We start from the raw sequence: 113,817 nt of genomic DNA, 5'->3' as shown, positions 1-113,817 counted from the left end.
GGTCTGTTCGCCCCCTACTGGCGCTCCGACGCCCGCGGTGTGATCGCCGGTCTGACCCGGTACGTCACCAAGGCGCACCTCGCGCGTGCCGTCCTGGAGGCCACCGCCTGGCAGACCCGTGAGATCACCGACGCCATGACCAAGGACTCGGGTGTGGAGCTCGCGGCCCTCAAGGTCGACGGCGGCATGACCTCCAACAACCTGCTGATGCAGACGCTCTCGGACTTCCTGGACGCCCCCGTGGTGCGTCCGATGGTCGCCGAGACGACCTGCCTCGGCGCCGCCTACGCCGCCGGTCTCGCCGTCGGCTTCTGGACCAGCACCGACGACCTGCGCGCCAACTGGCGCCGGGCCGCCGAGTGGACCCCGAACATGGACGCGGAGAAGCGCGACCGTGAGTACAAGAGCTGGCTCAAGGCCGTCGAGCGGTCCATGGGCTGGCTCGAAGACGAGAACTGACGAGAGCTGAGACGAGCCGCAGAAGGCTCCGACACACCCTCCGATGAGGAGTAAGAACCCGACATGACCAGTCAGTCCACCCTGCAAGCCCTGCCTGCCCTGGGGACGCGCCCGGCGTCCGGCTCGAACCCGAGCCGTGCCGAGACCCGGGAGCAACTCTCCAAGGCGTCGTACGACCTTCTCGTGATCGGCGGCGGCATCCTGGGCATCTCCACCGCCTGGCACGCCGCGCAGTCCGGGCTCAGGGTGGCGCTGGTCGACGCCGGCGACTTCGCCGGTGCCACCTCCTCCGCCTCCTCCAAGCTGCTCCACGGCGGTCTGCGTTATCTGCAGACCGGCGCGGTGAAGCTGGTGGCGGAGAATCACTTCGAGCGCCGTGCGGTCTCCCGCCAGGTGGCCCCCCATCTGGCGAACCCGCTCACCTTCTACCTCCCCGTGTACAAGGGCGGGCCGCACGGCGCGGCGAAGCTCGGGGCGGGCGTCTTCGCCTACTCCGCGCTCTCCGCGTTCGGTGACGGTGTGGGCCACCTGCTGTCGCCGTCGAAGGCCGCGCAGGACGTGCCCGAGCTGCGCACCGACAATCTGAAGGCCGTGGCCGTGTACGGCGACGACCAGATGAACGACTCCCGGATGGCGCTGATGACGGTCCGCGCGGCCGTCGAGTCCGGCGCCGTCGTGCTGAACCACGCCGAGGTCACCGGGCTGCGCTTCACCAAGGGCCGGGTGACCGGTGCCGAGTTGCGCGACCGGCTCTCCGGCGACGAGTTCGGGGTCGGCGCCCGGCTGGTGCTGAACGCGACCGGGCCGTGGGTCGACCACCTGCGCCGGATGGAGAACCCGGACGCGGCTCCGTCCATCCGCCTGTCCAAGGGCGCGCACCTCGTGCTGAAGCGGACGTCTCCGTGGAAGGCCGCGCTGGCCACCCCCATCGACAAGTACCGCATCACCTTCGCCCTCCCCTGGGAGGACATGCTGCTCCTCGGTACGACCGACGAGGTCTACGAGGGCGACCCGGCGGACGTCGCGGTCACCGAGAAGGACACGGCCCAGATACTCGACGAGGCCGCGTTCTCGATCCGCGACCAGCAGCTCGACCGTGACCTGATCACGTACTCCTTCGCGGGTCTGCGGGTGCTGCCGGGCGGCCCCGGCGACACCGCCAAGGCCAAGCGCGAGACGGTCGTCACCGAGGGCCGGGGCGGCATGCTGTCCGTCGCGGGCGGCAAGTGGACGACGTTCCGGCACATCGGCCGCACGATCATGAAGAAGCTTGAGGCGCTGCCGGGGCATCCGCTGGGTGAGGACTTCGAGCCGGTCTCCAGGCTGCCGAAGAAGCTGCCGCTGCCGGGGGTCGCCAACCCGCGGGCGGTCGCCCACCGGCTGCTCGTCGACCGGCCGGCGCCTGGTCCCCGTATGGGTGCCGACACCGCGCGGCACCTCGCCACGCACTATGGTTCGCTGGCCTTCGACATCGCCCGCCTGGCCAATGAGAACCCCGAGTTGGGCGAGCGTGTCCACGCCGATGCGCCGGAGATCTGGGCGCAGGTCGTCTATGCCCGTGACACCGAGTGGGCCGAGACGGTCGATGACGTGCTGCGTCGGCGGACGACGCTGACGATACGGGGGCTGGCGACGGACGAGGTCCGGGCGAAGGTGAAGGATCTGCTCGACAAGAAGTGACCGGGTTTCGGGCCGGCCTCTTCCCCTGACCGGGGTCGGCACCGTGCGGTAGGGGCGGCTCCATGGCGATGGAGCCGCCTCTTCCGCGTGAGGGGATCGCTTCCTCACCACCCTCGACGAGGCCGCGGCCTTGGCCGATCTGGAGGCTTTGGCCTGATAGAGCCCCCATAATGGCCTGAGACATCGGATGTCTGAACGACTGGGAGGGGCCCACCATGGCAGTCACCGACGAGGCGATCGAGAAGATCAAAGACATGATCGTCTCCGGCGCGCTGCGGCCTGGCGACCGCCTCCCCAAGGAGAGCGAGCTGGCCGCCGATCTCGGCCTGTCCCGCAACTCCCTGCGCGAGGCGGTGCGCGCCCTGTCGCTGATCCGCATCCTGGACGTACGGCAGGGCGACGGCACGTATGTCACCAGCCTGGACCCCCAACTCCTCCTGGAGGCGATGAGTTTCGTCGTCGACTTCCACCGCGACGACACCGTCCTGGAGTTCCTCGCCGTACGCCGCATACTGGAGCCGGCGGCGACGGCGATGGCCGCCTCGAAGATCAGCGAGCAGCAACTGGACGCTTTGGCCGCCCAGTTGGACAAGCTCGGCACCGAGCCGTCGGTGGAGGAGCTGGTCGCCTGCGACCTGGAGTTCCACCGCGGCATCGTCCAGAGCTCCGGAAACTCCGTCCTCTGCTCCCTCCTTGACGGCCTGTCAGGCCCCACGACCCGCGCTCGCATCTGGCGCGGCCTGACCCAGGAGGACGCCGTCAGCCGCACCCTCCACGAACACCGAGCCATCCTCACCGCCCTCCGCGACCGCGACGCGGACGCCGCACGCTCCTGGGCGACGGTGCACATCGCGAGCGTGGAGCAGTGGCTTCGGTCGTCGCTGTGAGAAGTTGATCACTTGGGGCCTTCATGGCCGACGAGTGTTTCAGTCGTGCGATCGGGGCATTGATCCGTTCACTCCCCCGTGCAAGGGGGCTGCGGAGGCCCCCTGGGCACGCCGTAAGGTTGGGGCGTACGCGAGGGCACGTCGGAAGGAGGCGCTGGGTGATCGAGCTGGAGGGGGTTCCCGAGCTGATCGACCCAGTCATGGTGGCCGCGTTCGAGGGCTGGAACGACGCCGGCGACGCCGCCTCCGCGGCGGTCGCGCACCTGGACAGTGAATGGAAGGGCGAGGTGTTCGCGGCGCTGGACGCCGAGGACTACTACGACTTCCAGGTGAACCGGCCGACGGTGTGGCTGGACGGCGGTGTGCGGAAGGTCACCTGGCCGACGACAAGGTTGTCGGTGGTCAGGGTCGGCGGTGACAAGCCCCGCGATCTCGTACTCGTCCGAGGCATCGAACCGTCGATGCGCTGGCGCTCGTTCTGCAACGAGCTGCTGGGCTTCGCCCATGAGCTGGGCGTGGAGCTGGTGGTGATCCTGGGAGCGCTGCTCGGCGACACCCCGCACACGCGTCCGGTCCCGGTCAGCGGTGTCACGTCCGACCCGGATCTGGCGCAGCGGATGGACCTGGAGGAGACCAAGTACGAGGGCCCCACGGGCATCGTCGGCATCCTCCAGGAGGCGTGCACGCACGCCGGCGTTCCGGCTGTGTCGCTGTGGGCCGCCGTGCCGCACTATGTGTCGCAGCCGCCGAACCCGAAGGCGACGCTGGCCCTCCTCAACCGGCTGGAGGACCTGATCGACGTGCGCATCCCACTGGGCGAGCTGCCCGACGACGCGCGCGCCTGGCAGGTGGGAGTGGACCAGCTGGCCGCCGAGGACAGCGAGGTCGCGGAGTACGTGCAGACGCTGGAGGAGGCCCGGGACACCGCGGAGCTGCCCGAGGCATCGGGAGAGGCGATCGCCCGCGAGTTCGAGCGGTATCTGCGGCGCCGTGACGGTGGCCCCGCGGGCGGCCCCGCCGGTTCACCGGGGGGGCACGCCACGGCTGACGGGGGTGACACGGGATCCGGCGCGTGGAACCCGAAGGACAACCCCGGTGGTCGTACGCGGCCGCCGAAGCCGCCGAAGCCCGAGGCCGGTCCCGAGACCGAGCCTGAGGCCGAGCCTGGGGCCGAGCCTGGGGCCGAGCCTGGGGCCGAGGACGAGGATTCGTCGGACGGCTGAGACCCGGGTCCCGGCGGGAGATGCTGCGCTGCAGCCGCACCCGAGGATCCGTCGTGGCTGATCGCGTGGTTCCCCGCGCCCCTGGAGCAGTACAGGGCGCGGGGGACGGCACAGCGTCTACATGACATGCCTCTTCACTGCCACCACCGCGTAGGTCGTGTCCGGGGTCGGGGTCGTCGTGAAGCGTGCGTTGGGCAGGTAGAGGCGGTTCTTGAAGACGGCGGCCGTCGTCGGTACGTCGAAGTCCGAGTCCGTGAGGCGGCCCTCGAAGATGCCGCTGCGGCCGTCCTCGGCGAGCTTGAACACATCGATCACGTTCTGGCGGTTCTGGACCACGTACAGACGCCGCCCGAGGAGCAGCAGGCCGTCGCCGTTGGTGAGAGGCGCAGCGTCCCCGAGGTCGACGAGTTCCGTGACCCCCGTCCTGGGGTCGACCCGGTGCAGGCCGCCGGCGCCGGACTGTACGACCAGCAGGGCCCTGCCGTCCGGGGTGCCGGTGATGCCGTTGGCGTTGACCACCTCGCCGGGGGTCTGGGCCCAGTCGCCGCTCAGGGTGAGCGTCACGACCTCGTCGGCGTCCGGCAGCCCGCCGTGGCGGCCGAGCGGCAGAGCGTAGAGGGCGGGCTGGAACGAGTCGGTGAACCAGGCGGCGCGCGGGGTGAGGAAGACGTCGTTGGCGAAGGTCGGCGTCTTGGTGGTGAGCACGTACGACGCGATGATCTCGCCGGAGCGCACGTCCACCACCCGGGCGCCCTGACCGCGCCCGGCGACGAACAGCCGCCCCCGGCCGTCGAGTTTGAGCCCGACGGAGGGCGTACCGGGGCCCGCGGAGATGATGCCGCCCGTGCCGGTGCGCAGGTCGGCGCGGTAGATCGAGCCGTCGCCGAGCGAGCCCAGGTAGGCGTACGGGCCGCCGCCGATGGTGATGCCCTCGGGGCGGAAGCCGTTGGGGAGCGGGATGAGGTCCGGCCAGGTGCGCTCGGGCGCCGCCGAAGCGGTCGCGGCCGAGGAACCGACGAGGAGCGCGCCGGCGGTGGCGGCGGATGTCGTGAGCAGTCCGCGCCGACTGATGTGACGAGCGGAGGAGGATTGCGGGGGTGCCACTGTTCGTCCCTTCCACGAAGGGACCGGCAGCTGGCCGGTCCGGCTTTCAACTGACGTCTGTCACACCATCACATGCCGACTGACCTCGCAGCCCTTCGCCATTCGATCGACAGCCCCATGACAGCCCCATGACGATTTCTGGCCGGATGGTGGCGTCATGTCTCTTTCCACCCCGGAGAGGGTTCCGTGTGAGACGAAGGAGCGCTTCCTCCGGGCGGAGGAAGCGCCCCACTGCTCGCATCACATGTGACACGTGTGACGTCTACGACGCCTGTGCAGAGTCGTTACTTCAAAAAACCACGCTTTGAAGGACCACGCTTCACAGGGCCACGCCGAGGAGGGCGTCCACGGCACGCGACACGACGCCGGGCGCACCCTCGTCCGTACCGCCCTGATCCAGCTGGAGCGCGGCCCAGCGGTCGACTGCGGCGAGCGCGGCCGGGGCGTCGAGGTCGTTCACGAGAGCCTCGCGGATCTCCTCGACGAGTGCCTCGGCGGACGGTCCGTCGGGGCGGGAGACGGCGGCGCGCCACCGGCCGAGCCGTGCCACGGCGTCCTGGAGCACCTGGTCGGTCCACTCCCAGTCGGCCCGGTAGTGGTGCGCGAGCAGCGCGAGCCGTATCGCGGCCGGGTCGACCCCGTCGCGGCGCAGCTTGGAGACGAAGACGAGGTTGCCCTTGGACTTCGACATCTTCTCGCCGTGCAGCGCGACCATGCCGGCGTGGACATACGCCTTGGCCATGGGGAACTCGCCGGTCAGCGCCTGCGCGTGCGAGGCGCCCATCTCGTGGTGCGGGAAGGCGAGGTCGGAGCCGCCGCCCTGGATGTCGAAGCCCATGCCGAGATGGTCGAGGGCGATGGCGACACACTCGATGTGCCAGCCGGGGCGACCGCGCCCGAGCGAGCCGCCGTCCCAACTGGGCTCGCCCTCCCGCGCGGCCATCCACAGCATCGGGTCGAGCGGGTTCTTCTTCCCGGACCGGTCGGGGTCGCCGCCGCGCTCGGCGGACAGCAGCCGCATCGCGGCGGCGTCGAGGCCCGAGACCTTGCCGAAGTCGGGGTCGGCCTCGACGGAGAAGTAGATGTCGCCTTCGAGTTCGTACGCGGCGCCGGCGTCGCGGAGCCGCTCGACGAGCGGAACGATGCCCGGGATGGCCTCCACGGCGCCGATGTACTCCCGCGGCGGGAGCATCCGCAGGGCGGTCATGTCCTCACGGAAGAGGGCGGTCTCCTTCTCGGCGAGGGCCACCCAGTCGATGCCGTCGCGCTCGGCCCGCTCAAGGAGCGGGTCGTCGACGTCCGTCACGTTCTGGACGTAGTGAACCTGCCGCTTGGTGTCGAGCCACACGCGCTGTACGAGGTCGAACGCGTTGTAGGTCGCCGCGTGACCGATGTGGGTGGCGTCGTACGGGGTGATACCGCAGACGTAGATACGGGCGACGGGACCGGGGTCGAGGGTGACGAGCCCATCGGTCGCGGTGTCGTGGATCCTCAGGTCGCGGCCCTTGCCAGGCAGGACGGGGACCTCAGAAGCGGGCCAGGCATGCATGTACATGAGCCTAACCCGATCCCTGCGGGGCTAAGCGGGGTGCCCTGTTACTCGGGGGTATGACCGGGGCCGGGGCGCATGTCGCTCACACCGGCGGCCACGGGATCGCCGGCCAGTCGCCGCTCGGCTCCGGGTGCCGGCCGCTCCTGAGCATGGCGGCGACCCGCTCCCTCGTGGCGTCCAGCTCGGTGTCGGTGATCAGGTCGGACAGCTTCGCCGCCAGCGCCCCCTGCGCGCCGAGCGCGTCCCGCAACCGTCCCAGCACCTCGACGGCCTCCTCGGTGAGCGGCTCGCCGGCCCACCCCCACAGCAGGGTCCGCAGCTTGTTCTCGACGTTGAAGCTCACCCCGTGGTCGATGCCGTAGAGCCGTTCCCCGGCGGCCGGCAGCAGATGGCCGCCCTTGCGGTCGGCGTTGTTGATGACGGCGTCGAGCACGGCGAGGCGCCGCAGCCGCCGGTCGTCGGCGTGCACGAGGAGTGCGGTCTTCCCGTCGCCGACCTCGGCGAACCCGACGGCCTTCCAGCCCTCGCCGGCCTCCTCACCGTCCACCAGCGTGAGCAGCTCGGACCCGGGCTCCCCCTCGATCCACAGCTGGCACATGCCCTCGCCGTACGGCCCGTCGCGCAGCACTGTGGGCGGGACGAGCCCCCAGCCGGTCGCCTCGGACACCTCGTACGCGGCGACCTCCCGCTGGGCGAGCGTGCCGTCGGGGAAGTCCCACAGGGGTCTCTCCCCGGCGACGGGTTTGTAGACGCAGGCCGCCTCCCGGCCGTCGTGCGCGACCGAGCAGTACAGCACCGCGTTGGACGCCTCCCGTACGCGCCCGCGCACGGTCAACTCGCCCTCGGCGAGCAGTTCGGCCATGGGCATCGCAGAGGTCACGCCCCGCGGCGGTATCCGTTCTGGCGCGGACATACGTGTCCCTCCGGATCGAGCGGCAGACTGCACAGCGGGCACGGGGGCCGCCCCGCGTTGACGACGTCGAGGGCGCGCTTGGCGAAGGCCCGGGCCTGCGCGCCGGTGAGGCGGACACGGAGCATCGGCGGACCGTTCTCCTCGTCCTGGAGCATCCGCTCCTCCGCCTCGGCCAGATCCTCCTCGGACTCGGCGTCCAGCTCGACCAGGGCCTGGGCCTCGACGATCATGCGCTGCTCGTCGCCGTCCCAGGCCAGCGCCATGGTGCCGACCCGGAACTCCTCCTCGACGGGGGCCTCCAGCGGCGCCGTGTCCGACACCTCGGTGGGCGCTACGGCCGGCACCGGGGCACTGCCGCCGCTGCGCCGTACGACCTCGTCGAGGAGTTCGTCCATGCGCTCGGCGAGAGCGGCGACCTGGGTCTTCTCCAGGGACACGCTGGTGACGCGTTGACCTGAGGCGGCCTGAAGGAAAAAGGTCCGGCGCCCGGGCAGCCCGACCGTACCGGCCACGAAACGGTCCGGGGGGTCGTAGAGGAACACCTGACGGGACACGTCCTGTCTCCATTGGAATCGACGTCGGGGCCGGTCGCTCCGACCGCTGACTGTTCAGCGCCGTCGCGACCGCTTCACCCTACTGCGGTTGACGATCACGGTGCCCCCGCACCGCCCCCGACCGCTGCGTCGTCGCTCGGGGGCTCCTCGCGCGGCGCCAGGGACGCGAAATCCCCGGTGTCGCCGAGGCGGACGAGAAACGGCCTCAGTCGTGTGTAACGGATCGCGGTGATGGAACACGGTTCGACAGAGATCCGCTGGAAGAGGTCCAGATGAAGTCCGAGTGCGTCCGCCACGAGCGACTTGATGATGTCGCCGTGCGAGCACATCAGATACACGGCGTCGGCCCCGTGCTCGCGCTCCACCCGCGCGTTCCACTCCCGTACCGCCTCCGCGGCCCGGTGCTGCATGGCCCGCATCGACTCGCCGCCGGGGAACGCGGCCGCCGTCGGATGCGCCTGTACGACCTGCATCAGCGGCTCGTCCGCCAGCTCGGCGAGCTTGCGGCCGGACCAGTCGCCGTAGTCGCACTCGCCGATGCGGTCGTCGGTGTGCGGGCCGAGTTCGGGCCGGGCGTCGAGGAGGGGGCGAATCGTTTCCTGACAGCGCTGGAGCGGGCTGGTGACGACCTCGGAGATCGGCAGCCCGGCGAGACGGCCGGGCAGTTCCGCGGCCTGCGCCGCGCCTCGCTCGTCGAGCGCGACACCGGGGGTCCACCCGGCGAGCACTCCCTCGGTGTTGGCGGTGGAACGTCCGTGCCGGACAAGGATCAACGTGGGCATGCGGCCCAGCCTAGACGCCCGCCGGACGGCCTCTTCCGGCCCTGTGGACAAGTGCGGCGGAGAGCCGTGGAGACGGATGGGATGCATCCCGCGCCCGGCGGGGAAAGGATGCTCCCGGCGAAAGGAACCCCTTGTGATCGTCGACTGCGCCGTCTACCACGACGGCCACCGCACCGAGGGGCCCGACGACCTCTCCGACGCCCTGGCCGCCGCCCGCGCCTCCGGCGGCTTCGTGTGGATCGGCCTGCACGAGCCGACGGAAAAGGAGTTCGCCCTCGTCACCGAGGAGTTCGCGCTGCATCCGCTGGCCGTCGAGGACGCCCTCAAGGCCCACCAGCGGCCCAAGCTGGAGGTGTACGACGACTCGCTGTTCATGGTCCTCAAGCCGGTCGTGTACGAACCGGCCAGCGACACCGTGACCTCCAGCGAGGTCATGGTCTTCCTCGGCCACGCCTTCGTCGTGACCGTCCGCCACGGCCGGGGCGCACCCCTGAGCGTCGTACGCCGGCGCCTGGAGCAGGAGCCGGAACTCCTCGGCAAGGGGCCCACATCCGTGCTGTACGCGATCACCGACGCCACCGTCGACCACTATCTGGACGTGGCGACCGAACTCCAGACCGACCTGGAGGAACTGGAGGCGGAGGTCTTCTCCCCCGACGTCGGCGGCTCACGGAACACCGCCTCCCGGATCTACACCTTCAAACGCCAGGTCCTCGAGTTCCGCCGGGCCACCGGACCCCTCGCCGCACCGCTCGTCCGGCTCTCGGGCACGGCCGGCCACAACACCGCGGTGCCCTTCGTCGACGAGAAGGCCCAGCCCTTCTTCCGTGACGTCAACGACCACCTCACCCGCGTCAACGAGTCCGTCGAGGGCCTGGACCGGCTGGTCTCCGACATCCTCTCCGCGCACCTGGCGCAGATGAGCGTCCGACAGAACGACGACATGCGGAAGATCTCCGCCTGGGCGGCCATGGCAGCGATCCCCACCATGGCCGCCGGCGTCTACGGCATGAACTTCGAGCACATGCCCGAACTCGACTGGGTGTGGTCGTACCCCGCGCTGATGGCGCTGATGGCCGTGACGGAGATGCTGGTGTACCGGCTCTTCAAGCGCCGGGGCTGGCTGTGACCGGCGTGGCCGTCGGGTGGACCCGTGCCTCAGGCGAACTCGGGTGCCGCCGTCGCCGGTCCGCCCAGCGCGTCACGGCGCTCCGGCATCGTCAGTGAGACCATGCGTCGCCAGCCGAAGGCCCGCTCGTACGCGTACACGGCGCGGATGCCCGCGGCGAGGACCATCGCCCTGGCCTTCGGCCAGCCCAGGATGCGTCCCATGTGGTCCATGACGGCGAGGCTGACATCGCGGTGGACGGCGATCTCCGCGAGGGCGCACTCGCGCAGCGTCCGCTGAATGAGGCGGCCGTGTCCGGCGGCGGCGAAGCGCAGCAGTTCCTCGTGGGTGTAGGCGAGATGGTTGTCCTCGTCGTCGGAGATCATCCGGACGGCCTTGCCCATGTCGGGGTGGCCCTCGAAGTGCTCGCGGAGCATCAGCATCTGGTCGGCGGCCCGCTGTTCGGTGACCCGGCTGTGCGACAGGTACACGATGATGTCCCGCACCGTGAGCGGCTCGTCGGCCTTCAGCTTCTCGTGCGAGAGGCCGATGCCGCCGCGCTCCAGGAGCATGGTGTAGTCGGTCTCGGGCGGGACCTCCACAGGGTCGAGGCCGCGCTTCTTCATGAGGGCGTTGAAGATCCGCCCGTGTTTGTCCTCGTCGGCGCCGTGCCGGGTGATCTTGGGCGCGAGTGCGCGCTCGCTCCGCGGGACGAGCGCGGCGATGCGCGCGTTCTCCCAGCCGCCCTGCGACTCCCCGCCGGCGGCGATGGAGCAGAACAGTCGGAACGACTCGTCGTTGTCGACGATTTCCTGGAACAGACTCTTGGCCGAAAGCATCTGAGGCACCTCTCTGCAGGGTTCCCGCAGAAAACGAGTCAAATGGGGTACCAGGAGCCAGGCAACAGCTGTGTCGGACAAATCCGCCGAACGAAGGACGCCGGGGGCGGCGTGGGCGCGTAACCGAGTGGGCCGTGCCGCGTTGTCCCCCGTGACGGCCGTGGCGGGGAAGACCCCCGAGCCCCCACCACGGCCGTAGTGCTTTGCGGTTCCTTCCGGTTCCTTTCCGGTTCCGCCGTTCGGGTTAGGCGAGCCCCGCCCGCTCCATGACCTCCGAGCCGGCCCGCAGCGAAGCGATCCGCTCGTCCAGCGTGAAGCCCGCCGGGGCGAGGGTGAGCGTGTTGACGCCGGCCTCGGCGTAGGCCTTCATCCGGTCGGCGATACGGTCCACGGAACCGAGCAGCGTCGTCTGGTCGATCAGCTCGTGCGGGATGGCGGCCGCGGCACCGGCCTTGTCGCCGGCCAGGTACTTGTCCTGGATCTCGGCGGCCTCCTTCTCGTAGCCCATGCGCTGGGCGAGCTGGTTGTAGAAGTTCTGCTTGCGGCTGCCCATACCGCCGACGTACAGCGCGGTGTACGGACGGAAGGTGTCGGCGAGCGTCGCCACGTCCTTGTCGTCGCCCAGGGCGATCGGGAGCGTCGGACAGATGTCGAAGCCGTCGAGGGTCTTGCCGGCCTTCTCGCGGCCCGCACGCAGGTGCTTGACGGCCGTGTCCTCCAGATGCGCGGCCGACGGGAAGATCAGAAGCGCGCCGTCGGCGATCTCACCGGTCTGCTCCAGGTTCTTCGGGCCGATCGCGGCGATGTACAGCGGGATGTGCTCGCGGGTCGGGTGCACGGTCAGCTTCAGCGGCTTGCCGGGGCCGCCGGGCAAGGGCAGCGTCCAGTGCTCACCCTCGTGCGACAGCCGCTCCCGGGTCATCGCCTTGCGGACGATCTCGACGTACTCGCGGGTGCGGGCCAGCGGCTTGTCGAACTTGACCCCGTACCAGCCCTCCGAGACCTGCGGTCCGGAGACACCTAGGCCGAGCCGGAAACGCCCGCCGGAGAGCGAGTCGAGCGTCGCGGCGGTCATCGCGGTCATCGCGGGCTGGCGGGCCGGGATCTGGAAGATGGCCGAGCCCACGTCGATGCGCTCGGTCTTGGCCGCGACCCAGGTGAGCACTGTCGCCGCGTCCGAGCCGTAGGCCTCGGCGGCCCAGCACACGGCGTATCCCAGCCGGTCGGCCTCCTGGGCCACGGCCAGGTTGTCCGCGTCCATTCCGGCACCCCAGTAGCCGAGGTTGATCCCGAGCTGCATGGCCTTCCCCTTACCCATCAGTAACGTCGCTTGTGGCGCCGACCCTACCCTTACGCTCCGCTGGGGGAGCGGGAGAGCGGGGGAGGCTGAGGTTGTCGGCCGGGCGCGGGTCGGCCGTGGTTGATCGCGCAGTTCCCACTCAGCCGCGCCCGGCCGACAACCTCAGCCTCCCGAGCTCCCCCGGCGTTGCGAGCGGAGCGCTTCCGTTGTCCACAGGCCACCACGTCGTGAACTCCGGCCAGTAATGTCGGCGTTCATGGAGCAGAGGCATCTCGGCCGTACCGGCCTGCGTGTGTCCCGGATCGGGCTCGGCACCCTGACGTGGGGCCGCGACTCGGACGAGCATGACGCCGCGGACATGTTGAAGGTGTTCTGGGGGGCGGGCGGCACCCTCATCGACACGGCCGACGTGTACGGGGACGGCGAGGCCGAATATCTGCTCGGGCAGCTGATGGACGGGCTCGTGCCCCGCCGTGATCTGGTCATCTCCACGAAGGCCGGCAGCGTCCCGGACCCCGACCGCCGCTTCGACGGCTCCCGTGGCCATCTGCTCAACGCCCTGGACGCCTCCCTCGCCCGCCTCGGCACGGACTACGTCGACCTCTGGCACATCCACGCCTTCGACCCCGAGACCCCGCTCGACGAAACGCTCCAGGCCCTCGACCTGGCCGTCAGCAGCGGCCGCGCCCGGTACGCCGGAGTCTCCAACTTCTGCGGCTGGCAGCTCGCGAAGGCGGCCACCTGGCAGCTCGCGGCCCCCGGAATACGCACCCGGCTGGCCAGTACGCAGATGGAGTACTCCCTGTTGCAACGCGGCGTCGAGCGCGAGGTGCTGCCCGCCGCGCTGGACCTGGGCGTCGGTCTGCTCCCCTCCTCGCCGCTGGGCCGCGGGGTGCTGACCGCCAAGTACCGGCACATCACTCCGCCGGACTCGCGGGGCGGCTCGGAGCACATGGCCCCGTTCGTCGCGCCGTATCTCGACGAGACGGCGTGCGGCATCGTGGACGCGGTACAGACCGCCGCGGACGGCCTCGCCGTGACCCCGCTCCAGGTGGCCCTCGCCTGGGTCCGCGACCGGCCCGGCGTCGCCGCGCCCATCATCGGCGCGCGCAACGCCCTGCAGCTCACGGGCGCATTGTCAGTGGAGAGCCTTAGTCTTCCTGACGAGATCTGCCGGGCCCTCGACGACGTGTCGGCGCCCATACACCGCTATCCCGATCACGACTGGAGCACGCTGTGAGCACGGAGCCCGCGACCACGGAGTCGGACGAGCCGGGGGGACGGGGCGAGGGGGCCCCCACCGACGAGACTGCCAAGGCCGAGGGCACACCCGACGACCGGCCCACGTCCGACGAGGCGAGCACGGCCGACGACGGGGACGCGTCCTCCGAAGCCGACGACACGGAAGTCGGTGCCGGCACCGACGCCACCGAAGCCGCGCCCGAAATCTCCGAGGCTCAGGCCGAGTTGACGGCGCAGCGGTTGGAGCGGGAGCGGATCGAGCAGCGGAAGGCCGAGAAGAAGGGGCCGATCGCGAGCGGGGGCAGGCTCAGCGGGACGGCCGCCGACCTGCTGGCCGCCGTGCGGGCCGTGGAGGGTGGGCAGAAGCCCACGGCGACCGTGTTCGGCGGGCCGGAGCCCGCGCCGCGGCGGGCCGCGCCGGAGCCGGTGCGGCGGCCGCAGCCGGTGGCGCCGGCGGCCGGTGCGGCGGTGCCCTCCGGTGAGACCGTCGAGGCCGTGCGCGCGGTGCTGGCCGAGGGCGGCGCGCCCGAGGCGCTGGTGCCGCAGGTCGCCGAGGCGCTCGGCGACGCCGCGGGCGGTCGGCTGCGTGAGGATCCCTGGCAGTTGCTGCGCGTCCCCGGCGTGCGCCCGGAGCAGGCCGACGGGTTCGCCCGAGCACTGCTCGGCGCCGAGTGCGGCCCGGACGACGAGCGGCGGGGCCGGGCGGTCACCGTATGGCTCCTGGAGCAGGCGGCCGTCGCCGGGCACACGGCGCTGGAGGCCCCGGCCCTGGCCGCCGCGCTCGCCCAACGGTCCGTGCCCGACCCGGACTCGGCCGTCCAGAGCACCGTCGCCGAGGGCGAGGCCCTGGTCTTCCAGGATGCGCTGGACGACGCCCCGCCCGCCGCGGACGCCGAGGACGAGGAAGCGGAAGAGGTACGCCCGGTCCGCGTCCTGATCGGCCTGGAGCGTTACGCCCTGGCCGAGGAGAGCCTCGCGGACGGACTCGCCCGGGTCGTGAACTCGCTGCCCAAGGAGGACCCCACGGGCTGGGTCCCGGCGGTCGCGTCGGCGCCCCGGCCCGCCGCCGAGCTGATCCGCGCCGTCGCCGGACACGGGCTCGTGCTGCACACCGGCGGCGAGGCGGCCCGCGCCGAACCGGCGGCCCTGATCACGGCCGCGCGATCGCTCGGTCTGCGGGCGTACGCGGCGACGCACAGCGCGGACGGCGGGCGGCGGTTCGCCACCCGACTGGCCGGCGTGGAGGGCGGCGACGCCGCCGTGACGACCCTGGCCGGCCTGCTGTCCGGCGCCGAGGGACCCGGCCGGGACGGGGAGGGCGCGCTGGACCTCGACCTCCTCGTGGTCCTGGACGCGCCCCAGCTGGACGTCGAGACCGCCGCCGTGCTCGTGGAGTCGCTGCCCGACGGTGCCCGGCTGGTGCTCAGCGGCGATCCCGGGGTGCTGTGGTCCGCCGGGCCGGGGCGGGTCTTCGCGGATCTCCTCGCCGCCCGCACCTGCCCCCAGGTCGCCTCACGGACACCCGACCCGGGGCCCCTCGGCGAGCTGGTCTCGGGGATCGGGATCGGGGAGCTGAACCAGGTCGACGCGCCCGGCAAGGAGGTCGTCATCGTGCCGGTGCGGGACGCGGGTGAGGCGGTGCACCGGACCGCGCAGCTCGTCGTGGACTCCGTGCCGAGGGCCTTCGGCATCCCCGCCGACCAGGTGCAGGTGATCACCCCCGGCCATGGCGGCGCCGCCGGTACACGTGCGCTCAACATCGCGCTGAAGGAACGGCTGAATCCCGGCCCCGGCCGCTTCGGCGGCTTCGACCCGGGCGACCGTGTCGTCCACTCCCCCGCACCGGGCCGTACGACCCCCGGTCGCGTGGTCAAGGCCGACGCCGAGGGGCTGCACCTGGAGTGCGCGGGCACGGCCGTCGTCGTACCGAAGGAGCGGGTCGAGCAGAGCGTGCGACACGGCTGGGCACTGACCGCGCACCAGGCAGTGGGTCACCGCTGGCCGGCCGCCGTCGTGGTACTGCCGGGTGACGCCGCCCAGTCCCTCACCCGCCCCTGGGTCTACACAGCCTTCGGCCGCGCCGAACAACACCTCTCCGTCGTCCACGGCGTGGACCAGGCCCTCCCCCACGCGGTAGCCGAAACCCCCGCCAAGCCCCGCACCACCCGCCTACCCACCCTCCTGAAGACCCAGGTCCCCACGGAAAGCTGACAGCCGGCCCGCGCGCCCCGAAAGGGGCGCGGGGCTGTGTCAATTTTGCGGCTCCGCCGCGCGGGCGCGAGCAACCACACCCAGCCCGCAGCCGCCGAGCAAACAGACCCACCCGAGCTATCAGGCGCCCCGGTCCGCCCAAGCCCCGCGCTAGCGGTCCGCGTCGAGCGGCTCCAGTTCCTCGTCCTCATCAAGCTCGGGGTCGAGACCGAGGCCGACCTCGTCATCGAGATCGTCGTCATCCGGCTCGTCGTCGAAGACGGCACTGACATCGAACCGACAGACGACCCGCTGCGGATCCACCTGCTCGAAGGGCGCCTCCAGCCACTCCCCCGGCTCCGCCGAATCCTCCGCGGCGGTCACCCAGAGCGTGGAGTCCCCTTCCTCCAACCCGAACTCCTTGTGCCGGGAAGCGATCTCGTCCGCCTCGAACTCCCCGAACAGCACCCCCAACGCCCCATGCACCGTGCCCGCCACCTGCTCCGCCGCCGCAGGCGACTCCGCGGCCTCCACCCGCTGGGCCTGTGCCAGCAGCCGCTGCGGCTCGGCCACCGTGTAGTCCCGGCGGATCAGCACGCTGAGCGCGCTGGGCTCCTCGGGGCCGGTGTACGGCAGCACCTCCTCGGTGCCGGGGATCTCGAAGGGAGTGACCTCGTCGTAGCGGTCGTAGAGCAGTTCGTCGTACTCCTCGGCGGCCGCGGCCAGCTCGTTGAACGCTTCGTAGACGGCCGGGTCGTCCTCCCCCGACCGGCGTTCGACCGCGGCCAGGTGGCGGTCGAGCGCGGTCTTGACCGCCTCGGCGGCGGCGCGTACCTCGGCAGCGGTGGGCTGCGCAGCATCAGACATAGTGCAGACGCTATCCGTACCGGGCCCCAGCCCGCACAATAGATACCGATGCCGGAATACGAATTTGTCGACGTGTACGTACCGCGCGGGGTCTCCCGCAAGGACGCCACACGCCAGCTGACGGACCATGCCGAGTACGGACACTGGGAGTTGGACCGACTGAGCCTGCTGCGCGACGGCAGCCGCAGGGTGCGGTTGCGCCGACGGATCATCCGACAGGTGCGCGCCACGTGGTGAGTGGGCAGAACAAAACGGAGCGGGCCCCGCTGGTGCGGGGCCCGCTCCGTTTCTGTCCGTCCGTTCAGGTCCGCCGGCCCGGTTACAGAGCGGCGGCGCGTGCCTTGCGGTAGATCAGGGCGCCCCCGAGCAGTGCGCCCGCGCCCATCGGAAGGGCGAGCCCCAGCGGCAGGTCGCCGCCGGTGTGGGCGAGCTGTGCGGCGCCGCCGGGCGGGGTGAGGGCCTGCGTCTTCTGGTTGTTGGTGTCACCGCCGGGGACCTCGCCACCGGGGTTGCCCGGTTCACCGGGCTGACCCGGCTTGCCCGGCTGACCCGGCTTGCCCGGCTGACCCGGCTTCCCGGGCTGCTGCGGCGACGTCTCCTCGGAGTCGGCCGGCGGGTTCTGCGGGCCGCCACCCGGGTTCTCGTGCGCCCCTCCGCCGCCCGAGTTCCCGCAGTCGTTGCCCGTGACCCCGTTGCCGAGTCCGACGACGCTGACGCTGTTGCCGCACGCGTTGACCGGCACGTCCACCGGAACCTGCGCGTTGTTCCCGGAGCCCACACCCGGCGAGTCACTCGCGTGACCGTCGGCCTGGGGATCACCGTACGAACCCGAACCGCCGCCGTGGTGGCCGCCGCCTCCGCCGTTGACACACTCGTTGTCCGCGGCCATATTGCCGACGCCGACCACATTGACACTGTTGCCGCACGCGTTGACCGGCACATCCACCGGAACCTGCACATTGTTCCCGGAAGCCACACCCGGCGAGTCACTCGCGTGACCGCCGGCCTGGGGATCACCGTACGAACCCGAACCGCCGCCGTGGTGGCCGCCGCCTCCGCCGTTGACACACTCGTTGTCCGCGGCCATATTGCCGACGCCGACCACATTGACACTGTTGCCGCACGCGTTGACCGGCACATCCACCGGAACCTGCACATTGTTCCCGGAAGCCACACCCGGCGAATCACTCGCGTGACCGCCGGCCTGGGCGCCACCGCCGGACCCCGAACCACCGCGTGCGTGCTTGCCGCCGCCTCCGCCGTTGGCACACTTGTTGCCCGCCGCCGGGTTGAGCAGCCCGACCACGCTCACGGTGTTGCCGCAGACGTTGACCTCGGCCTCCACCGGCGCCTGCACGGTGTTGCCGGAGAGCACGCCGGGCGAATTGGTGGCGGAGCCCTGCGCGCCGGAGTCGGCGTGCGCGTAACCGCCGGCGGCGGCGAACACCCCGGACGCGGCCGCCACCGTCAAGATGCTTTTGCGGGTGACCTGTCGCATTGCTGAATTACCTGCCTTAACCCTATGTTTCTGATCTTTCGAGCCTTGTCGGGAGACCAGTCGGCCCCGGAGTGCATGGCGCGCACTCCGGGGCCGACGGTTATCTCAGACCCTCACCGGGTGAGGCACAACGTCACTTGTTGATGCAGGTGTTGCCGAAGGCGGGGTTCAGCAGCCCGATCACCGAGATCGTGTTGCCGCACACGTTCACGGGGACGTGAACCGGCACCTGGACGACGTTGCCGGACGCGACACCCGGGGAGTGCACGGCGGCACCCTGGGCGCCGGCGTCGGCGACGGCCAGACCCGCACCCGCGAGCACCAGACCACCGGTGGCAGCCGCAGCAGCGACGACCTTCTTGATCATTATTCCTCCTTGTAGGCAAAGTGACCCCAAGTAGCGAGTCACACCACCTGTAACGAGGAGGGAGTAATGAAGCTACGAGCTTATGGTCCGATTCACCCGACCCGGTCGGTCTTCGTACGCGCTCCCGATTACTGGAGTCTCGTTTCAGCACGCATTTCCGGACAGAACAAAGCCGGTTCAGGATCGGTCGAGGCCGGACAGTGACCCGTCGCGCACCGTCAGGACGCGTCGATGAAACGGTCGAGCACGCGCACACCGAACTTCAGGCCATCCACCGGCACCCTTTCGTCGACGCCGTGGAACATGCCCGCGAAGTCCAGCTCCGGCGGCAGCTTGAGCGGCGCGAACCCGAAGCCGCGAATACCGAGGTCGTCGAAGGACTTGGCGTCCGTACCGCCGGAGAGCATGTATGGCACCGCCTTCGCGATCGGGTCCTCGGCGATCAGCGCGGACTGCATGGCGTCCACGAGTGCCCCGTCGAAGGAGGTTTCCAGTGCCTTGTCGGAGTGCACGTCCTCGCGCCGCACCTTCGGACCGAGGATCTTGTCGAGGTCGGCGAGGAACTCCTCCTCGAACCCGGGCAGGAACCGCCCGTCGACGTGCGCGGTGGCCTCGCCGGGGATGACGTTGACCTTGTAGCCCGCGCCGAGCTGGGTGGGGTTGGCGGTGTTGCTGAGGGTCGCGCCGATCAGCTTGGCGATGCCGCCGAGCCTGGCGAGGGTGCCCTCCATGTTCTCCGGGTCCAGATCCGTGCCGAGCGCGTCGCCGAGTTCGTCGAGGAAGGCCCGGGTGGTCTTGGTGACCCGCACCGGGAACTGGTGGCGGCCGAGCCGTGCGACGGCCTCCGACAGTTCGGTGATGGCGTTGTCCCGGTGGATCATCGACCCGTGCCCGGCGGTGCCGGCCACGGTCAGCTTCATCCAGTGCATGCCCTTCTCGGCCGTCTGGATCAGATAGAGCCGCCGCCGCTCGCTCACGGTGAACGAGAACCCGCCGACCTCGCTGATCGCCTCGGTGACGCCCTCGAAGAGACCGGGGTGGTTCTTGACAAGATGCTTCGCGCCGTACGTGCCGCCGGCCTCCTCGTCCGCGAGGAAGGCGAGCACGATGTCGCGCGGGGGCTTGCGGCCGCTGCGCAGCCGGTCGCGCACGACCGCCAGCGTCATCGCGTCCATGTCCTTCATGTCGACCGCGCCCCGGCCCCACACACAGCCGTCCGCGACCTCGCCGGAGAAGGGGTGGTGGGTCCAGTCCGCCGCGTTGGCCGGTACGACGTCGGTGTGGCCGTGGATGAGCAGCGCGGGCCGGGACGGGTCCTCGCCCTCGATCCGGGCCACCGTGGAGGCGCGGCCCGGGTGCGACTCGAAGATCTTCGGTTCGAGACCCACCTCGGCGAGCTTCTCGGCGACGTACTCGGCGGCCTTGCGCTCGCCGGGGCCCGAGTTGTCGCCGAAGTTGCTGGTGTCGATCTGGATCAGCTCGCGGCAGAGGTCGACGACCTCGTCCTCGCCGGTCACGCGCCTGCCCGTGTCCGTCTCGCTCACGCTGCTTCCTCCCGCTGTCGCTGCTGATGGTTCCCCCTCATCCTCCTCCTGCCCCGCCCCCCGCCCCAAGACCGGGACCGGCCCGTCACAAGCCGTTCACGCCCGGCTGCCGAGGGAACGGGGTGTGATCGAGGGCCCCGGAAAGCCTGGTAATGTTTTCTCCGTCGCCGCGAGGGAAACCCCGCACGACAGACACCTTGTCCGGGTGGCGGAATGGCAGACGCGCTAGCTTGAGGTGCTAGTGCCCTTTATCGGGCGTGGGGGTTCAAGTCCCCCCTCGGACACACAGTGGCGAAGGCCGCGACCAACAGGTCGCGGCCTTCGCGCGTTAATGCCGACGAATGTGGGAGACGTCTCTCCGGGCGAGGAAAACCCCAGGTCACGGCGGGCGTCGCCACCCCTGTGGGTCGCCCGGCGGATGCCTCCGCTTGGTCGGCACGACAGGCCGTAGTCACCCGAGCACTAGAGTATTGGGCTTGTTCGGTGCCGATACGGAAATATCCCCAGGCAGACCTGCGGGTCCGTCGGTGCCCCCGGATGGTCCGGGTTCGAGAGGCGAGGATCCGATGGCCGCCGTATACGAAAGTCCTGACCTCGCGCTGCTCGACGGAGAGCTGACGGAGGGACTCGACGGGGCGGCTCGTTTCTCGGCGGGGCCGGCGGCCTCGCCCCGCACACTCGTCGACGTCTTCGAGGCGACCGTACGGTCATGTCCCGACGAGCCCGCGCTGGACGACGGGCACCGCAGGCTCACGTATCGTGCGCTGGCCGTCGAGGTCGAGAACCTGCGGCGGAAGCTGGCCGGGGCGGGGGTCGGGCTCGGCGACCGGGTCGGGGTGCGGGTGCCGTCGGGGACCAATGATCTGTATGTGGCGATCCTCGCGGTGCTGGCCGCCGGGGCCGCCTATGTGCCGGTGGACGCCGAGGACCCCGATGAGCGGGCCGAGCTGGTGTTCGGGGAGGCGGAGGTGCGGGCGGTCGTCGGGGCCGGGCACGGGTTCACCGTCGCCGAGAGGTCCGACTCCCCCGCCGCGCGGCCCGGCATCGAGCACGACGCGTGGATCATCTTCACCTCCGGGTCGACCGGGAAGCCCAAGGGTGTGGCCGTGAGCCACCGCAGCGCCGCCGCGTTCGTGGACGCCGAGGCGGAGCTGTTCCTCACCGAGGAGCCGATCGGGCCCGGGGACCGGGTGATGGCCGGTCTTTCGGTGGCCTTCGACGCCTCCTGCGAGGAGATGTGGCTGGCCTGGCGGTACGGGGCCTGTCTGGTGCCGGTGCCGCGCTCCCAGGTCAGGAGCGGTGCCGACCTCGGGCCCTGGCTGGTCGAGCAGGACATCAGCGTCGTGTCGACCGTGCCGACGCTGGCCGCGCTGTGGGAGCCCGAGACGCTCAACGACGTACGGCTGCTGATCTTCGGTGGTGAGGCCTGCCCGCCGGAGCTGGCGCAGCGGCTGGTGACGGAGGGGCGCGAGGTCTGGAACACGTACGGGCCGACCGAGGCGACTGTGGTCGCCTGTGCCTCGCTCATGTCCGGTGCGGAACCCATTCGGATCGGGCTGCCGCTCGACGGGTGGGAGCTGGCCGTCGTCGACGAGGCCGGGGAGCCGGTGCCGATGGGCGGCAGTGGACAGCTCGTGATCGGCGGGGTCGGGCTCGCGCGCTATCTGGATGCCGAGAAGGACGCGGAGAAGTACGCGCCGCTGGAGTCGCTGGGCTGGGAGCGGGCCTACCGCAGTGGTGACCTGGTGAAGGCCGAGCCCGAGGGGCTGGTCTTCCTCGGGCGGGCCGACGAACAGATCAAGCTCGGTGGGCGGCGGATCGAGCTCGGGGAGGTCGACGCCGCGTTGCAGGCGCTGCCCGGGGTCGCGGGCGCCGCGGCCGCCGTACGCACCGCGCGGAGCGGGAATCAGCTGCTCGTCGGGTATGTGGTCACCCAGGACGGGTGGGACCAGGCGGCGGCCGTCGAGAAGTTGCGGGCCGGGCTGCCGGCTGCGTTGGTGCCGTTGCTGGCGCCGGTGACGGAGCTGCCGACCCGCACGTCGGGGAAGGTCGACCGGGACGCGCTGCCGTGGCCGCTGGCGGAGCTTGAGACGAGCGGGCCCGCCGAGCAGTTGTACGGGACCGAGGCGTGGCTGGCCGAACAGTGGGCCGAGGTGCTGGGCATCCCGGTCGGCGGCGCGGCCGACGACTTCTTCGCGATCGGCGGGGGCAGCCTGGCCGCCGCCCAGCTGACGACGCGGTTGCGCACCCGGTATCCGAGCGTCGCCGTGGTGGACATCTACCAGCGGCCCACCCTGCGGAAGCTGGCCCGGTATCTGGAGGAGTCGGGCGGGGAGGAGGGTCCCCGGCGGACGGTGGCACCCGTGCCGGTGCGCGCGGGGGTCGTCCAGGTGCTGCTCCTCGTCCCGCTGTTCACCCTGCTCGGGCTGCGGTGGATCGTCCCGCTGGCTGCGGTCGGGAATCTGCTCACGCCGTACGCCTGGCTGCCGACCGCGCCCTGGTGGGCCGTCGCGGCCGGGGCGGTGCTGTTCTTCAGCCCGCCGGGGCGGCTCGCGATCGCGGCCGGCGGGGCGCGGCTGCTGCTGCGCGGGGTCGGGCCAGGCCGGTATCCGCGCGGCGGGAGCGTGCATCTGCGGCTGTGGGCGGCCGAGCGGTTGGCCGAGTTCAGCGGGGCGACGTCGCTGACCGGGGCCTGGCTGGAGCGGTACGCGCGGGCGCTGGGCGCCAAGGTCGGGGCCGATGTCGATCTGCACGCGTTGCCGCCGGTGACCGGGATGCTCAAGCTCGGGCGGGGCGCGGCCGTGGAGTCCGAGGTGGACCTGTGCGGGTACTGGCTCGACGGGGACCGGCTGGAGATCGGGCCCGTCAAGGTGGGCGCCGGTGCGGTGGTCGGGACGCGGAGCATGCTGTTGCCGGGGGCCAGGGTCGGCAAGCGTGCCGAGGTGGCGCCGGGGTCGGCGGTCGCCGGGCAGATCCCGACCGGGCAGCGCTGGGCGGGGGCGCCGGCGGTCAAGCTGGGCAAGGCGAAGCGGAACTGGCCCGAGGAGCGGCCGCGGCGGGGCCTGTTGTGGCGGGCGTCGTACGGCGTGAGCGGGGTCGGGCTGACCGCGCTGCCGCTGCTGGCCCTGGTGGCCGCGCTGGCTGTGGTGAGCCTGTTCGTGGACCCGGCTGCCGGGCTCGGTGAGGCGCTGCGGGATGCGGTGCTCGGGCTGGTGCCCGCCACGCTGGCGTTCGGGGCGGTGTACGCGCTGCTGCTGCTCGTCGCCGTACGGCTGCTGAGTCTGCGGCTGCGGGAGGGTGCGCATCCCACGCACAGCCGGGTCGGGTGGCAGGCGTGGACGGTGACGCAGCTGATGGACCGGTCGCGGCAGACGCTGTTCCCGCTGTACGCCGGGCTGGTGACGCCGGTGTGGCTGCGGCTGCTCGGCATGCGGATCGGGCGGGGCGCGGAGGTGTCGACCGTGTTGGCGCTGCCGAGTCTGACGACGGTCGGGGACGGGGCGTTCCTCGCGGACGACACGCTGACCGCGCCGTACGAGCTGGGCGGTGGCTGGCTGCGGATCGGGCGGGCGGAGATCGGGCGGCGGGCGTTCCTCGGGAACTCCGGGATGACCGCGCCGGGGCGTTCCGTGCCGGACGGCGGTCTGGTGGGTGTGCTGTCGGCGACGCCGAAGAAGGCCAAGAAGGGCAGTTCGTATCTGGGGCTGCCGCCGGTGAAACTGCCCCGGTCGGCGGCCGGCGGCGACCAGAGCCTGACGTACGAGCCGTCCGCGGGGCTGCTGTGGGCGCGGGCCCTGGTGGAGCTGTGCCGGATCGTGCCGGTGTTCTGCTCGGCGGGCCTCGCGCTGCTGACCGTGGCGGCGCTGAGCGCGCTGGGCGGCTGGGCCTGGCTGCTCGGCGGGGTCGTGCTGCTGGGTGCGGGGGCGGTCGGAGGTGTGCTGTCGATCGTCGCGAAGTGGCTCCTCGTGGGGCGGCACCGCAGTGGTGAGCATCCGCTGTGGAGCGGTTTCGTGTGGCGCAACGAGCTGGCGGACACCTTCGTGGAGGTGCTGGCCGTGCCGTGGCTGGCCGGGTCGGTGCCCGGTACGCCGGTGCTGAACCTGTGGCTGCGCGGGCTGGGCGCGAGGATCGGCGAGGGGGTGTGGCTGGAGAGCTACTGGCTGCCCGAGACGGATCTCGTCACGCTGGGCGACGGGGCCACGGTGAATCGGGGGTGCGTGCTGCAGACCCACCTCTTCCACGACCGGATCTTGCGGACGGATACTGTTGAACTCCGTGAGGGCGCCACACTGGGCCCGGGCGGAATCGTCCTGCCCGGCAGTGTGGTCGGGGCCCGTACCACCCTGGGTCCGGCGTCGCTGGTCATGGCAGCGGAGTCCGTTCCCGACGACACCCGGTGGCTGGGCAACCCGATCGAAGCATGGCGCCGATAGGCGCTTTCGCCGCTTCGGGGGACGATGGACGTCGTACGAGTGCGGAGCGGGGAGCAGAAGCGGCAGTGGCGGTTCAGCAGACAGTGGGTCCGGACCCGTATTTCCCGGCGAACGGTGATTCCCGTTACCGGGTGCATCGGTACGAGCTGGCTGTGGATTACCGCCCGGGTCCGAACCGGCTGGCCGGCACCGCGCGGCTCAACGCCATAGCGGGCCGGGCCTCGGTCGCCGAGTTCCAGCTGAACCTGGCCGACTTCAAGATCGGCCGGGTCCGGGTGGACGGCCGGGTGCCGCACTACACCCATCGGGGCGGCAGGCTGCGTATCCGCCCCGCCAAGCCGATCCGGGCGGGGGCCGCGTTCACCGTCGAGGTCCACTGGTCGGGCAATCCCAAGCCGGTGAACAGCCCCTGGGGCGGGCTCGGTTGGGAGGAGCTGACCGACGGGGCGCTGGTGGCGAGCCAGCCGGTCGGGGCGCCGTCCTGGTATCCGTGCAACGACCGGCCCGCCGACAAGGCGTCGTACCAGATATCGATCACGACGCCGTCGGCGTACCAGGTGGTGGCGGGCGGGCGGATGCTCACCCGTACGGCGAAGGCGTCCACGACGACCTGGGTGTACGAGCAGGCGGCGCCGACGTCGAGCTATCTGGTCGGGCTGTCGATCGGCAAGTACCAGACGGTGCTGCTGGGCGACCCGCGTCCCGGTGGCGTGCCGCAGCACGGGCACATCCCGGCGCAGCTGCTTGCGGAGTTCTCGCGGGACTTCGCGCGGCAGCCGGCCATGATGGAGCTGTTCGAGGAGCTGTTCGGGCCGTACCCGTTCGGTGAGTACGCGGTGGTGGTGACCGAGGAGGAGCTCGATGTCCCGGTCGAGGCACAGGGGTTGTCGCTGTTCGGCGCCAACCATGTGGACGGGGCACGGGGTTCGGAGCGGCTCGTCGCGCACGAGCTGGCCCACCAGTGGTTCGGCAACAGTGTGTCCATCGCCGACTGGCGGCACATCTGGCTGAACGAGGGGTTCGCCAAGTACTCCGAGTGGCTGTGGTCGGAGCGCTCGGGCGGCCGTACGGCTCAGCAACTGGCCGCCGCCGCGCACCGGAAGCTCTCCGCGCTCCCCCAGGATCTGCGGCTGGCCGATCCCGGCCGCAAACTGATGTTCGATGACCGCCTCTACGAGCGCGGCGGTCTGACCGTGCACGCCGTGCGCTGTGCCCTCGGCGACGACGCCTTCTTCCGTATGCTGCGCGGCTGGGCGACCGTGCACCGTGGTGGCGCCGTCACGACGACGGCGTTCACCGCGCATGCCGGGCGGTTCGCGGACGGTCCGCTGGACGGCCTGTTCCGGGCGTGGCTGCACGAGACCGCGCTGCCGCCGCTGCCGTCCCCCTCGGGCGGCGCCCTCCCGGCACGGCCGCCGTATCCGCCCACGAACGCGGGTTCCGCGTAGCCGCGGAGCCTGGGGCGGGCACAATGGCAGCCATGTCGTCGCGCCGCAGCAGCTCCAGGACCAGGTCGAAGAGCCGTTCGACGAACCCTTCGCCCGCTTCGCAGGCTCCTCGCACCTGCCCCTGCGGGCTGCCCGAGGCGTACGAGGCCTGCTGCGGCCGCTACCTCTCCATCGGCGCCGCCGCCGCGCCGACCGCCGAGGCCCTGATGCGGTCCCGCTACAGCGCCTTCGTGGTCCACGACGAGGCGTACCTCCTGCGCACCTGGCATCCCCGGACACGGCCCGTCGGCGTCGACTTCGACACGACCATGCGCTGGACCGGCCTCGACATCCTCGACACCCACGCCGGCACGCCCTTCCACACCACCGGAACGGTCACCTTCCGCGCCTCCTTCCGGGGCGGCTCGATGCATGAACGGAGCCGGTTCGAGCGGGTGGACGGGGCCTGGGTCTACGTGGACGGGGAGTTCCTGGCTTAGGTCAACCGGAGGCCGTGAAGTGGCCGTTGGGGGCCAGGATGTCCAGTTCCTGGAGGGCGCCCTCGGTGATCTCGCGGGTCAGCTCTTCGGCTCGGGGGGCGTCGTGTTCGCGGATGGCTTCGGCGACCTGGACGTGGAGGGTCACGGCGGCGGGGTCGGGGTCGTCGAACATGACGGCGTGGTGAGTGCGGCCGGCGAGGACTTCTTCGACGACGTCGCCGAGGCGGGCGAACATCTCGTTGCCGGAGGCGTTGAGGATCAGGCGGTGGAAGGCCACGTCGTGGTGGAGGTAGCCCTCCAGCTTGTGGCCGCGTGAGTGGGCGACCATGCCGATCGCGCACTCCGTGATCTCGGCGCACTGCTCGGCCGTGGCGTGGCGCGCGGCGAGGCCCGCGGCGATCGGCTCCACGGCGGAGCGCAGGACGGTCAGTGAGCGGAGCTGGCGGGGGCGGTCGGCGCCGGCCAGCCGCCAGCGGATGACCTGGGGGTCGTAGACGTTCCATTCGGCGGCCGGGCGGACGATCACGCCGACGCGGCGGCGGGACTCGACCAGGTGCATGGACTCCAGCACGCGCACCGCCTCCCGCATCACCGAGCGGGACACCTCGAAGGTCTGGGCGAGTTCGTCCGTGCGCAGCACGCTTCCCGGCGGGTACTCGCCCGCGGTGATCGCCGGTCCGAGGGTCTCCAGTACTCGGCCGTGCAGCCCTCGGCCCGGTGTGCTCATGGGGTCAGGGTACGAGGAGGGGAGCGGGAACAAAAAGTCAGACTTATTTGGGTCAGGGGCTTGAATTAGTCGTATCTAATGGGTTTCAGTGTCGTCGACGTCGGGTGACGTCTCAGATGTCGACGAAGACGGTGAGGTAGCGATGCGTACCCCCCATGTCGTCGTGGTGATGGGCGTGGCAGGCACCGGGAAGACCACCATCGGTCCCCTGCTCGCGGCCCGGCTCGGCGTTCCGTACGCCGAGGGCGACGACTTCCACCCCGAGGCCAACATCGCCAAGATGTCGGCCGGGACTCCGCTGGACGACACGGACCGGTGGCCGTGGCTGGACGCCATCGGCGCGTGGGCCCACGGCCGGGACGGGCTCGGCGGGGTGGTCAGCTGCTCGGCGCTCAAGCGCGCCTACCGGGACCGGCTGCGGGCGGCCGCGCCCGGGATCGTCTTCGTGCACCTCTCCGGCGACCGCACGCTCGTCGAGGACCGGATGTCCCACCGGCAGGGGCACTTCATGCCCACCGCGCTGCTCGACTCACAGTTCGCCACGCTGCAACCGCTGGAGGCGGACGAGGCGGGTGTCTCGGTCGGTGTCTCGGGCGAGCCCACGGAGATCGCCGAGCGGGCGGTCGCCGCGCTGCGAGGCCTCGACCGGGTGTCGTAGGCCTCCTGTCTCTTCCAGCTCCTCCTTCTCACCAACTCCCCCCTTCCACACAAGGATTCATTCACCGTGACCAGACTCAACGTCGAGATGCTGGCAGCGGACCCCGTCGAGCCGATCACCTCGGCGGTCCACGCTCATCTGGGCATCGCCGTCCTGGCGGGCATCGCCGTCATCGTCCTGCTCATCACCAGGTTCAAGGTGCATGCCTTCCTGGCGCTGACCATCGGCTCGCTCGCGCTGGGCGCGTTCGCCGGGGCGCCGCTCGACAAGGCGATCGTCAGCTTCACCACCGGACTCGGGTCGACCGTGGCCGGAGTGGGCGTCCTCATCGCGCTGGGCGCGATCCTCGGCAAGCTGCTGGCGGACTCCGGGGGCGCCGACCAGGTCGTCGACACGATCCTCGCGAGGGCGAGCGGACGGGCGATGCCGTGGGCGATGGTGCTGATCGCCTCCGTGATCGGGCTGCCGCTGTTCTTCGAGGTCGGGATCGTGCTGCTGATCCCGGTGGTGCTGATGGTCGCCAAGCGCGGCAACTACTCGCTGATGCGCATCGGCATCCCGGCCCTCGCCGGTCTGTCCGTCATGCACGGGCTGATCCCGCCGCACCCCGGCCCGCTGGTCGCGATCGACGCGGTGAACGCCAACCTGGGCGTCACGCTGGCGCTCGGCCTGGTCGTCGCGATACCGACCGTGATCATCGCCGGGCCGCTGTTCTCGAAGTACGCGGCCCGCTGGGTGGACGTGCCGGTGCCCGAGCGCATGGTTGCGGTGCGGGCCTCGGAGGAGCTGGAGAAGCGGCCCGGGTTCGGCGCCACCATCGCAACCGTGCTGCTGCCGGTGGTGCTGATGCTGGCCAAGGCGCTGGTCGACATCATCGTGGACGACCCCGAGAACATGGTCCAGCGGGTCTTCGACGTCGCCGGCTCACCGCTGATCGCGCTGCTCGCGGCCGTCATCGTGGGCATGTTCACGCTGGGCCGGGCGGCCGGGTTCAGCAAGGGGCGGCTGTCCTCGACGGTCGAGACCTCCCTCGCGCCGATCGCCGGGATCCTGCTGATCGTCGGTGCCGGTGGCGGGTTCAAGCAGACCCTCATCGACTCCGGTGTCGGACAGATGATCCTGGAGATCTCCGAGGACTGGTCGATCCCCGCACTCGTCCTGGCCTGGCTGATCGCGGTGGCGATCCGGCTCGCGACGGGTTCGGCCACGGTCGCCACGATCTCGGCGGCCGGGCTGGTCGCCCCCCTCGCCGCGGACATGTCGACCACCCACACGGCCCTGCTCGTCCTCGCCATCGGCGCCGGCTCGCTCTTCTTCAGCCATGTCAACGACGCCGGGTTCTGGATGGTCAAGGAGTACTTCGGGATGAGCGTCGGGCAGACCATCAAGACCTGGTCGGTGATGGAGACGATCATCTCCGTGGTGGCGGGGGCGATCGTGCTGCTGCTGTCCTTGATCATTTAGGAGCGGGAGAGGGCGGTGGCGCTACGGACGCCACAGCGGATGCTCCCGGTCCGCCCACTCCCGGCTCACCGAGCCCGTCCGCAGTCCCCGCCTGGCCTCCGGGTCCCCCAGGGCCATCCCGATGTGGCCGGCCAGGACGATGCCGATCGTCAGGGCCAGCCAGTCGTGGACGAAGGTCGCGCTGGTGCGCCACATCAGGGGGGTGAGGTGGGTGAACCACATCATGAGGCCGGTGGCGAGCATGACGAGGGTGGCGCCGGCGATCCAGGAGGCGTAGAGCTTCTGGCCGGCGTTGAACTTGGCGGCTGGGCGCGGACCGGGAGCACGGCGGCGCGCGGCACGGAGCCAGACGCGGTCGTGCGCGCCCCAGCGGTTCAGCCGGCCGACGTCCGCGCGGAAGGCCCGGGAGGCGAGGCCCGCGAGGACCGGGATGGGCAGGAGCAGGCCCGTCCACTTGTGGACCGTCACCAACAGGGCCCGGCGGCCGACCAGTTCGGCGAGCGCGGGGACGTAGAGGCAGGCGGCCGTCGCCACGCAGATGCCCATCAGTACGGCCGTCGTGCGGTGGATCCAGCGTTCGGCGGGGGTGAAGCGCCGGACACGGGCCTCCGCCTGAACGGGTGGCTCCTCAAGTCGTTGGTTCATCGTCCCGCCCGTTCGATCGGCCCACCCACGCGTCGATGTCGTAGCCCCGCTCTTCCCAGTAGCCGGGCTCGACCTTCTCCGTGACCTCGATGCCGGAGAGCCACTTGGCCGACTTGTAGAAGTACATGGGGGCGACATAGAGGCGTACCGGGCCGCCGTGGTTGTGGCTGATGTCCTTGTCCTGCATGCGGAGGGCCACGAGGACGTCCGCGCGGCGGGCCTGCTCCAGCGTGAGGCTCTCGGTGTACGCCCCGTCGAAGCAGGTGAAGCGGACCGCGCCGGCCGAGGAGCGCACCCCGGCCGCGTCCAGCAGCGCGGAGAGCCGTACGCCCTCGAAGGGGGTGTCGGGGACGCGCCAGCCCGTGACGCACTGGACGTCCTCCACCATCCGGGTCTGGGGGAGGGCCCGCAGGTCGGCGAGGGTGTACGAGGCCTGCTTGTCGACCAGGCCGCCGACGGTGAGGCGGTAGTTCTTCGCGTTCTTGCGGGGGACGGACGACGTCACCGAGTAGTAGCGGAAGCCGCCGCCGTTGGGGAGCAGTCCGGTCAGGCCGGTGGGGTCCTTCTGGGCCGCCTCGCCGAGGAACCCCTCCAGACCGCGCTGGAGGACGGGCGCGGAGACCACGCCCAGGGCGCCGAGACCGAGGGTGCCGAGGAGGATCCGGCGGCCGATGGGAGCGCCGCGTTCCGGTTCCCTGTCCTCGGGGTGCTCCGGCGGTGCTTCCCGCGCTTCGGGATGTTCAGGGTTCACCCACTGATTCGAACATCCGCCACCCCGGTCAGGCCAGGGTTGGCGGATGTTCGTCAGGATTCCGTCACTTCTGCGAGGGCCTCAGGCCGTCGCCTTCGCCGCCGCCCGGCCCGCCGTACGGCCGGAGAACAGGCAGCCGCCGAGGAACGTGCCCTCCAGGGAGCGGTAGCCGTGGACGCCGCCGCCGCCGAAGCCGGCGGCCTCGCCCGCCGCGTACACACCGTCCAGCGGGTCGCCGCCCTCGGTCAGCACGCGGGACGACAGGTCGGTCTCCAGGCCGCCGAGGGTCTTGCGGGTGAGGATGTTGAGGCGGACGGCGATGAGGGGGCCGGCCTTGGGGTCGAGGATGCGGTGCGGGGCGGCGGTGCGGATGAGCTTGTCGCCGAGGTAGTTGCGGGCGCCCCGGATCGACATGATCTGGAGGTCCTTGGTGAAGGGGTTGGCGACCTCACGGTCCCGGGAGACGATCTCGCGGCGCAGTTCGGCCTCGTCGATCAGCGGTTCCTTGGTGAGCGCGTTCATGCCGCGGACCAGGGAGCCGAGGTCCTTCTCGACCACGAAGTCGACGCCGTTGTCCATGAAGGCCTTCACCGGGCCGGGCACGTCCGCGCGGGCCCGGATGAAGACGTCCTTGATGGACTTGCCGGTCAGGTCGGGGTTCTGCTCGGAGCCGGAGAGCGCGAACTCCTTGCCGATGATCTTCTGGTCGAGCACGAACCAGGTGTAGTCGTACCCGGTCTTCATGATGTGTTCGAGGGTGCCGAGGGTGTCGAAGCCGGGGAAGAGCGGGACGGGCAGTCGCTTGCCGCGCGCGTCGAGCCAGAGCGAGGACGGGCCGGGCAGGACGCGGATGCCGTGGTTCTCCCAGACGGGGTTCCAGTTCTGGATGCCCTCGGTGTAGTGCCACATGCGGTCGCGGTTGATCAGGCGCGCGCCCGTTTCCTCGGCGATGGCGAGCATCTTGCCGTCGACGTGCGCGGGCACGCCGGAGATCATCTTCTCCGGGGGGCTGCCGAGGCGCTCCGGCCAGTTGGCGCGGACGAGGTCGTGGTTGCCGCCGATGCCGCCGGAGGTGACGATCACGGCCTGGGCCTTCAGTTCGAAGGCGCCGGTGACGTTGCGGCCGCTGGCCTGGCCGCGCTCGATCTTCGAGGGTTCGAGGATCTGGCCGGTGACCGTGTCGACGGCGCCCGAGCCGCGCGAGAGGCCGGTCACGCGGTGCCGGAACTTCAGCTGGACCAGGCCCCGGGCCACGCCTTCCCGTACCCGCCGCTCGAAGGGTGCGACGAGGCCGGGGCCGGTGCCCCAGGTGATGTGGAAGCGCGGGACGGAGTTGCCGTGTCCGTTGGCGTCGTAGCCGCCGCGCTCGGCCCAGCCGACCACCGGGAAGAACCGGACGCCCTGCTGGTGCAGCCAGGACCGCTTCTCGCCGGCCGCGAAGTCGACGTACGCCTCGGCCCACTTGCGCGGCCAGTGGTCCTCCTCGCGGTCGAAGGCGGCCGTGCCCATCCAGTCCTGGAGGGCGAGGGCGTGGCTGTCCTTGATCCGCAGGCGGCGCTGCTCGGGCGAGTCGACGAAGAAGAGTCCGCCGAAGGACCAGTGGGCCTGGCCGCCGATCGACTGCTCCGGTTCCTGGTCGAGGAGGATCACCTTGCGGCCCGCGTCGACGAGCTCCGCGGTCGCCGCGAGCCCCGCGAGGCCCGCCCCGATCACGATCACATCTGCGTCGTACGACATGGAGGACGTCCTCTCGGGAACGAGTCAGGCGAGCGGGGGCGGCGGGCCAGGGCAGGCCGGGCGCCGCCCGGCGCTTTGTTACTGACCGGTCAGCAGCTTTGGCATCAGATCCTTCGGCACGGAAGTGACCTAGTCAACTGCCCGGATGTGTCTCCTCTTACGGACAGCCCACGGCCGGGTGGCTAGAGTCCCGAGGACAGACACCTTGTCCCTTTTGTCCCCTGTCGATCACCCGAGGTACCCCGCGTGTCGGTTCTCGTCCTGATCCTTGCCGTGAGCGCAGCCTGCTGTCTGGGTTTCGGTTTCGTCCTTCAGCAGCAGGCCGCAGCGCACGCCCCGCTGAGCGACTTCCTCTCGCCCCGACTGCTCCTCGACCTGATCCGGGTGCCGCGCTGGCTCGGCGGGATCGGGCTGATGGTGTGCGGCATGGCCCTGGGCGCGGTCGCGCTCAGCCAGGGCGAGGTCACCCTGGTGGAGCCGCTGCTCGCCACCAATCTCCTCTTCGCGCTCGCCCTCTCCCGTAGGCAGACCCGGCAGCCGCTGGGCCGCCAGGGCTGGGCCGGGCTCGTCCTGCTCGCGGGCGGGGTCACCGCGTTCATAGTCGCCGGACAGCCGCGGGGCGGCGCCGCGACCGGCGGGTCCTTCCGGCAGTGGCTGATCATCGGCGTGATGCTGGGGCTGGCGTTCCTGCTCACGGCCTACGCGAAGCGGTCCCGGCTGAGCGCCGCGCCCGTCCTGCTGGCCGTGGCGGCCGGGCTCCTCTACGGCGTCCAGGACGCGCTCACCCGGGTCAGCGGGCAGCTGTTCGCCGGGGGCGGCTGGGGCGGGCTGCTCACCTCGTGGCAGCCGTACGGGGTGGTGCTCATCGGGGTGACCGGGCTGCTGCTCGTACAGAGCGCCTTCGAGGCCGGCCCGCTGCGGATGTCCCTGCCCGCACTCACCGCCGCGCAGCCGCTGGCGGGGATCGCGTGCGGGGTGGGGTTCCTCGGGGACCGGCTGCGCATGGACGCGGGTGCGCTCGCGTGGGAGGCGGCGGGGCTCGTGGGGGTCGTCGTCGGGGTGGTTCTGCTCGGCATGCACCCCGCGATGCCGGGTGGCTCCGCCAGGGTGCGGGCGGTCGAGCTGCAGCGGGGGTGAGGTGTGCGCGCCTGCCCGCGCGCTGCCTCGGCTTCTTCGCCCGATAGCGCGGGGATTCGGGTCGTTCGGCGACTACGGGTCCGGTGGGGGCTTGTCGCGCAGTTCCCCGCACCCCTGAAAAGCAGGAGCCGCGCCCCGTGCGTTTCGCCCTCGGGGGCGCCGGGAGCGCTTGGATGTACGTATGAGCGCCGCCGACGAGATTCTTGACATCGTGGACGAGAACGACCAGGTCATCGGGCAGGCCCCGCGTGGGGAGGTGTACGCGCGGGGGATGCGGCATCGGGCCGTGTTCGTCCTGGCGCGGGACGCCGAGGGGCGGATCTTCGTCCATCGCCGTACGGCCACGAAGCTGATCTTCCCGTCCTTGTACGACATGTTCGTGGGTGGCGTCGTCGGCGCGGGCGAGTCCTACGACGACGCGGCGCTGCGGGAGGCCCAGGAGGAGCTGGGCGTCTCCGGCCTGCCGAGGCCGGCCCCGCTCCTCAAGTTCCTGTACGACGACGGGTCCGGGCGGACGTGGTGGTCGGCCGTGTACGAGGTCCGCTGCGAGCTGCCGGTGGACCCGCAGGCCGAGGAGGTCGCCTGGCACGGGTTCCTGGCGGAGGCCGAGGTCGAGCGGCGGCTGGGCGAGTGGGAGTGGGTGCCGGACGGAGTGGCGGCGTGGGAGCGGTTGCGAGGGGTTCGGGGCGTGCTTCGGGAGGTGGGGTGACGCCGGGGGACCGGGCCCTGAGGCGCGGCCGCGACCGCGCGACGAACCGACCGGTAATGTCCTGTACGTGATCGAATTTATACGGAACGTCCGGCTCTGGTTCATGCCGGAGGAGATCCGGGAGGAAGGCGCGACGCCCGACTACCGGTTCTCGCTGGCGAACGAGCGGACCTTCCTGGCCTGGCTGCGGACCGCGCTCGCGCTGATCGGCGGCGGCTTCGCGGTGGACCAGTTCCTGCCGGATCTGCGCTGGGGCTGGCGCGTAGGGCTGGCTCTCGCACTGCTCGCGGCGGGGGTGCTGTGCGCGTTCCGGGCGGTCAACCACTGGGTGCGGTGCGAGCGGGCGATGCGGCGCGGGGAGGACCTGCCGGTCTCACGCTTCCCGGCGGTGCTGGGCCTGGTGGTGGCCGTCGTCGCGATCGCCATGGTGGTGGTCGTCCTGCTCGGGTGGGAAGGATGACCCCTCGGCCCGACGCCGTCGAGCGGGACCCCGGCCTCCAGCCCGAGCGGACCCGGCTCGCCTGGCGCCGTACGACCCTCACCGGCGCCGCGGTCGCCGTACTCGCCGCGAAGTCCGCGCTGCACGGCGGGCCGTCGGCGGCCGGAGCGGTTGCCGGAGCGCTCTGCGCGGTGCTGTGGCTGGGCTTCCTGGGGCTCGCCCACCGCCGTATCCACGACCTGGTGGCCGCCCGCCCGCTCGTCCTCACACCCCGGATCGCCGCGGCGGCCGTCCTGTGCACGATCGCCCTCGCGGTGTGCGGGGCGGTCCTGGTGCTCTGAGACTCCGGCGGGGAGCCCGAGGGGCGACGGGCAGCGACCGGGCCGACCGAGGCCGGGCAAGCCTTGGGATGTCCTTGGAGTTTCAAAAAGGAATAACCGGGACTTCTATGCCTAGCCTGGACAGGTCACCCCCGCACCACCGAAGGCGAGCACGATGACCACCCTGCACCAGGAACACCCCGTCCACGACCACGCCCACGGTCCCACCTGCGGACACACCGCCGTACGGCACGGCGACCACACCGACTACGCGCACGACGGGCACCTGCACCGCGAGCACTCCGGGCACTGGGACGAGTGCGAGCCCCGCTGGCACACCGCGCACAACGGGCACACCCACGAGCACGGCGACGGCTGCGGGCACGAGACGGTCCCGCACGGGGACCACATGGACTTCGTGCACGACGGTCACCGGCACGCCGCGCACGACGGACACTGGGACGACCACTGACGGCTCCCCGACGGCCGCAGCGCTGACGGCCGGCGGCGGCGCCACCACCCGCGCCGTTTCCGTATACCCCGGTTTCCTGCGGATCGTCGCCGACTGGCAGGCTCTGCACATCAGTTGGCGACGACCCCAGGGAGCCCCCCATGACCGCAGGCGAGCCGTACACGGTGGAGTTGGCCGAGGACGTGTACGCGTATGTGCAACCGGACGGGGGATGGTGTCTGAACAACGCCGGATGGGTGAGTGACGGCGCGAGCACCCTGCTCGTGGACACCGCGGCGACCGAGCGGCGGGCGCGTGCGCTGTCCCGGGCCCTTGAGGACACGGCGGTCCCGGGGCCGGGGCTCCTGGTCAACACCCATCACCACGGGGACCACACGTACGGCAACAAGGAGTTCATGCCGGCCACGATCGTCTCGCACGCGGCCTGCCGTCGCGAGGCGCTGGCCAGCGGACAGCATCTGCACCCGCTCTGGCCGCAGACCGACTTCGGGGACGTTCCCATCATGGGCGCCGACATGACATTCACGGACCGTACGACCCTGCATGTGGGCGACATCGAGGCCGAGGTGATCCACCCGGGCATCTCGCACACCGTGGGCGACTCCTTCGTCTGGCTGCCGCACCGCCGGATCGTGTTCACCGGGGACCTGGTCTTCGAGGGCGGGACGCCGTTCTTCCTGATGGGTTCGCTGAGCGGCTCGCTGCGGGCCCTGGAGATGCTGCGGGAGCTGGGCGCCGAGACCGTCGTACCGGGGCACGGGCCGGTCACCGACCCCGCCGCGTTCGACCGGGCCGAGCGGTACATCCGGTTCGTGGCCGATGTCGCCGAGAAGTCCCACGCGTCCGGGCTCACGCCGCTGGAGGCGGCCCGGCAGACCGACCTCGGGGAGTTCGCCGAACTGCGCGAGAGCGAGCGGCTGGTGGCGAACCTGCGCCGGGCCTACGCCGAGCTGGACGGGGAACCCGAGGGTGAGGGCGTGGACCCGTTCGCCGGCTTCATGGACATGGCGACCATCAACGGCGGAGAGATGATGACCTGCCACGCCTGACACGCGGAGGCACCACCGGCCCCATTGAGGAAAACGCGGAAGACGCGGAAGACGCGGAAGACGCGGAAGACGCGGAAGACGCGGAAGACGCGGAAGACGCGGAAGACGGATCCGGCCGTACGGCCGGATCTCGTCGAGACCCCGGTCACTTTGACCCTGCCCACTGGACGACATACCGACCGGTCGGCATCATGGTCGGGTCCGGCCCGGTCAACCCGCGTGTAGGAGCGAAGATGCACCCAGACCACCCGCCAGGTCTCGACCCCGACCGGCTCCGCGCCCTGCTCGACGCCGAGCGGCCCGGACTCGTGGGCGGTCCGCTCACCGGCCGGCTGATCGAGGGCGGGCGGTCCAACCTGACGTACGAGGTCACGGACGGCGCCGCGAAGTGGGTCGTACGGCGGCCGCCGCTGGGCCATGTGCTGGCGACCGCGCACGACATGAAGCGCGAGCACCGGGTGATCAGCGCCCTGCACCCGACGGTCGTACCGGTGCCGCGTCCGGTGCTGCTCTGCGAGAACCCCGAGAACGGGGCCGTGCTCGGCGCGCCCTTCTACGTCATGGACTTCGTCGAGGGCACCCCCTACCGCACGGCCGAGCAGCTGGCCCCGCTCGGCCCGGAGCGCACCCGGGCCGCCGTGCTGGGCCTGGTCGACACCCTCGTCGAGCTGCACGCGGTGGACCCCGCCGAGGTGGGCCTCGCCGACTTCGGGCGCCCGGAGGGCTTCCTGGACCGGCAACTGCGGCGCTGGGGCAAGCAGTTGGACGCGTCGCGCAACCGCGAGCTGGCCGGCATCGACGAGCTGCACGCGGCCCTCGGCCGCCAGCTGCCCCACTCCCCCGCCCCGACCGTCGTGCACGGCGACTACCGGCTCGACAACGTGCTGCTGGGTGACGACGACCGGATCAGGGCGATCCTCGACTGGGAGATGTCCACGCTCGGTGATCCGCTCACCGACCTGGGCCTGCTGGTGATGTACAGCGTGCCGCTCGAAACGCCCGACTCCCCGGTCTCCACCACCGCGGCGGCCGCCGGGCACCCGGATCCGGCCGAGATCATCGAGCGGTACGCGGCCCGCTCGGGCCGCGATGTGTCCGCCGTGTCCTGGTACACCGCGTTCGCCTGGTTCAAGCTCGCCGTGATCCTGGAGGGCATCCACTACCGGTACACGCTCGGGCAGACGGTCGGCCGCGGCTTCGACCGCATCGGCGACCTGGTCCCCGTCTTCATCGAACACGGCCTGACGACTCTTCGCGCCGGCTCCCAGGAGGGCTGATCCACCATGGATTTCGCATTCGACGCCCGTACGGAGGAGCTGCGCGCCAAGCTCCTCGCCTTCATGGACGAGTACGTCTACCCGGCCGAGGCCGTCGCCGAGGAGCAGCGGGCGGCGCTGGCCTCGCCGTGGGACACGCCGGCCGTGGTGGAGGAGCTGAAGGCCGAGGCCCGCAGGCAGGGGCTGTGGAACCTGTTTCTCCCCGACTCCGAGTACGGGGCCGGGCTCACCAACCTGCAGTACGCGCCGCTCGCCGAGATCACCGGGCGTTCCCCGCATCTGGCGCCCACCGCGCTGAACTGCGCGGCGCCCGACACCGGGAACATGGAGGTGCTGACGCAGTTCGGCGACGCGGCGCAGAAGAAGCAGTGGCTGGAGCCGCTGCTCGCCGGTGAGATCCGGTCAGCCTTCGCGATGACCGAGCCGGAGGTGGCGTCGTCCGACGCCACCAACATCACCACGCTGATCGAGCGGGCCGACGACGGCACGGACGAGTACGTCGTCACCGGACGCAAGTGGTACATCTCCGGGGCCATGAACCCCGACTGCCAGATCTTCATCGTGATGGGCAAGACGGACCCGGACGGCGCCGACATCCGCCGTCAGCAGTCGATGATCCTGGTCCCGCGCGACACGCCCGGGGTCACCGTGAAGCGTGCCATGAAGGTCTTCGGGTACGAGGACCACTACCACGGCGGGCATGCCGAGGTGGTCTTCGACCACGCTCGCGTGCCGGCGTCGAATCTCATCGGCGAGGTGGGGGGTGGCTTCGCCATCGCTCAGGCTCGGCTGGGTCCCGGGCGGATTCATCACTGCATGCGGCTGATCGGTATGGCCGAGCGGGCGATCGAGCTGATGTGCCGGCGGGCGGTGGCGCGGGAGGCCTTCGGCAAGGCGCTGGCCCAGCAGGGGGTTGTGCACAACTGGATCGCCGACGCGCGGGTGGCTGTGGAGCAGCTGCGGCTGTTGGTGCTGAAGACCGCGTGGATGATGGACACGGTGGGTAACCGGGGGGCGCACACCGAGATTCAGGCGATCAAGATCGCTACGCCTCGGGCGGTGGTGGACATCATCGATCGGGCCATTCAGTTGCACGGGGCGGGTGGGGTGAGTCAGGACTATCCGTTGGCGGATCTCTATGCGGGGGCGCGGACGCTGATGATCGCGGACGGGCCGGATGAGGTGCATCAGCGGTCGTTGGCTCGGCGGGAGTTGAAGAAGTACGTGTGACGCGCGGGGCGGGCGGTTGGGGGTTTCGCCCCCGCCGCCCCTGCCCGTCCCTCCCCCATCCAGGGGCGCTGCCCCTTCGACCCCGGATTTCGGCTGCCGGTTCGGTGGGGGCTTGTCGCGCAGTTCCCCGCGCCCCTAAAAACGAAAAGCAGGGGCTGCGCCCCTGCTTTTCGTTTTTAGGGGCGCAGCGCTCGTAGGAGGAGGTCGGCCAGGTGGTCGGCTACCTCTTGGGGGGGCATGGGGCCGTTGGGGCTGTACCAGGTGGAGAGGTGGTGGACTGAGCCGAAGTGGTAGTCGACGACCAGGTCCGCGGGGGTCGCCTTGGAGAAGACGCCGGACTCCTGCCCCTCTTCGATCAGCGCGCGGAAACGCTCGTGGTAGCGGCGGCGCTCCGCGCGGACCTGCTTGTTCTTCTCGGGGCTCAGGTGGTGCATGGAGCGGAAGAAGATCATCGCGTCGTCGAGGTTGTCGATGGTGGTGACGACGACATCGGCGGCGGCACCCCGCAGCCGCTCCTCGATCGGCGCGTCCGCCCCCGCGAAGGCGTCCAGTCTCTCCTGCTGAACGCGCAGTACGCGGGCGTACACCTCGTGCAGCAGGTCGTCCTTCGAGCCGAAGTAGTGGTAGAGCGCGCCCTTGGTGACGCCGGCCGCCTCGACGATCTCCTGCACGGAGGTGCGGTCGTAGCCCCGCTCGGCGAAGAGGCGGGTGGCGGCGGCCAGCAGCCGCTGCGGGACGGGGGTACCGTCCCCGTCCGTGGTCCTGGGCACTGCCGCCACCCGCCTTCCGGGGAGTTCTTGTCACCTACTGGTCGTCCGCCGGAGGATCATCCCACTTCCGGGCCTGCGTGTGCCGAGCAGGGCGGTCAGCCGGTCGTCTCCCACTTCTGCTGGATGTGGTTCATGTTCGTCAGCCAGCGCTCCGGATCGGCGGCCCGCGCCTCGTAGAAACCGGCCACCTCGGGGTGCGGCAGGATCAGGAAGCGGTCCTTGTCGATGCCCTCGAAGAGCGCGTCGGCCACGTCCTCCGGCTCGATGGCGGTGGGGGTCAGCACCAGGTCGCCCGCACTTCCGGCGGCCGTCAGCATGTCGGTGCGCACCCCCTGGGGGCAGATCGCGTGGACCTTGATCCCCCGGTGCCGGTAGGTGAGGGACAGCCATTCGGCGAAGGCGTACGCCCCGTGCTTGGTGACGCTGTACGGCGCCGCGCCGATCATCGTGAGCAGCCCCGCCGCCGAGACCGTGGAGACGAAACGGCCGCTGCCCCGCTCCAGCCACGCCGGCAGCAGCTCGTGGGCCGCCCGGACGTGCGCCATCACGTTCACGTCCCAGGCGAGCGCCCAGACCGTCTCGTCCGCCGCCTCCGTGCCTCCCGAGGCGAGCCCGGCGTTCGCGCAGTACACGTCCACAGTGCCGCCGAGCGCCTCCTGTGCCTCGCCGATGATCGCGGACGCGTCGCCGGGTACCGCGATCCCGCCGATCTCCCCGGCCACGGCCTTCGCCCGGTCGCCGTCCAGGTCGTTCACGACGACCCGGGCCCCCTCGGCGGCGAACCGCCGGGCCAGCGCGGCCCCGATCCCGCCCCCGGCCCCCGTGACCACCACTCCCGCACCCCGCACGACACCCACCACCGGTCTCCTTCGACACGAACGGCCCAATATCCGGCCCCAGACTAACCGGTCGGTATGTCATGGAGAAGGGGGCGCCCACAGCCGCGTCCCCAAGGAGCGCGGGGAACTGCGCGGCCGGGCCACACCCGGCCCGCTGACTACAAACCACACGCGGAAGCACATAGCTTGCATACACACCGTTTCCCGCGACCCGCGCCCCGGAGGTCACCCCCATGCACCTCTCCCGCCGCACGCTCCTCGCCGCCACCACCACCGCCGCCGCCGGCATAAGCGCCCCTCCCCCGGCCCTGGCAGCCCGCCCGGAGCCCCGGACGGGCTTCGAGCAACTGGCCGCCGGCGGCTATCGAACCCTCGCCGGCCAGAAGGTCGGCGTCGTCACCAACCCCACCGGCGTCACCAGGGACGCCCGTCACATCGTCGACGTGATGCACGCCGACGACCGGGTGGACCTCAGGGCCGTCTTCGGGCCCGAGCACGGCTTTCGGGGTACCGCGCAGGCCGGCGGCTCCGAGGGCCGCTACGACGACCCGGCGACGGGACTGCCGGTCCACGACACGTATCTGAAGAGCGGCCGCCCCCTCGCGGACGTCTTCACCGCCTCCGGGGTGGACACGGTCGTCTTCGACATCCAGGACGTGGGCGCCCGCTTCTACACGTACGTCTGGACGCTGTACGACTGCATGGAGGCGGCCCAGCTCGCCGGAAAGAGCTTCGTGGTGCTGGACCGGCCGAACCCGGTGACCGGGCGGAGCGCCCAAGGGCCCGTGCTGCACAAGGAGTTCGCGACGTTCGTCGGGCGGCAGCCGATCTCGCAGGCGCACGGGATGACGGTGGCGGAGCTGGCGCGGCTGTTCAACGGGGAGTTCCTCACCACGCCCGTACCGCTGGAGACGGTTCTGATGTCGGGGTGGAAGCGGTCGCGGTTCTACGACGACGCCGGGCTGCCCTGGGTGCCGCCGAGCCCGAACATGCCGACGCCGGACACGGCGCTCGTGTACTCGGGGACGTGTCTCTTCGAGGGGACGAACCTGTCGGAGGGGCGCGGCACCGCCCGGCCGTTCGAACTGCTCGGCGCGGAGGGCGTCGACCGGCGGTGGGCGGCCGCCGCGAACGGACTCGGCCTGCCCGGCGCGCACTTCAGGGAGGCGTACTTCGCGCCCACGTTCTCCAAGTTCCAGGGGAAGACCGTCGGGGGCGTACAGATCCATGTCCACGACCGGGCCGCGTACGACCCCGTGCGTACCGGGATCGGTCTCCTCGTGACCGCCAAGCGGGTGTGGAGCGGCTTCGCCTGGCGTGCGGACAACTGGATCGACAAGCTGACCGGTTCGGCGCGGGTGCGGACGATGATCGACGCTGGGGCGGACACGGACGAGGTCGTCGCGGGCTGGCAGGACGAGTTGGCGGGCTTCCGCAGGGTGCGTGAGGAGTACCTGCTCTACCGATGACGGGCACAGGCCGTACGTGACGTATGGCCTTCCTACGCCGTTGGCAGGACCATGCGCCTGGGCGCACCACCAACGGGGGCCGAAGGGGGCTCGTCATGGCGGATCCGGAAATGAGCGTGTCTCCCTACTGGGAACTGACCTTCGACGCGGACGGGGACGTGGACGCCGGTCAACGGGACCGGCTGCTCGGCGGGGTCGGCAAGCGCGGGGTCGTGGACCTGGTCGTCTTCGCGCACGGCTGGAACAACGACAAGTCCGGTGCGACCAGGCTCTACAGCCGCTTCTTCGCGCCGTTCCCCGCGCTCGCGCCCGAGGCCCGGCTCGGGTACGTCGGGGTGCTGTGGCCCTCGATGCGGTTCTCGGACGAGCCGATCCCGGACATCAAGCCGGTCCCTGCCGTGGCGCCCAGCCGCCCCGCGCTCGACAAGAACACCCGGCACGCGCTGCTGGAGGTGTTCCCCGGGCGCGCCACGATCGTGGAGCAGCTCGCACGGCTGCTGGACCAACGGCCGGACGAGGGCGCCTCGTTGGACGAGTACGGGCGGCTGGTACGGCTGCTGGTGGAGGTACCGCCGCAGGGACCGCAGGGCGCGTTCACGGCGGACACGATCGCGGAGGGGGTGCCGGAGGGCACGCCCGGGATGCTGTGCGGGGACGCGGGGGCGGTGTGCGCGGACTTCGCTGCGGCGCTGGCGGAGGTCGAGGGGACCGGGGTGATGACCGGGGCCCCCGTCAGTTCGCCCCAGGCCTGGGACGGCGCCCATGAACTCCTGCGCCAGGCCACGTACTTCGCGATGAAGCGCCGGGCGGGGACGGTCGGCGAGCGTGGGCTGGGACGGCTGCTCGGGCAGCTCGCGCGGACCGCGCCGAATGTGCGGGTGCACCTGGTCGGGCACAGCTTCGGCGCGCGTCTGGTGTCGTTCGCGCTGCGCGGGCTGCCTGAAGGAGTGCGCACGGTGAAGTCGGTGACGCTCCTTCAGGCGGCCTTCTCGCACTACGCGTTCGCCGCGCGGTTGCCGCACGATGAGCGGGCCGGGGGTGTGCTGAACGGCCAACAGAAGCGGGTCGACGGCCCGTTGGTGTGCTGTCACTCCCGGCACGACTCGGCCCTCGGCACGATCTATCCGCTCGCCTCCCGGATGGCGGGCGACTCGCGGGCGGTCGTGGGCTTCGGTATCGGCAGTGTCCTGGGCGCCAAGTGGGGCGCGCTCGGCTACGACGGGGTCCAGGCGGTCGAGGGCACCCGCTCGTTCAAGCTCGCCGACGCCCTCAGGGCCCAACTGCCCACGTCCGGCTGTGTGAACATCGACGCGGCGGCGGTGGTGAAGCGCGGCGGCGCACCGTCCGGGGCGCACAGCGACATCTGCCACCGGGAACTGGCACGGGTGGTGCTGGCGGCGGGCCGCGTGAAGTGACGGTGGCCCGAGCGGCGACACGGCCCAGGGGGCCTGTACTCGCCGGGCCCGTCATCGACGTATCCGAGCGGGCCACGACCTGACGGCGTTCGTCTACATTCTTCCGGAGCACCGGAAGGGAGAGGCAGGTTGATTGAGGGCGGCAGCCCCAACATCGTGGGCGGTGACGCGGTGGTCAAAGGACCACTCGTCCAGGCCGGAACGATCAGGGACATCCACTTTCATTCGGCGTGCTGAGCTACTTCATGCTCGCCGACGAGATCCGTGTGACCACGTGCCGGATGGGAGCGGACGGTGTTCCGGGGCCGGTGCTCGAGGTGTCCATCTGCGGGCCGGGGCATCTGTTCAGGATCGTGCGGACCGCGGCGCGTGGCAGCGAGCCGGGGACGCGCGTACGGCTCTATCTGCGGGCCGACGTCGACCCTGGTTCCTGGTCCAACGTCGATGTGCTGGAACGTCTCCTCGCCATCGCCGAATTCCCCACGACCGCCCGGCACGGCGCCGTGGCCAGTGTCTGGGAAGCTGGGCGGCTCAAGACGAGGCAGGACACGAGCCACCGGGAGGGCTTCGAGCTCAACGCGCACGGACACCACGTGTACTGGCCGCCCGACTCCGTTGATCCACAGGTCGTCTGGTGCGAAAAGGGTGGCGCCCTCCTGGTGGACGGCCTGCTCGTGGAGCCGACGGTCCGCAAGGGCGTGCTCTCGTCGAGTGGCTCCGGGCTGACGGGCGCCGTCGTCAATCTCCGCGGCGATTCGTCCCCGGCCCGGCTGTCGGTGGACCGCAGAAACGTCATCGACGACGTGGCCTCGACGGTCTCGGAACTGCTGGAGACGGCCACCTGCGTCCTCACGCGAGGCGATGCGCCGCTGGCGACCTTCGAATGGCTCTCCGCCGTGGCCGACGGCAGTGCGACGCTGGGCGACATCGTCACGTCGACGTTCACCTCGGACGGCAGGGAGATGACATTCCAGGGGATGGTGTTCGGCGACGCACAACACGGGTTCTTCCCGGCCGATCTCTTCCTCGTGCCGAGCAACCGCTATGGCGAGACCCGGGGTTACGCCGGTTCCTGGGACCGTCCGCACGGGTACGCCCCGGACCACATCCATCTCTGGAGAGTTCTCGCCCGTCGCCCGCGCGCGGCCCTGCGGAAGCTGGCCGAACTGTGTCCGGAGATCGAGGACGCCGGGCCCCTGCGCAGGCCGACACCGTCCGACCAGTGGCTCCTCCAGACCTCCGGCGGGGGCCGATCCTGGCGCGAAACCGCGCCGGGTCTGAGGAACATGGCGAGTGCGGCCGACACCTTGCAGTGGACCGGACGCGAGGTGGCCCAGCGGCTGACCGACCTGGGATTCCCCGCCCACGATCCTCGGTACTGGTCGGACGACGCCCAGCTCACCACGGCCGACAGCGCGGCGCTCGACGGAAGACACCCCGCTTCCCTCTCCAGAGCCGAGCCCGTGACGTCCGCCGATCTCATGCTGGCGACCGAGCGCACCAGGAAGGGCGTCACCGCGACAGCCGGGTTCCTCCGGGGCTTCGGGCTCCACGTGGCGGACGACATCGTGGCGATGTGCGAGGCGGCCGAGAAGGACGACCTGCTCTGGCTCAACCCGGAAGACAGATCGGCGGGCTGTCTCGCACCCGATGCCGTGGTCCCCCTCGGACACATCGCGCATGCGAGCGTCAGGCTGGACATCCCCGTGCCCCAGGTGTGTCGCATGCTCGCGGCACACGGTCTGCGGACCGATGCCGGTCGGCTGCCGGAGCGCCCGTCGGAGGAGACCCTTGTCCTGCTGGGCACCGACGGGAAAGGGAGGCGACCCTGGCTGGACGGGACCCAGCCGCCACCGCCGGGTTATGTGCTGGACGTGGCGGAGCGGCTTGAGCTGGAGCCGTCAGAGGTGTTGACGAAATACGACGCCCTCGGATTCGCACGTCCCGAGCCGTTCCCCGCCGATGCCACCCCTGACGACATCTGGCTGCTGTACGACGAGCTCTACGGTGGGTTCCTCACCCGACAGGACCGCTTGACGTACGGCCATGTGTTCAGCCAGGCGGAGGACCTGGAGGAGGTGCGTTACAAGCTCGGCAGGCTGCGCGCCTACGGCTTCGACGTCCCCATGGACGTTCCGCCTCGTCCGACCGGGCTGGACCATGAGATCTTCCACGAGAACGGCCCAGGCAACTGGTGGCTCGTCGATGCGGGAGACGTCGTGCCGCTCAGTTTCGTGCTGCTGGCCGCACATGAAGCAGGGGTCAGTCCGACCTCTGTCGTGAAGCGACTGCACGCCTACCACATCCCCACATCTCACGACGGCCTGCCGAAGGGCCTCTCGTTCAGCGAGGCACTCAGGCTCATGCGCGCGCATGAGTTGGACGAGGGAGACACGCCGGAAGTCCAACAGTTCCCTCTCCAGTACCTGCTCGAGACCGCGCTGCGCAAACGCACCGGCATCGCGAACATCGCCTCACTGCTGCAACAACTCGGCATCCCTGTCCCCGACCCCGCCGAGACGATCAGAACGGCCCTGGCACACGTGCCGCGTCCCGCGCCCCACTAGTCCGGGCGTGGCACACGGAGACCTCCGATGCGGTGAAGGTCCGGACACACCGCATCGGAGGTCAGACGTGAAACGAGTCGGCCCTACCGGTGCGAGGTGAACTCCACGACCTGCTGGTAGGTGGGCCGGTTCTGCCAGCTGATCTGGTTGTGCTTGATGCCTCCCAGGGGCTGCTGGACGATCGAGTCGGCGCACCACTGGTCGCCCGCCGAGCAGTATGCGTCGCCCGGGTAGACCTGGGCGGCGGTCTTGCCGGCCGCCTCCTTGAGGGTGTTGATCAGGAGGGTGCGGCAGGCACTGAGGCTGCCGCCGCCGCAGTACTGGTTCTCCAGCGGGCCCCGCACCGTCTCGCCGAGCACCGAGCGGATGTCCTTGTCGACATAGCTCCACCAGCCGTACTGGAAGGAGCTGCCGGCGTGGGCGCCGGTCGGGCCGTGGGCGGCCGACGGGGACTCGTCGACGGGCAGGTTGGCGGTGATGGCGGTGTACAGGTCGGTGCCGAGGCCGGGTTCGAACTCGGCCTTCACCAGCAGTGGCCACCAGGCGTCCAGGATGCGGATCGCCTCGGCGTTGGCGTAGGTCTTGGAGCCGGCGGAGGTCTCCGTGCGTTTCGAGCCCGCCGTGATCCAGGTCTGGAGCTTGGTGACGGCGGCGGCGGCCGTGGAGTCCGTGACCGTGCTGCTGTTGATGACCTTCAGCAGGTCGGGGACGACGTCCTCGGCCCGCAGGTCGGCCAGGCCCGCCTCGGCCATGGCCTTGGTCAGCGAGGCCCTGGTGACCCCGCCCGCGGCGACCAGCCGCTTCACCCGGTCGTCGAGGAGGTTGCCGCGGTGCACGGAGCCGTTGCCCCAGGGTGCGGTGGTGTAGTCCTTCGCCTGCTTGTTGTTCCAGGAGATGTAGTAGTCCTGGTCGACGGAGTTGGGGTGGGCGGAGGGCGCGGTGTAGTCGGCGGTGTTGGTGGTCGGGTTCCAGCCCCGCCACTCGTAGGCCGCCTGCGCCCAGGCCGGGAACTCGGGGTCGACGCTCGTGGCGCGGACCGGATTGTCGCCGCTGTTGTAGTAGGCGGTGTGACTGGAGTCGGCGTAGAACCAGTTGAAGGTGTAGTTGATGTTCTGGACGGCCTTCTGGAAGGTCTCCGGGCCCTTGACGTAGTCCGGGTCGTTCAGCATCTGGAAGCCGATGATCGACTCGGCCTCGTTCAGGTACGAGGAGCGCAGGGTGGTGTAGGCGACCTTCTTGCCGCCGACCGTGGCGCGGTGCGTGACGGGGCCGTACTTGGTGCGCCAGACCTGCATGCGGTACGAGCCGGCCGGGGTGTCGTCGGCGGTGGTCGGCTTCCAGGCGTTGGTCTGCTCGATCTTCTCCATCGCCGTGCAGGTGCCGTGGTACAGGTAGTGGACGTCGTCCTGGCACAGCTCGACGGCGTACGCGTCGATGATGTCCTGGCCGGAGGTGGTGGCGCTCCAGGCGTAGTCCTGGCCGCGGCCGAGTTCGACGTACATGCTCAGGCCCGCGAAGGAGGCGCCGCGGGCGCTGATGCCCGGGCCCTGGATCTCCTGGAGCATGAGGAGTTGGGGCGCGAAGTAGCCGGTCTGGGGGCCGAACACGGCGACGGGGTGGCCGCTCGCGGTGTGTTCGCCGCTGACGACGAGGGCGTTGGACATGCCGCGCCGGGCGGAGCTGAGGGCGCTCTCGGTGGCCTCGGAGGAGACGCTCGTGGAGGCGGTCGTGGCCGCGCTGCCGGTGCGGTCGTAGACCAGCGGCTCCTCGGTGACCGAGCTGTCGTCGGGCAGGGCAGTGCCCTGCGCGGCGGCGGGCTTGGTGGCGTAGGGGAAGCTGCCGTCGTGGACGGTGAGGGCGGCCTCGGGGTCGTTGCGCTCGCGGAAGGACTCCCAGACCTCGGTGCCCTCGGTGACGCCGTACTGCTCCTGGGCGGCCAGCAGTGAGAGGGCGTTGTTGACCTCGCCGCCGCCCCCGGAGCCGAAGAGGGCGCCGATGACGGAGGCCAGGGCGACCAGGTCGGTGGACTTGAACTTCTCGATGGTGCCGGCGTTGGTGACGGAGTCCTTGTGGCCGGTCAGGACGTACTCGCCGGGGTAGTAGCGGCCGCTGTCGGAGGCGTCGATGTAGGCGTTGATGCCGGCCACGTAGGCGTTGACGTCGGCGAGGGCCAGCTGGCCGCGCTCCCCGTTGGTGGCGACCGCCTTGTCGATCTGGGCCTGCAGGTCGGCCTCGGTGTACGGCGCGTGCCGCCAGAACTCCTGCTCAAGACCCTGGTTGGAGGCGGCGCCGCCCGCGAACGGGGTCAGCTTGCCGCGGCCGACGTGCCGGAAGACGTCCATCAGCCACAGCCGGTCCTGGGCGGCGGCGTAGCCCGCGCCGAACTCGGTGCCGTAGCGGGTGGTGCCCGTGATGTGCGGCACACCGGTCTTCTTGTCGCGGACGATCGTGACGTCGGTGCGGCCCGCCGGACTCAGCGTGGAGGCGACCTGGTCGGCGGCGACACCGAAGGAGGCGTCGTTGAAGAAGGTGTTGATCGTGGCGTTGGTGAGCCCCGAGTAGCCGGTGGCCAGGTTGTTGTAGGGCCCGAGCTGGTTGCTCGCGTTCTCGGGCATCGAGCCGAAGGCCTGGTTGAGGAGGATCTGGGCGAGGGTGGCGTTGCCGTTCTGGCCGGGCGGCAGGATGTCGGAGCACTGTCCGCCGCAGTGGTCGGTGACCGCCGCGGCCTCGACGGCCTGTGTGTCGACGGCCTGTGTGTCGGCGGCCGCCGCCTGGGAAGCCGGGGAAAGAGGCGACAAAAGACCGGCAACGAGTGCGCATATGGAAGCGGCCTTGAGGAACTCCGGGAATCTACGGGGAGTTCTCAGTCTGTCCAGTGTGGTGCGTGGGGTGCGCCAGTGCATGGCAGCTCCTCCCGACGGGGATGGGCCGGATGTTACCGCCGGTATCCCCGGGATTGAAGATGAACATGCGTCACGTTTTCGCGATCACCGTGCCGCCACTCCCCGGGCGGCGCCGGACCGACAGCGGACACCCCAGCCATCGGACAGATGACTGACAGCGTGAACAGGTACTCAGAAGTAGTCGTAAGCAGACAAGAAGAAGGCAGAAGAAGACAGAGACAGCCAGACGTAGACAGGAACGGTCCGTGAACGGCTCAGCAGACGACTTATGGAGGTCATCGGAAATCGGATGGAGCCGAATCGCGTGTCGATACGTCTATTCGGCGACGTCCCCTACGACGACGCCGAAGTGACCGAAGTACAGGTGCAGGTGTGACGGAGGTGCAGGGCGATGGCCGGTTTCCGGAGTCTGGCAAGACAGGTGCGAGATCCCCGGTGCGATCTGGCGCTGCGGCGTTATTCGCTGCGCAAGTGCCTTGAGAGGTTCGCCCCTTATGGACATCGGGCGACCTGGGACCACTTGAGTTCACGGGCCGGGTTCGGCCCCGAGGACCGCAACCCCGATCCAGCGCGGCTCGTGGCCGCACTGGACGAGTTGGAGGAGGCCCGCTCGGTCTGGCTCGACTACGAGGTGCAGTTCGCGCAGCGCCGCAAGAAGGAGAAGCACGACGGGCTGCGCAGGCCGGGCAGTGTCGACGACTGGCACCGGCTGACCTGGGGCGGGTTCGGAGTCGCCTGGTGCGACGACCCGAAGGTCCATCCCCATGAACCACTGGCGGAGGTGCTGCGCCGGCTCATCGCCGCGCTGGAGCGCGAACCGGGCTCGACCTGCCCGGTGTGCGAGGGCGAGCGCCTCGTCTGGCTGTACGACCTGGCCCACGAACCGTCCTCGGGCCCGGTCTGCACGGAGTGCGGAATCGTGGTGCCACGACCGGTCCTCACGCCCGAGGCCCTGGCGGAGTCCAGGCGCGGACGGCTACTGGTGTCGGCGTAGCACGGCGGGGGTGCGCCGGGGATGCCGCACCCCCGTGTAGGAACGGCGCGCAGGCAGAGCGGGACGACCACAGTCCGAGACGATTACGGCTTCTTGACGTCCGTGTGGATGGCGAGCTTGAACTCGGCGAGGATGAGCGCCGTGGCCCGCTTGGTGCCCCCCAGCCCACGCGCGGATATCTTCAGGCCGAGCGGCGTCCCCTTGTGCACGAACATCTGCCACATGTAGGTGCGGTACTGGCCGCCCCGGGTGGCCGCGCTGTCCGTGGTGCCGGTCGAGTCGTACTTCTTCTTCGTCATGTTCAGCGGATCACGCACGAAGCGGGCCCGGTACTCCAGCGTCTTGGGGTCCGCCTCCCAGAAGACCATCGCGGACAGCACGCCCCAGCCGTCGTGGCTGGGCCAGATCAGTCCGGAGCGCGCGTCGGGGAACTTCGACGCGGTCTCGCCGCCGTGCGCCGGATCATGCATCTTCCACGGGTCGTACGACTCCTCCGTCGCGGCGTACGGGAAGCGTACGAGGTGGTAGCCGTCCGAGTCGTAGGTGATCTTCTGCACGCCCGAGTGCGCCTTCTCCCACTTCAGCGAACTGATGATGACGCTCATCGGTGCCCCTTCCCTCGGTGGAGGCCGTGCCGTGGTGCCTCCTCTGTGTTCATGACACACCCTGGGCGAAGGAGGTTCCGCGGAGCGGTCGACTCTCCGTATGCACAGGTTGGTCGAGGGCGGAGCGACCCTAGCAGCGGCAAATCCGATCGCTCCACCCCTTTCCCGTACGGACAGTTGGAGGTGATGGAACAGCCCTGAGAGCGCCCAGGAACCGAGGAGAGCCCGATGTCGACGCTGCGTGTCACCGCCGAAGTGCTGACGATCCACGAACACCCCGACGCCGACGCGCTCGAACTGGCCCAGGTGGGCCTGTACCGGGCCGTCGTGGCCAAGGGTGTGTACCGCACCGGTGATACCGCCGTGTACATCCCGGAGCAGTCCGTGCTCCCGGCCGCGCTGATCGAGGAGCTGGGGCTGACCGGGCGGCTGGCGGGCAGCGGGGCGGACCGGGTGAAGGCGGTACGGCTGCGGGGCGAGCTGTCGCAGGGCATCGTGTGCCGCCCGCGGGCGCTGGCGGAGGAGGACCTGTCGGCCGCCGTCACGGACGGTACGGACTTCGCGGAGCGGCTCGGCATCGTCAAGTGGGTGCCGCCGATCCCCCCGACGATGAGCGGCGAGGTCGAGCCGGCGCCAGATCTGCTGCCGTGGGTCGACATCGAGAACATCCAGCGCTACCCCGACATCTTCACGCCCGGCGAGCCCGTCGTCCTCACCGAGAAGCTGCACGGCACGGCCGGTCTGGTGACGTACTTCGCCGAGGACGGCCGCGTGCAGGTCTCCTCGAAGGGCTTCGGGTCGAAGTCCCTCGCCCTGAAGGAGGATCCGCGCAACCTGTACTGGCGCGCCGTCCACTCCCACGGGGTCGCCGCGACCGCGTCCCGGCTCGCCGAACGCCTCGGGGCACGCCGGATCGGCATCTTCGGCGAGGTCTACGGCGCCGGGGTGCAGGACCTGACGTACGGCGCCGACGGCCGCCGCGACACCCTCGGTTACGCGGTGTTCGACGTCTCCGCGGAGATCGACGGCCACGTCCGCCGACTGGACCCGGCGGAGCTGTCCGAGCTGCTCACCGGGGAACTGCCCCTCGTACCGGTGCTTTACGAGGGCCCCTACGCCGTCGACCGGGTCCTGGGGGTGGCCACCGGCCGGGAGACGGTCTCCGGGCGCGGCCTGCACCTGCGCGAGGGCGTCGTGATCCGGCCGGCCGCCGAGCGGTACAGCCCGGTGACCGGCGGGCGGGCCATCGCGAAGGCGGTCAGCCCGGCGTATCTGACGCGCAAGGGCGGGACCGAGTACGAGTAGGGTCCTCCTGTTCCGGCGCCCGGCCCGGCGGGGTCGACGCCTGCGGACGTGGCTCCTGCCGTGTCCCCTCCCGTGCGGCGGCGGTCCGGCGCTCGACCATGAGGCGGGAGCCGCTGCGCTGTTCGCCGAAGGCGTCGTCGGGGTTGGACAGCACACAGGTGGCGAGGGAGAGACAGCCGCAGCCGATGCAGTCGGTGAGGTGGTCGCGCAGCCGGTTGAGCTGCTTGATCCGTTCGTCCAGCTCGGAGCGCCAGGTCTCGGAGAGATGGGCCCAGTCCTCACGGGTGGGCGTCCGGCCCTCGGGCAGTTCGGCGAGCGCCTCACGGATCGTGGCGAGCGGGATGCCGACGCGCTGCGCGGCCCGTACGAAGGCGACGCGGCGCAGGGCGTCACGGCTGTAGCGACGCTGGTTGCCCGTGGTGCGGCGGCTGCTGATCAGCCCCTTGGACTCGTAGAAGTGCAGGGCGGAGACGGCGGCACCACTACGGGCGGACAGCTGGCCGACGGTCAACTCGTGGATCTTCTCAGGGATCTGGGGCACCCCTCCGAGCCTACCCACACCCGGTGGGTCGCGGTCCGTTGACAGGGGCCGCACATCCGACCATGCTAAGCAGTTGCTTAGACATGTGGGACATCGTTGGCATGGTTGATACGGGTGCGGTGGGCATCCGGGATGCGGGAGGCCGGGACATGGCAGAACCGAGGATCTTCACGTCCGCCGAGGAGCTCAAGGCGGCGGTGGGCGAGCAGCTGGGTCACAGCGACTGGGTGGAGGTCGACCAGAAGCGGATCGATCTGTTCGCGGAGGCGACCGGCGACCACCAGTGGATCCATGTCGACCCGGAGAAGGCCGCGGCCGGCCCGTTCGGCACGACCATCGCGCACGGCTATCTGACGCTGTCCCTGCTACCCCTGCTGGTGCCGCAGATCCTCAAGGTCGACAACGTCAGGATGGGCGTCAACTACGGCACCAACAAGGTCCGCTTCCCGGCCCCGGTGCCGGTGGGTTCCCGGCTCCGCGCCACGGCGACCCTCCAGGACGTCGCCGAGGCGGGCGGCGGCGTGCAGGTCACCGCCGCGGTCGTCGTGGAACGCGAGGGCGGCGACAAGCCGGTGTGTGTGGCGGAGTCGGTGTCCCGGTACTACTTCTGAGCTTCTTCTCGGGGCGAGCGACACGGGTGGCGCGGCGGCCGTGGCCGCCGCGCCACCCGTGCGTGGCTCCGGGATCTCGATGTCCGGTCAGGGGGCGACGGCGCGGCCGGTCTGCGGGGAGATCATCCCGGCACACAGGCCACGGCCCGCCAACCCCTGCGCGATGCGCGGGATCGCCGCGCGTGTGTTCGCGGACCAGTCGTGCATGAGGATGATCTGACCGTTGGTGAGCCGGGCGGCGGCCTGCACGATCGCGTCGGTGCTCGCGTTGTTCCAGTCCTGCGAGTCGACGTCCCAGATGATCTGGGTCAGGCCGTACTTGGCCGCGACCGACTTCACCGTGGCGTTGGTCTCGCCGTACGGCGGCCGGAACAGCTTCGGCGTGCCGCCACCCGCGTTCGCGACGGCCTGCTGGGTCCGGGCGATCTCCGAGTCGATCTGTGCCTGGCCGAGCTGGGTCAGATGCGGGTGGGTGTAGCTGTGGTTGGCCACCCACATGCCGGCGGCGACCTGGGCCCGGACCAGGGCCGGATTGGCGGCGGCGTACTGGCCCTGGTTGAACATCGTGGCCCGCAGCCCGTTCTGCTTCAGCGCGTCGAGCAGGGCCGACGTATTGCCGGACGGGCCGTCGTCGAAGGTGAGCCCGACGTATCCGTTACAGGCGGCGGCCTGTGCCGGGGCGGCGGCGTTGACAGTGAGGGTGCTCGCGGCGGCCGTCGCGACGACGGCCAGCCGTGTGACCAGGGAGCGTGAGGAGAGTCGCGGTCCGGTTCTCATCCGCCCACCGTGATGTTGGAGCTGCCGCTGCTCCGGTAGCCCTCGGTCGCCATGATCATGTAGTAGTTGAAGCTGCCCAGGGGCATTCCGGCGCGGGCCCAGGCGTCGAAGTGGTTGCCGGTGGTGATGGTTCCGCCCGTCCGCTTCGACTGCCGGACACTCCAGTACTGGTCGAAGGTCCTGGTGCCCTCGACGGACGGGGCGTTGTACCGCGTCGTCTTGTAGATGTCGTACGTGCCGCCGTCGCTGGTGACGGTGCCCTTGTACGTTCCGGTGGGCCGGTAGGTGCCCCAGTTGTCGACGATGTAGTACTCGACGAGCGGGTTGGCGGTCCACCCGTAGAGGGTCAGGTAGGCGTTGCCGGACGGGTTGAAGGTGCCCGAGTAGGTCACGCTCCTGCGGCTGCCGTTGCTCCAGCCCTTTCCGGCGACGAAGTTCCCGGTGTTGCTCCAGGAGGTGCGGTAGTTGCCACCGGCGGCGAGGGTGATGGAGACCGTTCCCGGGGCGTCGGTCCAGAACGAGTAGTAGTGGCCGTTGTCGGTGCCGGTCCGGTTGCTGGTGACGACCGTGTCGGCATGGGCGGTGCCGGGCAGGGCCAGCGCGGCCACGGCGGCCAGCACCATGGCGCAGGCACAGCGGAAGAGCAGCCTGAGGCGGTCGAGCGGCCCAGGGCGTGCGGGGGTCACGGGTGCGGGTGCGTCGTTCATGTGGGGGTTTCCTCCTCGTCCTCGTGAGGCCGATGGGGCTCGCTGAGAGCGTTGGCCTGCCCCTGTCAACTGTCAATAGTTTCGGCATCACGACCGAAACATTCGATCAAGCGCGAGGGCGGCCGAGGGGGAACTTGCCTGTTCAGTGGGCGTAATCGCCCGCTCAGGGCGAGCGTGATCGGAAACGGCTCCAGAAGGAGGGAAGAAGCACCTGCCGATTCTTCGAATGTTTCGAATAATCGGCCGATCATGCGATCGCGCAAACAGGCGAGCAAGGCGCAGGGGAGCAGGGGTGCAGTGGAGGTCGGCGCTCCAGGGCTACTTCGCGGCCCCGACCATTCGCAGCACGAGGTCCGCGTACAAGGAGCCGACCTCGTCGGGGGTGCGGGGGCCGTTCACGTTGAACCAGCGGGCGACGTCGATGCAGAGAGACAGGACGGCGATGGTGGTGCCGCGGACGTCGGGGACGTCGAAGTCGCCGGCGGCGACGCCGTCCTCGATGATGCCGCGCACGGCCGCGTCGTTCTCGCGGCGGAGGGTGACGATCTCCGCGCGGGCATCGGGGCCGAGGGCGTCGAGTTCGTACTGGACGACGCGAGCGACGGTGTGCTGGCCCGCGTGCCAGCGGACGAAGGAACGTACGGCCTCGGCGAGACGGTCGGCCGGACCGCCCTCGCCCGCCGCCGCCGTGCGCAGCACGTCGAGGGCCTTCTCGTGACCGATACGGCTGATCCGGTGGAGCAGCTCTTCCTTGGTCTTGTAGTGGATGTAGAGCGCGGCGGGGCTCATGCCGGCGCGGCCCGCGATGTCACGGGTCGTCGTCGCGTGGTAGCCGCGCTCGGCGAAGGCCTCCACGGCGGCCACCAGCAGCCGCCGGGCCGCGTCCGGGGTGACCTCGACCCACGGCTGCGGCTCGTCGCCGACCGTCTCCTGCGCCGTACTCATCGCTCGTCCGCCCCTTCCGATGGCTGGGCACCAGCATACCGCCGAAAGGTGAGCGAGCGCTTAGTCGGCCCGCTCAAGGCCGTACCGTACCGGCCGGGGCAGTTCAGAGCTTCTCGAAGGGGTCGTGTTCCGCGAGCAGTTTCTCCAGTCTGGCCTGGTCGACACGGCTGACGATCTGCCCGGCTTCCTGCCGGTCGCGGATCACCTTGGCCAGGGTGAAGGTCGACGTCACCAGGTACAGGACCGCGACGGCCAGGAAGGAGCGGACCCAGGCGTTGGCGTCCAGGTTGTAGATGCCGATGGTGGTGGCCGCCATGGCGACGGCGAAGGATGCGACGGCCTGTGCGTAGAAGGCCGCCGTGCTCTGCTGCTTGACCGCTGTCTCACTCATGGGGACATGGTTCGACGGATGCGGTCCGGACCACATCCGTCGTCGTACTCAGTCGGCCGCCGCGGGTACTCAGGATCGGAAGGCCGTCACTCCCGTCGCTTCCGTCGATCGCTCTCGTCGCTCTCGTCGCTTCCGTCCATCGCTCCGTCGCTCAGAACGCCGAGACTCCCGTCAACGCCCGCCCGATGAGCAGCTTCTGTATCTGGCTGGTGCCCTCGTAGAGGGTCATCACGCGGGCGTCGCGGAGCAGCTTGCCGACCGGGTACTCGTCGATGTAGCCGTAGCCGCCGAAGACCTGGAGAGCGTTGTTCGCGGCGCGGACGGCGGCCTCGGAGGCGAAGAGTTTGGCCGTGCTGGCCTCGGTGGTGAAGGGCAGGCCCCGGTCGACGAGGTCGGCGACGCGCCAGGTGAGCAGCCGGGCGGCGTCGACGTCCACCGCGATGTCGCTGAGGAGTTCCTGGACGAGCTGGTGGTGGGCGATCGACTTGCCGAACTGGTCGCGCTCGCCGGCGTACCGGACCGCCGCGTCCAGTGCGGCCTGGGCGATGCCGACGCAGCCGGCCGCGACGGACATCCGGCCCTTGGCGAGGCCGGACATGGCGACACTGAAGCCCTTGCCCTCCGGGCCGAGCAGGGCGGAGGAGGGGACGCGGACGCCCTCCAGGACCAGTTCGGCGGTGGCCTGGCCGCGCAGGCCGAGCTTGCCGTGGAGGGGGCGGCGGGTCAGGCCGGGGGCGCTGGTGGGGACGAGGAAGGCGGAGACCCCTTTGTGGCCGGGGGCGTCGGTGGAGCGGGCGAAGAGGAGGACGACATCGGCCCAGGTGCCGTTGGTGATGAACATCTTGGTGCCGTCGATGACGTAGTGGTCGCCGTCGCGGACCGCGCGGGTGGTGAGGTTGCCCGCGTCGGAGCCGGTGCCCGGTTCGGTGAGGCCGAAGCAGCCGAGGTACTCCCCCGCTGTCAGCCCCGGCAGCCAGTGGCGCTTCTGCTCCTCGCTCCCCCAGGCCGCGATCGTCTTCGCGACCAGGCCGAGGGAGACGGAGACGATGCCGCGCACGGAGGAGTCGCCGCGGCCGAGCTCCTCGGTGACCAGGCAGTACGCGAGGTGGTCGCCGCCGGAGCCGCCGTACTCCTCGTCGACGGTGAGCCCGAGGAAGCCGACCTCGCCGAGCTTCTTCACGATGGCCCGGTCTACGTTCTCGGCGCGGTCCCAGGCGATGACGTGCGGGGCGATCTCGCGCTCCACGAAGTCCCGCGCGAGCCGGCGGACGGCGGTCTGCTCCTCGCTGAGCTCCAGGTTCACGTCGGATCACCCATCCCCATCATTCACGCTTAAATTATCACCGCTAGTTTAATTGTGCAGCCTTACTATGTGCGCCATGGCCCGACCGCGCAAGCCCCTGCTGAGCACCGACCGCATCGTGGCGACGGCACGGGCCCTGGTGGACGCGGAGGGGCTGGCGGCGCTCTCCACGCGACGGCTCGCCGCCGAGCTGGGCGTGAGCGGGCCCTCCCTCTACAACCACTTCCGCACCAAAAACCAGATCCTGGAGGCCGTCGCCGACTCGGTGAGCTCGCAGGTCGACCTGTCGATGTTCGAGGACGGGCGGGACTGGCGCACCGCGCTGCACGACTGGGCCGTCTCCTACCGGGCGGCCCTGCGCGACCACCCCAACATCGTCCCGGTCCTCGCCCGCGGGCCCGGCCGCCGGCCCGCGGGGCTGCGGGTCGCCGACGCGGTCTTCGGGGCCATGGTCGACGCGGGGTGGCCCGCGGCCCAGGCCACGTCCATCGGCGCGCTGATGCGGTACTTCATCATGGGGTCAGCCATCGGCTCGTTCGCCGGCGGTTTCGTCGACGACGAGAGCGCGTACGACCCGGCCGACTATCCCCGTCTCGGGCAGGCCCACCTCCTGGCCGAACAGCAGGAGAAGGTGGACGAGCGGGCCTTCGAGACGGGATTGCGCGCCTTGCTGGACGGGCTGGTGGCGCAGTACGAGGAGCTGGCGGGGCCGGGGGCCTAGCGCCCGCGGGGGGGTCCGGGCGCCCGATCGGGGAGTGCCTGCCGTTCGCCGGGCAGTTGGTACGGGAGGCCGCGACCGCGCCGGTCCCGGCCACCCTCGACAGGGTCTGTCCCCGGGCGCGGACGCGGGGGAGCGGCGGTGGCGGGTGCCGCCGAGCTCGCGGTCCCGGAGGTCGTTCCGGGACCGCGAGCCGGGCGGGGCGTGCCGGGCGGGCGCTAGCTCTCCCCTCGTGAACTCGCCCTCCTCGCGAGGATCTTGATCGAGACGAGGGCGATCACCGCGAGGCCGATGATGTACGCGGACACCGCCATGGACGTGCCGGTGGCCTCCAGGAGGAGGACCATCAGGAACGGGGCGAGGCCGCCGCCGAGAACCGCTGCGATCTGGTAGCCGAGGGAGGCGCCCGTGTACCGCATCTCGGGGGTGAACAGCTCGGCGAAGAGGGCGGCTTGGGGGCCGTACATGATGCTGAGGAAGCAGCCGGCCACGAAGGTGCCGACGGCGAGCCACAGCAGGGAGCCGGTGTCGATGAGCAGGAACATGGGGACGGCCCACAGAGCGATGCCGGCCGCGCCGAACGCGTAGATCCGGATGCGGCCGACGCGGTCGGAGAGGGCCGCGGCGGCGGGGATCAGGATGAGCTGGGTGAGGCTGACGCAGAGCGAGACGGTGAGGACCGCACTGCGTTTCATGTCGAGTTCGCGGGTCGTGTAGTCGAGGACGCCGGTGATGAGGATGTAGAAGGTCGCCGTGTTCACGGCGAAGGAGCCGCCGGCGAGGAAGACCGTGCCGAGGTGGTCGCGGAGGACCGTGCGCAGCGGGGAGGCTTTCTCGCCCCGCTCCTTCTCCGCCAACTCCCGTTCCGCCGCCCGGAATTCGGGGGTCTCCTCGACATGGCGGTGGATGTACCAGGCGAGTCCGAGGACGAACAGGCCGATCAGGAACGGCACGCGCCAGCCCCACGCGGCGAACTCGGACTCGCTGGTGACCGCGCCCACGACGAGGAACACCGTGTTGGCACTCACCACGCCGATGGGGACGCCGAGTTGGACGAAGCTGCCGTACACGCCGCGCTTGCCCTCGGGGGCGTACTCGGTGGCCAGCAGCATCGCGCCGCCCCACTGGGCGCCGACGGCGACGCCCTGGACGACACGGAGGAGGACGAGCAGGACCGGAGCGGCGATCCCGATCGTCTCGTACGTGGGGAGCAGGCCGATGCCGGTGGTGGCCAGGCCCATCAGGGTGAGGGCCATGACCAGCATCGGCTTGCGGCCGCGTTTGTCGCCGAGGTGGCCGGCGACGATTCCGCCGACGGGGCGGGCGAGGAAGCCGACGGCGAAGGTGGCGAACGCGGCGAGGACTCCCGCGGAGGAGCTGTTCGCGGGGAAGTAGAGGTCGCCCAGGACCAGGGCCGCGGCTATGCCGAAGACGAAGTAGTCGTACCACTCCACGGCCGAGGCGAGTGCCGCGGCGGTGGCGACCTTGCGGTGGCTCTGGGGGCGGGGGGTGGTGGGGGTCGGGGCGGAGGGCTGGGGATGGGGTGAGGAGGGAGCGGTGTCCATGCTGTGCACACTCCGGTGGGTGCGGGGACGTTCCCGGGAACGTACTGACCGGACGGTATGTTGGTCAACGGTCTGGCACGTTGTTTGTCCGCGGAGGGGTGCGGGCTGGTCGCGTAGTTCCCCGCACCCCTGGAGAGCGGGGGCTGCGCCCTGTGCTCAGAACACCACCAGGGCCCGGCCGCCCTTGCCCGCCAGCATGTTGTCGAAGGCGGTCGGGATGCCGGCCAGGGAGATCCGCTCGGTGACCAGGGTGCTCAGGTCGAGGCGGCCCGCGCGGATGTGGTCGGCGAGGATCGGCAGGTCGCGTGCCGGGTCGGAGTTGCCGTAGACGCAACCCGCGAGGGTGCGGCCCCAGTGGAAGAGTTCCAGCGCATTGAAGGTGACCTGCTGGTCCTTGCCGCCGATGCCGACGACGGTGGTGCGGCCGCCGCGCCGGGTCGACTCCCAGGCCGTCCGGATGGTGACCGCGCGGCCGACGCACTCCACGGCGACGTCCACACCCTGCTTCCCGGTCAGCGCACGGATCTCGCGGGCGGTGTTCTCGGAGGCGACGACATACTCCGTGGCCCCCGCCGAACGGGCCAGCTCCTCCTTCGCCGGAGAGACGTCGACGGCGACGATGCGGGACGCGCCCGCGATCCGCGCCGCCTGCAGCGCGGCCAGGCCGACCCCGCCCGCCCCGAAGACGGCGACCGTCTCGCCCGCCCGGACGCGCGCCGAGTGGTGGACCGCGCCGTAGCCGGTGAGGACGGCGCAGCCGAGCAGGGCCGCGTCGGTGAGCGGGACGCCGTCCGGGGCGGGGAGCACGCAGTTGGCGGCCACGACCGTCTCCTCCGCGAAGGCGGCCACGTTCAGACCGGGGTGGAGGTCCGCGCCGTCAGAGGCGCGCCGGGCGTACACGTTCTGGGCGCCATGCAGCGCGTTCGCGCAAAGCCACACCTCGCCCAGCGAGCAGGCGTGGCAACTCCCGCAGGACGGGGCCCAGTTGAGGACGACACCGTCGCCGGGCGAGACATGGGCGACCCCGTCGCCGACCGCGAGGACCGTGCCCGCGCCCTCATGGCCGAGCACCGCGGGCACCGGCACCCGCATGGTGCCGTCGGACAGCGACAGGTCGGAGTGGCAGACCCCGGCGGCGGCCAGCCGCACCCGGACCTGGCCGGGCCCGGGCTCCGGCAGCTCGATCTCGGTGATCTCCAACGGGGCCCCGACGGCGGGCAGTACGGCGGCTCGAACGGCCATGAGGGTACGACTCTCCTACGACTCGCGGGACATGACTGACTCGGCTCGACCGGCTCAGAACTGGAGGGACTTGGTCTGCAGGTACTCCGTCAGGCCGTGTGCGCCGAGTTCGCGGCCCACGCCCGACTGCTTGTAACCGCCGAAGGGGGCGAGCGGGTTGAAGCGGCCGCCGTTGATGTCGACCTGGCCGGTGTCCATCCGGCGGGCGAAGGCCACGGCCTCGCTCTCGTCGCCGGCCCAGACGGCGCCGGCCAGCCCGTAGACCGTGCCGTTGGCGATGCGCAGGGCGTCCGCCTCGTCCTCGTAGCGGAGGATCGTCAGGACGGGGCCGAAGATCTCCTCCTGGGCGACGGTCATCTCCTCGGTCACGTCGGCGAAGACCGTGGGGCTGACGAAGTAGCCCTGCTCGCGCGGGGATTCGGGGCCACCGGCGATCAGCCGGGCGCCCTCGGCCACGCCCTTCTCGATGTACCCGCGCACCCGCTCCCGCTGCTTGGCGTTCACCAGCGGGCCGATGCGGTCGCCGTACTTCGCGGCGGCGGCCGAGGCCAGCTCGACGGCCTCCTCGTACTGGGAGGTGTGCACCAGCATGCGGGTCCAGGCGCTGCACGTCTGACCGGAGTTGGACATGACGTTGGCGACGCCGACGCCGACCGCCTTGGTCAGGTCGGCGCTCGGGAGGATCACGTTGGCGGACTTGCCGCCGAGTTCCAGGGCGACTCTCTTGATGGCGGCGCCCGCGGTCGCGGCGATGCGCCGGCCGACCGCCGTGGAGCCGGTGAAGGAGACCAGGTCGACGCCGTCGTGCTCGACGAGCGCCTGCCCGGCGACCGTGCCGAGGCCGGTGACCAGGTTGAACACTCCGGCGGGTACGCCCGCCTCGTGCACCGCCTCCGCGAAGAGCTGGGCGACGAGCGGGGTGTCCTCGGCGGGCTTCAGGACCACCGTGCAGCCCGCGGCGAGCGCCGGGGCGACCTTGGCGACGATCTGGTGCAGCGGGTAGTTCCAGGGGGTGATCGCGCCGACGACGCCGATGGGCTCGTGGTGGACGGTCGAGTTGCCGACCTTCTCCTCGAAGGCGTGGGTCGCGGCCAGTTCGGCGTACGAGCCGGCGACCGCGACCGGCAGGTCCGCGTGCACCTTCTGGGAGAACGGCAACGGCGAGCCGAGCTCCGCCGTCACCGTCTCGGCGATCTCCGCACGGCGCGCGGCGAGCGCGTCGCGCAGCGCGCCGATGAGCGCGCCCCGTTCGGCGGGCGGGGTCGCGGCCCAGCCGGGGAGGGCGGCCCGGGCCGCGCGTACGGCGGCGTCGACATCCTCGGCGGTGCCCGCCGGGACCCGGTCGATCACCTGCTCGTCGGCCGGGTTCACGACCTCGATCGTGTCGGTGCCGGCGGCGGGCCGCCAACTGCCGCCGATGTACATGCCGTCGTGTGCCTTCATCGCGCTGCCTCCCGGGCGGGCCGTCTCGTCCGCACCAAAAACTAGCCCTGATAGTTTTCGGGCACCAGAGTGTCGGGGAGTGAGGCAGGACTCGTCACCGACACCGGGCCGGATCGCGGCCTCAGAAGTCGACCCGCGTGGAGTCGTCGACCCGCGCCACCGCCTCCTGCCCGAACTCCTTCCGGTAGTCGCCGCGGATCTCCTCGATCTTCCGGTCGCCCGCGGCGGCCGCCCGCACGGGATACAGCAGGATCAGCTCGTACGACCGCTCCTTCTCGATCGTCCCGCTCGCGTCCCGCCACTGCCCGCGCCCCTCCTGCACGGTCAGCCCGTCCGGGAAACCCGGCGTGACCTCCCGGTCGACGAACTCCGTGAACTGCTCGTCGGTGACCGCCGGCCCACCGTCGGGCCGCTCGGTGCCGAAGAAGAGCCGCGTCTCGATGTACGGGGTCCCGCGCGCCGGGGCGACCACGGAACCGGTGGTGCCGGCGGAACCCGGGGAACCCGCGCTGCCGGTGGAACCGTCCTCGGCGAGTGTGGCGTAGGCGGTCGGGGCGCAGGCGGCGAGCAGACAGACGGCGGCCGCTACGGCGACTCGGGTGCGGGCGCGAGTGGGGGCGGGGGTGGGGGTGCGGGTGGGGGTGCGGGTGGAGGCGGCCGCGGCTTGGCGGTTTCGGATGAAGTGGAAGATCATGCCTCCACCTCTAGCGGGGTGACCGGCTCCGGGCGGGTCGGCCGCGCCGGGGACGGGCCGCGCGTGCGCCCGTACGCCCCCGTCGCTTGCCGAGGCACACGATCCGCGCTCCGCGCGCCGGTTCACGTCGTGCGCGCGGGTCCCCGGGTCGCGGTGAGGTGGGCGAAGACGACGACATTGCTCGCGTACCCCTTCCGCCGGTCGTACGCGCCGCCGCAGGTGATCAGGCGCAGTTCGGGGCGGTCGCGGGGGCCGTACACCACCTTGTCGGGGAAGCGGGCCTTCTCGTACGTCTTCACGGCGTCCACGGTGTAGACGGCGGTGCGGCCGTCGGTGCGCCGGACCTCCACGATGCGGCCGGGCTTGATCATCTCCAGCGCGGCGAAGACGGCGGGGCCCGTCCGGGTGTCCCGGTGCCCGACGACCACCGCGGTGCCGGGCCCGCCGGGTGCGGGGCCCTCCGCGTACCAGCCGACCAGTTTCGGATCGTCGTCCGGAGGCGCGGGCAGCCGCCGTTGGCGGTCGAGGCGGAGCTCCATGACCGGGGCCCTGATGCCGAGGTAGCGGATGTCGAGGGTCTTCGCCGGGGAGGGCGGGAGCGTACGCGGCCCGGCGGGTCGCCGCGGTGCGGGGCGCGGCGGCTCGGCCGGCCTGGTGGGGGTGGGCCGCACGGGCTTGGCGGGCGTCGGCCGCGCCGACTTCGTGGGGGCCGGACTCCCCCGCTCGGGCCGCTCCGCTCGCCCGGTGGGTTTGGTGCTCGGGGACGCGGAGCGTGAGGGCGGATCAGGTGGCGGGGGTGTGAAGTACAGGGGCGCCGGGGCGCGCGGTGCCCCCGCACCACGCGCCTGCGTGCCACGTCCCCCCGTGTCGGCCCCGGTCCGTTCGCCGTTCTGCGCCCAGTGGACGCCGCCCACCACCAGCGCGACGGTCATGACGACCGTCCGCGTCAGGCGGTAGGCGCGCGTCCGGTACCAGGGCCTCGGCCGGCGTCTACGCGGCGCCATCGGCGCGGCGACGGCGCAGCCGCAGGTAGGCCACCGCGCCGACCGCGGCGAGACCGACGGCGGCGGCGCCGGCGACCGGCGAGAAGTCCTGGGTCATGGCGAGACCGCCGCCGCCTGCCGGGGGGCCGCCGTTGGGGCCGGCGGGCGGGCACTCGACCTTGAAGACCTTCTGCTTGCCCGCGCCCCGGTCCGGCACCTGGTCCTGGTTCTCGTCGATCATCCAGGTCAGCCTGTACTGCCCGCTGGGGAGCCGCAGTTGGCCCTGGGGCATCACGGGCGGGGTGTAGCCGGTGCCGCGGGCGAGCGTGATGGAGCCCGCCGCAAGGGCCGGGGCGGCCGGGACAGGGGGCTGGTTGTCGATGCGCCAGCTGATCCTCTGCACCGTGTCGAAGTTGAAGGCGGCGAGGTAGAAGTCGCAGACCTTGGGCTGGTTGCGCTTGTTGTCGTACGGAAAGCCCACTTTGTGGATCTTGACGTCGCCGTTGTCACCCGGCGCGGCGACGGCGGTCGGTGCCATGATCAGGGTGGCTCCCGTGGCGGTGAGTGTCGCGAGGACGGCGGCACTCGCGCGCGCTCCGGCGCGACGGGGGCGGGACGAGGTGGGCATGCGGGACCTCCGAGTCAGGTGATTGTCATACAAATCACGCTTTCACCCGACTCTCTGTCAGATCACCTGGGGCGCGGTGGAAGCCGCGCCTCACGCCCTGTCAGATATCCCTCTTCCGGCCCAAACTCGCCCACGAACGGGAGCCCCCCGCCACCCCCTCCTTCCGGCCCCTCCCCCGTTCCGGCCCGCCCGGCGAACGCAACGCGATCCCCGACGACACGAGCAGCAGCGCCCCCAGCATCACGAACGGCGCCGCCACCCCCGCGACCCCGGCGATGAGCCCCGCGGCGGCCGGCGCCCCGGCCTGCCCGAGCCGGTTCCCCGTCAGCCGCAGCGCGAGGGCGGTGGAGCGGGCGTCGTCCGGCGCGGCCTGCACCACCGTCGTCATGGACAGCGGCTGCCCGACGCCCAGACAGAATCCGAGGGCGGCGAGGATCAGGGCCAGCCCCCACACCGGCACCGGCAGCGGGATCCCGGCGCACAGCACGGCCCCCAGCGCACAGGTGACGGTGAGCAGCGCGGTGCGGCCGAGCAGCCGCAGCATGGGTGTCATCACCAGGCGGCACGCGATGGTGGCCGCCGCGCGCAGACTCAGCAGTACGCCGATCACCGAGGGCGCGATACCCCGGTCCTCGCCGACCACCGGCAGATACGCGGTGAGGATGTCGGTCGCCGACAGCACGGCGAGGCTGATGAAGATGCCTCCCGGGACGCCACGGGCGCGCAGTATGCGGTGCACGGGCACCCGCCCGCCCCGCGCGGTACGGGACCCGGGCTCGACGGGACGCTCTGTCCGCCACAGCGAGGTGACCGCCACCGCCGCCCCCGCACCCGCCACGACCAGCGCCAGGGCGCTCGTACGGGCCATGTCCTCGCCGCCGATCAGGGCGCCCGCGGCGATCGGGCCGACCAGCTGGCCGAGGGAGGCACCGATGGTGAAGTGGCCGAAGTTGCGGTCGTGTTCGTGCGGGGCGGACTGGCGGGCCACCAGCGACTGGGCGCCGATGACGAAGGAGAGATGGCCGAGGCCCATCACGCCGCTCCACGCGGCCATCGCCACCAGGGAGTTGGCCAGGCCGCTCATGACGCAGCCACCGGATATGAGGACCACGCCCACGGGCAGCAGGGGTGCGCACCGGCCCTGGTCGGTCCGGCGGCCGAGCGGTACGGCGGCGAACAGCGGGAGCAGGGCGTAGACCCCCGCGATCACGCCGACCGCCCGCTCGTCGGCGCCCAACGCGAGGGCCCGGTAGGACACGGCGGGCCGGGCCATCGACACCGCCCCCTGCGCGAAGCTGAAGGCGATGACGAGGCGGAGCAGCCAGCCGCGGTTCCTACCGGGCCTCACGATGTGGTCCTCCTGGGCGGAAGTTCACTGCGGTACAGGGGAGTCGGGTTCCACGGTCAGATGATGCCGAACAGGATGCCAGCGCCGAGGATGAGCAGCGAGGTCGCCGCCGCCCACTTCACCACGAACCTCGTGTGGTCGCCGAACTCCACCTTGGCCATACCCACCAGCACGTACACGGCCGGCACCAGCGGGCTGGACATGTGCAGCGGCTGGCCGACGAGCGAGGCGCGGGCGATCTCCAGCGGGGAGACGCCGTGGGCGGCGCCGGCCTCGGCGAGGACCGGCAGGACGCCGAAGTAGAAACCGTCGTTGGACATGAAGTAGGTGAGCGGCAGGCTCAGGAAGCCGGTGACGAGGGCCATGTGCGGGCCCATGCCGGCCGGGATGCCGTCGACGATCCACTTGGCCATGGAGTCGACCATGCCGGTGCCCTGGAGGACGCCGGTGAAGACGGCGGCGGCGAAGACCATGCCGGAGACGTTGAGGACGTTGTCGGCGTGGGCGGCGAGCCGGGCCTTCTGGTCGGGGATGTTGGGGAAGTTGACCGTCAGGGCGAGCGCGGCGCCGAGCAGGAACAGCACCGGGATCGGCAGCACCTCCATGATCATGGAGGTGAGGAGTGTCACCGTGAGCAGGGCGTTGAACCAGTACAGCTTGGGGCGCAGCGTCGGCCGGTTCGGGTCCAGGCCCTGGAGGCGGACGTCGTCCTCTTCCTCGTCGTCGTTCCCTGGGGCGTCGGTGCCGGAGCCCGCGCCGCCGGAGGTCTTGGCGGTACGCGCGGTGCCGTCGCCCGAGCCGCCGGAAGCAGCGGACGCGCCGGCGGCACCGGAGGCGCCGACCAGCACGGTCTCGGTCTCGGTGGCGGTGTCGTCGACGGTCTCGGTGGCGGTCGACTCGGTCTCCTGGCGCTCCTTCTCCAGCACGTCGGCCAGGCTGAGCACGCCGAGGCGCTTGCGCTCGCGGAGGCCGAGGGCGTACGAGAGGACGATCACGCCGGCCAGGCCGACCAGGAGCGCCGGGATCATCGGGACGAAGATGTCGCCCGCGTCGAGCTTGAGCGCGGTGGCGGCGCGGGCGGTCGGGCCGCCCCAGGGCAGCGTGTTCATGACGCCGTTGGCGGTGGCGGCGACACCGGTCATCACGACGAGGCTCATCTTCAGGCGCTTGTACAGCGGGTACATCGCCGAGACCGTGATCATGAAGGTGGTGGAGCCGTCGCCGTCCAGCGAGACGATCGCGGCGAGCAGGGCCGTGCCGACGACGATGCGCAGCGGGTCGGCCTTGCAGAAGCGCAGGATGCCTCGGACGATCGGGTCGAAGAGGCCGACGTCGATCATGACGCCGAAGTAGACGATGGCGAACATCAGCATCGCGGCGGTGGGCGCGAGGGTGCCCACCCCCTCGATGACGTAGTCGCCGAGATGGGCACCCTTTCCGACGAACACGCAGAAAAGTGCCGGGATGAGCACGAGCGCCGCTATCGGCGACATCTTCTTCAGCATGATCAGGACCAGGAAGGTCGCGATCATTCCGAAGCCGAGGATGGTCAACATGTGTGGATACCTAACGTTCGCCCTTGAACTCCCACCAGGGCACCGGCGGTGCGACGACGTTAGGGCGGCTCCACAAGCGTTAACAAGATGTTGACATGCGAGCAATAAGCGCAGAACTCCAGGTCACAGCGTTGCGCCTGCTCGGGCGAGGGTGACGGGGATGCCGTTGAGCACCGCGTTGCCCGACAGCGGGTCGAGCAGCGAGCCGTCGAGGAGCTGGTTGACGTTGACTCCGGGGTCGACCGCGGCGTGGCTCATCCGGGTGCCGGGCCGGTCGTGTCCCCAGCCGTGCGGGAGGCTCACGACGCCCTGCCGGACGACGTCGGTGACCTCGACGGGAGCGGTGACCTCTCCCCCGGCGCCCTTGATCCGTACGGCGTCCCCGTCGGCGAGTCCGAGGCGGCCGGCGTCGTGGGGGTGGATGTGGAGGGTGCAGCGGTTGGTTCCGCCGGTGAGGGCGGGGATGTTGTGCAGCCAGCTGTTGTTGGACCGCAGATGGCGGCGGCCGATGAGGACGAGCCCGGCCGGGCGTTCCCGCAGGGCGGTGCGCAGCCGCGGAAGGTCGCCGACGATCGGCGCGGGCAGCAGTTCGATCTTGCCGCTCGCAGTCTTCAACGGCTGCGGCAGGCGCGGCCGGAGCGGTCCGAGGTCGATGCCGTGCGGGTGGGCGAGCAGTTTCGCCAGGCTCAGCCCGTCCGGCCGGGCGCCGAAGCCGTCGCCGTACGGGCCGAGGCGCAGCATCATGTCGAGTCGGCGCTCGGGGCCGTCCGCACCCGTCAGCCGGTCGGCGAGTTCGCGCGGGTCTCGGCCGTGGACGGGTGAGTGGGGCTCCTTCACGGACTTGCCCAGGGTCTGGTCGATGACCATGGTGTCGACGGCGGCCGGGTCGGCGCCGTGCATGCCGGTGGCGGCGAGGACGAGGCGCGCGAGGATCTCGGTCTCGGGTATGCGCCCGGCTTCCAGGGGCACGGCGGCGCGGTTGTAGCGGACCTGGTTGCGCACGGCCAGGGCGTTGAGCGCGAAGTCGTGGTGCGGGGCCTGGGAGGGCGGGGGCGGCGGCAGGACGACGTCGGCGTGGCGGGCCGTCTCGCCCAGGTACGGGTCGACGCTGACCATGAAGTCCAGGGAGTCGAGGGCCTTGTCGAGGCGGTCGCCGTCGGGTGCGGAGAGCACGGGGTTGGCGGCGACGGTGATGAGGGCGCGGATCGGGCTGCCCTCGGGGGTGGCGGTGTCGATCTCCTCGGCGAGCGCGGCCAGCGGCAGTTCGCCCTTGGCCTCGGGGTGGCCGCTCACCCGGCTGTGCCAGCGGCCGAGGCCGAAGCCGCGGCCGGGTCCGGCGGGCCGGGGTGTCTTGTCGGTCGCGGAGTGCGGGAAGAGGGCGCCGCCGGGCCGGTCGAGGTTGCCGGTGAGGATGTTGAGCACGTCGACCAGCCAGCTGGCGAGGGTGCCGTGCGGGACGGTGCAGCTGCCGATGCGGCCGTAGACGGCGGCGGTCGGCGCGGCGGCCAGTTCCTGGGCGAGCGCGCGGATGGTGGAGGCGTCGACGTCGCAGGCCCCGGCGACCGCCTCGGGGCTGAACTCCCGTACGGCGTCGGCGAGTTCCTCGACGCCAAGGACGTGCGGGGCGAGGTCCCCCAGGTCGACGAGGCCGTCCTCGAAGAGGACGTGCGCCATCGCCGCGAGCAGCAGGGCGTCGGTGCCCGGGCGGATCGCCACGTGCCGGTCGGCGAGCTTGGCTGTGCGGGTCAGGCGCGGGTCGACGACGGTGAGGGTGCCGCCGCGCGCCTTGAGGGCCTTGAGCTTGCCGGGGAAGTCGGGGGCGGTGCACAGACTGCCGTTGGACTCCAGGGGGTTGGCGCCGAGGAGAAGCAGGTGGTCGGTGCGGTCGAGGTCGGGTACGGGGATGGCCTGGGCGTCGCCGTAGAGCAGTCCGCTGGAGACGTGTTTGGGCATCTGGTCGACGGTGGAGGCGGTGAACAGGCTGCGGGTGCCGAGGCCGGCGAGGAGGACGGGCGGGTAGAGGGCGCCGGCCACGGTGTGGACGTTCGGGTTGCCGAGGACGATGCCGACGGCGTTCGGTCCGTGCGCCTCGACGACGGGCCGGAGGCCGGCGGCGACGGCGTCGAAGGCCTCCGCCCAGGTGGCTTCCCGCAGTTCGCCGTCCTTGCGGACCAATGGGGTGCGGAGCCGGTCCGGGTCCCCGTCGGCCGCGCCGAGCGAGGCGCCCTTCGGGCAGATGAACCCCTTGCTGAAGACGTCGTCCCGGTCGCCGCGGGCCTTGGTGATCCGGGTGCCCTCGATGGTGAGGGTGAGCCCGCAGGTCGCCTCGCAGAGCGGGCAGACGCGCAGGGCGGTGCGGGAGTCGGTGGTGGCGGACACGGGTCCTCCCGGAGGACGGCGGCGACGATGACGCTCGGACGGGGGCCGCGCGCGACGGCACGCGGCACCGAGCCGAGCATACCGACCGGTATGCAGGAGCGGGAGGGTCGAGCGGGGTCGGGAAGATGTCGAGCCCGGTCGGGAAAGCGTCGAGCCGGGTCCGGAATGCGTCGAGCGAGGTCGGGAAGTTCAGTCCAGTACGCGCGCCAGATACGCCCGCAGCAGCTCCCGCATCTCCTGGATGATCCGCGCGTCGCCCTCCGGGGAGACCCGGAAGGCCAGGTGGACGAGGGTGTCGGCGGTCTCGACGGCGATGAGGAAGGTGCGGCGGAGGTCCTCGTCGGGGGTGCGGTCGATATACGCGGAGAGCAGTTCGGACAGGCGGTCGGCGACCCGGTGGTTGGGTTCCTGGCGGCGGCCGCCGACCGGGATCTGGTTGCCGAAGTCGATGAGGGCGAAGCCGGGGGCGTTGCGCTTCATGTCGAGGTACTCGTCGAGGACGGCGTCCATGGCGGTGCGCCAGTCCCGGCCGCCCGTCGTCTGGAGACGGCGGGTGACGCGGTCGGTGAAGCGGTCGAGGTTGCGCTCGGCGAGCGCGTCGGCCATCGCGCGCTTGTTGCCGAAGAAGCGGTAGACGGAGCCGATGGGCACGCCCGCGCGCAGCGCGACGGCGCGGGTGCTCAGCGCGTCGTACCCCACCTCGTCGAGGAGGTCGGCGCAGGCGTCGAGGATCCTGGTCAGTCGTTCGGCACTGCGCCGCTGCACGGGTGCGCGGCGCAAGGAGGTCGCCTGGGACACGGGCTTCATGATGCCTTTCCGCCGAGGTCCGATCAGGGGGGCACACCCCCCACCCTTCCGAATATCAGTACGGCCGGTACCGCCGCTCCCGCTCAGCGGTGGAATGTGGCGGACGTTGCACATCCGCACGTCCACGCCCTGCCGGGAGACTAGAGCACCGCACTGACAAGACGGATCCCCTCCAGGTCTGGTTCTCCCCTTCCGGCCGATGCACCCGTTCTGCCGACGCCCTGGAGGCGTCCGGTTGCCGACCCACCCCGCGACGCCGTCCGCCTCGCCGTCCCCTTGCGCCCACCCCACACGAATCCTACGGTGAAGCATAGGAATCAGGAGTGGGAGAGATGCGAGGGAGCGGCATGAGCGGGGACGCGAGGAAGACGGCCGAAGGGCTGGAGTATCTCTCCGGTTTCGGCAACGAACACGCCTCGGAGGCCGTCCCGGGCGCGCTGCCGCACGGCCGCAACTCCCCGCAGCGCGCCCCGCTCGGCCTGTACGCGGAACAGCTCAGCGGCACCGCGTTCACCGAACCGAGGGCCCACAACCGCCGCTCGTGGCTCTACCGCGTCCGCCCGTCGGCCGCCCACCCCGCCTTCACACGCACCGACAACGGCGCCCTGCGCACGGCCCCCTTCACGGAGACGGTCCCCGACCCCAACCGCCTCCGCTGGAACCCGCTCCCGGAGCCCCCGCCGGGCACGGACTTCGTCGGCGGCCTGTGGACCCTGGGCGGCAACGGCGACGCGGCCCGGCGCACCGGCATGGCCGTGCACCTCTATCACGCCGATTCCGCCATGGAGCGGGTCTTCAGCGACGCGGACGGCGAACTGCTGATCGTCCCGGAGCACGGCGCCCTCCTGCTGCGCACGGAGTTCGGCCTGCTCCACGCGGCACCGGGCGAGGTCGCCCTGATCCCCCGCGGCGTCCGCTTCCGCGTCGACCTCCTGGACGGCACCGCCCGCGGCTACGTCTGCGAGAACTACGGCGCCCTCCTCCGCCTCCCCGACCTCGGCCCGATCGGCGCCAACGGCCTGGCGAACGCCCGTGACTTCCGGGCGCCGGTGGCCGCGTACGAGGACGTCGAGGGCCCGGTGGAGGTGGTGAACAAGTTCTGCGGGAACCTCTGGACGGCCACCTACGACCATTCACCGCTCGATGTGGTCGCCTGGCACGGCAACTACCTGCCGTACGTCTACGACCTGCGCCGTTTCAATGTCCTCGGGACCATCTCGTACGACCATCCGGACCCGTCGATCTTCACGGTGCTGACGTCTCCGTCGGACACTCCGGGCCTGGCCGGGGTGGACTTCGTGGTGTTCGCGCCACGCTGGCTGGTGGGTGAGGACACCTTCCGGCCGCCGTACTTCCACCGGAACGTGATGAGCGAGTACATGGGTCTGATCGAGGGCGCGTACGACGCGAAGGCGGAGGGTTTCGTGCCCGGCGGGGGTTCGCTGCACCCGATGATGTCGGCGCACGGCCCCGACCGGGAGACGTTCGACCGGGCGAGCTCGGCGGAGCTGCGGCCCCAGCGGGTCGACGACGGGCTGGCCTTCATGTTCGAGACACGCTGGCCGATCCTCACGACCGCGCAGGCGGCCCGGGCCGAGCATCTGCAACAGGGGTACGACGACGTGTGGTCCGGGCTCCGGCGCCACTTCGGCGCGCCTTGAATGGCGTTCGCCTCCGGGGCGCCCCTACGGCTCACCATTGCGCTGAACGCCCCCGACCGGTACGGATACCGTCGTGACCTCCTTCGCCCCGGACTCGCTCGTCCTGAACCGCAAGCTGCCCCTCTGGTATCAGGTCTCGCAGTCCCTGCGCGCCTCGATACTGGGCCGGTCGCCCCGGGACCCGCTGCGGCTGCCCACCGAGGAGCAGTTGGCCGGGCACTACGGGGTGAGTGTGCTGACCATGCGGCAGGCGCTGAAGGAGCTGGAGGTCGAGGGGCTGATCACCCGGCACCGCCGGCGCGGCACGTTCATCGAGCCGAGCGCGCGGCGGGGCTCGCCGGTGCGGCTGCTCGGCTCGGTGGACGCGATCGTGGCCCAGCAGTCGGGCATGACGACCGAGCTGCTGGAGCAGGGCAGCGCCCCTGCGTCGGGTGAACTCTCGGAGTACTTCCCCGACTTGACGGAGGTGGCCACGTACCACCGGCTGCGCGGCGACGCGAAGACGGGCGAGCCCACCAACCACGCCCGCAACTACGTCCGCCCCGAGCTGGCCGCGCGCATCGACCGTGACGATCTGATCCGCTGGCCGATGACCAAGGTGCTCCGGGACGTCGTGGGCGTGGCCATCAGCCGCATCACCGACACCGTCGAGGCCCGCCTCGCCGACCCGGAGACGGCCCGCCTCCTCCAGGTCCCCCTGCTCAGCCCGATCCTGCACTACACGGGCGTCACCTACGACGAGTCCGGCCGCGTCCTGGACGTGGCCGTCATCCACTACCGGGGCGACCGCTTCTCCTTCACCGTCTCCCTCGACGCCCACTGACGAGGCCGTACGATGCCCAGCGTGACGCACGACGACGCTCCGCCGCTCGCGGACCTCATGCCGTGGTCGGTCGCACCGCCCCGGCTGGGCCGGGGGTGGCCGACGGCTCCCGACGCGGCGTCCCTGAAGGCCCGCTGGGACGCGCTGGTGAAGGCCGAGGGCCCGGACCGCGAGACCCTGTTCGGCCCCTCGCGTTCCCGCACGCTCACCTCGGCGGTGACCCAGTTGCCGGGCCGGTCCGGCGGTACGGGCCGGCTGGCGCGTGAGTCGGGCCCCTGCCCCGAGCCGGTACGGGTCCTGGCCGCCCCCTTCGACGAGCAGTGGCTGATCCCCGACCACCGCCTGATCGACTCCGCCCGCCCCGAACTGTGGCGGGTGGCGGACGAGCGGCAGGTGTTCGTGGTCGAGCAGGCCGCCGCCCCTGAGTCCTCGGGACCGGTACTCCTCGCCTCCCCCGTCCTGCCGCTGACCCCGCCCCATGGCCCACGCTTCGGCAGAGTCCGCCCGCTGTACCGCCGCCCGGGCGGCGTGGAGCCGAATCTGGCGCCGGGGCTGCCCGAGCACATCGGGGAGCGGCTCGGCACCGGCCCCGCCGGTCCTCTCGACGTCCTCGCCTGGGTTCTGGCGGCCGCGCGGCCGGGCCCCCACGGCATCGAAGTACCTCTCACGTCCGACCCGGAGACCTGGGCGCACGGCGTCGAGACCGGCCGCCGCGTCCTCCGGCTCACGCACCGGAACGGGGACCGCCCCAAACTCCCCGGCGGCCGCCGGCCCTACGTCCGCGCCCCGCTCCCGCCCCGCCCCCTCGAACTCCTCTACGACCGCGAGGAGGAGTCCCTCCTCGTCGGCGACGGCCGCGTCTCCCCCGTACCGGCGGACTCCTGGGACTTCCACGTGGGCGGGGTCCGCGTCCTCCAGGAATGGTTCGACCGCCGCACGGAGACCGCCGAGCCGGGCACGCTGGAGGCGGTACGCCCGACGAGCTGGCCGCAGACCTGGACGTCGGAGCTGCTGGAGCTGATCACGGCGCTGGCCCTGCTGGCAGAACTGAGGCCGAGGCAGGCCGAGCTGACCGTACGGGAAGCGATCACGACGGCGGACCTGCGCAAGGCGGGCGTACTCCCCGTCCCGGACGCGGCCCGTAAGCCCGCCACGGTACTGGACCACCACGAGGAGGGCCCGGAAGGCCAGTTCACTCTCCTCTGACTCCTCCGAGAAGGCCGCGCCAAGGGCCGCGGGGAACCGCGCGACAAGCCCCCACCGGACCCGCGGCCGCCCACCACCGCAAGCACCACCCCCTACGGCGCGAAAGAATCCAGCACCCTCCCGAGCATCCACTCGAACACGGCCTCCAGATCGATCGGCCCCGAGTCCTCCGTGAACGCCGCCGCCAGCCTCGGATAGGCCCCGCTCGCGATCTGCCCCCCGAGGTACGCCCCCCGCACCGCGTTCTCCCGCTCCTGCGACCACGGCAGCGACCGCACCCGCTCAGCCGTGGCCAGCTCGTTCGCGACGTACGTCGTCACGCACCCGTTCAGCATCCCGAGGAGCTGCATCTTCGCCCCGTACGGCGCGTCTAGCGGATCCATGCAGGCCAGGCAGTGCTCCAGATACCGCAGCGCGTTGGGGCTGAACCCGTACACCGGTGACATCAGCCTCGGCAGCCACGGGTGGCGGCGCATCAGCTGACGCGTCTGGTGGGCCACCCGCCGCATGTCGGCCCGCCAGTCCCCGCTGGGCTCCCACAGTTCGTGCTCAGCGCCGATCGCGTCGACCATCAGCTCGTACAGGTCTTCCTTGCGCGGCACGTAGTTGTACAGCGACATCGTGCCGCAGCCCAGCTCGGCCGCGACGTGCCGCATCGACACCGCGTCGAGGCCGCCCGCGTCGGCGAGCCGCACGGCCGCCGCCGCGATGTCCGCGCGACTGAACGCGGGCCTGGGGCCTCGGCCGGTGCGCTCGGGGCGCGCCCAGATCACTTCGGGTACGGCCGCTCGGCCAGCCATCGATCATCACCTCGGCCACCATCCTAGTTACGTACACCGTACGTAATGCGCTATGGTCGCACCATGACTACTACGTACGCTGTACTTAGTGAGGGTCTGGAGAAGCGTTTCGGGGACGTCCATGCCGTCCGGGGCCTCGATCTGGCCGTGGCGGAGGGCGCGGTGGTCGGGATGCTCGGCCCGAACGGGGCGGGCAAGACGACGGCCGTACGGCTGCTGGCGACACTGCTGCGGCCGGACGCGGGCTCGGCGCGGATCGCGGGGCACGACCTCGTGCGTGAGCCGGGGGCGGTCCGGCGGTCGATCGGGGTGACCGGGCAGTACGCGTCGGTGGACGGGGACCTCACGGGCCGGCAGAACCTGCGGCTGTTCGCACGGCTGCACCGCGTCCGCGACACGGCGGCCCGCGCGACCGAACTTCTCGACCGGTTCGGCCTGACCGAGGCCGCCGACCGGCCGGCCTCCACCTACTCGGGCGGCATGCGCCGCCGGCTCGACCTGGCGGCGAGCCTGATCCGGCACCCGGCGGTGCTCTTCCTCGACGAGCCCACCACCGGGCTCGACCCGGTCAGCCGGAACCAGATCTGGGACGCCGTGGGCGCCCTGAAGGCGCGGGGCACGACCGTGCTGCTGACCACGCAGTACCTGGAGGAGGCCGACCGGCTCGCCGACCAGATCGTCCTGGTGGACCGGGGCCGGATCGCCCACAGCGGCTCGCCGCCCCAGCTCAAGGCGCTGATCGGCTCGTACGCGGAGGTCGTCGTCACCCACCCGGACGCCATGACGAGGGCGGCCGGCGTCCTGGACCGACTCACCGGCGCGGAACCCTCGTTCGACCACGAGCGGCATGCCGTCGGCGTGGTCAGCGTCGACCCGACGCTGACCCTCCCCCGGCTCGTCCGCGAACTCGACGCGGCGGGCGTGCCGTTGGTCGACGCGAGCCTGCGCCCGCCGACCCTCGACGACGTGTTCCTGCGGCTCACCGAGGGGACGGCGACCGATCTCAGCGACCTCAAGGAGCGTGCGGCATGAGCGCGTTGGCGTACGACGGCACGGCGATGCTCGGCCGCCAGCTGCGGCGGGTCCGGAACAACCCGGGGCTGCTGATCCTCACCCAGACCATGCCGATCTCGATGCTGTTGTTCTTCGGGTACGTGTTCGGCAGCGCCCTCGCGGTGCCCGGCGAGGAGTACCGGCGGTTCCTGGTGCCCGGTCTGCTGGTGGCGACGGCGGCCGGCGGGATCATGACCGGCATGTTCCAGGCCGCGCAGGACACCCACCGGGGCGTGATGGACCGCTTCCGGACGCTGCCGATGAGCAGGGCAGCCGTACCCCTCGGGCAGGCGGCGGCGGACGTGGTCGTCACGGCCGCCGGGACGGTGCCGTTCCTGCTGGTCGGGCTCGCGGTGGGCTGGCGGATCGAGGGGGGCGCGCTCGCGGCGGCCGGCGCGTTCGGGCTGTTGCTGCTGTTCCGGTTCGCGTGCGTGTGGATCGGCGTCTTCCTGGGCCTGCTCACCCGCAACGAGGACGCGGCCGGCCAGCTGGGCGGCGCGACCTTCCTGCTGCCGCTGCTGTCCAACGCGTACATCCCGACCGAGGGGCTGCCGGGCTGGCTGCGCACGGTCGCCGAGTGGAACCCGATCAGCGCGGTCACGACGGCCCTGCGCGACCTGTTCGGCAACGCGCCCGTGCCGGACGGCGCCGCCTGGCCGGTGGCCCACCCGGTCGCCGGATCGCTGGCCTGGTGCGCCGTCCTGCTCCTGGTGTTCGTGCCGCTCGCCGTCCGCACCTACGCCGCCGGGCCCAAGTGACCCCCGGCCCGCCCGGCGGGCGGGCCGGACCCCGGTGAGCCGGGGCGGGACGCCGGGCACGTGACGCTCGGCACGCCCCGGTGACAACGGCGCCCCGCCGGGGACATGATCCACGGCATGCGCTCACTCCCCGACACCGGCGATCCCCTGCCCCTCGACGGCCTCACCGTCGTCGCCGTCGAGCAGGCCGTGGCGGCGCCCTTCGCCACCCGCCAGCTCGCCGACCTCGGCGCCCGGGTCATCAAGGTCGAGCGGGTGGACGGCGGTGACTTCGCCCGCGGCTACGACACGGCCGCGCGGGGCCTGGCCTCGCACTTCGTGTGGTGCAACCGGGGCAAGGAGTCACTGGCGCTGGATCTGAAGGACCCGCGCGGCCTGGCCCTCGTACGGCGGCTGGTGGCGGACGCGGACGTGTTCGTGCAGAACCTCGCGCACGGTGCGGCGGCCCGGCTCGGGCTGGACGCCGCCACGCTGTGCGCCGCGCACCCGCGGCTGATCGCGGTGGACATCTCGGGGTACGGGGCGTCGGGGCCGTACGCGGACAAGCGGGCGTACGACATGCTCGTGCAGTGCGAGGCCGGCCTCGTGTCGGTGACGGGGACCGAGGAGCGGCCGGTGAAGGCGGGCATCCCGGCGGCGGACATCGCCGCCGGGATGTACGCGTTCTCCGGGGTGCTCGCGGCGCTCGTCCGCCGTGGCACGACCGGGCGGGGCGGGCCGGTGGAGGTGTCGATGCTGGAGGCGCTGGCCGAGTGGATGGGGCACCCGCTGCACCACGCGATGCACGGCGGGACGCCCCCGGCACGCACGGGTCTCGCGCACGCGGTGATCGCGCCCTACGACGCCTATCCGACGGCGGACGGCGGACGGGTACTGCTGTCGGTGCAGAACGACCGGGAGTGGCGGCGGCTCGCCGTACAGGTGCTGGGGCGGCCGGAGCTGGCCGACGATCCGGCGTTCGCGACGAATCCGGCACGGGTCGAGCACCGGGCGCGTACGGACGAGCTGGTGGCGAAGGCACTGGGGGCGCTGGACGCCGACGAGGCGGTGGCGCGCCTCGATGCGGCCGGGATCGCCTGTGCGCGGCTCAGGGACGTCACTGAGGTGGCGGCGCATCCGCAGTTGGCGGCCCGCGACCGGTGGCGGGAGGTGGACTCACCGGTGGGGCCGCTCAGAGCGCTGCTGCCCCCCATCACGCTGCCGGGCGGGGACGAGGCGCGGATGGGTGCGGTGCCCGCGCTCGGGGAGCACACCGGGTCGCTGCTGCGTGCCGTGGGGATGACGGACGACGAGATCGCAGCGCTGCGCCGGGACGGCGTGGTCGCCTGAGCGCGGGCCTTCCGCGGGGAAAGCCCTTGGTGCGGTGGTGCTAGCGGCTGCCGAACAGCGTGCGGCGCAGTCGCTTCAGGGGCGCGAACAGCGAGACCCGGCCGAGGCGCGAGTCCTTGCGGCTGCTGCGCTCGTGCGGGGTGCGTGACGTTATCTCGAGCATCAGCGAGGTCGCCTCGGCTGTCTCGCGCTGTGGCACGGCAGGGCCGCTCAGCACCGAGAGATGGCGATCGAGGCGCGAACTGGTCGCGCTGCTCCCGCACGTGATCGCAGGGACTCGCGCCCTGCGCACTGTTATCTGTTCCATGTCACTCCCCACCCGCATGAGTCCACCCGGCCCGGGCAGCGTAACCATATCGCTCCGTTGGAGCACTCGGGAATCACAGTGCCGGTATTCACCTACCCCGTAGGCGTGTTGTTGATTACTCTCCGAATCCAACTGATTCCAGGGCGAGTTGGACAACCGGCTGGCTGGTGGGCTGTGCTGATCCGCCGTCGGGTTCGACGGTCACGGCGAGTGACGTGGCGTCGGTGTTCATGCCACTCGTGACCAAGGGCGTGTCGCCGTCGAAGAGCCCCAGGGAGCGCGGTTGCGCGTTGGGGCGCATGAGCCAGAGCTGATGCACCCGGCCGCCCGGGAGGTTCTCGAATCCACTGAGGCTCACGATCGCGCTCCCCTCCTCGGCGGAAGCGATCACTCCGATTCCATTGCCGCCGGTGTCCCGTTCACTGCTCGCGCGGGCGTCCGGGGCGGCGAGAACGTGGGCGATCTCACGTGTCCGGGCGCGCTCCGCCGCCAGTTGGTCCTCGGTCCGGTTCGCCTGGACGGCGAAGAGCGACGCCACGACGAGCGCGGCGGCGGCCGTGGCGGTGGCCAGCGGCGCGAACAGGGATCGCAGCCGGGGAGCGCGGGCGCGCGACCTCGGCGGCGGCTCGGTGTCCCACACATGCCGCGGCAGATGCTGGGGCCGCGCCTGGGGCGCGCTCCAGGACTGGTTCTCCTGGGGCGTGTTGCGTACGGCGGCGAAGACCCGGTCGCGCAGCGCGGCCGGCGCCTGGGCCGCCGTCGACCAGGCGAGGCGGACCGCGTCCTCGGACAGCGCGCGCACCTCGGCCGGACAGCGGTCGCAGCGCTCCAGATGTTTCTCGAAGCGGCTCCGTTCGTCGGGCTCCAGGGCGTCGAGCGCGTAGGGGGCGGCGAGCGAGTGGAGGTCCTCGCGGCGGAACAGGCTCATGCCGCACCTCCCCCGGGCACACGCGTCCCGCGCGCCGCGAGACCGAACGGGGCCTCACGTTCCACGAGGCCGATCAGGGCGCTCATGCGACTCCTCCCAGGCATTCGCGCAGCCGTGTGAGTCCGTCGCGCATACGGGTCTTGACCGTACCGAGCGGCAGGGAGAGCCGCTCGGCCACTTCTCGGTAGGTGTAGCCGTCGTAGTAGGCGAGGGTGACGGACTCGCGCTGGAGGGTGGTGAGCTTCTCCAGGCAGTGGCGCACCCACTGGCGTTCGAGGCCGGCCTCGACCTCCTCGGCGACCTGGTCGAAGGCGGTGTGGTGGTTGCGCCGCCCCTCGCGCTGCTCGCGCTCGGTGGCCGCGCGGGCGCTGCGCACCCGGTCCACCGCACGCCGGTGGGCGAGGGTGAGGACCCAGGACATCGCGCTGCCGCGGGCGGGGTCGAACCGGCCCGCGGAGCGCCAGAGTTCGAGCAGCACCTCCTGAGCCACCTCCTCCGACTGCGCGGGGTCCCGTACGACGCGGCGCACCAGCCCGAACACCGGGCCGGACACCAGGACGTACAGCTCCTCGAACGCCCGTTGGTCGCCTCCGGCCACCCGGGCCAGAAGCTTGTCCGCCTCCACTCGCTCCCCCTCGCCTCCGGCCGAGCGCGGCCATCCCCGCGCGTAAGGCATTCGCAACCGACCCACCTCCGGATGGGGTTACGGATCAGCCTGCCCAAAACGCGGGTGGTCCGTCGACCGATCCGTCCGGATCGGATCACATCGCATCCGCCCGGATCGGTTCGGATCCGCCCGAACGGGACCGACTCGGATCTCGGTCAAGGAATCCCGCTCACCACTGAAACAACTTTTCAAACGCGCCGTAAGAACGTTTGGGATTCGACCAATCCACCCTGCCGGCCGCTCCGAATGGCGTTCGTCAGGCAAGTTGGCACAGAGGACGGATGGCATGACACCTACTTCCAGGAGCGGTGCGAAGCACAGGAGCATCGCGACCCTCATCTGTGGTTCGCTGGCCGCCGGAGGCCTCGCAGCCGCCGGCGTGACCGCGCTGGAACCGGGGGCAGCCGCCGCCTCCAGCCACCGCGAAGCCCCGCTGATCTCCGGCGAACCGCAGTTCGACAACACGGACGTGTACGCGTTCGTCAGCCCGGACAAGCCGGACACGACGACGGTCATCGCCAACTGGATCCCCTTCGAGGAGCCCGCGGGCGGACCGAACTTCTTCACGTTCTCGGAGGACGCGGAGTACGACATCCGCGTCGACCAGGACGGTGACGCGGAGGAAGACCTCATCTTCCGCTACACGTTCAGGACGAAGACGAAGAACGACAAGTCCTTCCTGTACAACACGGGCGTCGTGGAGAGCCTCGACGACCCCGACCTCAACATCACGCAGACGTACGACATCGAGCTCATCAAGCTGAAGGACCGGCGCGCGGTCTCCAAGACGAAGCTCGCGGACGATGTGTGGGTGGCGCCGTCCAACGTCGGCAAGGCGTCCATGCCGGACTTCAAGAAGCTGCGCGACGAGGCCGTCTACAAGACCGCGAGCGAGGTGACGACGTACGCCGGCCAGGCCGACGACCCGTTCTTCCTGGACCTGCGCGTCTTCGACCTGCTGTACGGCGGTGACCTCTCCGAGGTCGGGCGGGACACGCTCAAGGGCTACAACGTCAACTCCATAGCCCTGCAGGTGCCGACCGACGCGCTCGTCGAGTCGAAGGACCAACCGATCGTCGGACTCTGGTCCACCACCCAGCGCAAGGGCGCCGACGGCCAGTACCACCAGGTCTCGCGCCTGGGCATGCCGCTGGTCAACGAGGTCGTCAACCCCATCGGGGACAAGGACGAGTTCAACGCGTCCTCGCCCGTGGACGACGGCCAGTTCCTGAAGAACGTCACCGAGCCCGAACTGCCCAAGCTCATCGAGGCCATCTACAAGATCCCGGCCCCCGAGGAGCCGCGCAACGACCTCGTCGACGTCTTCCTCAAGGGCGTCGAGGGCCTCAACCAGCCCGAGCACGTCACCCCCTCGGAGATGCTGCGCCTGAACACCTCCATCGAGCCGACCAAGAAGCCGAAGCGGCTCGGTGTGCTCGACGGTGACAACCAGGGCTTCCCGAACGGCCGCCGGCTCACCGACGACGTGATCGACATCGCGCTCCAGGTCGTCGAGGGCGAACTGGTCGGCGCCAAGAACGACCTGGGCGACGCGGTCGACAAGAACGACAAGAAGTTCGGCAAGTCCTTCCCGTACGTGGGTCTGCCGACGGCCGGTTCGCGTGGCAAGACCGTCGAGGGCAACACCACGAACAGCGTGCGCAGCGCGATCGGCACGGGCGTGGAGAGCGGCAGCACCGACGACATGACGCTGATCGCGGCCTCGGCGGGTGCCGGCGCGGCCGGTGTCCTGCTCATCGGCACGGGTCTGCTCTGGTGGCGTCGCCGGAACGACCGCGCGTACTACTAGCCCGACCCGACCGGGCCCCCTCCTGCGGGCCCGGTCCACCGACCGGCGCGGCCCGCTCGTATCCGTCCCCCACGGCGCGGGCCGCGTCTCACGACAGCAACGACCCGGCTCGGCAAGGATGTTGAGGAGAGGGCATGTCCCCGCGTACGAACGAGAGCGCGCCGGAGAACCGGCGTCCGCGTCCCGACGAGGGGGCTCCCGCACCCGACGGGACCGAGATCTCCGAGTCCGGCCCCGAGCCCCTCTCCGAGTCCGGTCCCGAGCCCGTCTCCGAGTCCCCCGGCGCGTCGCGCCCCGAGCGTGTCCCCGAGCCGGCCGTGCGGCGGCTGCTGCGCCTCACCGCGTGCGCGGCCGCGCTGGCTGTCGCGTTCACCGGGTTCGCGGTCGCGCTGGCCGCCCGGGACGACGACCGGACGGTGGCCGCGTCGACCTCGCCCGGCCTCTCGGCGGCCCAGCTCGCCAGTGGTGACCTCGACACGGCGGTCACGGCGCTCCAGGCCCATCTCAAGGAACAGCCGAAGGACTTCGGCTCCTGGTCCACGCTCGGCCTCGCCTACGTCGAGCAGGCCCGCGTCAAGGGCGACCCCTCCCGCTATCCGCAGGCCGAGAAGGCCCTGAAGCGTTCGCTTCGGCTGCGGGAGGACAACGACCCGGCGCTCGCCGGCCTCGCCGCGCTCGCCGCCGCACGGCACGAGTTCGACGACGCGCTGCGCTACGCGGACCGGGCGCTGAAGGAGAACCCGTACAGCGAACGGGCGTTGTGCAGCCGCATCGACGCACTGGTCGAACTCGGCCGCTACGACAAGGCGTTGAAGGCGGCGCGGCTCGCCGACACCCGGCGGCCCGGCATCCCGGTCTTCACCCGGTACGCGTACGTGTACGAGCTGCGCGGCGACGTGAAGACCGCCCGGCGCGTCCTGGAGCAGGCACTGGACTCGGCGACGACCCGGGGCGACATCGCCTACGTGGCCACCCAGCTCGGCCAACTCGCCTGGAAACAGGGCGACTACAAGACTTCGCTCGACCACTACGCGCGCGCCCTGGGCGCCGACGACACCTATCTCCCCGCGCTGGAGGGCCGCGCCCGCGCCCAGGCCGCGAGCGGTGACGGCGCGGCGGCGGTACGGGGCCTGGAGCAGGTCGTGTCCGCCTATCCGCTGCCGGGTCCGCTCGTCGTGCTCGGCGAGCTGTACGAGGCGAAGGGCGACACGGCCGGGGCACGCGAGCAGTACGCGCTGGTGAACGCCTGGACCTCCATCGCCCGCGCCAACGGCGTCAACGCCGACCTCGACACCGCGCTCGCCGCCGCCGACCACGGCGACGAGAAGGCCGCGCTGAAGGCCGCCGAGGCCGAGTGGAAGCGCCGCGAGACGGTCCACACCGCGGACGCCCTCGCCTGGGCGCTGCACGTCAACGGCCGCGACGACGATGCCCTGCCGTACGCCCGCCGCGCCACGGCCACCGGATACAAGGACGCGACGTTCCTGTACCACCGGGGCATGGTCGAGTCCGCGGCCGGCGACACGAAGGAGGCCCGCGCCTCGCTCAAGGCGGCCCTCGACCTCAACGCCGGCTTCTCGCCGCTCGGCGCGGAGCGGGCCCGTAAGACCCTGAAGACTCTGGAGGCCGCCAAGTGACGTCCCCCCGGCGCCTGTTCGCCTCCGGCGCGGCTCTCTTCCTGACCGTCGGCGCGCTCGTCCTCGTCCCCGCCGGGGCCGCGAGCGCCCACCCGCTCGGCAACTTCACCGTCAACCGGTACGACGGCCTCGTCGCCGCCCCCGGCCGGCTGAGGATCCTCCATGTCGAGGACCTCGCGGAGATCCCCGCGACCCAGGCCGGGACGGCCATCGAGCGGCAGGGGATGGACGACTGGGCCCGCGAGCGGTGCGAGACGGCCGCCGCGGACAGCGCGGTCACGGTCGACGGGCGTGCCGTCGAGGTGACGCTCAAGTCCAGCGGTGCCGAGGAGCGGCCGGGCCAGGCGGCCCTCAAGACGCTGCGCGTGGAGTGCCGGCTGACGGCTCCGCTGCCGGACCGGGCCGCCGACGTACGCTTCCACGCCGCCGTCGACTCCGGTCCGGGCTGGCGCGAGGTCACCGCGCGGGGCGACCGGATGACGCTGGCCGGGTCGGACGTGCCCGAGGAGTCGGTGTCCGGGCAACTCACCGACTACCCCGAGGAGTTGCTGCAGTCGCCCAAGGACACGGCGACGGCCTCCCTCCAGGTGCGGCCCGGCGGGCCCGCGCTGGCGGAGGAGCGCGACGCTCCCGGTGCCTCGGTCCTCCCGCGCGGCGCGGACCGCTGGACCCGGGCCCTGGACGACCTGGTCTCCAGTCAGGACCTCACCCTCGGCTTCGGCGCCCTGGCCTTCGGCATCGCCATGTTCCTCGGCGCGATGCACGCGCTCGGCCCGGGCCACGGCAAGACCCTGATGGCGGCCACGGCCGCCGCCCGTGACCGGGCCCGGATGCGTGACGTCCTCCCCATGGCCGCCTCCGTGACGGTCACCCACACCCTGGGCGTCGTCGCCCTCGGCCTCCTCGTCCTCGCCGGCTCCGCCGCCGCACCGGCCGTGATCACCTGGCTGGGCATCGCCAGCGGCCTCCTCGTCCTGGCGGCGGGCGCGACGCTCGTACGGCGGGCCTGGCAGAACCGGAAGCTCGCGCTGATGCGGGGGCGGGCGGACGGACATGGCCACGGGGATGCGCATGGGCACGACCACAGTCATGACCATGAGCACGACCACGGGCACGGTCATGACCACGCGCACGGTCATGAGGGCGGGCACAGTCATGAGGGCGGTCACTCCCACACGCATGACCACGCCCACGCCCACGCCCACGCCCACGCCCACGCCCACGCCCACGCCCACGACCACTCGAACGACCACGCGCCCGAGCCCGGCCGGGAGCTCGTACTCGCCCATGCCCAGGCGCACACCCACACCCACGCGTCGGCCGAGACCCACACCCGCGAGCACGCCCCGGCCAGGGCACACACCCACTCGCACACTCCGGCCCCCAAGCACAGCCACGACCACACTGACCGCCCCGACCAGAAGCGCTCCCTCTTCGGCGGCGGCGTCACCCACACCCACGGCGGCTTCACGCACACCCACCCCACCGCGCCCACCCTGCGCGGCACGATCCTGCTCGGTTTCGCGGGCGGCATGGTGCCGAGCCCCTCGGCCGTGGTCGTGCTGGTCGGCGCGGCGGCGCTGGGCAAGGCGTGGTTCGGGCTGCTGCTCGTGCTGGCGTACGGCATCGGTCTCGCGCTCACGCTGACGGCGGCCGGGTACGCCGTGGTGAAGGCGGGCGGGTGGGCGACGCGGATGATGGACAAGGGCGAGGGCCGGCTCGGCGGTCCGACCGCGGCGCTGGTGCGCAGGACCATGCCGCTGGCGTCGGCGTTGGTGGTCGTCGCCCTGGGGACGGGTTTGGTGCTCAAGGGGGCGGCATCCGCGCTCGGCTGAGCTACTTTTGGGAAGAAATCGTACGGAGTGGAGATTTCACGCGGGTGCTGGTGACGGGGGATGCAGGTGTCCGAGGAACCGGGCAGTGAACGTGTGATCGCGGGCCGCTACCGGCTGTTGACCCCGCTGGGCGAGGGCGGCATGGGCACCGTGTGGCGGGCCCAGGACGAGGTCCTGCACCGCGAGGTCGCCGTCAAGGAGGTGCGGGCGCCGGGCGGCATCCCGGTGTCCGACGTCGAGCGGATGTACGCCCGCCTGGAGCGGGAGGCCTGGGCGGCCGCACGGGTCGCCAACCGCAACGTCGTCACGGTGTACGACGTGGCCATGGAGGACGGCCGCCCGTGGATCGTGATGGAGCTGGTGCGCGGGCTGTCGCTCGCCGACCTCCTGGACGCCGAGGGCCCGCTCTCGCCGCAGCGCGCCGCGCACATCGGCGCCGAGGTGCTGGCCGCGCTGCGCGCCGCGCACGACGCCGGGGTCCTGCACCGGGACGTGAAACCGGCCAACGTGCTCATGTCCAACGACGGCCGCGTCGTCCTCACCGACTTCGGCATCGCCATGGTCGAGGGCAGCTCCGCGCTGACCATGACCGGCGAGGTCATCGGCTCACCCGAGTTCCTCGCCCCCGAGCGCGCGCTCGGCCGTACGCCCGGACCCGAGTCGGACCTGTGGTCGCTCGGTGTGCTGCTGTACGCGGCGGTCGAGGGCAACTCGCCCTTCCGGCAGAACACTCCGCTGAGCACCCTGCGCGCGGTCGTCGACGAGGAACTCCCGCCGCCGCTCCGGGCGGGCCCGCTGGCCCCGGTGGTCGAGGGGCTGCTGCGCAAGGATCCGGCCGAGCGGATCTCCGCCGAGCAGGCGGAGCGGGACCTGCGGATCATCGGTGCGGGCGGCACCCCGCGCGCCGACACGGTCGCGTCGGCGCCGTACAGCCCGACGGTGGCCGCCTTCCCGAGTCCGGGCGGGAACACGGGCCCCGGGCCGGGGACGAACGGGTTCGGGCCGCCGACGCCGGCGCATCCCGTCCCGGCCGCCACGACCCGGCCCTCGGCTGTGCCCGCAGGGGGGCCTGACCGCAACCGCCGCGCCCTGGTCTTCCTGATCGCGGGGATCGCCGCGATCGCCTTCGCCATCGCCGGTCTGACGTACGCCCTGGTCAACCGCGACAACGGCGGGTCCGGCGACAACACCACCAACGGGGCGGGCACGGTGGGCGGTACCGACGGCGGGACGGGCGACGAGGAGCCGGGCGGCGGCGACACCCCGAGCGGCGACGACGCCCCCTCGCGGACGCCCGACGAGGAGGAGCCCACGGACAAGCCGCCCGCGCAGTCCGTGAAGGTGACGGTCGAGGGCTCGAACACCGACTACTCGGGCGCCTGTCCGCCGCCGGACGCCGAGGTCCCCACCTTCACCGCGACGTTCACCGTGGGCAGCGTGCCCGTGGAGGTCGACTACCGCTGGGTGGCGAAGAGCGGCGAGGTCGAGGACGCCGGCTGGAAGACACTGTCGTTCGCGGCCGGCGGTGAGAACACGCAACGGGACCAGGTCGTCGTCTCGACGTCGGGGAGCTACGCGGACGAGATCAGCGTCGAGGTCCGCGGCCCGGTGCGGACCGAGTCCAACTCGGTCGCGTTCTCGGTGACCTGCGAGACGGAGGCCCCGACCACGGGCGGGACCTCCCCCTCGGACCCGGAGAACCCGGACGACTCCGGGGACTCCGGCGGCTACGACGACAGCGACTACGAGGACGAGGCCGGGGCCTACGTCCCCGCGCCCGCCGTCAGGCCGCGTTCCTGAACACCGGCAGATACCCGCCCGACTGCCCCGCGGCCTTCGGGTGGTACGACTCGCCCACGTTCAGCACGTTGAGGCTGTGCAGCCACGCGCTGCCGGAGCACAGTTCGTGGCCGGTGAACGCGGAGCGGACGTCGCCGAAGGTGAAGCCGTGGTCGGCGGCGCGTTTGGCGACCGCGGTGTTGAGGTGGTCCGCCGCGTCGTTGATGGCGGACCGCTTGGCCTGGGACAGCCCGGGGCAGGTGCCGCCCAGCTGGTAGAAGCGGGGGTAGCCGAGCACCACCACGTGGGCGGCCGGTGCCTTCGCGCTGATCGCCGAGTAGACCTTGTCGAGTTGGCCGGGCAGCGTGGAGTCGACGTACGTCTTCGCCGTGTCGATGCGGGAGAGACAGGCGCTGTCGGACTGCAGGACGCAGGTGGTCATCACGTCGGCGAAGCCGGCGTCGTTACCGCCGACGCTGATCGAGACCAGTCCCGTGCTCGCGCCCAGCGGGCCGAGCTGACCCGCCAGAACATCACCCGTACGGGCGCCTGAGCAAGCCGTGAAGTTGAAGGACGAGGGTGCGTTGGCGGCCGCCCAGAGGTACGGGTAGGCCTTCGTGCTGCGCTTGCAGTCGCCGCTGGCGGACAGGTAGCTCCCCGCGCCGACGCCCGAGGAGTAGGAGTCGCCGAGGGCCACATAGCCGGTGGGGGCGGCCTGTTGGGACGCCTGTGCCGTCGTGGCACCGGCGAGGGCGGCGCCGGCGGTGAGGAGGAGTGAGGTCAGGTATGCCGCGAGTCGGGAACGTCTCATGGAACCTCCCTTTAGCAGGATCTCTGCCTCAACCGTCGTAGCAACTACGCGTGTTGATCGGAAGTGTTCATGTCAATACTTTCCCGTCCATGACAACCTGTACCCACCGCGTTCAACTCCCGTTCCATTTCGTTCACATGACAGATACATGACAAATCCTCAACTCTCTTGAGCTACGCCCGTAGATCGATCAATCTGCTGGGAGCCGGCAGCGGAACGCGACGCTCCCGGCCGTGAGTGCGATGGCGCACACACCCCCACAGACGCGCTCCCGACCACGGGCGCGCGCCGCCTATGAGGAGGACTCCCTCGTAATGGCACACCTGCGTAGCAAGAAGATCCGCGTCGCCGCCGTCACCACCGTGGCGACCGCCGCCCTGCTCGGCGGCCTCACCGCGCTGCCCGCCCATGCCGCCCCGGCCGAGGGCAGGGTGCTCGCGGCCGACTCCCCCACCGCGATCAAGGGCAGCTACATCGTCACGCTCAAGAAGGGCGCGGGCCTCAAGGCCGCGTCGAGCGCGGGCAAGGACCTGGTCGAGGAGTACGGCGGCACGGTCAGGAAGACCTTCAAGTCCGCGCTGAACGGCTACTCGGCCGACCTCTCCGCGACCGAGGCGAAGAGACTCGCCGCCGACCCGTCGGTCGCCTCCGTCGAGCAGAACCAGGTGTTCACCTCGACCGCCACCCAGACCAGCGCCCCGTGGGGTCTGGACCGCTCCGACCAGGCGTCGCTGCCGCTCTCCGGCACGTACACCTACCCGGACAGCGCGGGCAGCGGTGTGACCGCGTACGTCATCGACACCGGCGTGCGCATCACGCACTCCCAGATCAGCGGCCGGGCGACCAACGGCTACGACGCCGTCGACGGTGACAACGTCGCCCAGGACGGCAACGGTCACGGCACCCACGTGGCGACCACCATCGCCGGCTCGACCTACGGCATCGCCAAGTCGGCGAAGATCGTGGCGGTGCGCGTGCTCAACAACGCCGGCTCGGGCACCACGGCGGGCGTCGTCGCGGGCATCGACTGGGTGACCGCGAACCACAGCGGCCCCTCCGTCGCCAACATGTCGCTCGGCGGCGGCGCGTCCACCGCGCTCGACACGGCCGTGGCCAACTCCATAGCCAGCGGTGTCACCTACGCGGTCGCGGCGGGCAACAGCAGCGCCAACGCCTCCTCGTACTCCCCGGCCCGGGTCGCCTCGGCGATCACGGTCGGCGCCACCACCAGCACGGACGCCCGGGCGAGCTACTCCAACTACGGCTCGGTTCTGGACATCTTCGCCCCGGGCTCGTCGATCACGGCAGGCTGGTACACCAGCGACACCGCGACGAACACCATCTCGGGCACCTCGATGGCCACGCCGCACGTCGCGGGCGCGGCCGCCGTCTATCTCGCCGGACACACCTCGGCCACCCCGGCCCAGGTCGCCACGGCGCTGACCGGCGGCGCCGTCACGGGCAAGGTCACCAGCCCCGGCACCGGTTCCCCGAACCGTCTGCTGCAGATCGTCCAGTAACAGCAGCTCTTCGACTGCGCACAGAAGGTTCCCCGGAGGCGTACGGCGCCTCCGGGGAACTTTCGTATACGCCCGAGGAATTCTTTACCGGTGCACTACAAATGGGCGTACGGTCGCCGTTCCGCGTCTCGACGTATTGACTCCCCCGCGCCCGCTGAGCGACATTGAAGCCCGGCATCCGGCGCTTCAGGGGGCAAAGTCGCCAATGCAGACCTTGGGTATCAAGCCAGCTCTGTCCGGCAGTGGCGGGCCACTGCTGGCGGGCGTGGCCGCGGCCGTCGCGGGGGTGGGCGCGGTGCTCGCGTTCGCCGACGCGGACTCGGTGCTGCGCGGCCCGTTCACGCTGTTCTTCCTCCTTGTCGCACCAGGAGCCGCCATCGCGGCCCAGTTGGACGGGCTGGAGCCGTTCGGTCGCGTCGTGACCTCGGTCGCCGGCGCCATCGCGGTCAACCTCCTCGTCGCCCAGGGCCTGATCGCCACCCACTCGTGGTCGGTCCCCGGTGGCATCACGGCCGTGACCGTGATCAGCTCGCTCGTTCTCCTGCTGAGTCTGGTACGGCGCCTCGGCGCCCGTACGGAGAGAAGACGGACCTGAGACGTGGACATCAGCGTGTACCGTCCCGGCGAACTGACCGCCGCCGACCGGGCGGCCTGGACCGCCCTCCAGTCGAAGGCCCATCTGCACGGCGCGCCGGAGCTGGCGAACCCGTTCCTGTCCCCGGAGTTCGCCCTGTCGGTGGGCCGCTGCCGGCGCGGGGTGCGGATCGCGGTCGTCCGGGAGGGCGGTGAGCCGGCGGCCTTCTTCCCGTACCAGAGAACCGCCGTCGGGGTGGGCAGAGCCGTCGGTCTGGGCCTCTCCGACTGCCAGGGCGTGGTCCACCGCCCCGGCTTCACCTGGGACGCCCAGGAGCTGCTGCGGGCCTGCGGGCTCGCGGTGTGGGAGTTCGACCATCTGGCGCAGGGCCAGACGCCGTTCGCGGCCCACATCACCGGCACCTTCCCGTCCCCGGTCATGGACCTGGAACAGGGCTACGAGGCGTATCTCGGCCAGCTGAGGGCCGGCTCGCCGAAGTTCGTCAGGACGACGCTCGCCAAGGAACGCCGGCTCGGCCGCGCGGTGGGCGAGGTGCGCTATGTGCACGACGAGCGCGACCCCAGGGTCCTGCGCACGCTGATGGCCTGGAAGTCGGCGCAGTACCGCAGGACCGGTCGCAGCGACCGCTTCGCGCACCCGTGGATCACCCGGCTCGCGCACCAGCTCTTCCACTCCCGCTCCGACTCCTTCGCCGGCCGGCTGTCGGTGCTGTACGCGGCCGGCAAGCCGATCGCGGCCCACTTCGGGCTGCGCTCCGAGCGGGTGCTGACCTGCTGGTTCCCGGCGTACGACCCGGCGTTCGCGAAGTTCTCGCCGGGCCTGCTGCTGCATCTGCACATGGCCGAGGAGGGCGCCGCCGACGGCATCGCGTACCTGGACCTCGGCCGGGGCCAGAAGCAGTACAAGGATTCCCTGAAGACACGGGAGATCTCCGTGTCGGAGGGGTGGGTCACCCGACGCCATCCGGTGGCACTCGGACACCGGGCCCGCCGGGCCCCCGTCCGGGCGCTGCGGAACACGGTGCAGGCGCGCCCGGAGCTGTTCGCGCCGGCGGACAGACTGTTGAAACGGATGGGAAGAATCCGGTCGGGAGGTCAGGTAACGGACACAACAACAAAAACGTGAGGCCTCGTAATAGGTCTTGCCATACGGGGTCAATCATCAATACCGTCATACATCCACCCGCATCGGTACGTCGGCGCATGCTCCTAGGGGAGGGCTCAAGGAGCGCGACGGTCCCGGCGCGGGGCGCGGTAGGGGGGTGCCGTGCTCGGTGACCGCAACTTTTACCGAGTCGAGCCGCGAGACCGACTGCCGAGTCGCGACAGTCGGCCGACTTTGCCAACTCACCCGGGATGCCCGGAGATCGATACGGAGATCGATACGGAGATCGATACGGAGATCGAATTCGGCATGCCGTAAGTGAGAACCCCCCTTTCGAACCGGACAAAGAGCCGAACCACCCAGGGGCGGGTGGTTCACCGGACGAGAGGGACCAGACTCATGAGCTCAGTTCTGCGCCCGGCCATATCCACCTCGGAATCCGATACCACCAGCGCCGATTCGCCGGCGCTCGCGAAGTACCGGCCGATCTCCAACCACCTGGCCATAGCACCGCCGGTGAGCGTGGTGATACCCGCCATGAACGAGGCGGAGAACCTTCCGTACGTCTTCAAGACGCTGCCCGGCTGGATCCACGAGGTGGTCCTGGTCGACGGCGACTCCTCCGACGACACCATCGCGGTGGCCCGCGAGCTGTGGCCGGACGTCAAGGTCGTCCCGCAGCGCGGGAAGGGCAAGGGGGATGCCCTGATCACCGGCTTCGAGGCCTGCACCGGCGACATCATCGTGATGGTCGACGCGGACGGTTCGGCCGACGGCCACGAGATCGTGTCGTATGTCTCCGCCCTCGTCTCGGGTGCGGACTTCGCCAAGGGTTCCCGCTTCGCCAACGGCGGCGGCACCGACGACATGACCCTGATCCGCAAGTTCGGCAACTGGGCGCTGTGCACCACCGTGAACCGCAAGTTCGGCGCCCGCTACACCGACCTCTGCTACGGCTACAACGCGTTCTGGCGGCACTGCCTGGACAAGATCGACCTCGACTGCACCGGCTTCGAGGTGGAGACCCTGATGAACATCCGGGTCGTCAAGGCGGGCCTGAAGGTCCAGGAGATCCCCAGCCACGAGTATCTGCGCATCCACGGCGCGAGCAATCTGCGGGCCGTGCGCGACGGGCTGCGCGTGCTGCGGGTGATCCTGAAGGAACGTTCCAACCGGCGGGCGCTGCGCCGCCGTTCGCACTCGACGACCCTCACCGCCGGCCGGGGAGAGTCGTCTTGAACGAGCCGGCCGTCTCGGTCGTCGTCTGTGTGTACACCGAGGACCGCTGGGAGGACATCCTCGCGGCGGTCGCCTCGGTGCGCGCCCAGTCCCGGCCGGCCCTGGAGACGCTCCTGGTGGTGGACCACAACCAGGCCCTGCTGGAGCGGCTGACCAGGGAGTACAAGGAGATCGAGGAAGTGCGGGTGCTCGCCAACGCCGGCCCCCGCGGGCTGTCGGCGGGCCGCAACACGGGCATCGCCGCCTCGTACGGGGAGATCATCGCCTTCCTCGACGACGACGCCGTCGCCGAGCGCGACTGGCTGAGGTACTTCGTCGAGGGGTACGCCGATCCCCGGGTCATGGCCGTCGGCGGCCGTACGGTGCCCGCGTGGGCGTCCGGCCGCCGCCCGGCCTGGTTCCCCGAGGAGTTCGACTGGGTGGTGGGCTGCGCCTACAAGGGCCTGCCGGGCGGCGTCGCCCCGGTCCGCAATGTGCTGGGCGGCAACGCCTCGTTCCGGCGCAGCGCCTTCGACGCGGCCGGCGGCTTCGCCACGGGCATCGGCCGCGACGGGGACAAACGCCCGCTGGGCTGCGAGGAGACGGAGCTGTGCATCCGGCTCTCCCGGGCCAGACCGGACGCGGTGCTGCTGCTCGACGACCGGGCGGTGATCCACCACCGGGTGCCCGACGCGCGGATGCGCTTCGGGTACTTCCGCACGCGTACGTACGCGGAGGGCCTGTCGAAGGCGCTGGTGGCGCGGAGCGTCGGCGCCGGCAAGGGGCTGGAGTCGGAGCGCCGGTACACCACCCGGGTGCTGCCCGCCGGGGTGGCGCGCGGAGTGCGTGACGCACTGCTCGGCCGCGCGGGGGGCGCGGGCCGGGCGGGCGCGATCGTCGCGGGCGTGGCCGCGGCGGCCGGGGGGTACGTTGTCGGGAGCGTCCGGGCCCGCAGGGGCGAGGTCACGTTCTCGGTCGGCGAGATTCCGGGCGGCGCGGCCGGCAAGGGGGGCGAGGGGGGCTCGTCATGACGGAAACAGCCGTACCGATCCTGATGTACCACGCGGTCTCCGCCGCGCCGAACGACGCCACCCGGGACCTCTCGGTGACCCCGGAGGCCTTCGCGGAGCAGATGGCGCTCATCGACGACCTGGGGTTCACCCCGGTCGACACGGCGGATCTGGCGGCGAGCTGGCGGTCGGGCCGCCCGCTCCCCGCCCGGCCCGTCCTGGTCACCTTCGACGACGGCTACCAGGGCGTGCACCGCCACGCCCTGCCCGTCCTCGTCAAGCACGGCTTCGCGGCCTCCCTGTTCGTCACCACGGGCTGGATCGAGGGCCCGTACGACAGCGGCGGCGCCCTCGACACCATGCTCGGCTGGGACCAGGTGCGCGAGCTCGCCGCCAACGGCGTGGAGATCGGCGGGCACAGCCACACGCATCCGCAGCTCGACACGCTGGACGACGACCGGCTCCGGTTCGAGCTGCGGCGCTGCCGGAGAATCGTGGCCGACGAACTGGGCACCCGGCCCGTGTCGTTCGCGTACCCGTACGGCTACTCCAGCCGCCGGGTGCGGGTGGCGGTGCGGGAGACGGGGTTCGCCCAGTCGCTCGCGGTGGGCAACGCGCTTGCCCGGCGCGCCCAGGGCCCGTACGCGCTGCGGCGGGTCACGGTGCGGCGCTCCACCGGGGTCGCGGAGTTCGAGCGGCTGATCGAGGGCCGCGCGATCGGCCGCGACTTCGCCCGGGACCGTGCCCTCACCAAGGGGTACGCCATGGTCCGAAGAGCACGACAGGTCCGGAAGGCCATCCGTTCCCGTGTCTGACACAACGACGACCACCGCGGCCGAGCAGGCCGAGAGCGCCACGACCGAGACCGCCGAGCGGCGGTCCGGCTCCGGCCGCAGGCTGCGACTGCCCGGCATGGGCAAGGGGGCGGGGGGCAACCAGCTGTTCCGCAACGCCTACGCCCTGATGCTGAACACCGGTGTCTCGGCCGTGCTGGGCCTCGGCTTCTGGCTGGCCGCCGCCCGCTACTACACCGAGGCCTCGGTCGGGCAGGGTTCCGCCGCGATCGCCGCGATGAAGCTCCTGGCGGGGCTCACCGCGGTGACGCTGATGGGCGCGCTGGCCCGGTTCATCCCCGTCGCGGGACGCGCCACGGGTCGGCTGATCTTCCGTACGTACGCGGGCAGTTCGGTGATCGTGGCGCTCGCGGCGGGCGTGTTCCTGCTGACGCTGGGCATGTGGGGGTCGTCGTACCGCTTCCTGCACGATCCGCTGAACGCGGTGTTCTTCGTGCTGGCGGTGGTCGCCTGGTCGGTGCTGACACTCCAGGACGGGGTGCTGACGGGGCTGCGGAGCGCGATGTGGGTGCCGGTCGGGAACACCGTGTTCTCGGCGGTGAAGCTGGTGCTCCTTGTGGCGTTCGCCGCCGCGGTCCCGACCATGGGCGTGTTCGTGTCCTGGGTGGCCGCGATCTCGCTGTCCGTGCTGCCGCTGGGCTGGCTGGTGTTCCGGCGGCTGGTCCCCAGGCATGTGAAGGCCACCGCGGACCGCGCGCGTCCGCCGTCGCTGCGGGAGATCGGCCGCTTCCTCGCGGGCGACTACACCGGCTCGCTGTTCTCGCTCGCCGTGGTCTATCTGGTCCCGGTGATCGTCGCCGCCCAGGTCGGTTCCGCCGACAACGCGTACTTCTACATCACCACCACCATCGGCGGCACGATCAATCTGCTCGCCATCAACATGGGCGCCTCACTGACCGTGGAGGGCTCGCACGACCCGGCGCGGCTCGCCGCCAACACCCGGGCCGCGCTGAAGCGGATGGCGCGGATCATGGTGCCGGTGTGCGCGGGGCTGTTCGTCGGGGCGCCCTGGATCCTGGCCGTCTTCGGGCAGGCGTACGCGGACGCGGCGACCGGGCTGCTGCGCTGGTTCGCGGTCGGCGCGCTGCTGCGGGTCGTCATCGAGACGTACTTCGCGGTGCTGCGCGCGCAGAGCCGGACTGCCGGACTCGCCTGGCTGCAGGGCCTGTTGTGCGCCCTCGTCCTCGGGCTGACGCTGTTCCTGCTCCCCCGGATGGGGCTGACCGGCGCGGGCGTCGCCGAGATCTCCAGCCTCGCGGTGATCGTGCTGATCGCCGCGCCCCGGCTGTACCGGATCGTGCGGACCGCGCCGCCCGCCGAGGTGCCCGAGGACGCGGCGCCGGACGGCGACCTCGCCGACCTGGGCCGGGTGGCGTCCGCCGCGAGGAAGCAGAGCGGCGCCTGGGCCCGGCTCGACTCCGACACCCTCGCCCTCGGCGTCCACCTCGACTTCGACCACCTGGAACGCCGCCCGGACGTACGCCCCGGCCCGGGCACCCCGCCCACCGGAACCCCGTCCGTGCGCGCGGGCCACCGGCCGGCCTGGGCCAAGGACCGGCCGACCTGGCCGCTGAACCTGCCGACCTCGCTCGGACTGCCCGTAGAAGCGCGGGCGCCCGGTTCGGAGTCGTCCACGGGCCCGGCCCAGGCCCCGGAGGTGGACGCCCCGTTCGAGGAGGGCGCATCGGAGGCGGCCACCGCCCGGGACCCAGAGGGACCGGAGAAGTCCGTACGAGAGCCGGTGAAACCCCTGGTCCAGGACGTGTCGTCCGCCGAGGAGGCGCCTCGGGTGCCCCTGCGGGAGCGGCTGGCGCACCCCACGATCACCGGAGTGGTCCTCGGCTGTCTGCTGCTCTCCGCGCTGCTGCTCTACTGGGTGCCCGCGCTGGCGCTGGACGACTCCGACCTGGACCGGATGGGCGGGCTCGGGCTGATCTCCGTCCTGCCCACGCCGACCCTGGTCGGGACGGCACTGCTGGCCACGGTGTTCGCCTCGCTGCTGTGGCTGGGCCGCGAGCACAAGGGGCTGCTGCTGATCACGCTCCTGGCCACCGTCTTCTCCCTGCACGCGCTGCCGGCCGTGATCGAGGCCGAGCCCCGGTTCGCGACGGCCTGGCAGCACCTGGGCTTCATCGACTACATCGACCGGACCGGCTCGGCCGTACCCGATCTGGACGCCCGCTGGAGCTGGCCGGGCTTCTTCGCGGCGGCCGCGTTCGTCGCCGAGGCCTGCGGGGTCAGCGACTTCACCGAGATCATCCGCTGGTGGCCGACGGCCGTCCAGCTCCTCTATCTGCCCCCGCTGTTCCTGCTCACCCGCCATATGCGGGCGAGCTGGCGCGCCAAGTGGACGGGCATCTGGATCTTCGTCCTGAGCGGCTGGGTGGGCCAGGACTACTTCTCCCCCCAGGGCTTCACCTACCTCCTCTACCTGGCGTTCGTCGCGATCCTCCTCGTCTGGTTCCGTGCCCCGCGCATGCTGTGGGGCAAGGCCCTCCCGGGCGAGGCGGAGGTCGAGCCGACCGACCGCCGGCAGCGCGCGGTCCTCCTGGCGGTCCTGATCGCGCTGTACGCGGCGACGGTCCCGGCCCACCAGCTGACCCCGTTCGTGATGCTGGGCGTCCTCGCGGTCCTCGTCCTGATCGGCCGCTGCGAACTGCGCGGCCTGCCCATCCTGTTCGCCGTCCTGGTCGCCGTATGGGTGGGCTTCCTGGCCGAGCCGTACTGGTCCGGCCACTTCGACGAACTCTTCGGCGGGGTCGGCGGCGTCGGCGGAAACGTCACGTCCTCGGTCTCCGGCCGCATCGGCGAAGGCAGTTCCACCCACAAACTCGTCCTGTACGCCCGCGTCGCCCTCGCCGGCGCCGTCATGCTCCTGGCCTGCTACGGCTTCTGGCGCCGCCGCGAGAACAAGTACCGCGAACGCTCCCTGCTCGTCCTGACCTTCGTCCCGTTCCTCGGCTTCGGCATGCAGTCGTACGGCGGTGAGATGGCCCTGCGGGTCTTCATGTTCGCCCTGCCGGGCGCCGCGCTGCTGGCCGGACTCGCCTTGTTCCCGCGCACCGGCGTCACCGCCGAGGAACGCGACAAGGACCGGGTGAGCCTCGCCCCGCTGGCCGCCCTGATGGCCGGGCTCGTCCTCATCGGCGGCTTCCTGATCGCCCGCTGGGGCAACGAGCCCTTCGAGCGCGTCCGCCCGGGCGAGGTCGCCGCCATGGAGTACGTGTACGCCCATGACGACCCGACCGTACGGCTCCTCTGGCTCAGCGACGACCCGGTGAACAGCGTGACGCCCGCGATGCCGTGGGGCGCGCGGGACATGGAGAAGGTCGAGTACGTGCCGACGCTCGCGCCGGGCGACCCGGTCCTGGTGTCCGGCCTGGCCAAGGCGCTGAAGAACGCCGGCCCGAACTCGTATCTGATCGTCAACCGCAGCCAGGTCACCTCGCTCCAGATGGACTCCGGGTACTCCAGGAACTGGGAGTCCCGGCTCCTCCAGAACCTCGACGAACGCGAGGACTTGAAGCAGGTCTTCGCCAACGCGGACGCCACGGTCTTCGCCATGCGCGAGCAGAGCGGCAAGGCTCCCGAGCCCGACCCCGGCCCGATCGGCCCCCAGGTCACCTGGACGCCGTGGTCGGTGGTGGGTGGTCTGGCGGCCATCGCGCTGATCGTGCTGCTGAGCATCCGAGAGGTCGTACGGGTGGCGGTCCGCCCGAGCGTCCGCCAACTCCGCCGGCTCCAGAGCAGCTTCTGGTTCAGCCTGCCGCTGCTGGCGCTGCTGCTGGCGTCGCTGGTGCAGCGGTTCTTGACGATGGGCTCGCAGTAGATGTCATGAGGAGGGTCACCGCTTCAGCCACTTCACCTCGTACGCGCCCATGTCGAACTTCTCGCCGTCGATGTCCGCACTGATCTTGCGGTCGAGCGTGTTGACCACGAGCACCGCCTTGTCGTCGGCCAGCACCCGGACGTTCGGCTTGTCGTCCGCCGCGACGGACACCGTCTCGTACGCCGTGCCCGGCGGGAACTCCTCGCCGAACCGGGACAGCAGGCCGTACATGGGCAGCGCCCCGCCACCGTCCCGCTTGTCCGTCGGGGACCAGAGGCACCCCGGACACTCGGGCCCCTTCTCCTCCTCCGGATTCCAGTAGAACCCGGAGGTCGCCCCGCCCCGAGCCATGGCCATCAACCCGGCGGCATGGACGGCGACGCGGCGGTTCTCGGACCAGCCGGCACGGTTGTCGTCGGCGTCGGCGGGCTCCACGTAGTACTCGGCCCACCACAGCGGCAGCCCGGCGGAGCGTTCCCGCACCCACTCGCTGACGGCCGTGAACTTCTCCGTGGCCGCGAACTCGTCCGGCAGCAGATCGTCGTCCTGGGTGTAACTGGACCCGTCCACCACCACGAAGTCCGCGCCGGCCTTGTTCTTGTTCCAGTAGTCGAAGGCGTCGAGGACCCGCTGGTCCATGGCGCCCCACGGGCCCTTCAACGACGTCGAGGCGTCCTGCTGCTGACGCGGGTCGAGACTGTCCATGACCAGGTACGGCCCGCCGACCATGATGTCCTTGTCGACCTTCTTCAGGGCCTTGTGGACGAGGTTGTACAGCTCGGTGTACCCCTCGTAGTCCCAGCGGGCCTCGGCGTTGTTCCAGAAGCCCTTGAACTCGTTCCAGACGATGAAGTGCCGTACGTCGGGGTAGCGCTTGGCGACGGTCGCGGCGAGGGCGGCGTAGTCCTCGAAGTGCTCGGGCTCCGGCGCGGTCTCCAGGGCGCTCTGGCTCCAGTCGGTGCTGTCGGCGCCGGACTTGCCGCCCTTCATCCAGTCGGGGGCACAGCACAGGGTGACGACGGGCGTGCCGCCGGTGGCGCGGACGAAGTCGACGCGCCGGTCCATCTCCTCGAAGTCGTAACGCCCCTCGACGGGTTCGGGGTTGCCGGCGCCCCAGCCCATGATGTGCTGGATCTGCGGCAGGGGCTGCTCGCCGAGCCGCTTCTCGACCCGTTCGACAGCGGCCTCGCTGCCCTCGTCGGCACTGAACTGGGTGTGGGTGAAGCCCCACCCCACATCGGGTCCCGGGGCCCCGGACGGGGTGGCGGGTGTGCCGTGCACCTTGTCGCCGTCGGGCGAGGTGCCGGCGGTGCTGCCGTCCCCCGGAAGCGTGTTGAGCAAGGTCACGACCAGGGCGAGAGCGGCCGCCCCCACGCCGAGAAGCGCGGTGAGCCGCCACCGCCGCTCCCCCGAAAACCACCCATGACGTCCCATCATGGGCAACAGTAACCGCGCGGACCGGTGGTAGGGGAGCTTCCGCCGGTGAACTCCTGGGCAATCGGACCGACCGTGGGGGCGGGGAGCGCGCTCCGGCGGACACGACCGGCGCACCACGGAAAGCGGATGCGAGCGGACACGCCTCGCACTGCGGAAAGCGGATGCACGGGGAGCCCTCGGTGACAGATCATGGCGGCATGTCCGCCAACCCACACGACGCACTGCCGATCCGGCTCAACGTCGACGACAGCGACTCCCCGTCCGATGTCGTCGACGCGCTGTTCCTCGGCCGTTTCGCGACGGGCGAGCAGCCGTACGCACACGCGGCGAACATCGACCGGGTACGGTCCGGGGCCACGCTGCTGCCACCGGGCGCCCGGCTGCTGCGCGCCGCGCGGGACGACGACCGCAGCGCGACCCTCGCCGAGGGCGACGGCTGGACCGTGCTGATCTCCCGCTGGAACCGGGGCGCCGACGTCACGGTGACCGCGACCACCGCCGAGCTGGCGGAGAAGGTGCTCGGCCAGGCCACCGACGGCGCGGCCGACGAACCCGAGCCGCAGCCGGAGAACGTGACGATGGGCTTCTGGTACGTCTCGCCCCGGCGGGGCCCGCACCGCACGACCCGGCAGATCTCGGCGGGCACCTGGGAAGAGGTACGGCCGAACTACACGGCCCCGGTGGCGGACGCGATGGACCACCTGATGAAGACGACCCCCGAGGACATCGCGGGCCGCCTCCTGCTGCTGCACGGCCCGCCCGGCACCGGCAAGACCTCCGCCCTGCGCACGCTGGCCCGCTCCTGGCGGGACTGGTGCCAGGTCGACTGCGTCCTGGACCCCGAGCGGCTCTTCTCCGACGTCGGCTATCTGATGGACATCGCGATCGGCGAGGAGGACTCGGCGGGCAAGGGCCGCTGGCGCCTGCTGCTCCTGGAGGACTGCGACGAGCTGATCCGCGGCGAGGCCAAGCACACGGCGGGCCAGGCGCTCTCCCGGCTGCTGAACCTGACGGACGGCCTGCTCGGCCAGGGCCGCAACGTCCTGGTCGGCGTGACCACCAACGAGGACCTGGAGCGCCTGCACCCCGCCGTGGTCCGCCCCGGCCGCTGCCTCGCCCGTATCGAGGTGGGCGCCCTGACCCGCGCGGAGGCGGTCGGCTGGCTCGGCACGGAGGAAGGTGTCGGCCGCGAGGGCGCGACGCTGGCGGAGCTGTACGCGCTGCGTCGCGGTACGTCACCCACATCGGTGCCGGAGCCACGCGACGGCGCGGCCGCGGGCCTGTATCTGTAGCGCTGTAGCTGTAGTACCCGCTGGTGCTTCACCTGGAGTGCTTTGATGGATATATGACCCTGTTCGTCGGCACTTCGGGGTGGCAGTACAAGGACTGGCGGGGCGCCCTCTACCCGCAGGGCCGCCCCACCCGGCTCTGGCTGGAGGAGTACGCGGCCCGTTTCGCGACGGTCGAGATCAACAACGCGTTCTACCGGCTGCCGACGCGGGAGAACTTCGAGGCGTGGCGGGCACGGGTGCCGGAGGACTTCGTGGTCGCGGTGAAGGCCAGCCGGTACCTCACCCACATCAAGCGGCTGCGGGACCCCGAGGAGCCGGTGAACCGCCTCATGAGCCACGCGGAGGGCCTGGGTGACTGCCTGGGCCCGATCCTGCTCCAGCTGCCGCCGACGCTGCGGGCCGACGCGGGTCTCCTGGACACCTGCCTCGGCTGCTTCCCCGCCGGCACCCGGATCGCGGTCGAGCCCCGCCACGACTCCTGGTGGACGCCCGAGGTCCGCGAGGTACTGGAGTCCCACCACGCGGCCCTGTGCTGGGCCGACGCGCACTCCCGCCCGACGACCCCGCTATGGCGCACCACCGACTGGGCCTACCTCCGCCTCCACCAGGGCCGAGCCCACCCCTGGCCGCACTACGGCCGCCAAGCCCTGACCACCTGGGCCGACCGCCTCGCCGCCACGTGGCCCGCCCGCGCCGACGTGTACGTCTACTTCAACAACGACCCCGGCGCGGCGGCCGTGGAGGACGCGACGACGTTCGCCCGGGCGGCGAGAAGAGCGGGCCTGAACCCGACACGAACACCGGACCGCCTGGCGCGGGCGTAGCGGGCTCTTCCCTCTCCAGCCCTCGCTAGTCCGTGTACGCCGCCCGCAGGGCATCTCGGGCCGCGGCCAACGCGTCCGCCTCGCTCAGCCCGAGTCGGCGCACCCGCTCGGCGTACGCTCCGGCGGCCGTCGCGGCCTCGCGCTCCGCGGCCGAGCCGGCGGCAGCCACGAACGTTCCGTTGCGCCCCCGAGTCTCGATCACCCCGTCCGTCTCCAGCGCCCGATACGCCTTGGCGACGGTGTTGGCGGCGAGCCCGAGCTGCTCGGCGAGTCCCCGTACGGTGGGCAGCCGATATCCCACGGGGAGTCCGCCGGAGCGGGCCTGTTCCGAGATCTGGGCGCGCACCTGTTCGTAGGGCGCGACCCCCTCTGCGATGCGAATCTTCAAGGTCACGCGGCGATTGTCCCGTACCCGCCGGAAAATCGGAGGCGACCGCCGAGGCCGCCCGCGTAGCGTGCGCTCACATGACATTGATCGTTCGCGACCTCCGTGCCGCAGACCCCGCGGACGCCGAGGCCTTCGCCGACGTACGCAGGCTCGCCCTCCCCTTCATGGTCAGTACCGTCGAGTCCCTGCTCCACGACGCCACGCGCACGGCGCCCGAGGCCCACTACCAGCAGCTGGTCGCCGAGGCGGACGGCCAGGTGATCGGCACCGCGCAGCTGCACATCGCCCATGAAAGCCCCGTACCGGGCCAGGGCAAACTCAATGTCTATGTGCACCCGGAGCATCTGCGCCGGGGCGCGGGCGGTCTGCTGGTGCGCGCCGCCGAGGAGCGGCTGACGGCGGTGGGGGCGACGAAGCTGTTCTCCTGGGTGCTGGACTCCCCGGAGAACCGCGCGTTCGCCGAGCGGCGCGGCTACACGGCCGGCCGCTCCGCCCACTTCCTCCGCCTGGACCTGGCCCACGGCACTCTCCCCCCGCTCCAGGTCCCGCCCGAGGGCGTCGAACTGCGCACGGCCGCCGACTTCGCCGACGACCCGCGTCCCCTGTTCGACCTGGACGCGGAGACGACGGCCGACGAACCTGGTGACGTGGAGGCGGAGCTGGACGACTACGAGCAGTGGGTCGAGGAGACCTATCGCCATCCGCTGCTGGACCACTCGCTGAGTACGGTGGTCGTCGTGGACGGCGCGCTCGCCGCGTTCACCGCCGTCCGCACGGACGGCCGGGACCGCTACTTCACCGGTATGACGGGCACCGCCCGCGCCTTCCGGGGCCGGGGTCTGGCCAAGCTCGCCAAGAACGACTCCCTGCACCGCGCCCGCGCCGCCGGTTACACGGCCGCGTTCACCGGCAACGACGCCGACAACGGGCCGATGCTCGCGGTCAACAAGTGGTTCGGTTACGAAGTGTGCGCGACGGAGGTGCGTCATGTCCGCGAAATCGGCTGAGACCACGGGCGGTTCCACCGCCGGGGAACTGGACGTCGTACTGCTCAAGGCGGGCCGTCTGAAGATCCGTTACCCCGCGCGGCTGTTGAGCGACGACGGCACCCGGATCGCGGTCCGCGCCTCCTGGGCGAGTCCGGGCGTACGGGACTTCGGTTTCGTACGGTTCGGGCCCGGTGACGTCTTCACCGAGTACTACTGGCGCGACCGGTGGTACGCCGTGAAGGAGGTCCGTGACGCGCGGGGCGGGCTGAAGGGCTGGTACTGCGATGTCACCCGCCCGGCCGCCCTTTGCAGGGGTGAGCTCGTCGTGGAGGACCTCGACCTCGACCTGTGGCGCTCCGCGGACGGCACGACCGTACTGCGGCTGGACGAGGACGAGTTCGAGGAGAGCGGCCTGCGGACCACGGACCCGGAGGCCGCGGCGGCCGCCGTCGCCGCCCTGGACGAGTTGGAGGCGTTCGCCACCGCCGAAGGCGGCCTGGAGTCGCTGCTGACGTAGCCGGTCAGAGACGGGCCAGTACCGCGTACCGCTCATCCTCGACCTTCCGTCCCCACAGCCGTGTGTCGTCCCCCAGCGGGTGCACCACCGCGTCGGACACCAGCGGCGCGACCAGCTCGTACAGCCGCTCGGCGGGTATGCCGACCGGGCTCACCGTGCCCCACACCCCTTCGACCAGTACGAGCCGCCCCCCGGGGCGCAGCAGCCCGCACCAGTGGCGCAGGACGCGCCCGGGGTCGGGCAGTGTCCACAGGAGGTGGCGGACGAGGACGACGTCGAACCGCTCCTCCCCCACGGGCGGTGCCGCCGCGTCGCCGACGAGGAAGACGGCGGGACGCCCGGCCAGTTTGGCGCGGGCGAGGGCGACCATGGCCGGGGAAGTGTCGACTCCGGTCACCCGGTGACCCTGCTCGGTCGCGAGGAGTGACAGGCTGCCGGTGCCGCAGCCGAGGTCCAGTACGTCGCGGGCGCGGCTCGGCAGCCAGTCGCGCAGCCGGGCCGCCCAGGCCTCCCGGACGACGGGATCGCGCAGGCCGTGATCGGGTTCGTCGTCGAAAGCGGCGGCCTCCGCATCCCAGTCGACAGCCTGGGACGGGGTGTTCGAGGGGTCGTCCACCGCCGGGTTCTTCGGTGTTTCAAGGCCTCGGGAGGTTTCACCGTCGTCGATGTTGGTCATGCCGCCAGAGTGACACCTGCCACTGACAGTCCAGATGGTGACAGCCGCCACTGACAGAGCACGAACGATGAGGAACGCTCCCGGAAAGGGTCTACCTCCGTGAAACCGCGGAACCCGGTAGACGCAAGGAGGCAGCCATGCGCCGTACGACCGTGCAGAAGCCCCTGAGGAAGTCCACGTCCCGCCGCGTGCGGGACGAGGCCGACGAACGCCCCGTCGAGCGCCGGGAAGTGCGAAAGGACATCGCGCGCACCTGGTGGCCGGACGGCTGAGCAGCCGCGGTCCGTGACCGTGGGGCCGGCCGCGAGGCCGGCCATCGGACGTTTTGGAGGTGCGGGGCCTCGCGTCATGACGTGGTGGGCCGCGCCAGTGTCCGGTTCAGCAGGTCCAGCAGGGCGGTCCAGTGGCGTTCCGCCGCCTCGGCGTCGTAGGCGGCGGTGTCGGACTGTGTGTAGCCGTGCGACGCGCCCTTGTACACCTCGGTGCGGTGGCGGACACCCGCCTCGGTGAGCGTCTTGTCCAGCAGGTCCATCTGCTCCGGCGGCATGGACGCGTCCTCGTCGGCGTGGCCGAAGTACAGCTCTCCGGTGATCCGGGACGCCGCCAGGTGCGGGCTGTCGGGGGCGTCGGTCGCCAGACGACCGGCGTGGAACCCGGCCGCGGCGGCGACCCGCTCCGGGAAGGCGCCGGCGGTGCGCAGGGCCAGCCCGGCGCCCATGCAGTAGCCGGTGATGCCGACGGGTCCGGCGACTGTCCGCGGGCTGTCGGCCAGCCACCCCAGGTACGCCGCCGCGTCCCGCAGCGCCATTTCGGGCGTCAGCGCCTGCACGACCGGAGCGATCAGCCCCCACAGCTCCGGACGCGCCGCCGGGTCGATGAACTCGGGCAGGTCGAACACGGGGGCCCGTCCCGCGCGGTAGATGACATTGGGTACGAGGACCGTGTACCCGGCACCGGCCAGCCGGTCGGCCATCGCCTTCAGATGCGGGCGCACTCCGAACGCGTCCATGTAGAACAGGACCGCAGGATGCGGGGCGTCGTCGTCGGGGTGGACGAGGTAGGCGTCGGCGATGCCGTCCTCGGTGGCGATGTCCACGGTTGTTCCGCGTACGGCGGTGGTCATGGGCGCTCCTCTGCTTCTCTCCGGCTGGTCACTGGTCCTCAACCGGTCGTCAACTGGCGCGGGCAGTCGGATTGTTCCGCGTCCAGGTAAGAAACCGATCACCGGCCCACATGAGAAGCCCCGTTCCTCAGCCCCCGGTTAGCCCTTCCTCAACGCCACCATAAGGATCTCCCGCACCCGCCTTCAGCAGGCGATCCCGCGGTTTCCCGGGGCTAGCTTGCTGGTGAGCGGGTCGCCCAGCGCCATGCGAAGGGGCCCCTGGAGCCCGCCGTCGCCCCACGACCGGCGGTCGGCACGGCCGCCGGCGACTTCCGGGGCCTGTCCGGCGGCTCAGGCAGGACAGGCCCCGGCTGTACGTGCACGTGTCAGCCGACGACCGAGAGGCAGGTCGTCGGGGTGGCGTAGGCCGGGTCGAGGGCGTTGGCCACCTCGTGGAACGCGATGCGGTCGAGGAGCCCGATCGCCGCGTGCTCGGAGAGGTCGAGTGCGCAGAGGTCCTGGATGACGATGTTGCGCACATCGGGCCCGTCGAGGAACTGGGACCGGTACGGCGTGACCACCTCGTCGTACTTGGTGGCGAGGACCGTGTAGGTGACGCCCGGGACGGTGTCGCCGCCCGCGTTGAGCTTGGTCATGAAGGCGGACCCGGCCACCTGGTCGGCGAGGGCCGGGGTGGCGGTGGAGAGCAGGTCGCCGGCGCCGGGGAAGTGGTCGAGGAGTTGGGTGAGACCGTTCAGGGTGGTGCCGTGGTTGGAGGGCGCGATCCCGACGAGGGCGTTCACCTCGGCGGCTCCGCCGAGGAACTTGAGGTAGTAGCGGGGCATCATGCCGCCCTGCGAGTGCCCGACGAGGTCGGCCTCGGCGGCGCCGGTCGCGGCGAGCACCTGGTCGACGAAGGTGTCGAGCTGCTCGGCCGACTTGTCGATCGGGCCGAGTCCGTTGAAGAAGGGGACGCCGGGCAGTTGCCCGTAGTCGAGGGCGTAGACGCAGTAACCGCGGTTCACGAGGTACGGCGCGAGGCCCAGCCAGTTGTCGACGGAGTTCGCGAAGGTGCCGTGGACGAGGACGACGGGCCGGGGGTGGGCGCCGGAGGGCTTGCAGGAGTAGTCGTTCAGGCCACGGCTCGGAGCGGCGGCCGTCTCGGCCGCCTCGGCGGCGGTGGCCGGGACGACGGTGGCCGCGGCGGCCAGACACAGGGCGGCCAGGGGTCTGACCAGGCGCTTCCAGGGCAGCATCGGGTGATCTCCTTGCGGCTCAAGGGACGTGCGACGACGTTCGCCCTGTGATCCGGATCACGAGGATGCTGTTCTTGTTCGCCAAGTTACGGGCGAGTAGGAAAAGTGGGAAGTTGCGTGTCAGTAAAAACTTCAAGTGATGACGGTGGCGACGGTGGGCACTGACACGTGACGTCCAACCGTCACCAGGCGGGCCTGATGGGGCCGTAGGGCGCGATGCGCAGCAATTGGTCACGCAACACCCGCATTTCACCCTCCCCGCCGAGCGATTCGGCCCACACCCCGACGGCCTCGGCCGCCGCCTCCTCCGCCGCCCGGGTACAGGCCCAGCCGCGCTCGGTCAGCACGACCAGCCGGGCACGGGCGTCCCGCGGATGCGGCCGCCGCTCGGCGTACCCCTTGCGCACAAGCTCCTCGACGAGCTGACTGGCGGCCTGCTTGGTCACCCCGAGATGGGCGGCGAGGTCGGTGACCGTCGCACCGTCCGGGGCGAGCCGGGTGAACGCGAACCCGTACGCGGGCCGCCCCTCGAAGCCGCGGGCGACGACGCCCTCGTCGATACGCCGCGTCAGATCACCGGCGGCGGCGAGCAGGGCGGCGGCCAGAGTCAGGGCTTCGGAGTTCTGCACGCCTGCATTGAAACACCCTTGACGAATTGGTCAAGCGGCTTGACCATGGGGTTATATAGTCAAGCTGCTTGACCAATTCCCGGAGGCCTCGTATGCCCGTCGTCCGCTCGTCCGAAGCCGTCACCCACGAGATCCACGGCGCCCGCTTCGTCTCGTACGCCACGCCCGGCACCGGCAGCAAGGAGCTGGCCGCCTGGCGGGGCGAGGTCCCGCCGGGGACCAAGGCGCCGGCGCACACCGTCAACAAGGAGGAGATCCTTCATCTGCTCAGCGGGGAGCTGCTGGTCACACTCGACGGCCGCACCGACCGCGTCGCCGCGGGCGACACCCTGATCATCAACCCGGGCGCGACCCTCGCCGTCGAGAACCCCACGACGGAGACCGCCGTCACCTGGGTCACCACCTCCCTCGGCCTGGAGGCGGTGCTGGCCGACGGCACGCGGATCGTGCCACCGTGGGCCAACTGACGAGCCTCGACAAGGAGTTACGCGGCCAGCGTCCCCAAGGTCACCGCGTGCGGTCCGAACTTCGCGCGGGCGCGGTCGGCGACCTCCTCGATGCGGCGGAGCTTCTCGTCGACGGGGTCGAAGGCGAGCTGGTGGGAGGCCTGGTCGGCGGGGGCCAGGCCCTCGGCGCGCAGGGCGATCGCGCGGACGCGGGCGCGCTGGAGGCCGAGGGCGTCGTACATGGCGTAGGCCACCGAGGTCAGCGCCGGGGAGTGGGCGGTCGGCTCCTTGAGGGTGCGGGTGCGGGTCGTCGAGATGCGGGTCCCCCCGTTCGGGCCTGTCCGAGAGCTCGCGAGGTCGGCGTAGCGGACGGTGAGGGTCAGGGTGCGGCAGACCTTCTCCAGGGCGCGCAGCCGGGAGCCCAGTTCCTCGGTGCCGGCGAGCAGGGCGCGGCGGTGCCGGTCGGGGTTCAACTCGTCGCGAGGGAAGGGCTGTTCGGTGGCGAGAGAGCGGGCGACGGCGTTCGGTACGACCCGGCCGCGGTCGACGCCGTTCGCCTGCTCGTGCAGTTCGCGGCCGGCCCGTGCGCCGACCAGGCGCTGGAGTGTGGACAGGGGCGCGGTGGCGACCCGGCCGAGGGTGTCGAGGCCGTACTCGCAGAGCGTGCGGGCGGTCGCGGTGCCGACGCCGGGCAGCGCGGCGACGGGCAGCTCGGCGAGGAAGTCCACGACGAGGTCCTCGGGCACCACGCACGGCGCCCCGGGCGCCGCCGCCCCCAGCGCCAGCCGCGCCGGCAGCGGTCCGGGTCCGGCGCCGATCACGCAGTCGACGCCGTAGAGCGCGAGGGCGCGGACCCGGATCAGCCGGGCCAGCTCCTCGGCGTCCCGGCCGAAGTAGCGCTCGGCGCCCCGCAGATCGGCCAGCGCGCCGTCCGGCGGCAGCGCCTCCACGACCGGGGTGAAGTCCTCAAGCAGGCCGAGGAGCCCGGGCAGGGCCGCCTCGTACCCCGGCGGCAGCTGGAAACGTACGCAGAGGATGGTCATCCCGCACTCCCTGGACTCTGGTGCCACAACTTCCGCATCTGGGAAGGACCTTGCGAGGCCTCTTCGCCCGCGGGCCGCAGATCGGCCCATGGGTGCATCTCGTAGCCGGTGGGCATGCGGATACGGCGCCCGGTGCCGCCGCGTCCGCCGCCGGGGGCGCCACCGGTGTCCACGGGCTCCGCCACCGGCTCCGCCAGCCGTGGCGCCACCGCGTCGAGGCCGCCCTCGCGCCGCAGCTCCACCAGCTCGGCGAGGTTCCAGACGGCCGCGCCCACCACGCTGAGGCTGCGCGGGCCGCGCCGCTGCACCACCCCGCGCACCAGCAGCAGCCAGGAGTGGAAGACGGTGTGGGCGCAGGCGTCGTGGGAGTCGTCGAAGAAGGCGAGGTCGACCAGGCCGGTGCCGTCGTCGAGGGTGGTGAAGATGACCCGTTTGCCGGAGCGGATCGGCGGGGTCTGGGTCGCCGCCTTGGCCCCCGCGACCAGCACCGTCTCCCCGTGCCGTGCCTCGCGCAGCCGCCGCGCCGACACCACGCCCAGTTCGTTGAGGAACTCCCGGTGGTCGTCCATCAGATTGCGTGAGACATCCATGGAGAGCACGCCCAGTTCGGCGCTGAGCCGCTCGGCCGAGGACAGGTCGGGCAGCCCGGCGGACGCGGTCCTCCGGCCGCCGGACAGCGGGAGTTGACCTCCGCCCACCCCTCTCGAACCTCGGTGCAGCTCGGCCAGGTGCAGTTGCAGATCACGCCGGTTGGCCCCGAAGGAGTCCAACGCGCCTACCTGCGCCAGCCTTTGAGCGAGCGGACGGCTCGGCCGCGCCCGCTCCCAGAAGTCCAGCAGCGAGGCGTACGGCTGTCCGTCCGCGATCCGCGCCGCCTCGGCCTCACTGATGCCGTGCACATCGGAGAGGGCCAACCGCAGCCCCCAGCCCCCGGACTTCCCCGATTCAGACACCAGTTCGATACGGTGGGCGACCGCCGACCGGTTCACGTCCAACGGCAGGATCGGCACCCCGCGCCGCCGCGCGTCCGCCAGCAGCAGCCGCTTCGGGTACATCCCGGGGTCGTGCGTGAGCAGCCCCGCGTAGAACGCCGCCGGATGGTGCGCCTTCAGCCACGCCGACTGATACGTCGGCACCGCGAACGCCACCGCGTGCGCCTTGCAGAAGCCGTACGACCCGAAGGCCTCGACGATCTCCCAGGTCCGGGCGATCGTCTCGGCGTCGTACCCCTTCGCGGCCGCGTGCTGCGCGAACCAGACCCGGATCCGCCCCTGCGACTCCGGGTCGGAGAGCCCGCGCCGCACCCGGTCGGCCTCGTCCCGGCCGCAGTCGGTCATGGTGTGCACGATGTCGATGATCTGCTCGTGGAAGACGACCACGCCGTACGTCTCCCGCAACGGCTCCGCCAGGTCCTCGTGCGGGTAGCGGACCGGCGCCCGGCCGTGCCGGGCCGCGATGAACGGCCGCACCATGTCGGCGGCGACCGGACCTGGCCGGAAGAGGGAGATGTCCACCACGAGGTCATGGAAGGTGGCCGGCTGAAGCCGCCCCACCAGGTCCCGCTGCCCCGGCGACTCGATCTGGAAGCAGCCCAGCGTCTCGGTGGAACGGATGAGCCGGTACGTCGCCGGGTCGCCGTCGCCGCGCTCGAAGTCGAGGGCGTCCAGATCGACCCGCTCCCCCGTCGCCCGCGCCACCTCCGCCACCGCGTGCGCCATCGCCGACTGCATCCGCACGCCCAGCACATCGAGCTTGAGCAGCCCGAGGTCCTCGACGTCGTCCTTGTCGAACTGGGACATGGGGAACCCCTCGCCGCTGGTCGGCATCACCGGCGTACGGGCGAGGAGGGAGGCGTCGGAGAGGAGTACTCCGCACGGGTGCATGGCGACTCCGCGCGGGAGGGCGTCGAGCGCCTCCACCAGCTCCCACAGCCGGCCGTACTTCTCCTTCTCCCCCGCCAGCCGCCTGAGTTCGGGCAGCTCTTCGAGCGCCGCGCGCGCGTCACGGGCCCGGATGTGCGGGAAGGACTTGGCGATCCTGTCGATGTCGGCGGGGTCCATGGAGAGGGCCGCGCCCACGTCGCGGACGGCGTGGCGGACGCGGTACGTCTCCGGCATCGCGACGGTCGCGACCCGCTCGGTGCCGAAGCGGCCGATGATCGCGCGGTAGACCTCAAGGCGGCGTGCGGACTCCACGTCGATGTCGATGTCGGGCAGCACGACCCGCCGTCTGGACAGGAACCGCTCCATCAGCAGGCCGTGTTCGACGGGGTCGGCGTGGGCGATACCGAGGAGGTGATTGACGAGGGAGCCGGCGCCGGAGCCGCGCGCGGCGACCCGGATACCCATCTCCCTTACATCATCGACCACTTGAGCGACCGTCAGGAAGTAGGAGGCGAAACCGTGGTGGGCGATGACGTCCAGCTCCTGGTGCATCCGCTCCCAGTAGTCATGCGGCTTCGGACCCCGGTCGTAGCCACGCGCCAGCATTCCCGCCGCCGCCCGCGAGGCCAGCGCCCGCTGAGCGGTGCGGCGGCCCGCGCCGACGAGGTGCGGCTCGGGGAAGCGGACGGTGCCGAGGCCGAGGTCGTCCTCCGGGTCGACCAGACACTCGGCGGCCGTGGCGCGGGTCTGCTCCAGCAGGCGGTACGCGGCGCTGCGGCGGTAGCCGGCGGCCTCCACGATCCGCTCGGCGACGGCCAGCATGGCGTCCGCGCCCTTGAGCCAGGCCTCCCCGGAGTCCAGCTCGCCTCGGGGGTCGACGGGGACGAGTCTGCGGGCCGCGTCCAGGACGTCGGCGACCGGGCCCATGCCGGGGTCGGCGTACCGGACAGCATTGCTGAGCACGGGCCGTACGCGCTGCTCGGCGGCGAAGCCGACGGTCCGGGCGGCCAGCCGGAGGGAGCCGGGGCCTGTGCCCTCGCGGCCGTGCCACACCGCTTCGAGGCGCAGCGCGTCGCCGTACATCTCCCGCCAGGGCGCGAGGAGCTTCGCCGCGCGGTCGGGGCGCCCGGCGGCCAGCGCGCTCCCCACGTCGGAGGCGGGGCCGAGCAGCACGGTCAGGCCCTCGGCGGCACACTCCGGCCGGGGCAGCAGCGGCGGAGCCGCACTCCTGCCCTCGCCACCGCTGCGGTCCGCATGCGCCGCTGAAACGATTCCGCACAGTCCGGCCCAGCCGGTCGCGCCCTCCCGGGCAAGGAACGTCACCCGAGGAGTCGACTCGTCGATGAAGGCACCGCCGCGCACGGGAGCGCGCCGCCGCGCTGTCCGCCGCACGGAAGGAGTGGGGTCCCCCACCGCCAGCTCCACCCCGAACAGCGGACGGATCCCCGCCTTCGCGCAGGCCTTGGCGAACCGGACGGAGCCCGCGAGGGTGTCCCGGTCGGTGAGCGCGAGGGCGTCCATGCCCCGCTCGGAGGCACGCTCGGCCAGCCGCTCCGGGTGCGAGGCGCCATAGCGCAGAGAGAACCCCGAGGCGGTGTGCAGATGCGCGAATCCCGACACACGCACCTCCCGCGCTCCATCACTCGATCTCGATCATTCGAACATCAGTTCACAGCCTCCCCGCCTCCACCATAGACCACTTTTCGAACTTCTGTGCGATGACCATCCGACCCCATCCCACCTGCGTAAACGCCGCCCGTCCCGAACGGGGAGGGGCCGCCATCACGGTGGTGATGGCGGCCCTGACACTGCTCGGCACTCAGCCGATCTCGGTGCCCGTGGCCGACAGCGCCTCGGTGACGGGCTGGAAGAAGGTCTCGCCACCCGAGGTGCAGTCGCCGCTGCCGCCGGAGGTGAGGCCGATGGCCTTGTCGCCCGAGAAGAGCGAGCCACCGCTGTCGCCGGGCTCGGCACAGACGTCGGTCTGGACGAGACCGTTGACGATGTCACCGCTGCCGTAGTTCACGGTGGCGTCCAGGCCGGTGACCGTGCCGCTGTGGACCTGGGTGGTCGAGCCGCTGCGGGTGACCTTCATGCCGACGGTCGCCTCGGCGGCCCCGCCGATGGCCTGGGTGGAGCCGTTGTAGAGGTTGACCTCGCTGGGGTGGTCGACCTCAGCGGTGTACTTGACCAGGCCGTAGTCGTTGTCCGGGAAGCTGGAGTCCTCGTTCTCGCCGATGACCTGCCCGCCGGCCGACCAGGTGGAGATGCCCTCGGTGCAGTGACCGGCCGTCAGGAAGTACGGCTCGCCGCCCTTGACCACGTTGAAGCCGAGGGAGCAGCGGCCGCTGCCGCCGGTGATGGCGTCGCCGCCCGCGACGAAGGCCTTGTACTCGCCCTCGGTGCGCTTGAGTTCGACCTTGGCGCCGAGGCCGTCCACGACCTTCGTCAATCTGGCCAGCTCGGTCTTGGAGACCGTGCGGTCCGCGGTGACGACGATCTTGTTGGTCGTCGGGTCGGTGGCCCAGGCGGTGCCGGGGATGGTGGCGTCCGCCTTGAGGGTCGTCCGGGCGCCCTTCAGCTCGGCGAGGGAGTTCTCGACGATGCGGGCCTCGGCACCGGCCGCCTCGACGGTCTCGGCGGCGGCCTTGTCGAGCACGTTCACCACGAGGAGCTTGCTCTTCGCGTCGTAGTACGTTCCCGCGGCGTCGGTGCCGAGGTCCGCGTCGAGGGTCAGGGCGAGCTTTCCGGCCGCCGTGATGGAGAGCGCTTTCGGCTCGGGGGTCGGCGCGGTCTCACTCGCGTTCGCAGTCTGGAAGGTGACTCCCGCGGCGACCAGTGCGGCGATGCCCGCACCCGTCACGACGGCACGGCGCCCGGGTATGCGTCGGTGCTTCAACTCGCGTCTTCCTGTGGGGGGTTGGCCGAGAGGGCGTGGGGACCCTCGCCGGCCGGAAGGCCTACGGGCAAGGAGGCGACGGACAACAAAAAATGCCGCGTCCATGCCAACTCTGCGGCGCCAACTATTCCTAGGCGCGCGGGGGGCACACAAGGTCGACTTCAGGCCGAGCGCACAACACGGGCGCACGCCCCCTATGTCATTACCGTCCGGTAACGCACCACGAGAATTCGCACTGCAAACACAGGAAGCAACCGCCTCCTACGCCACCGGTGAGGTCTAGTCCTGTCTTGAACCCAACCGTTCCTAGTGA

At 71.2% G+C, this 113,817-nt stretch carries 100 protein-coding genes and 1 tRNA gene (1 of these 101 only partly in view); 52 read left to right on the top strand and 49 right to left on the bottom strand.

Annotated elements, in window-relative coordinates; all coding sequences use genetic code 11:
- From glpK to I8N67_RS15615, 4 genes are all read left to right on the top strand, one after another.
- Positions 1-459 carry the 3' end of a glycerol kinase GlpK gene (gene glpK / locus I8N67_RS15630; protein WP_200303704.1) on the top strand. 1,080 nt of this gene lie to the left of the window's left edge, so 459 of the gene's 1,539 nt are visible here — the last part of the coding sequence; its start codon lies off the left edge, out of view; the stop codon is at positions 457-459.
- A gap of 63 nt (positions 460-522) precedes the next feature.
- Positions 523-2,139 carry a glycerol-3-phosphate dehydrogenase/oxidase gene (locus I8N67_RS15625; protein ID WP_200303703.1) on the top strand — a complete coding sequence of 539 codons (1,617 nt, stop codon included), beginning with the start codon at positions 523-525 and terminating at the stop codon, positions 2,137-2,139.
- Between the two features lie 215 nt (positions 2,140-2,354).
- On the top strand, positions 2,355-3,026 hold the full coding sequence (locus I8N67_RS15620) for a FadR/GntR family transcriptional regulator (protein WP_200303702.1): 672 nt from the start codon (positions 2,355-2,357) through the stop codon (positions 3,024-3,026).
- Between the two features lie 158 nt (positions 3,027-3,184).
- Positions 3,185-4,249 carry a PAC2 family protein gene (locus I8N67_RS15615; protein WP_200303701.1) on the top strand — a complete coding sequence of 355 codons (1,065 nt, stop codon included), beginning with the start codon at positions 3,185-3,187 and terminating at the stop codon, positions 4,247-4,249.
- A 117-nt stretch (positions 4,250-4,366) separates the two neighbouring features.
- Here the strand turns inward: I8N67_RS15615 and I8N67_RS15610 are convergent, their stop codons facing one another.
- From I8N67_RS15610 to I8N67_RS15590, 5 genes are all read right to left on the bottom strand, one after another.
- Entirely contained in the window at positions 4,367-5,353 is a 987-nt protein-coding gene (locus tag I8N67_RS15610) for an SMP-30/gluconolactonase/LRE family protein (RefSeq protein ID WP_200303700.1), read from the bottom strand.
- 319 nt (positions 5,354-5,672) lie between these two features.
- The gene (gene mshC, locus I8N67_RS15605) at positions 5,673-6,902 is read right to left on the bottom strand and encodes a cysteine--1-D-myo-inosityl 2-amino-2-deoxy-alpha-D-glucopyranoside ligase (protein WP_200303699.1); all 1,230 of its coding nucleotides are present in this window, start codon (positions 6,900-6,902) and stop codon (positions 5,673-5,675) included.
- A gap of 85 nt (positions 6,903-6,987) precedes the next feature.
- A complete protein-coding gene (locus tag I8N67_RS15600) occupies positions 6,988-7,818 on the bottom strand; it encodes an SCO1664 family protein (protein ID WP_200303698.1) in 831 nt (276 codons plus the stop codon).
- Positions 7,782-8,372 carry a DUF3090 domain-containing protein gene (locus I8N67_RS15595; RefSeq protein WP_200303697.1) on the bottom strand — a complete coding sequence of 197 codons (591 nt, stop codon included), beginning with the start codon at positions 8,370-8,372 and terminating at the stop codon, positions 7,782-7,784. The genes I8N67_RS15600 and I8N67_RS15595 overlap by 37 nt, the downstream gene beginning before the upstream one ends.
- Before the next feature lie 95 nt (positions 8,373-8,467).
- Positions 8,468-9,154: a histidine phosphatase family protein gene (locus I8N67_RS15590; protein ID WP_200303696.1), complete on the bottom strand. Its 687-nt coding sequence runs from the start codon at positions 9,152-9,154 to the stop codon at positions 8,468-8,470.
- Positions 9,155-9,287: 133 nt separating this feature from the next.
- On the opposite strand from I8N67_RS15590, the gene corA reads away from it, so the two are divergent.
- Positions 9,288-10,283 (top strand): magnesium/cobalt transporter CorA, encoded by a 996-nt coding sequence (corA, locus tag I8N67_RS15585; protein ID WP_200303695.1) that lies wholly within the window; start codon positions 9,288-9,290, stop codon positions 10,281-10,283.
- Positions 10,284-10,312: 29 nt separating this feature from the next.
- Here the strand turns inward: corA and I8N67_RS15580 are convergent, their stop codons facing one another.
- Both I8N67_RS15580 and I8N67_RS15575 read right to left on the bottom strand, forming a co-directional pair.
- Positions 10,313-11,101, bottom strand: coding sequence for a ferritin-like domain-containing protein (locus tag I8N67_RS15580; RefSeq protein WP_200303694.1), 789 nt, complete (start codon positions 11,099-11,101; stop codon positions 10,313-10,315).
- A gap of 244 nt (positions 11,102-11,345) precedes the next feature.
- The gene (locus I8N67_RS15575) at positions 11,346-12,401 is read right to left on the bottom strand and encodes an LLM class F420-dependent oxidoreductase (RefSeq protein WP_200303693.1); all 1,056 of its coding nucleotides are present in this window, start codon (positions 12,399-12,401) and stop codon (positions 11,346-11,348) included.
- A gap of 256 nt (positions 12,402-12,657) precedes the next feature.
- Here I8N67_RS15575 and I8N67_RS15570 point away from each other — a divergent pair, with 256 nt between their 5' ends.
- Entirely contained in the window at positions 12,658-13,641 is a 984-nt protein-coding gene (locus I8N67_RS15570; RefSeq protein WP_200303692.1) for an aldo/keto reductase, read from the top strand.
- On the top strand, positions 13,638-15,854 hold the full coding sequence (locus I8N67_RS15565; RefSeq protein ID WP_200303691.1) for a helix-hairpin-helix domain-containing protein: 2,217 nt from the start codon (positions 13,638-13,640) through the stop codon (positions 15,852-15,854). Before I8N67_RS15570 ends, I8N67_RS15565 begins: the two co-directional genes overlap by 4 nt.
- A gap of 150 nt (positions 15,855-16,004) precedes the next feature.
- Here the strand turns inward: I8N67_RS15565 and I8N67_RS15560 are convergent, their stop codons facing one another.
- Positions 16,005-16,700: a hypothetical protein gene (locus tag I8N67_RS15560; RefSeq protein WP_200303690.1), complete on the bottom strand. Its 696-nt coding sequence runs from the start codon at positions 16,698-16,700 to the stop codon at positions 16,005-16,007.
- Positions 16,701-16,748: 48 nt separating this feature from the next.
- Here I8N67_RS15560 and I8N67_RS15555 point away from each other — a divergent pair, with 48 nt between their 5' ends.
- Positions 16,749-16,937, top strand: a complete 189-nt coding sequence (locus I8N67_RS15555) for a DUF5703 family protein (protein ID WP_200303689.1) — start codon at positions 16,749-16,751, stop codon at positions 16,935-16,937.
- An 82-nt stretch (positions 16,938-17,019) separates the two neighbouring features.
- Here the strand turns inward: I8N67_RS15555 and I8N67_RS44210 are convergent, their stop codons facing one another.
- The 3 genes from I8N67_RS44210 to I8N67_RS15540 form a co-directional block, all read right to left on the bottom strand.
- Positions 17,020-18,198 (bottom strand): chaplin, encoded by a 1,179-nt coding sequence (locus I8N67_RS44210; RefSeq protein WP_200303688.1) that lies wholly within the window; start codon positions 18,196-18,198, stop codon positions 17,020-17,022.
- Between the two features lie 133 nt (positions 18,199-18,331).
- On the bottom strand, positions 18,332-18,565 hold the full coding sequence (gene chpH, locus I8N67_RS15545; protein WP_200303687.1) for a chaplin ChpH: 234 nt from the start codon (positions 18,563-18,565) through the stop codon (positions 18,332-18,334).
- Between the two features lie 218 nt (positions 18,566-18,783).
- Positions 18,784-20,109: a M20/M25/M40 family metallo-hydrolase gene (locus I8N67_RS15540; RefSeq protein WP_200303686.1), complete on the bottom strand. Its 1,326-nt coding sequence runs from the start codon at positions 20,107-20,109 to the stop codon at positions 18,784-18,786.
- 199 nt (positions 20,110-20,308) lie between these two features.
- Between I8N67_RS15540 and I8N67_RS15535 the strand changes: the two genes are divergently transcribed.
- The 4 genes from I8N67_RS15535 (at position 20,309) to I8N67_RS15520 (ending at position 26,469) form a co-directional block, all read left to right on the top strand.
- Positions 20,309-20,393 (top strand) — tRNA-Leu (locus I8N67_RS15535).
- Between the two features lie 282 nt (positions 20,394-20,675).
- Complete coding sequence (locus tag I8N67_RS15530; RefSeq protein ID WP_200303685.1) at positions 20,676-24,542, top strand: Pls/PosA family non-ribosomal peptide synthetase; 3,867 nt, start codon at positions 20,676-20,678, stop codon at positions 24,540-24,542.
- A 65-nt stretch (positions 24,543-24,607) separates the two neighbouring features.
- Entirely contained in the window at positions 24,608-25,990 is a 1,383-nt protein-coding gene (locus I8N67_RS15525) for a M1 family metallopeptidase (RefSeq protein ID WP_200303684.1), read from the top strand.
- A gap of 32 nt (positions 25,991-26,022) precedes the next feature.
- Positions 26,023-26,469, top strand: a complete 447-nt coding sequence (locus I8N67_RS15520) for a YchJ family protein (RefSeq protein WP_200303683.1) — start codon at positions 26,023-26,025, stop codon at positions 26,467-26,469.
- A 1-nt stretch (position 26,470) separates the two neighbouring features.
- Here the strand turns inward: I8N67_RS15520 and I8N67_RS15515 are convergent, their stop codons facing one another.
- Positions 26,471-27,196: a FadR/GntR family transcriptional regulator gene (locus tag I8N67_RS15515; RefSeq protein WP_200303682.1), complete on the bottom strand. Its 726-nt coding sequence runs from the start codon at positions 27,194-27,196 to the stop codon at positions 26,471-26,473.
- A gap of 142 nt (positions 27,197-27,338) precedes the next feature.
- Between I8N67_RS15515 and I8N67_RS15510 the strand changes: the two genes are divergently transcribed.
- Both I8N67_RS15510 and I8N67_RS15505 read left to right on the top strand, forming a co-directional pair.
- Positions 27,339-27,854 carry a gluconokinase gene (locus tag I8N67_RS15510; protein WP_200303681.1) on the top strand — a complete coding sequence of 172 codons (516 nt, stop codon included), beginning with the start codon at positions 27,339-27,341 and terminating at the stop codon, positions 27,852-27,854.
- A 66-nt stretch (positions 27,855-27,920) separates the two neighbouring features.
- Positions 27,921-29,318: a GntT/GntP/DsdX family permease gene (locus I8N67_RS15505; protein WP_200303680.1), complete on the top strand. Its 1,398-nt coding sequence runs from the start codon at positions 27,921-27,923 to the stop codon at positions 29,316-29,318.
- Positions 29,319-29,339: 21 nt separating this feature from the next.
- Here I8N67_RS15505 and I8N67_RS15500 read toward each other — a convergent pair whose 3' ends face one another.
- From I8N67_RS15500 to I8N67_RS15490, 3 genes are all read right to left on the bottom strand, one after another.
- Positions 29,340-29,963: a cytochrome b/b6 domain-containing protein gene (locus I8N67_RS15500; RefSeq protein ID WP_200303679.1), complete on the bottom strand. Its 624-nt coding sequence runs from the start codon at positions 29,961-29,963 to the stop codon at positions 29,340-29,342.
- Positions 29,947-30,714, bottom strand: a complete 768-nt coding sequence (locus I8N67_RS15495) for a molybdopterin-dependent oxidoreductase (protein WP_200303678.1) — start codon at positions 30,712-30,714, stop codon at positions 29,947-29,949. The genes I8N67_RS15500 and I8N67_RS15495 overlap by 17 nt, the downstream gene beginning before the upstream one ends.
- A gap of 81 nt (positions 30,715-30,795) precedes the next feature.
- On the bottom strand, positions 30,796-32,451 hold the full coding sequence (locus tag I8N67_RS15490) for an FAD-binding dehydrogenase (protein ID WP_200303677.1): 1,656 nt from the start codon (positions 32,449-32,451) through the stop codon (positions 30,796-30,798).
- 246 nt (positions 32,452-32,697) lie between these two features.
- On the opposite strand from I8N67_RS15490, the gene I8N67_RS15485 reads away from it, so the two are divergent.
- The 8 genes from I8N67_RS15485 (at position 32,698) to I8N67_RS15450 (ending at position 39,084) form a co-directional block, all read left to right on the top strand.
- On the top strand, positions 32,698-33,588 hold the full coding sequence (locus I8N67_RS15485) for a DMT family transporter (protein WP_200303676.1): 891 nt from the start codon (positions 32,698-32,700) through the stop codon (positions 33,586-33,588).
- A 181-nt stretch (positions 33,589-33,769) separates the two neighbouring features.
- Positions 33,770-34,297 carry an NUDIX hydrolase gene (locus I8N67_RS15480; RefSeq protein ID WP_200303675.1) on the top strand — a complete coding sequence of 176 codons (528 nt, stop codon included), beginning with the start codon at positions 33,770-33,772 and terminating at the stop codon, positions 34,295-34,297.
- Between the two features lie 67 nt (positions 34,298-34,364).
- Positions 34,365-34,757, top strand: coding sequence for a YidH family protein (locus tag I8N67_RS15475; protein WP_200303674.1), 393 nt, complete (start codon positions 34,365-34,367; stop codon positions 34,755-34,757).
- Positions 34,754-35,077 carry a DUF202 domain-containing protein gene (locus tag I8N67_RS15470; RefSeq protein WP_200303673.1) on the top strand — a complete coding sequence of 108 codons (324 nt, stop codon included), beginning with the start codon at positions 34,754-34,756 and terminating at the stop codon, positions 35,075-35,077. Before I8N67_RS15475 ends, I8N67_RS15470 begins: the two co-directional genes overlap by 4 nt.
- A 154-nt stretch (positions 35,078-35,231) precedes the next feature.
- Complete coding sequence (locus I8N67_RS15465) at positions 35,232-35,528, top strand: hypothetical protein (protein ID WP_200303672.1); 297 nt, start codon at positions 35,232-35,234, stop codon at positions 35,526-35,528.
- Positions 35,529-35,668: 140 nt separating this feature from the next.
- A complete protein-coding gene (locus I8N67_RS15460) occupies positions 35,669-36,577 on the top strand; it encodes an MBL fold metallo-hydrolase (protein WP_200303671.1) in 909 nt (302 codons plus the stop codon).
- 233 nt (positions 36,578-36,810) lie between these two features.
- A complete protein-coding gene (locus I8N67_RS15455) occupies positions 36,811-37,854 on the top strand; it encodes a phosphotransferase family protein (RefSeq protein WP_200303670.1) in 1,044 nt (347 codons plus the stop codon).
- Between the two features lie 6 nt (positions 37,855-37,860).
- Positions 37,861-39,084 (top strand): acyl-CoA dehydrogenase family protein, encoded by a 1,224-nt coding sequence (locus I8N67_RS15450; protein WP_200303669.1) that lies wholly within the window; start codon positions 37,861-37,863, stop codon positions 39,082-39,084.
- A gap of 176 nt (positions 39,085-39,260) precedes the next feature.
- On the opposite strand, the gene I8N67_RS15445 is transcribed toward I8N67_RS15450, so the two are convergent.
- Positions 39,261-39,854 carry a TetR/AcrR family transcriptional regulator gene (locus tag I8N67_RS15445; RefSeq protein WP_200303668.1) on the bottom strand — a complete coding sequence of 198 codons (594 nt, stop codon included), beginning with the start codon at positions 39,852-39,854 and terminating at the stop codon, positions 39,261-39,263.
- A gap of 95 nt (positions 39,855-39,949) precedes the next feature.
- Positions 39,950-40,714, bottom strand: a complete 765-nt coding sequence (locus tag I8N67_RS15440) for an SDR family oxidoreductase (protein ID WP_200303667.1) — start codon at positions 40,712-40,714, stop codon at positions 39,950-39,952.
- 212 nt (positions 40,715-40,926) lie between these two features.
- On the opposite strand from I8N67_RS15440, the gene I8N67_RS15435 reads away from it, so the two are divergent.
- The 3 genes from I8N67_RS15435 (at position 40,927) to I8N67_RS15425 (ending at position 46,144) form a co-directional block, all read left to right on the top strand.
- Positions 40,927-42,162 carry an exo-beta-N-acetylmuramidase NamZ family protein gene (locus I8N67_RS15435; protein ID WP_200303666.1) on the top strand — a complete coding sequence of 412 codons (1,236 nt, stop codon included), beginning with the start codon at positions 40,927-40,929 and terminating at the stop codon, positions 42,160-42,162.
- Positions 42,163-42,257: 95 nt separating this feature from the next.
- The gene (locus tag I8N67_RS15430) at positions 42,258-43,577 is read left to right on the top strand and encodes a serine-threonine protein kinase (protein WP_200303665.1); all 1,320 of its coding nucleotides are present in this window, start codon (positions 42,258-42,260) and stop codon (positions 43,575-43,577) included.
- Positions 43,578-43,807: 230 nt separating this feature from the next.
- Positions 43,808-46,144 (top strand): wHTH domain-containing protein, encoded by a 2,337-nt coding sequence (locus I8N67_RS15425; protein WP_200303664.1) that lies wholly within the window; start codon positions 43,808-43,810, stop codon positions 46,142-46,144.
- Positions 46,145-46,227: 83 nt separating this feature from the next.
- Here the strand turns inward: I8N67_RS15425 and I8N67_RS15420 are convergent, their stop codons facing one another.
- Positions 46,228-49,047 (bottom strand): penicillin acylase family protein, encoded by a 2,820-nt coding sequence (locus tag I8N67_RS15420; protein WP_200303663.1) that lies wholly within the window; start codon positions 49,045-49,047, stop codon positions 46,228-46,230.
- Between the two features lie 391 nt (positions 49,048-49,438).
- On the opposite strand from I8N67_RS15420, the gene I8N67_RS15415 reads away from it, so the two are divergent.
- Positions 49,439-50,041 (top strand): hypothetical protein, encoded by a 603-nt coding sequence (locus I8N67_RS15415; RefSeq protein ID WP_200303662.1) that lies wholly within the window; start codon positions 49,439-49,441, stop codon positions 50,039-50,041.
- 83 nt (positions 50,042-50,124) lie between these two features.
- Here the strand turns inward: I8N67_RS15415 and I8N67_RS15410 are convergent, their stop codons facing one another.
- Positions 50,125-50,646, bottom strand: a complete 522-nt coding sequence (locus I8N67_RS15410) for a hypothetical protein (protein WP_200303661.1) — start codon at positions 50,644-50,646, stop codon at positions 50,125-50,127.
- Between the two features lie 228 nt (positions 50,647-50,874).
- On the opposite strand from I8N67_RS15410, the gene I8N67_RS15405 reads away from it, so the two are divergent.
- Complete coding sequence (locus I8N67_RS15405) at positions 50,875-51,951, top strand: RNA ligase (ATP) (protein WP_200303660.1); 1,077 nt, start codon at positions 50,875-50,877, stop codon at positions 51,949-51,951.
- Here I8N67_RS15405 and soxR read toward each other — a convergent pair.
- On the bottom strand, positions 51,905-52,492 hold the full coding sequence (gene soxR / locus I8N67_RS15400) for a redox-sensitive transcriptional activator SoxR (protein WP_307835248.1): 588 nt from the start codon (positions 52,490-52,492) through the stop codon (positions 51,905-51,907). The two genes, I8N67_RS15405 and soxR, sit on opposite strands and share 47 nt — an antisense overlap.
- A gap of 149 nt (positions 52,493-52,641) precedes the next feature.
- Here soxR and I8N67_RS15395 point away from each other — a divergent pair, with 149 nt between their 5' ends.
- Positions 52,642-53,103, top strand: a complete 462-nt coding sequence (locus I8N67_RS15395) for a MaoC family dehydratase (protein ID WP_200303659.1) — start codon at positions 52,642-52,644, stop codon at positions 53,101-53,103.
- Between the two features lie 87 nt (positions 53,104-53,190).
- On the opposite strand, the gene I8N67_RS15390 is transcribed toward I8N67_RS15395, so the two are convergent.
- The 5 genes from I8N67_RS15390 to I8N67_RS15370 form a co-directional block, all read right to left on the bottom strand.
- The gene (locus I8N67_RS15390) at positions 53,191-53,880 is read right to left on the bottom strand and encodes a polysaccharide deacetylase family protein (RefSeq protein WP_200303658.1); all 690 of its coding nucleotides are present in this window, start codon (positions 53,878-53,880) and stop codon (positions 53,191-53,193) included.
- Positions 53,877-54,587, bottom strand: a complete 711-nt coding sequence (gene xynA / locus I8N67_RS15385; protein ID WP_234045738.1) for an endo-1,4-beta-xylanase XynA — start codon at positions 54,585-54,587, stop codon at positions 53,877-53,879. The genes I8N67_RS15390 and xynA overlap by 4 nt, the downstream gene beginning before the upstream one ends.
- A 318-nt stretch (positions 54,588-54,905) precedes the next feature.
- Positions 54,906-55,532, bottom strand: coding sequence for a TetR/AcrR family transcriptional regulator (locus I8N67_RS15380; protein WP_200303657.1), 627 nt, complete (start codon positions 55,530-55,532; stop codon positions 54,906-54,908).
- 103 nt (positions 55,533-55,635) lie between these two features.
- Positions 55,636-55,923 (bottom strand): YiaA/YiaB family inner membrane protein, encoded by a 288-nt coding sequence (locus tag I8N67_RS15375; protein WP_200303656.1) that lies wholly within the window; start codon positions 55,921-55,923, stop codon positions 55,636-55,638.
- Positions 55,924-56,074: 151 nt separating this feature from the next.
- The gene (locus I8N67_RS15370; protein WP_200303655.1) at positions 56,075-57,226 is read right to left on the bottom strand and encodes an acyl-CoA dehydrogenase family protein; all 1,152 of its coding nucleotides are present in this window, start codon (positions 57,224-57,226) and stop codon (positions 56,075-56,077) included.
- Between the two features lie 76 nt (positions 57,227-57,302).
- Here I8N67_RS15370 and I8N67_RS15365 point away from each other — a divergent pair, with 76 nt between their 5' ends.
- A complete protein-coding gene (locus I8N67_RS15365) occupies positions 57,303-57,947 on the top strand; it encodes a TetR/AcrR family transcriptional regulator (protein ID WP_200303654.1) in 645 nt (214 codons plus the stop codon).
- A 215-nt stretch (positions 57,948-58,162) separates the two neighbouring features.
- On the opposite strand, the gene I8N67_RS15360 is transcribed toward I8N67_RS15365, so the two are convergent.
- From I8N67_RS15360 to I8N67_RS15315, 10 genes are all read right to left on the bottom strand, one after another.
- A complete protein-coding gene (locus tag I8N67_RS15360; protein WP_200303653.1) occupies positions 58,163-59,509 on the bottom strand; it encodes an MFS transporter in 1,347 nt (448 codons plus the stop codon).
- 156 nt (positions 59,510-59,665) lie between these two features.
- Entirely contained in the window at positions 59,666-60,751 is a 1,086-nt protein-coding gene (locus tag I8N67_RS15355) for a Zn-dependent alcohol dehydrogenase (protein ID WP_200303652.1), read from the bottom strand.
- A 54-nt stretch (positions 60,752-60,805) separates the two neighbouring features.
- On the bottom strand, positions 60,806-62,194 hold the full coding sequence (locus I8N67_RS15350; protein WP_200303651.1) for an aldehyde dehydrogenase family protein: 1,389 nt from the start codon (positions 62,192-62,194) through the stop codon (positions 60,806-60,808).
- Between the two features lie 121 nt (positions 62,195-62,315).
- Entirely contained in the window at positions 62,316-62,888 is a 573-nt protein-coding gene (locus tag I8N67_RS15345; RefSeq protein ID WP_200303650.1) for a DUF3574 domain-containing protein, read from the bottom strand.
- Between the two features lie 122 nt (positions 62,889-63,010).
- Positions 63,011-63,892: a class F sortase gene (locus tag I8N67_RS15340; protein ID WP_200303649.1), complete on the bottom strand. Its 882-nt coding sequence runs from the start codon at positions 63,890-63,892 to the stop codon at positions 63,011-63,013.
- Positions 63,879-64,499: a hypothetical protein gene (locus I8N67_RS15335; RefSeq protein ID WP_200303648.1), complete on the bottom strand. Its 621-nt coding sequence runs from the start codon at positions 64,497-64,499 to the stop codon at positions 63,879-63,881. Before I8N67_RS15335 ends, I8N67_RS15340 begins: the two co-directional genes overlap by 14 nt.
- Before the next feature lie 100 nt (positions 64,500-64,599).
- Positions 64,600-65,847 (bottom strand): MFS transporter, encoded by a 1,248-nt coding sequence (locus I8N67_RS15330; RefSeq protein WP_200303647.1) that lies wholly within the window; start codon positions 65,845-65,847, stop codon positions 64,600-64,602.
- Between the two features lie 56 nt (positions 65,848-65,903).
- On the bottom strand, positions 65,904-67,403 hold the full coding sequence (locus tag I8N67_RS15325) for a CitMHS family transporter (protein ID WP_200303646.1): 1,500 nt from the start codon (positions 67,401-67,403) through the stop codon (positions 65,904-65,906).
- A gap of 123 nt (positions 67,404-67,526) precedes the next feature.
- Complete coding sequence (locus I8N67_RS15320) at positions 67,527-69,782, bottom strand: molybdopterin oxidoreductase family protein (protein WP_200303645.1); 2,256 nt, start codon at positions 69,780-69,782, stop codon at positions 67,527-67,529.
- Positions 69,783-69,971: 189 nt separating this feature from the next.
- Positions 69,972-70,589 (bottom strand): TetR/AcrR family transcriptional regulator, encoded by a 618-nt coding sequence (locus I8N67_RS15315; RefSeq protein WP_200303644.1) that lies wholly within the window; start codon positions 70,587-70,589, stop codon positions 69,972-69,974.
- A 347-nt stretch (positions 70,590-70,936) separates the two neighbouring features.
- Between I8N67_RS15315 and hmgA the strand changes: the two genes are divergently transcribed.
- The 3 genes from hmgA to I8N67_RS15300 all read left to right on the top strand — a co-directional run bounded on the left by hmgA (position 70,937) and on the right by I8N67_RS15300 (position 74,279).
- Positions 70,937-72,250: a homogentisate 1,2-dioxygenase gene (gene hmgA / locus I8N67_RS15310; RefSeq protein WP_200303643.1), complete on the top strand. Its 1,314-nt coding sequence runs from the start codon at positions 70,937-70,939 to the stop codon at positions 72,248-72,250.
- 73 nt (positions 72,251-72,323) lie between these two features.
- Complete coding sequence (locus I8N67_RS15305) at positions 72,324-73,073, top strand: GntR family transcriptional regulator (RefSeq protein WP_200303642.1); 750 nt, start codon at positions 72,324-72,326, stop codon at positions 73,071-73,073.
- A gap of 12 nt (positions 73,074-73,085) precedes the next feature.
- Positions 73,086-74,279, top strand: coding sequence for a type ISP restriction/modification enzyme (locus tag I8N67_RS15300; RefSeq protein ID WP_200303641.1), 1,194 nt, complete (start codon positions 73,086-73,088; stop codon positions 74,277-74,279).
- 92 nt (positions 74,280-74,371) lie between these two features.
- Here I8N67_RS15300 and I8N67_RS15295 read toward each other — a convergent pair whose 3' ends face one another.
- Entirely contained in the window at positions 74,372-75,079 is a 708-nt protein-coding gene (locus I8N67_RS15295; protein ID WP_200303640.1) for a TetR/AcrR family transcriptional regulator, read from the bottom strand.
- 63 nt (positions 75,080-75,142) lie between these two features.
- Between I8N67_RS15295 and I8N67_RS15290 the strand changes: the two genes are divergently transcribed.
- From I8N67_RS15290 to I8N67_RS15280, 3 genes are all read left to right on the top strand, one after another.
- Positions 75,143-76,111 carry an ATP-binding cassette domain-containing protein gene (locus I8N67_RS15290; protein ID WP_200303639.1) on the top strand — a complete coding sequence of 323 codons (969 nt, stop codon included), beginning with the start codon at positions 75,143-75,145 and terminating at the stop codon, positions 76,109-76,111.
- A complete protein-coding gene (locus I8N67_RS15285; protein ID WP_200303638.1) occupies positions 76,108-76,890 on the top strand; it encodes an ABC transporter permease in 783 nt (260 codons plus the stop codon). The genes I8N67_RS15290 and I8N67_RS15285 overlap by 4 nt, the downstream gene beginning before the upstream one ends.
- A gap of 105 nt (positions 76,891-76,995) precedes the next feature.
- On the top strand, positions 76,996-78,219 hold the full coding sequence (locus I8N67_RS15280) for a CaiB/BaiF CoA transferase family protein (RefSeq protein WP_200303637.1): 1,224 nt from the start codon (positions 76,996-76,998) through the stop codon (positions 78,217-78,219).
- A 40-nt stretch (positions 78,220-78,259) separates the two neighbouring features.
- Here I8N67_RS15280 and I8N67_RS15275 read toward each other — a convergent pair whose 3' ends face one another.
- From I8N67_RS15275 to I8N67_RS15265, 3 genes are all read right to left on the bottom strand, one after another.
- Positions 78,260-78,526 (bottom strand): hypothetical protein, encoded by a 267-nt coding sequence (locus I8N67_RS15275; protein WP_200303636.1) that lies wholly within the window; start codon positions 78,524-78,526, stop codon positions 78,260-78,262.
- 115 nt (positions 78,527-78,641) lie between these two features.
- Positions 78,642-79,454 carry an anti-sigma factor gene (locus I8N67_RS15270; RefSeq protein WP_200303635.1) on the bottom strand — a complete coding sequence of 271 codons (813 nt, stop codon included), beginning with the start codon at positions 79,452-79,454 and terminating at the stop codon, positions 78,642-78,644.
- An 82-nt stretch (positions 79,455-79,536) separates the two neighbouring features.
- Positions 79,537-80,079: a sigma-70 family RNA polymerase sigma factor gene (locus tag I8N67_RS15265; protein ID WP_200303634.1), complete on the bottom strand. Its 543-nt coding sequence runs from the start codon at positions 80,077-80,079 to the stop codon at positions 79,537-79,539.
- Positions 80,080-80,407: 328 nt separating this feature from the next.
- Here I8N67_RS15265 and I8N67_RS15260 point away from each other — a divergent pair, with 328 nt between their 5' ends.
- The 4 genes from I8N67_RS15260 to I8N67_RS15245 all read left to right on the top strand — a co-directional run bounded on the left by I8N67_RS15260 (position 80,408) and on the right by I8N67_RS15245 (position 87,203).
- On the top strand, positions 80,408-81,931 hold the full coding sequence (locus tag I8N67_RS15260) for a DUF4331 domain-containing protein (RefSeq protein ID WP_200303633.1): 1,524 nt from the start codon (positions 80,408-80,410) through the stop codon (positions 81,929-81,931).
- A 134-nt stretch (positions 81,932-82,065) separates the two neighbouring features.
- Positions 82,066-83,568: a tetratricopeptide repeat protein gene (locus I8N67_RS15255; RefSeq protein WP_200303632.1), complete on the top strand. Its 1,503-nt coding sequence runs from the start codon at positions 82,066-82,068 to the stop codon at positions 83,566-83,568.
- A complete protein-coding gene (locus tag I8N67_RS15250; RefSeq protein ID WP_200303631.1) occupies positions 83,565-85,403 on the top strand; it encodes a nickel transporter in 1,839 nt (612 codons plus the stop codon). Before I8N67_RS15255 ends, I8N67_RS15250 begins: the two co-directional genes overlap by 4 nt.
- Before the next feature lie 60 nt (positions 85,404-85,463).
- Positions 85,464-87,203, top strand: coding sequence for a serine/threonine-protein kinase (locus I8N67_RS15245; RefSeq protein ID WP_200303630.1), 1,740 nt, complete (start codon positions 85,464-85,466; stop codon positions 87,201-87,203).
- On the opposite strand, the gene I8N67_RS15240 is transcribed toward I8N67_RS15245, so the two are convergent.
- Complete coding sequence (locus tag I8N67_RS15240; RefSeq protein ID WP_200303629.1) at positions 87,187-87,993, bottom strand: SGNH/GDSL hydrolase family protein; 807 nt, start codon at positions 87,991-87,993, stop codon at positions 87,187-87,189. The genes I8N67_RS15245 and I8N67_RS15240 overlap by 17 nt on opposite strands.
- A gap of 314 nt (positions 87,994-88,307) precedes the next feature.
- Here I8N67_RS15240 and I8N67_RS15235 point away from each other — a divergent pair, with 314 nt between their 5' ends.
- From I8N67_RS15235 to I8N67_RS15205, 7 genes are all read left to right on the top strand, one after another.
- Positions 88,308-89,513: a S8 family peptidase gene (locus I8N67_RS15235; RefSeq protein ID WP_200303628.1), complete on the top strand. Its 1,206-nt coding sequence runs from the start codon at positions 88,308-88,310 to the stop codon at positions 89,511-89,513.
- Between the two features lie 205 nt (positions 89,514-89,718).
- Positions 89,719-90,108 (top strand): hypothetical protein, encoded by a 390-nt coding sequence (locus tag I8N67_RS15230; protein WP_200303627.1) that lies wholly within the window; start codon positions 89,719-89,721, stop codon positions 90,106-90,108.
- A 3-nt stretch (positions 90,109-90,111) separates the two neighbouring features.
- Positions 90,112-91,233, top strand: coding sequence for a GNAT family N-acetyltransferase (locus tag I8N67_RS15225; protein WP_200303626.1), 1,122 nt, complete (start codon positions 90,112-90,114; stop codon positions 91,231-91,233).
- Between the two features lie 378 nt (positions 91,234-91,611).
- Positions 91,612-92,451 carry a glycosyltransferase family 2 protein gene (locus I8N67_RS15220; protein WP_234045735.1) on the top strand — a complete coding sequence of 280 codons (840 nt, stop codon included), beginning with the start codon at positions 91,612-91,614 and terminating at the stop codon, positions 92,449-92,451.
- Positions 92,448-93,461: a glycosyltransferase family 2 protein gene (locus tag I8N67_RS15215; RefSeq protein ID WP_200303625.1), complete on the top strand. Its 1,014-nt coding sequence runs from the start codon at positions 92,448-92,450 to the stop codon at positions 93,459-93,461. The genes I8N67_RS15220 and I8N67_RS15215 overlap by 4 nt, the downstream gene beginning before the upstream one ends.
- Positions 93,458-94,255: a polysaccharide deacetylase family protein gene (locus I8N67_RS15210; RefSeq protein ID WP_200303624.1), complete on the top strand. Its 798-nt coding sequence runs from the start codon at positions 93,458-93,460 to the stop codon at positions 94,253-94,255. The genes I8N67_RS15215 and I8N67_RS15210 overlap by 4 nt, the downstream gene beginning before the upstream one ends.
- On the top strand, positions 94,248-98,123 hold the full coding sequence (locus tag I8N67_RS15205; protein WP_200303623.1) for a lipopolysaccharide biosynthesis protein: 3,876 nt from the start codon (positions 94,248-94,250) through the stop codon (positions 98,121-98,123). The genes I8N67_RS15210 and I8N67_RS15205 overlap by 8 nt, the downstream gene beginning before the upstream one ends.
- 15 nt (positions 98,124-98,138) lie before the next feature.
- Here the strand turns inward: I8N67_RS15205 and I8N67_RS15200 are convergent, their stop codons facing one another.
- Positions 98,139-99,557, bottom strand: a complete 1,419-nt coding sequence (locus I8N67_RS15200) for a GH39 family glycosyl hydrolase (RefSeq protein ID WP_200303709.1) — start codon at positions 99,555-99,557, stop codon at positions 98,139-98,141.
- Positions 99,558-99,757: 200 nt separating this feature from the next.
- On the opposite strand from I8N67_RS15200, the gene I8N67_RS15195 reads away from it, so the two are divergent.
- A complete protein-coding gene (locus tag I8N67_RS15195; protein WP_200303622.1) occupies positions 99,758-100,852 on the top strand; it encodes a DUF5925 domain-containing protein in 1,095 nt (364 codons plus the stop codon).
- Positions 100,853-100,905: 53 nt separating this feature from the next.
- Entirely contained in the window at positions 100,906-101,676 is a 771-nt protein-coding gene (locus I8N67_RS15190) for a DUF72 domain-containing protein (RefSeq protein WP_200303621.1), read from the top strand.
- Positions 101,677-101,701: 25 nt separating this feature from the next.
- Here I8N67_RS15190 and I8N67_RS15185 read toward each other — a convergent pair whose 3' ends face one another.
- On the bottom strand, positions 101,702-102,070 hold the full coding sequence (locus I8N67_RS15185) for a GntR family transcriptional regulator (protein WP_200303620.1): 369 nt from the start codon (positions 102,068-102,070) through the stop codon (positions 101,702-101,704).
- A gap of 71 nt (positions 102,071-102,141) precedes the next feature.
- On the opposite strand from I8N67_RS15185, the gene I8N67_RS15180 reads away from it, so the two are divergent.
- Both I8N67_RS15180 and I8N67_RS15175 read left to right on the top strand, forming a co-directional pair.
- Positions 102,142-103,071 carry a GNAT family N-acetyltransferase gene (locus I8N67_RS15180; protein ID WP_200303619.1) on the top strand — a complete coding sequence of 310 codons (930 nt, stop codon included), beginning with the start codon at positions 102,142-102,144 and terminating at the stop codon, positions 103,069-103,071.
- Complete coding sequence (locus tag I8N67_RS15175; protein ID WP_200303618.1) at positions 103,052-103,570, top strand: ribonuclease FAU-1 family protein; 519 nt, start codon at positions 103,052-103,054, stop codon at positions 103,568-103,570. Before I8N67_RS15180 ends, I8N67_RS15175 begins: the two co-directional genes overlap by 20 nt.
- Positions 103,571-103,574: 4 nt before the next feature.
- Here I8N67_RS15175 and I8N67_RS15170 read toward each other — a convergent pair whose 3' ends face one another.
- Positions 103,575-104,246: a class I SAM-dependent methyltransferase gene (locus tag I8N67_RS15170; protein WP_200303617.1), complete on the bottom strand. Its 672-nt coding sequence runs from the start codon at positions 104,244-104,246 to the stop codon at positions 103,575-103,577.
- A 137-nt stretch (positions 104,247-104,383) separates the two neighbouring features.
- Between I8N67_RS15170 and I8N67_RS43840 the strand changes: the two genes are divergently transcribed.
- The gene (locus I8N67_RS43840; protein ID WP_086751667.1) at positions 104,384-104,518 is read left to right on the top strand and encodes a hypothetical protein; all 135 of its coding nucleotides are present in this window, start codon (positions 104,384-104,386) and stop codon (positions 104,516-104,518) included.
- A 74-nt stretch (positions 104,519-104,592) separates the two neighbouring features.
- Here I8N67_RS43840 and I8N67_RS15165 read toward each other — a convergent pair whose 3' ends face one another.
- The 3 genes from I8N67_RS15165 to I8N67_RS15155 form a co-directional block, all read right to left on the bottom strand.
- Positions 104,593-105,369, bottom strand: a complete 777-nt coding sequence (locus I8N67_RS15165) for a dienelactone hydrolase family protein (protein WP_200303616.1) — start codon at positions 105,367-105,369, stop codon at positions 104,593-104,595.
- Positions 105,370-105,734: 365 nt separating this feature from the next.
- Positions 105,735-106,604: an esterase/lipase family protein gene (locus tag I8N67_RS15160; protein WP_200303615.1), complete on the bottom strand. Its 870-nt coding sequence runs from the start codon at positions 106,602-106,604 to the stop codon at positions 105,735-105,737.
- 182 nt (positions 106,605-106,786) lie between these two features.
- Complete coding sequence (locus I8N67_RS15155; RefSeq protein WP_200303614.1) at positions 106,787-107,233, bottom strand: MarR family winged helix-turn-helix transcriptional regulator; 447 nt, start codon at positions 107,231-107,233, stop codon at positions 106,787-106,789.
- A 92-nt stretch (positions 107,234-107,325) separates the two neighbouring features.
- On the opposite strand from I8N67_RS15155, the gene I8N67_RS15150 reads away from it, so the two are divergent.
- Positions 107,326-107,700 carry a cupin domain-containing protein gene (locus I8N67_RS15150; protein WP_200303613.1) on the top strand — a complete coding sequence of 125 codons (375 nt, stop codon included), beginning with the start codon at positions 107,326-107,328 and terminating at the stop codon, positions 107,698-107,700.
- Between the two features lie 17 nt (positions 107,701-107,717).
- Here the strand turns inward: I8N67_RS15150 and I8N67_RS15145 are convergent, their stop codons facing one another.
- The 3 genes from I8N67_RS15145 to I8N67_RS15135 form a co-directional block, all read right to left on the bottom strand.
- On the bottom strand, positions 107,718-108,722 hold the full coding sequence (locus I8N67_RS15145) for a DNA polymerase Y family protein (protein WP_200303612.1): 1,005 nt from the start codon (positions 108,720-108,722) through the stop codon (positions 107,718-107,720).
- Positions 108,719-112,225, bottom strand: a complete 3,507-nt coding sequence (locus I8N67_RS15140) for a DNA polymerase III subunit alpha (RefSeq protein ID WP_200303708.1) — start codon at positions 112,223-112,225, stop codon at positions 108,719-108,721. The genes I8N67_RS15145 and I8N67_RS15140 overlap by 4 nt, the downstream gene beginning before the upstream one ends.
- A 199-nt stretch (positions 112,226-112,424) precedes the next feature.
- A complete protein-coding gene (locus tag I8N67_RS15135) occupies positions 112,425-113,504 on the bottom strand; it encodes a S1 family peptidase (RefSeq protein WP_234045734.1) in 1,080 nt (359 codons plus the stop codon).
- Positions 113,505-113,817: the final 313 nt, after the last annotated feature.

This window comes from Streptomyces adelaidensis (genome assembly GCF_016598475.1).
Lineage (GTDB): Bacteria > Actinomycetota > Actinomycetes > Streptomycetales > Streptomycetaceae > Streptomyces > Streptomyces adelaidensis.
Note: the sequence above shows the minus strand (reverse complement) of the source record. Positions and strands in the feature narration are given on the sequence as shown.

Excerpts from the sequence above, each read along its gene's own strand:
- I8N67_RS15625 (WP_200303703.1), top strand. The coding sequence starts at position 523 with ATGACCAGTCAGTCCACCCTGCAAGCCCTGCCTGCCCTGGGGACGCGC.
- I8N67_RS15620 (WP_200303702.1), top strand. The coding sequence starts at position 2,355 with ATGGCAGTCACCGACGAGGCGATCGAGAAGATCAAAGACATGATCGTC.
- mshC (WP_200303699.1), bottom strand. The coding sequence starts at position 6,902 with ATGCATGCCTGGCCCGCTTCTGAGGTCCCCGTCCTGCCTGGCAAGGGC.
- I8N67_RS15600 (WP_200303698.1), bottom strand. The coding sequence starts at position 7,818 with ATGTCCGCGCCAGAACGGATACCGCCGCGGGGCGTGACCTCTGCGATG.
- I8N67_RS15590 (WP_200303696.1), bottom strand. The coding sequence starts at position 9,154 with ATGCCCACGTTGATCCTTGTCCGGCACGGACGTTCCACCGCCAACACC.
- I8N67_RS15580 (WP_200303694.1), bottom strand. The coding sequence starts at position 11,101 with ATGCTTTCGGCCAAGAGTCTGTTCCAGGAAATCGTCGACAACGACGAG.
- I8N67_RS15575 (WP_200303693.1), bottom strand. The coding sequence starts at position 12,401 with ATGCAGCTCGGGATCAACCTCGGCTACTGGGGTGCCGGAATGGACGCG.
- I8N67_RS15570 (WP_200303692.1), top strand. The coding sequence starts at position 12,658 with ATGGAGCAGAGGCATCTCGGCCGTACCGGCCTGCGTGTGTCCCGGATC.
- I8N67_RS15560 (WP_200303690.1), bottom strand. The coding sequence starts at position 16,700 with ATGTCTGATGCTGCGCAGCCCACCGCTGCCGAGGTACGCGCCGCCGCC.
- I8N67_RS15555 (WP_200303689.1), top strand. The coding sequence starts at position 16,749 with ATGCCGGAATACGAATTTGTCGACGTGTACGTACCGCGCGGGGTCTCC.
- I8N67_RS44210 (WP_200303688.1), bottom strand. The coding sequence starts at position 18,198 with ATGCGACAGGTCACCCGCAAAAGCATCTTGACGGTGGCGGCCGCGTCC.
- chpH (WP_200303687.1), bottom strand. The coding sequence starts at position 18,565 with ATGATCAAGAAGGTCGTCGCTGCTGCGGCTGCCACCGGTGGTCTGGTG.
- I8N67_RS15530 (WP_200303685.1), top strand. The coding sequence starts at position 20,676 with ATGGCCGCCGTATACGAAAGTCCTGACCTCGCGCTGCTCGACGGAGAG.
- I8N67_RS15520 (WP_200303683.1), top strand. The coding sequence starts at position 26,023 with ATGTCGTCGCGCCGCAGCAGCTCCAGGACCAGGTCGAAGAGCCGTTCG.
- I8N67_RS15515 (WP_200303682.1), bottom strand. The coding sequence starts at position 27,196 with ATGAGCACACCGGGCCGAGGGCTGCACGGCCGAGTACTGGAGACCCTC.
- I8N67_RS15510 (WP_200303681.1), top strand. The coding sequence starts at position 27,339 with ATGCGTACCCCCCATGTCGTCGTGGTGATGGGCGTGGCAGGCACCGGG.
- I8N67_RS15500 (WP_200303679.1), bottom strand. The coding sequence starts at position 29,963 with ATGAACCAACGACTTGAGGAGCCACCCGTTCAGGCGGAGGCCCGTGTC.
- I8N67_RS15490 (WP_200303677.1), bottom strand. The coding sequence starts at position 32,451 with ATGTCGTACGACGCAGATGTGATCGTGATCGGGGCGGGCCTCGCGGGG.
- I8N67_RS15480 (WP_200303675.1), top strand. The coding sequence starts at position 33,770 with ATGAGCGCCGCCGACGAGATTCTTGACATCGTGGACGAGAACGACCAG.
- I8N67_RS15470 (WP_200303673.1), top strand. The coding sequence starts at position 34,754 with ATGACCCCTCGGCCCGACGCCGTCGAGCGGGACCCCGGCCTCCAGCCC.
- I8N67_RS15465 (WP_200303672.1), top strand. The coding sequence starts at position 35,232 with ATGACCACCCTGCACCAGGAACACCCCGTCCACGACCACGCCCACGGT.
- I8N67_RS15460 (WP_200303671.1), top strand. The coding sequence starts at position 35,669 with ATGACCGCAGGCGAGCCGTACACGGTGGAGTTGGCCGAGGACGTGTAC.
- I8N67_RS15455 (WP_200303670.1), top strand. The coding sequence starts at position 36,811 with ATGCACCCAGACCACCCGCCAGGTCTCGACCCCGACCGGCTCCGCGCC.
- I8N67_RS15450 (WP_200303669.1), top strand. The coding sequence starts at position 37,861 with ATGGATTTCGCATTCGACGCCCGTACGGAGGAGCTGCGCGCCAAGCTC.
- I8N67_RS15435 (WP_200303666.1), top strand. The coding sequence starts at position 40,927 with ATGCACCTCTCCCGCCGCACGCTCCTCGCCGCCACCACCACCGCCGCC.
- I8N67_RS15430 (WP_200303665.1), top strand. The coding sequence starts at position 42,258 with ATGGCGGATCCGGAAATGAGCGTGTCTCCCTACTGGGAACTGACCTTC.
- I8N67_RS15420 (WP_200303663.1), bottom strand. The coding sequence starts at position 49,047 with ATGCACTGGCGCACCCCACGCACCACACTGGACAGACTGAGAACTCCC.
- I8N67_RS15415 (WP_200303662.1), top strand. The coding sequence starts at position 49,439 with ATGGCCGGTTTCCGGAGTCTGGCAAGACAGGTGCGAGATCCCCGGTGC.
- I8N67_RS15410 (WP_200303661.1), bottom strand. The coding sequence starts at position 50,646 with ATGAGCGTCATCATCAGTTCGCTGAAGTGGGAGAAGGCGCACTCGGGC.
- I8N67_RS15405 (WP_200303660.1), top strand. The coding sequence starts at position 50,875 with ATGTCGACGCTGCGTGTCACCGCCGAAGTGCTGACGATCCACGAACAC.
- I8N67_RS15395 (WP_200303659.1), top strand. The coding sequence starts at position 52,642 with ATGGCAGAACCGAGGATCTTCACGTCCGCCGAGGAGCTCAAGGCGGCG.
- I8N67_RS15390 (WP_200303658.1), bottom strand. The coding sequence starts at position 53,880 with ATGAGAACCGGACCGCGACTCTCCTCACGCTCCCTGGTCACACGGCTG.
- xynA (WP_234045738.1), bottom strand. The coding sequence starts at position 54,587 with ATGAACGACGCACCCGCACCCGTGACCCCCGCACGCCCTGGGCCGCTC.
- I8N67_RS15380 (WP_200303657.1), bottom strand. The coding sequence starts at position 55,532 with ATGAGTACGGCGCAGGAGACGGTCGGCGACGAGCCGCAGCCGTGGGTC.
- I8N67_RS15375 (WP_200303656.1), bottom strand. The coding sequence starts at position 55,923 with ATGAGTGAGACAGCGGTCAAGCAGCAGAGCACGGCGGCCTTCTACGCA.
- I8N67_RS15365 (WP_200303654.1), top strand. The coding sequence starts at position 57,303 with ATGGCCCGACCGCGCAAGCCCCTGCTGAGCACCGACCGCATCGTGGCG.
- I8N67_RS15360 (WP_200303653.1), bottom strand. The coding sequence starts at position 59,509 with ATGGACACCGCTCCCTCCTCACCCCATCCCCAGCCCTCCGCCCCGACC.
- I8N67_RS15355 (WP_200303652.1), bottom strand. The coding sequence starts at position 60,751 with ATGGCCGTTCGAGCCGCCGTACTGCCCGCCGTCGGGGCCCCGTTGGAG.
- I8N67_RS15350 (WP_200303651.1), bottom strand. The coding sequence starts at position 62,194 with ATGAAGGCACACGACGGCATGTACATCGGCGGCAGTTGGCGGCCCGCC.
- I8N67_RS15345 (WP_200303650.1), bottom strand. The coding sequence starts at position 62,888 with ATGATCTTCCACTTCATCCGAAACCGCCAAGCCGCGGCCGCCTCCACC.
- I8N67_RS15340 (WP_200303649.1), bottom strand. The coding sequence starts at position 63,892 with ATGGCGCCGCGTAGACGCCGGCCGAGGCCCTGGTACCGGACGCGCGCC.
- I8N67_RS15335 (WP_200303648.1), bottom strand. The coding sequence starts at position 64,499 with ATGCCCACCTCGTCCCGCCCCCGTCGCGCCGGAGCGCGCGCGAGTGCC.
- I8N67_RS15325 (WP_200303646.1), bottom strand. The coding sequence starts at position 67,403 with ATGTTGACCATCCTCGGCTTCGGAATGATCGCGACCTTCCTGGTCCTG.
- I8N67_RS15315 (WP_200303644.1), bottom strand. The coding sequence starts at position 70,589 with ATGAAGCCCGTGTCCCAGGCGACCTCCTTGCGCCGCGCACCCGTGCAG.
- hmgA (WP_200303643.1), top strand. The coding sequence starts at position 70,937 with ATGAGCGGGGACGCGAGGAAGACGGCCGAAGGGCTGGAGTATCTCTCC.
- I8N67_RS15300 (WP_200303641.1), top strand. The coding sequence starts at position 73,086 with ATGCCCAGCGTGACGCACGACGACGCTCCGCCGCTCGCGGACCTCATG.
- I8N67_RS15295 (WP_200303640.1), bottom strand. The coding sequence starts at position 75,079 with ATGGCTGGCCGAGCGGCCGTACCCGAAGTGATCTGGGCGCGCCCCGAG.
- I8N67_RS15290 (WP_200303639.1), top strand. The coding sequence starts at position 75,143 with ATGACTACTACGTACGCTGTACTTAGTGAGGGTCTGGAGAAGCGTTTC.
- I8N67_RS15285 (WP_200303638.1), top strand. The coding sequence starts at position 76,108 with ATGAGCGCGTTGGCGTACGACGGCACGGCGATGCTCGGCCGCCAGCTG.
- I8N67_RS15280 (WP_200303637.1), top strand. The coding sequence starts at position 76,996 with ATGATCCACGGCATGCGCTCACTCCCCGACACCGGCGATCCCCTGCCC.
- I8N67_RS15275 (WP_200303636.1), bottom strand. The coding sequence starts at position 78,526 with ATGGAACAGATAACAGTGCGCAGGGCGCGAGTCCCTGCGATCACGTGC.
- I8N67_RS15270 (WP_200303635.1), bottom strand. The coding sequence starts at position 79,454 with ATGAGCCTGTTCCGCCGCGAGGACCTCCACTCGCTCGCCGCCCCCTAC.
- I8N67_RS15260 (WP_200303633.1), top strand. The coding sequence starts at position 80,408 with ATGACACCTACTTCCAGGAGCGGTGCGAAGCACAGGAGCATCGCGACC.
- I8N67_RS15255 (WP_200303632.1), top strand. The coding sequence starts at position 82,066 with ATGTCCCCGCGTACGAACGAGAGCGCGCCGGAGAACCGGCGTCCGCGT.
- I8N67_RS15245 (WP_200303630.1), top strand. The coding sequence starts at position 85,464 with ATGCAGGTGTCCGAGGAACCGGGCAGTGAACGTGTGATCGCGGGCCGC.
- I8N67_RS15240 (WP_200303629.1), bottom strand. The coding sequence starts at position 87,993 with ATGAGACGTTCCCGACTCGCGGCATACCTGACCTCACTCCTCCTCACC.
- I8N67_RS15235 (WP_200303628.1), top strand. The coding sequence starts at position 88,308 with ATGGCACACCTGCGTAGCAAGAAGATCCGCGTCGCCGCCGTCACCACC.
- I8N67_RS15230 (WP_200303627.1), top strand. The coding sequence starts at position 89,719 with ATGCAGACCTTGGGTATCAAGCCAGCTCTGTCCGGCAGTGGCGGGCCA.
- I8N67_RS15220 (WP_234045735.1), top strand. The coding sequence starts at position 91,612 with ATGAGCTCAGTTCTGCGCCCGGCCATATCCACCTCGGAATCCGATACC.
- I8N67_RS15210 (WP_200303624.1), top strand. The coding sequence starts at position 93,458 with ATGACGGAAACAGCCGTACCGATCCTGATGTACCACGCGGTCTCCGCC.
- I8N67_RS15200 (WP_200303709.1), bottom strand. The coding sequence starts at position 99,557 with ATGGGACGTCATGGGTGGTTTTCGGGGGAGCGGCGGTGGCGGCTCACC.
- I8N67_RS15195 (WP_200303622.1), top strand. The coding sequence starts at position 99,758 with ATGTCCGCCAACCCACACGACGCACTGCCGATCCGGCTCAACGTCGAC.
- I8N67_RS15190 (WP_200303621.1), top strand. The coding sequence starts at position 100,906 with ATGACCCTGTTCGTCGGCACTTCGGGGTGGCAGTACAAGGACTGGCGG.
- I8N67_RS15180 (WP_200303619.1), top strand. The coding sequence starts at position 102,142 with ATGACATTGATCGTTCGCGACCTCCGTGCCGCAGACCCCGCGGACGCC.
- I8N67_RS15175 (WP_200303618.1), top strand. The coding sequence starts at position 103,052 with ATGTCCGCGAAATCGGCTGAGACCACGGGCGGTTCCACCGCCGGGGAA.
- I8N67_RS15170 (WP_200303617.1), bottom strand. The coding sequence starts at position 104,246 with ATGACCAACATCGACGACGGTGAAACCTCCCGAGGCCTTGAAACACCG.
- I8N67_RS43840 (WP_086751667.1), top strand. The coding sequence starts at position 104,384 with ATGCGCCGTACGACCGTGCAGAAGCCCCTGAGGAAGTCCACGTCCCGC.
- I8N67_RS15165 (WP_200303616.1), bottom strand. The coding sequence starts at position 105,369 with ATGACCACCGCCGTACGCGGAACAACCGTGGACATCGCCACCGAGGAC.
- I8N67_RS15160 (WP_200303615.1), bottom strand. The coding sequence starts at position 106,604 with ATGCTGCCCTGGAAGCGCCTGGTCAGACCCCTGGCCGCCCTGTGTCTG.
- I8N67_RS15150 (WP_200303613.1), top strand. The coding sequence starts at position 107,326 with ATGCCCGTCGTCCGCTCGTCCGAAGCCGTCACCCACGAGATCCACGGC.
- I8N67_RS15145 (WP_200303612.1), bottom strand. The coding sequence starts at position 108,722 with ATGACCATCCTCTGCGTACGTTTCCAGCTGCCGCCGGGGTACGAGGCG.